The sequence below is a fragment of the Streptacidiphilus sp. MAP12-20 genome (assembly GCF_041262525.1).
Taxonomy (GTDB): domain Bacteria; phylum Actinomycetota; class Actinomycetes; order Streptomycetales; family Streptomycetaceae; genus Streptacidiphilus.
In genome coordinates, this window is the sequence record NZ_JBGCCK010000001.1 from 170,967 (window position 1) to 285,253 (window position 114,287).

The 114,287-nt window shown below is 70.5% G+C and carries 101 protein-coding genes, 1 tRNA gene, 2 pseudogenes and 2 riboswitches (2 of these 106 cut by a window edge); of the genes and pseudogenes, 61 read left to right on the forward strand and 43 right to left on the reverse strand.

Annotated features, from left to right (window positions below):
• Positions 1-1,081, reverse strand: partial view of an MATE family efflux transporter gene (locus tag ABIA32_RS00765; RefSeq protein ID WP_370091663.1) — the 5' portion only. 227 nt of this gene lie to the left of the window's left edge; 1,081 of the gene's 1,308 nt are visible here — the first part of the coding sequence; the start codon lies at positions 1,079-1,081; its stop codon lies beyond the left edge, outside the window.
• 355 nt (positions 1,082-1,436) lie between these two features.
• Here ABIA32_RS00765 and dnaB point away from each other — a divergent pair, with 355 nt between their 5' ends.
• Complete coding sequence (gene dnaB, locus ABIA32_RS00770; RefSeq protein ID WP_370091664.1) at positions 1,437-3,005, forward strand: replicative DNA helicase; 1,569 nt, start codon at positions 1,437-1,439, stop codon at positions 3,003-3,005.
• A gap of 39 nt (positions 3,006-3,044) precedes the next feature.
• Here the strand turns inward: dnaB and ABIA32_RS00775 are convergent.
• Together ABIA32_RS00775 and ABIA32_RS00780 are read right to left on the reverse strand one after the other, a co-directional pair.
• A pseudogene (locus tag ABIA32_RS00775) lies at positions 3,045-3,279 on the reverse strand (sterol carrier protein domain-containing protein); the annotation flags it as partial.
• 53 nt (positions 3,280-3,332) lie between these two features.
• Complete coding sequence (locus ABIA32_RS00780) at positions 3,333-3,785, reverse strand: SsgA family sporulation/cell division regulator (protein ID WP_370091665.1); 453 nt, start codon at positions 3,783-3,785, stop codon at positions 3,333-3,335.
• Positions 3,786-4,120: 335 nt separating this feature from the next.
• Between ABIA32_RS00780 and ABIA32_RS00785 the strand changes: the two genes are divergently transcribed.
• From ABIA32_RS00785 to ABIA32_RS00810, 6 genes are all read left to right on the forward strand, one after another.
• A complete protein-coding gene (locus ABIA32_RS00785; protein ID WP_370091666.1) occupies positions 4,121-4,483 on the forward strand; it encodes a hypothetical protein in 363 nt (120 codons plus the stop codon).
• A gap of 268 nt (positions 4,484-4,751) precedes the next feature.
• Positions 4,752-6,170: a serine hydrolase domain-containing protein gene (locus ABIA32_RS00790; protein ID WP_370091667.1), complete on the forward strand. Its 1,419-nt coding sequence runs from the start codon at positions 4,752-4,754 to the stop codon at positions 6,168-6,170.
• Between the two features lie 87 nt (positions 6,171-6,257).
• Positions 6,258-7,184, forward strand: coding sequence for an MBL fold metallo-hydrolase (locus ABIA32_RS00795; protein WP_370091668.1), 927 nt, complete (start codon positions 6,258-6,260; stop codon positions 7,182-7,184).
• 162 nt (positions 7,185-7,346) lie between these two features.
• On the forward strand, positions 7,347-7,793 hold the full coding sequence (locus ABIA32_RS00800) for a MerR family transcriptional regulator (protein ID WP_370091669.1): 447 nt from the start codon (positions 7,347-7,349) through the stop codon (positions 7,791-7,793).
• On the forward strand, positions 7,793-8,149 hold the full coding sequence (locus ABIA32_RS00805) for a thioredoxin family protein (RefSeq protein WP_370091670.1): 357 nt from the start codon (positions 7,793-7,795) through the stop codon (positions 8,147-8,149). The genes ABIA32_RS00800 and ABIA32_RS00805 overlap by 1 nt, the downstream gene beginning before the upstream one ends.
• 183 nt (positions 8,150-8,332) lie before the next feature.
• The gene (locus tag ABIA32_RS00810; RefSeq protein ID WP_370091671.1) at positions 8,333-10,207 is read left to right on the forward strand and encodes a globin domain-containing protein; all 1,875 of its coding nucleotides are present in this window, start codon (positions 8,333-8,335) and stop codon (positions 10,205-10,207) included.
• Positions 10,208-10,265: 58 nt separating this feature from the next.
• On the opposite strand, the gene ABIA32_RS00815 is transcribed toward ABIA32_RS00810, so the two are convergent.
• Positions 10,266-10,760, reverse strand: coding sequence for an NUDIX domain-containing protein (locus ABIA32_RS00815; RefSeq protein ID WP_370091672.1), 495 nt, complete (start codon positions 10,758-10,760; stop codon positions 10,266-10,268).
• A 244-nt stretch (positions 10,761-11,004) separates the two neighbouring features.
• Between ABIA32_RS00815 and ABIA32_RS00820 the strand changes: the two genes are divergently transcribed.
• Entirely contained in the window at positions 11,005-11,763 is a 759-nt protein-coding gene (locus ABIA32_RS00820; RefSeq protein WP_370091674.1) for an IclR family transcriptional regulator, read from the forward strand.
• Between the two features lie 96 nt (positions 11,764-11,859).
• A complete protein-coding gene (locus tag ABIA32_RS00825) occupies positions 11,860-12,279 on the forward strand; it encodes an SsgA family sporulation/cell division regulator (protein ID WP_370091976.1) in 420 nt (139 codons plus the stop codon).
• Positions 12,280-12,297: 18 nt separating this feature from the next.
• Here ABIA32_RS00825 and ABIA32_RS00830 read toward each other — a convergent pair whose 3' ends face one another.
• Positions 12,298-12,675 (reverse strand): phage holin family protein, encoded by a 378-nt coding sequence (locus ABIA32_RS00830; protein ID WP_370091675.1) that lies wholly within the window; start codon positions 12,673-12,675, stop codon positions 12,298-12,300.
• Between the two features lie 126 nt (positions 12,676-12,801).
• Between ABIA32_RS00830 and ABIA32_RS00835 the strand changes: the two genes are divergently transcribed.
• Both ABIA32_RS00835 and ABIA32_RS00840 read left to right on the forward strand, forming a co-directional pair.
• Entirely contained in the window at positions 12,802-13,119 is a 318-nt protein-coding gene (locus ABIA32_RS00835; protein ID WP_370091676.1) for a cupin domain-containing protein, read from the forward strand.
• Positions 13,120-13,301: 182 nt separating this feature from the next.
• Positions 13,302-13,502: a DUF5326 family protein gene (locus tag ABIA32_RS00840; RefSeq protein ID WP_037601582.1), complete on the forward strand. Its 201-nt coding sequence runs from the start codon at positions 13,302-13,304 to the stop codon at positions 13,500-13,502.
• Positions 13,503-13,571: 69 nt separating this feature from the next.
• Here ABIA32_RS00840 and ABIA32_RS00845 read toward each other — a convergent pair whose 3' ends face one another.
• Together ABIA32_RS00845 and ABIA32_RS00850 are read right to left on the reverse strand one after the other, a co-directional pair.
• Positions 13,572-15,293, reverse strand: coding sequence for a hypothetical protein (locus ABIA32_RS00845; RefSeq protein ID WP_370091678.1), 1,722 nt, complete (start codon positions 15,291-15,293; stop codon positions 13,572-13,574).
• A gap of 139 nt (positions 15,294-15,432) precedes the next feature.
• A complete protein-coding gene (locus ABIA32_RS00850) occupies positions 15,433-16,692 on the reverse strand; it encodes a YibE/F family protein (RefSeq protein WP_370091679.1) in 1,260 nt (419 codons plus the stop codon).
• A gap of 82 nt (positions 16,693-16,774) precedes the next feature.
• Positions 16,775-16,922, forward strand: a riboswitch (TPP riboswitch).
• On the opposite strand from ABIA32_RS00850, the gene thiC reads away from it, so the two are divergent.
• Complete coding sequence (gene thiC / locus ABIA32_RS00855; RefSeq protein ID WP_370091680.1) at positions 16,918-18,732, forward strand: phosphomethylpyrimidine synthase ThiC; 1,815 nt, start codon at positions 16,918-16,920, stop codon at positions 18,730-18,732. It overlaps the preceding riboswitch by 5 nt.
• Positions 18,733-18,823: 91 nt before the next feature.
• Here thiC and ABIA32_RS00860 read toward each other — a convergent pair.
• Positions 18,824-18,967, reverse strand: a pseudogene (locus ABIA32_RS00860) (transcriptional regulator); the annotation flags it as partial.
• Between the two features lie 222 nt (positions 18,968-19,189).
• Between ABIA32_RS00860 and ABIA32_RS00865 the strand changes: the two are divergent.
• From ABIA32_RS00865 to ABIA32_RS00875, 3 genes are all read left to right on the forward strand, one after another.
• Positions 19,190-20,770, forward strand: a complete 1,581-nt coding sequence (locus ABIA32_RS00865; protein ID WP_370091682.1) for a hypothetical protein — start codon at positions 19,190-19,192, stop codon at positions 20,768-20,770.
• Positions 20,771-21,327: 557 nt separating this feature from the next.
• Complete coding sequence (locus ABIA32_RS00870) at positions 21,328-21,459, forward strand: thiamine biosynthesis protein ThiC (RefSeq protein WP_370091683.1); 132 nt, start codon at positions 21,328-21,330, stop codon at positions 21,457-21,459.
• A 152-nt stretch (positions 21,460-21,611) separates the two neighbouring features.
• Positions 21,612-22,760 (forward strand): amidase domain-containing protein, encoded by a 1,149-nt coding sequence (locus ABIA32_RS00875; protein ID WP_370091685.1) that lies wholly within the window; start codon positions 21,612-21,614, stop codon positions 22,758-22,760.
• 116 nt (positions 22,761-22,876) lie between these two features.
• Here ABIA32_RS00875 and ABIA32_RS00880 read toward each other — a convergent pair whose 3' ends face one another.
• Entirely contained in the window at positions 22,877-23,344 is a 468-nt protein-coding gene (locus tag ABIA32_RS00880; protein ID WP_370091686.1) for a CBS domain-containing protein, read from the reverse strand.
• Positions 23,345-23,645: 301 nt separating this feature from the next.
• On the opposite strand from ABIA32_RS00880, the gene ABIA32_RS00885 reads away from it, so the two are divergent.
• Positions 23,646-24,065: a DUF5994 family protein gene (locus tag ABIA32_RS00885; RefSeq protein WP_370091687.1), complete on the forward strand. Its 420-nt coding sequence runs from the start codon at positions 23,646-23,648 to the stop codon at positions 24,063-24,065.
• Here ABIA32_RS00885 and ABIA32_RS00890 read toward each other — a convergent pair.
• A complete protein-coding gene (locus ABIA32_RS00890) occupies positions 24,044-24,472 on the reverse strand; it encodes a MerR family transcriptional regulator (RefSeq protein WP_370091688.1) in 429 nt (142 codons plus the stop codon). The two genes, ABIA32_RS00885 and ABIA32_RS00890, sit on opposite strands and share 22 nt — an antisense overlap.
• Positions 24,473-24,562: 90 nt before the next feature.
• Here ABIA32_RS00890 and ABIA32_RS00895 point away from each other — a divergent pair, with 90 nt between their 5' ends.
• Both ABIA32_RS00895 and ABIA32_RS00900 read left to right on the forward strand, forming a co-directional pair.
• Positions 24,563-25,519 carry an aldo/keto reductase gene (locus tag ABIA32_RS00895; protein WP_370091689.1) on the forward strand — a complete coding sequence of 319 codons (957 nt, stop codon included), beginning with the start codon at positions 24,563-24,565 and terminating at the stop codon, positions 25,517-25,519.
• 170 nt (positions 25,520-25,689) lie between these two features.
• Positions 25,690-26,718, forward strand: coding sequence for an aspartate-semialdehyde dehydrogenase (locus ABIA32_RS00900; RefSeq protein WP_370091690.1), 1,029 nt, complete (start codon positions 25,690-25,692; stop codon positions 26,716-26,718).
• 130 nt (positions 26,719-26,848) lie between these two features.
• Here ABIA32_RS00900 and ABIA32_RS00905 read toward each other — a convergent pair whose 3' ends face one another.
• From ABIA32_RS00905 to ABIA32_RS00915, 3 genes are all read right to left on the reverse strand, one after another.
• Entirely contained in the window at positions 26,849-27,763 is a 915-nt protein-coding gene (locus ABIA32_RS00905) for a hypothetical protein (protein WP_370091691.1), read from the reverse strand.
• Positions 27,764-27,956: 193 nt separating this feature from the next.
• Entirely contained in the window at positions 27,957-29,102 is a 1,146-nt protein-coding gene (locus tag ABIA32_RS00910; protein WP_370091692.1) for a metallophosphoesterase, read from the reverse strand.
• Positions 29,103-29,263: 161 nt separating this feature from the next.
• On the reverse strand, positions 29,264-30,373 hold the full coding sequence (locus ABIA32_RS00915) for a LacI family DNA-binding transcriptional regulator (protein WP_370091694.1): 1,110 nt from the start codon (positions 30,371-30,373) through the stop codon (positions 29,264-29,266).
• 306 nt (positions 30,374-30,679) lie between these two features.
• Here ABIA32_RS00915 and hisC point away from each other — a divergent pair, with 306 nt between their 5' ends.
• The gene (hisC, locus tag ABIA32_RS00920; RefSeq protein WP_370091696.1) at positions 30,680-31,771 is read left to right on the forward strand and encodes a histidinol-phosphate transaminase; all 1,092 of its coding nucleotides are present in this window, start codon (positions 30,680-30,682) and stop codon (positions 31,769-31,771) included.
• 150 nt (positions 31,772-31,921) lie between these two features.
• Here the strand turns inward: hisC and ABIA32_RS00925 are convergent, their stop codons facing one another.
• Positions 31,922-32,473, reverse strand: coding sequence for a hypothetical protein (locus ABIA32_RS00925; RefSeq protein WP_370091697.1), 552 nt, complete (start codon positions 32,471-32,473; stop codon positions 31,922-31,924).
• Positions 32,474-32,678: 205 nt separating this feature from the next.
• Here ABIA32_RS00925 and ABIA32_RS00930 point away from each other — a divergent pair, with 205 nt between their 5' ends.
• The 10 genes from ABIA32_RS00930 to ABIA32_RS00975 all read left to right on the forward strand — a co-directional run bounded on the left by ABIA32_RS00930 (position 32,679) and on the right by ABIA32_RS00975 (position 47,036).
• Positions 32,679-34,058 carry an efflux RND transporter periplasmic adaptor subunit gene (locus tag ABIA32_RS00930; RefSeq protein ID WP_370091699.1) on the forward strand — a complete coding sequence of 460 codons (1,380 nt, stop codon included), beginning with the start codon at positions 32,679-32,681 and terminating at the stop codon, positions 34,056-34,058.
• The gene (locus ABIA32_RS00935) at positions 34,055-34,801 is read left to right on the forward strand and encodes an ABC transporter ATP-binding protein (protein WP_370091700.1); all 747 of its coding nucleotides are present in this window, start codon (positions 34,055-34,057) and stop codon (positions 34,799-34,801) included. The genes ABIA32_RS00930 and ABIA32_RS00935 overlap by 4 nt, the downstream gene beginning before the upstream one ends.
• Positions 34,798-36,009 carry an ABC transporter permease gene (locus tag ABIA32_RS00940; protein ID WP_370091702.1) on the forward strand — a complete coding sequence of 404 codons (1,212 nt, stop codon included), beginning with the start codon at positions 34,798-34,800 and terminating at the stop codon, positions 36,007-36,009. Before ABIA32_RS00935 ends, ABIA32_RS00940 begins: the two co-directional genes overlap by 4 nt.
• Positions 36,002-36,523, forward strand: a complete 522-nt coding sequence (locus tag ABIA32_RS00945; protein WP_370091703.1) for a hypothetical protein — start codon at positions 36,002-36,004, stop codon at positions 36,521-36,523. Before ABIA32_RS00940 ends, ABIA32_RS00945 begins: the two co-directional genes overlap by 8 nt.
• A gap of 206 nt (positions 36,524-36,729) precedes the next feature.
• On the forward strand, positions 36,730-37,437 hold the full coding sequence (locus ABIA32_RS00950) for a response regulator (protein ID WP_370091704.1): 708 nt from the start codon (positions 36,730-36,732) through the stop codon (positions 37,435-37,437).
• A gap of 16 nt (positions 37,438-37,453) precedes the next feature.
• Positions 37,454-38,905: a sensor histidine kinase gene (locus ABIA32_RS00955; protein ID WP_370091706.1), complete on the forward strand. Its 1,452-nt coding sequence runs from the start codon at positions 37,454-37,456 to the stop codon at positions 38,903-38,905.
• Between the two features lie 258 nt (positions 38,906-39,163).
• Positions 39,164-40,705, forward strand: coding sequence for a cytochrome ubiquinol oxidase subunit I (locus ABIA32_RS00960; protein ID WP_370091707.1), 1,542 nt, complete (start codon positions 39,164-39,166; stop codon positions 40,703-40,705).
• A gap of 21 nt (positions 40,706-40,726) precedes the next feature.
• The gene (gene cydB / locus ABIA32_RS00965) at positions 40,727-41,722 is read left to right on the forward strand and encodes a cytochrome d ubiquinol oxidase subunit II (protein WP_370091708.1); all 996 of its coding nucleotides are present in this window, start codon (positions 40,727-40,729) and stop codon (positions 41,720-41,722) included.
• Positions 41,723-41,765: 43 nt separating this feature from the next.
• A complete protein-coding gene (cydD, locus tag ABIA32_RS00970; RefSeq protein ID WP_370091709.1) occupies positions 41,766-45,188 on the forward strand; it encodes a thiol reductant ABC exporter subunit CydD in 3,423 nt (1,140 codons plus the stop codon).
• Between the two features lie 51 nt (positions 45,189-45,239).
• Positions 45,240-47,036, forward strand: coding sequence for a GAF domain-containing protein (locus ABIA32_RS00975; RefSeq protein ID WP_370091710.1), 1,797 nt, complete (start codon positions 45,240-45,242; stop codon positions 47,034-47,036).
• A 415-nt stretch (positions 47,037-47,451) separates the two neighbouring features.
• Here the strand turns inward: ABIA32_RS00975 and ABIA32_RS00980 are convergent, their stop codons facing one another.
• On the reverse strand, positions 47,452-48,393 hold the full coding sequence (locus tag ABIA32_RS00980; protein WP_370091711.1) for a hypothetical protein: 942 nt from the start codon (positions 48,391-48,393) through the stop codon (positions 47,452-47,454).
• Positions 48,394-48,753: 360 nt separating this feature from the next.
• Between ABIA32_RS00980 and ABIA32_RS00985 the strand changes: the two genes are divergently transcribed.
• Complete coding sequence (locus tag ABIA32_RS00985) at positions 48,754-49,044, forward strand: MTH1187 family thiamine-binding protein (RefSeq protein WP_370091712.1); 291 nt, start codon at positions 48,754-48,756, stop codon at positions 49,042-49,044.
• Here the strand turns inward: ABIA32_RS00985 and ABIA32_RS00990 are convergent.
• Positions 49,041-50,378 carry a hypothetical protein gene (locus tag ABIA32_RS00990; RefSeq protein WP_370091713.1) on the reverse strand — a complete coding sequence of 446 codons (1,338 nt, stop codon included), beginning with the start codon at positions 50,376-50,378 and terminating at the stop codon, positions 49,041-49,043. The two genes, ABIA32_RS00985 and ABIA32_RS00990, sit on opposite strands and share 4 nt — an antisense overlap.
• 398 nt (positions 50,379-50,776) lie before the next feature.
• Between ABIA32_RS00990 and ABIA32_RS00995 the strand changes: the two genes are divergently transcribed.
• From ABIA32_RS00995 to ABIA32_RS01005, 3 genes are all read left to right on the forward strand, one after another.
• Complete coding sequence (locus ABIA32_RS00995) at positions 50,777-51,130, forward strand: ATP-binding protein (protein WP_370091714.1); 354 nt, start codon at positions 50,777-50,779, stop codon at positions 51,128-51,130.
• Positions 51,131-51,788: 658 nt separating this feature from the next.
• Complete coding sequence (locus ABIA32_RS01000; RefSeq protein WP_370091715.1) at positions 51,789-52,091, forward strand: hypothetical protein; 303 nt, start codon at positions 51,789-51,791, stop codon at positions 52,089-52,091.
• A 376-nt stretch (positions 52,092-52,467) separates the two neighbouring features.
• Positions 52,468-53,253, forward strand: coding sequence for a DUF4253 domain-containing protein (locus ABIA32_RS01005; RefSeq protein WP_370091716.1), 786 nt, complete (start codon positions 52,468-52,470; stop codon positions 53,251-53,253).
• A 192-nt stretch (positions 53,254-53,445) separates the two neighbouring features.
• Here ABIA32_RS01005 and ABIA32_RS01010 read toward each other — a convergent pair whose 3' ends face one another.
• Entirely contained in the window at positions 53,446-54,222 is a 777-nt protein-coding gene (locus tag ABIA32_RS01010) for a GntR family transcriptional regulator (RefSeq protein WP_370091717.1), read from the reverse strand.
• A 228-nt stretch (positions 54,223-54,450) separates the two neighbouring features.
• Here ABIA32_RS01010 and ABIA32_RS01015 point away from each other — a divergent pair, with 228 nt between their 5' ends.
• The 6 genes from ABIA32_RS01015 (at position 54,451) to ABIA32_RS01040 (ending at position 58,811) form a co-directional block, all read left to right on the forward strand.
• Complete coding sequence (locus tag ABIA32_RS01015) at positions 54,451-54,819, forward strand: hypothetical protein (RefSeq protein WP_370091718.1); 369 nt, start codon at positions 54,451-54,453, stop codon at positions 54,817-54,819.
• Complete coding sequence (locus ABIA32_RS01020) at positions 54,816-55,049, forward strand: hypothetical protein (RefSeq protein WP_370091719.1); 234 nt, start codon at positions 54,816-54,818, stop codon at positions 55,047-55,049. The genes ABIA32_RS01015 and ABIA32_RS01020 overlap by 4 nt, the downstream gene beginning before the upstream one ends.
• A gap of 53 nt (positions 55,050-55,102) precedes the next feature.
• A complete protein-coding gene (locus tag ABIA32_RS01025; protein WP_370091720.1) occupies positions 55,103-56,548 on the forward strand; it encodes an FtsK/SpoIIIE domain-containing protein in 1,446 nt (481 codons plus the stop codon).
• Positions 56,545-56,736, forward strand: a complete 192-nt coding sequence (locus tag ABIA32_RS01030; protein ID WP_370091721.1) for a hypothetical protein — start codon at positions 56,545-56,547, stop codon at positions 56,734-56,736. Before ABIA32_RS01025 ends, ABIA32_RS01030 begins: the two co-directional genes overlap by 4 nt.
• A 133-nt stretch (positions 56,737-56,869) precedes the next feature.
• Entirely contained in the window at positions 56,870-58,369 is a 1,500-nt protein-coding gene (locus ABIA32_RS01035; protein WP_370091722.1) for a replication initiator, read from the forward strand.
• Positions 58,359-58,811 carry a hypothetical protein gene (locus tag ABIA32_RS01040; protein WP_370091723.1) on the forward strand — a complete coding sequence of 151 codons (453 nt, stop codon included), beginning with the start codon at positions 58,359-58,361 and terminating at the stop codon, positions 58,809-58,811. Before ABIA32_RS01035 ends, ABIA32_RS01040 begins: the two co-directional genes overlap by 11 nt.
• A gap of 318 nt (positions 58,812-59,129) precedes the next feature.
• Here the strand turns inward: ABIA32_RS01040 and ABIA32_RS01045 are convergent, their stop codons facing one another.
• Together ABIA32_RS01045 and ABIA32_RS01050 are read right to left on the reverse strand one after the other, a co-directional pair.
• On the reverse strand, positions 59,130-60,641 hold the full coding sequence (locus ABIA32_RS01045) for a recombinase family protein (protein WP_370091724.1): 1,512 nt from the start codon (positions 60,639-60,641) through the stop codon (positions 59,130-59,132).
• A gap of 170 nt (positions 60,642-60,811) precedes the next feature.
• The gene (locus tag ABIA32_RS01050; protein ID WP_370091725.1) at positions 60,812-61,612 is read right to left on the reverse strand and encodes an HAD family hydrolase; all 801 of its coding nucleotides are present in this window, start codon (positions 61,610-61,612) and stop codon (positions 60,812-60,814) included.
• Between the two features lie 70 nt (positions 61,613-61,682).
• On the opposite strand from ABIA32_RS01050, the gene ABIA32_RS01055 reads away from it, so the two are divergent.
• The 13 genes from ABIA32_RS01055 to ABIA32_RS01115 all read left to right on the forward strand — a co-directional run bounded on the left by ABIA32_RS01055 (position 61,683) and on the right by ABIA32_RS01115 (position 78,738).
• A complete protein-coding gene (locus ABIA32_RS01055; RefSeq protein ID WP_370091726.1) occupies positions 61,683-64,991 on the forward strand; it encodes a BTAD domain-containing putative transcriptional regulator in 3,309 nt (1,102 codons plus the stop codon).
• A gap of 211 nt (positions 64,992-65,202) precedes the next feature.
• Positions 65,203-66,789 carry an MFS transporter gene (locus ABIA32_RS01060; protein WP_370091727.1) on the forward strand — a complete coding sequence of 529 codons (1,587 nt, stop codon included), beginning with the start codon at positions 65,203-65,205 and terminating at the stop codon, positions 66,787-66,789.
• A 108-nt stretch (positions 66,790-66,897) separates the two neighbouring features.
• A complete protein-coding gene (locus ABIA32_RS01065; protein ID WP_370091728.1) occupies positions 66,898-67,407 on the forward strand; it encodes a hypothetical protein in 510 nt (169 codons plus the stop codon).
• Between the two features lie 11 nt (positions 67,408-67,418).
• Positions 67,419-69,797, forward strand: a complete 2,379-nt coding sequence (locus tag ABIA32_RS01070; RefSeq protein ID WP_370091729.1) for a bifunctional polysaccharide deacetylase/glycosyltransferase family 2 protein — start codon at positions 67,419-67,421, stop codon at positions 69,795-69,797.
• A gap of 69 nt (positions 69,798-69,866) precedes the next feature.
• Positions 69,867-70,754, forward strand: coding sequence for an LLM class flavin-dependent oxidoreductase (locus tag ABIA32_RS01075; protein ID WP_370091730.1), 888 nt, complete (start codon positions 69,867-69,869; stop codon positions 70,752-70,754).
• A 198-nt stretch (positions 70,755-70,952) separates the two neighbouring features.
• Entirely contained in the window at positions 70,953-71,831 is an 879-nt protein-coding gene (locus tag ABIA32_RS01080) for a hypothetical protein (protein ID WP_370091731.1), read from the forward strand.
• A gap of 27 nt (positions 71,832-71,858) precedes the next feature.
• Positions 71,859-72,722: a hypothetical protein gene (locus ABIA32_RS01085; protein WP_370091732.1), complete on the forward strand. Its 864-nt coding sequence runs from the start codon at positions 71,859-71,861 to the stop codon at positions 72,720-72,722.
• Entirely contained in the window at positions 72,719-73,519 is an 801-nt protein-coding gene (locus ABIA32_RS01090) for a hypothetical protein (RefSeq protein WP_370091733.1), read from the forward strand. Before ABIA32_RS01085 ends, ABIA32_RS01090 begins: the two co-directional genes overlap by 4 nt.
• A gap of 269 nt (positions 73,520-73,788) precedes the next feature.
• Complete coding sequence (locus ABIA32_RS01095; RefSeq protein ID WP_370091734.1) at positions 73,789-75,102, forward strand: hypothetical protein; 1,314 nt, start codon at positions 73,789-73,791, stop codon at positions 75,100-75,102.
• Between the two features lie 117 nt (positions 75,103-75,219).
• Entirely contained in the window at positions 75,220-76,173 is a 954-nt protein-coding gene (locus ABIA32_RS01100; RefSeq protein WP_370091735.1) for an ABC transporter ATP-binding protein, read from the forward strand.
• On the forward strand, positions 76,166-77,068 hold the full coding sequence (locus ABIA32_RS01105; protein WP_370091736.1) for an ABC transporter permease: 903 nt from the start codon (positions 76,166-76,168) through the stop codon (positions 77,066-77,068). Before ABIA32_RS01100 ends, ABIA32_RS01105 begins: the two co-directional genes overlap by 8 nt.
• A gap of 12 nt (positions 77,069-77,080) precedes the next feature.
• Positions 77,081-78,001, forward strand: coding sequence for an ABC transporter ATP-binding protein (locus tag ABIA32_RS01110; protein WP_370091737.1), 921 nt, complete (start codon positions 77,081-77,083; stop codon positions 77,999-78,001).
• A 17-nt stretch (positions 78,002-78,018) separates the two neighbouring features.
• Positions 78,019-78,738 (forward strand): ABC transporter permease, encoded by a 720-nt coding sequence (locus tag ABIA32_RS01115; RefSeq protein WP_370091977.1) that lies wholly within the window; start codon positions 78,019-78,021, stop codon positions 78,736-78,738.
• Positions 78,739-78,820: 82 nt separating this feature from the next.
• Here the strand turns inward: ABIA32_RS01115 and ABIA32_RS01120 are convergent, their stop codons facing one another.
• From ABIA32_RS01120 to serS, 4 genes are all read right to left on the reverse strand, one after another.
• A complete protein-coding gene (locus ABIA32_RS01120) occupies positions 78,821-80,107 on the reverse strand; it encodes a serpin family protein (RefSeq protein WP_370091738.1) in 1,287 nt (428 codons plus the stop codon).
• Positions 80,108-80,144: 37 nt separating this feature from the next.
• Positions 80,145-81,386 (reverse strand): CynX/NimT family MFS transporter, encoded by a 1,242-nt coding sequence (locus ABIA32_RS01125; RefSeq protein WP_370091739.1) that lies wholly within the window; start codon positions 81,384-81,386, stop codon positions 80,145-80,147.
• 240 nt (positions 81,387-81,626) lie between these two features.
• Complete coding sequence (locus ABIA32_RS01130; protein ID WP_370091740.1) at positions 81,627-82,445, reverse strand: HAD family hydrolase; 819 nt, start codon at positions 82,443-82,445, stop codon at positions 81,627-81,629.
• A gap of 17 nt (positions 82,446-82,462) precedes the next feature.
• Positions 82,463-83,740 carry a serine--tRNA ligase gene (gene serS / locus ABIA32_RS01135; RefSeq protein WP_370091741.1) on the reverse strand — a complete coding sequence of 426 codons (1,278 nt, stop codon included), beginning with the start codon at positions 83,738-83,740 and terminating at the stop codon, positions 82,463-82,465.
• 205 nt (positions 83,741-83,945) lie between these two features.
• Here serS and ABIA32_RS01140 point away from each other — a divergent pair, with 205 nt between their 5' ends.
• On the forward strand, positions 83,946-84,749 hold the full coding sequence (locus ABIA32_RS01140) for a polysaccharide deacetylase family protein (protein WP_370091742.1): 804 nt from the start codon (positions 83,946-83,948) through the stop codon (positions 84,747-84,749).
• A gap of 304 nt (positions 84,750-85,053) precedes the next feature.
• On the opposite strand, the gene pheA is transcribed toward ABIA32_RS01140, so the two are convergent.
• From pheA to ABIA32_RS01175, 7 genes are all read right to left on the reverse strand, one after another.
• A complete protein-coding gene (gene pheA / locus ABIA32_RS01145; RefSeq protein WP_370091978.1) occupies positions 85,054-85,986 on the reverse strand; it encodes a prephenate dehydratase in 933 nt (310 codons plus the stop codon).
• 105 nt (positions 85,987-86,091) lie between these two features.
• Positions 86,092-87,393, reverse strand: a complete 1,302-nt coding sequence (gene efeB, locus ABIA32_RS01150; protein WP_370091743.1) for an iron uptake transporter deferrochelatase/peroxidase subunit — start codon at positions 87,391-87,393, stop codon at positions 86,092-86,094.
• Between the two features lie 17 nt (positions 87,394-87,410).
• Entirely contained in the window at positions 87,411-89,771 is a 2,361-nt protein-coding gene (locus ABIA32_RS01155; RefSeq protein ID WP_370091744.1) for a copper resistance protein CopC, read from the reverse strand.
• A 10-nt stretch (positions 89,772-89,781) separates the two neighbouring features.
• Entirely contained in the window at positions 89,782-90,237 is a 456-nt protein-coding gene (locus tag ABIA32_RS01160) for a copper chaperone PCu(A)C (protein WP_370091745.1), read from the reverse strand.
• Positions 90,234-90,944, reverse strand: coding sequence for an SCO family protein (locus ABIA32_RS01165; protein ID WP_370091746.1), 711 nt, complete (start codon positions 90,942-90,944; stop codon positions 90,234-90,236). Before ABIA32_RS01165 ends, ABIA32_RS01160 begins: the two co-directional genes overlap by 4 nt.
• 103 nt (positions 90,945-91,047) lie before the next feature.
• Positions 91,048-91,797 carry a YcnI family protein gene (locus ABIA32_RS01170; RefSeq protein ID WP_370091747.1) on the reverse strand — a complete coding sequence of 250 codons (750 nt, stop codon included), beginning with the start codon at positions 91,795-91,797 and terminating at the stop codon, positions 91,048-91,050.
• 202 nt (positions 91,798-91,999) lie between these two features.
• A complete protein-coding gene (locus ABIA32_RS01175; protein WP_370091748.1) occupies positions 92,000-92,833 on the reverse strand; it encodes a hypothetical protein in 834 nt (277 codons plus the stop codon).
• 277 nt (positions 92,834-93,110) lie between these two features.
• Here ABIA32_RS01175 and ABIA32_RS01180 point away from each other — a divergent pair, with 277 nt between their 5' ends.
• Together ABIA32_RS01180 and ABIA32_RS01185 are read left to right on the forward strand one after the other, a co-directional pair.
• Positions 93,111-93,638: an ATP-binding protein gene (locus ABIA32_RS01180; RefSeq protein ID WP_370091749.1), complete on the forward strand. Its 528-nt coding sequence runs from the start codon at positions 93,111-93,113 to the stop codon at positions 93,636-93,638.
• Between the two features lie 67 nt (positions 93,639-93,705).
• Entirely contained in the window at positions 93,706-94,473 is a 768-nt protein-coding gene (locus ABIA32_RS01185) for a MerR family transcriptional regulator (RefSeq protein ID WP_370091750.1), read from the forward strand.
• A gap of 91 nt (positions 94,474-94,564) precedes the next feature.
• Here ABIA32_RS01185 and ABIA32_RS01190 read toward each other — a convergent pair whose 3' ends face one another.
• Together ABIA32_RS01190 and ABIA32_RS01195 are read right to left on the reverse strand one after the other, a co-directional pair.
• Positions 94,565-96,520 (reverse strand): multicopper oxidase family protein, encoded by a 1,956-nt coding sequence (locus ABIA32_RS01190; RefSeq protein WP_370091752.1) that lies wholly within the window; start codon positions 96,518-96,520, stop codon positions 94,565-94,567.
• A 178-nt stretch (positions 96,521-96,698) separates the two neighbouring features.
• A complete protein-coding gene (locus tag ABIA32_RS01195; protein WP_370091753.1) occupies positions 96,699-97,700 on the reverse strand; it encodes a helix-turn-helix domain-containing protein in 1,002 nt (333 codons plus the stop codon).
• 176 nt (positions 97,701-97,876) lie between these two features.
• Here ABIA32_RS01195 and ABIA32_RS01200 point away from each other — a divergent pair, with 176 nt between their 5' ends.
• Entirely contained in the window at positions 97,877-98,539 is a 663-nt protein-coding gene (locus tag ABIA32_RS01200; protein WP_370091754.1) for a hypothetical protein, read from the forward strand.
• Positions 98,540-98,576: 37 nt separating this feature from the next.
• Here the strand turns inward: ABIA32_RS01200 and ABIA32_RS01205 are convergent, their stop codons facing one another.
• The 3 genes from ABIA32_RS01205 to ABIA32_RS01215 all read right to left on the reverse strand — a co-directional run bounded on the left by ABIA32_RS01205 (position 98,577) and on the right by ABIA32_RS01215 (position 102,485).
• Positions 98,577-100,049 (reverse strand): aminopeptidase P family protein, encoded by a 1,473-nt coding sequence (locus ABIA32_RS01205; protein ID WP_370091755.1) that lies wholly within the window; start codon positions 100,047-100,049, stop codon positions 98,577-98,579.
• Positions 100,050-100,326: 277 nt separating this feature from the next.
• Positions 100,327-101,604 carry a PP2C family protein-serine/threonine phosphatase gene (locus ABIA32_RS01210; RefSeq protein WP_370091756.1) on the reverse strand — a complete coding sequence of 426 codons (1,278 nt, stop codon included), beginning with the start codon at positions 101,602-101,604 and terminating at the stop codon, positions 100,327-100,329.
• A gap of 212 nt (positions 101,605-101,816) precedes the next feature.
• Positions 101,817-102,485, reverse strand: coding sequence for a hypothetical protein (locus ABIA32_RS01215; RefSeq protein ID WP_370091757.1), 669 nt, complete (start codon positions 102,483-102,485; stop codon positions 101,817-101,819).
• A gap of 359 nt (positions 102,486-102,844) precedes the next feature.
• Here ABIA32_RS01215 and ABIA32_RS01220 point away from each other — a divergent pair, with 359 nt between their 5' ends.
• On the forward strand, positions 102,845-103,498 hold the full coding sequence (locus ABIA32_RS01220) for a bifunctional DNA primase/polymerase (RefSeq protein ID WP_370091758.1): 654 nt from the start codon (positions 102,845-102,847) through the stop codon (positions 103,496-103,498).
• 282 nt (positions 103,499-103,780) lie between these two features.
• Here ABIA32_RS01220 and ABIA32_RS01225 read toward each other — a convergent pair whose 3' ends face one another.
• The 4 genes from ABIA32_RS01225 to ABIA32_RS01240 all read right to left on the reverse strand — a co-directional run bounded on the left by ABIA32_RS01225 (position 103,781) and on the right by ABIA32_RS01240 (position 108,147).
• The gene (locus ABIA32_RS01225) at positions 103,781-104,755 is read right to left on the reverse strand and encodes a DUF5926 family protein (protein ID WP_370091759.1); all 975 of its coding nucleotides are present in this window, start codon (positions 104,753-104,755) and stop codon (positions 103,781-103,783) included.
• A gap of 149 nt (positions 104,756-104,904) precedes the next feature.
• On the reverse strand, positions 104,905-105,408 hold the full coding sequence (locus ABIA32_RS01230) for an ATP-binding protein (RefSeq protein WP_370091760.1): 504 nt from the start codon (positions 105,406-105,408) through the stop codon (positions 104,905-104,907).
• Between the two features lie 364 nt (positions 105,409-105,772).
• Positions 105,773-106,600: a glycerophosphodiester phosphodiesterase gene (locus ABIA32_RS01235; protein WP_370091762.1), complete on the reverse strand. Its 828-nt coding sequence runs from the start codon at positions 106,598-106,600 to the stop codon at positions 105,773-105,775.
• Between the two features lie 185 nt (positions 106,601-106,785).
• Complete coding sequence (locus ABIA32_RS01240; RefSeq protein WP_370091764.1) at positions 106,786-108,147, reverse strand: cytosine permease; 1,362 nt, start codon at positions 108,145-108,147, stop codon at positions 106,786-106,788.
• Positions 108,146-108,274: riboswitch (TPP riboswitch) on the reverse strand. (Overlaps the previous gene by 2 nt.)
• Before the next feature lie 184 nt (positions 108,275-108,458).
• Between ABIA32_RS01240 and ABIA32_RS01245 the strand changes: the two genes are divergently transcribed.
• Positions 108,459-109,955: a S1C family serine protease gene (locus ABIA32_RS01245; RefSeq protein WP_370091766.1), complete on the forward strand. Its 1,497-nt coding sequence runs from the start codon at positions 108,459-108,461 to the stop codon at positions 109,953-109,955.
• Positions 109,956-110,047: 92 nt separating this feature from the next.
• Positions 110,048-110,134, forward strand: a tRNA-Ser gene (locus ABIA32_RS01250).
• 134 nt (positions 110,135-110,268) lie between these two features.
• Here the strand turns inward: ABIA32_RS01250 and ABIA32_RS01255 are convergent.
• Both ABIA32_RS01255 and ABIA32_RS01260 read right to left on the reverse strand, forming a co-directional pair.
• Positions 110,269-110,607: a hypothetical protein gene (locus ABIA32_RS01255; protein WP_370091767.1), complete on the reverse strand. Its 339-nt coding sequence runs from the start codon at positions 110,605-110,607 to the stop codon at positions 110,269-110,271.
• Positions 110,608-111,309: 702 nt separating this feature from the next.
• Positions 111,310-111,492: a hypothetical protein gene (locus ABIA32_RS01260; protein ID WP_370091768.1), complete on the reverse strand. Its 183-nt coding sequence runs from the start codon at positions 111,490-111,492 to the stop codon at positions 111,310-111,312.
• Between the two features lie 288 nt (positions 111,493-111,780).
• On the opposite strand from ABIA32_RS01260, the gene ABIA32_RS01265 reads away from it, so the two are divergent.
• Together ABIA32_RS01265 and ABIA32_RS01270 are read left to right on the forward strand one after the other, a co-directional pair.
• Positions 111,781-112,299, forward strand: a complete 519-nt coding sequence (locus tag ABIA32_RS01265; protein ID WP_370091769.1) for an RICIN domain-containing protein — start codon at positions 111,781-111,783, stop codon at positions 112,297-112,299.
• 32 nt (positions 112,300-112,331) lie between these two features.
• On the forward strand, positions 112,332-112,859 hold the full coding sequence (locus ABIA32_RS01270) for an RICIN domain-containing protein (RefSeq protein ID WP_370091770.1): 528 nt from the start codon (positions 112,332-112,334) through the stop codon (positions 112,857-112,859).
• A 280-nt stretch (positions 112,860-113,139) separates the two neighbouring features.
• Here the strand turns inward: ABIA32_RS01270 and ABIA32_RS01275 are convergent, their stop codons facing one another.
• Positions 113,140-113,553, reverse strand: a complete 414-nt coding sequence (locus ABIA32_RS01275) for a hypothetical protein (protein ID WP_370091771.1) — start codon at positions 113,551-113,553, stop codon at positions 113,140-113,142.
• 226 nt (positions 113,554-113,779) lie between these two features.
• On the reverse strand, positions 113,780-114,287 hold the 3' end of the coding sequence (locus tag ABIA32_RS01280) for a hypothetical protein (protein ID WP_370091772.1). 602 nt of this gene lie beyond the right edge of the window; the window shows 508 of its 1,110 coding nt (coding positions 603-1,110); the start codon falls outside the window, past its right edge; its stop codon occupies positions 113,780-113,782.

The window sequence follows — 114,287 nt, forward strand, 5'->3', positions numbered from 1 at the left end:
CCACGCCGCAGACCGGCTGCATCGCCCCGGCCACCACCAGTACCGGCATCAACTGATGCTGCACCGCCGGGTCCGCCGTGAACAGCGGCAGGTAGAGCGGCTGCGCCACGATCAGCAGCGCGCCCAGTGCCACGCCCGTGCAGACGCCCCACTCCACCATCCGCCGCGTCGCCTCCCGCGCGCCCGCCGCGTCTCCCGCGCCGAGGCAGCGGCCGATGATCGCCTGGCCGGCGATGGCGATGGCGTCCAGGGCGAAGGCGAGGAAGCTCCACAGCGACATGGCGATCTGGTGCGCCGCGATCTCCGCGTTCCCGAGCCGGGCCGCGACGGCCGTCGCGATCAGCAGCACCGCACGCAGGCTCAGCGTCCGCACCAGCAGCGGGGCGCCGGCGGTCGCGCAGGCGCGTATGCCGGGCAGGTCGGGCCGCAGGCTCGCGCCGGTGGCCCGCGCTCCGCGCAGTACCACCACGAGGTAGGCGGCGGCCATGCCCCACTGCGCGATCACGGTGCCGAGGGCGGAGCCCGCGATGCCCAGGCCCGCGCCGTAGACGAGCGTGAGGTTGAGCAGCAGGTTGGCGGTGAAGCCCGCGATCGCGACCACGAGCGGGGTGCGGGTGTCCTGCAGCCCGCGCAGCACGCCGGTGGCGGCCAGCACGACCAGCATGGCCGGGATACCGGCGGCGCTGATGCGCAGGTAGTCCACCGCGTAGGGCGCGGCGCTCGAGGAGGCGCCGAAGAGATCGACCAGTCCGGGCGCCAGCGGCAGCGCGGCGGCCACGACCAGCACAGAGATCAGCAGCGCGAGCCAGATCCCGTCGATGCCCTGCTGCACAGCGGCCCGTCGGTCGCCGGACCCGACGCGTCGGGCGACGGCGGCGGTGGTGGCGTACGCGAGGAAGACGAAGACATTGACCAGCGTCGCGAGCAGCGCGGCGGCGACCCCGAGTCCGGCGAGCTGGGCGGTGCCGAGGTGGCCGACGATGGCGGAGTCGGCCATCAGGAAGAGTGGCTCGGCGATGAGAGCGCCGAAGGCCGGGACGGCGAGGGCGAGGATCTCCCGGTCGTGCTGGCGCAATCGCATGGTCCTACCGTAGTCATCCACAGGTAATGGGTGCAATCGGCTTTGGGTTATTACGCGACGCTGCGCCGCGCAGCCGCGCGTGCACCGTTTGTCATGATCCTCGACTCTCTGCCGAAGTTTTTCCCCCGCGCCGGATGCGGTGGCCATCATCGCAGGTCAGCGCGGTGATCGGTAGATGGATGAGTGGTTGTCCACACCTTGTCCCCCGAGTCGTGCACAGGCTGGAGGCAGTTGTCCACAGGCATGGGGCCGTCATCCACACCCCCTGTGGATAACCGCCTTGGCCATTGTCGGACCCGTGCCGTTGAATGGAGCGCTAGGCACGGCACGGCACAGGCACCGGAAGGCGGCACCGATGAGCGGGGCACCGTACGACGACGGCGGCTTCGACGACGTCCCCCCGCCTCCGGACGACGAGTGGCCCGCGCCGGGTTCCGCCTCCGGCTCGGGATCCGGGTCCGGCTCGGGCTCCGGCTCGAGTGGGTCCGGGGGCGGCGCCGGCGACCGCCTGCCCTTCTCGCGCAAGCGCGACGGCGGCCGCGGCGGCGACGACAGCAGCGGCCGGGGCGACTCCGGCGCCAGGTCCGCCGACGAGGTCGCGTACGAGCGCGTCCCGCCGCAGGACCTCGCCGCCGAGCAGTCCGTCCTGGGCGGCATGCTGCTCTCCAAGGACGCGATCGCGGACGTGGTCGAGGTCCTCAAGCCGAACGACTACTACCGCCCGGCGCACGAGCTCATCTACAGCGCCATCCTCGACCTCTACGCCCGCGGCGAGCCGGCCGACCCGATCACCGTCGCCAGCGAGCTCGTGAAGCGCGGCGAGATCACTCGCGTCGGCGGCCCGTCCTACCTGCACACCCTGGTCAACTCGGTCCCCACGGCAGCCAACGCCGAGTACTACGCGGAGATCGTCCACGAGCGCGCTGTCCTGCGCCGACTGGTGGAGGCCGGCACCCGCATCGCCGGCATGGGCTATGCGGCGGAGGGCGACGTCGACGAGATCGTCAACCGCGCCCAGGCGGAGATCTACGCGGTCACCGAGCAGCGCACGAACGAGGACTACGCCCCGCTCTCCGACATCATGGAGGGCGCGCTCGACGAGATCGAGTCCATCGGCTCCCGCAGCGGCCAGATGTCCGGCGTCCCGACGGGCTTCGCCGACCTGGACTCACTGACGAACGGGCTCCACCCGGGGCAGATGATCGTGGTGGCGGCGAGGCCCGCAATGGGAAAGAGCACGCTTGCGCTCGATTTTGCTCGTTCCTGCTCGATCAAGCACAAGATTCCGAGCGTTTTCTTCTCCCTCGAAATGGGACGCAACGAGATTGCGATGCGTCTCCTCTCCGCGGAGGCGCGGGTCGCGCTGCACCACATGCGCACCGGCGCCATGACGGACGAGGACTGGACCCGCCTCGCGCGGCGGATGCAGGACCTGAACGATTCTCCGCTCTACATCGACGACTCCCCGAACCTGTCGATGATGGAGATCCGCGCCAAGTGCCGCCGCCTCAAGCAGCGCAACGACCTGCGCTTGGTCGTCATCGACTACCTCCAGCTGATGCAGAACGGCGGTTCCCGCCGGGCCGAGAGCCGTCAGCAGGAGGTCTCGGAGATGTCGCGAAACCTGAAGCTGTTGGCCAAGGAGTTGGAGCTGCCGGTCATCGCGCTCTCCCAGCTGAACCGTGGCCCGGAGCAGCGCACCGACAAGCGGCCCATGGTCTCTGATCTTCGTGAAAGTGGATCAATCGAACAGGATGCCGACATGGTCATCCTGCTCCACCGCGAGGACGCCTACGAGAAGGAGTCCCCGCGTGCGGGCGAGGCGGATCTGATCGTGGCCAAGCACCGTAACGGCCCGACTGCGACGATCACGGTGGCGTTCCAGGGTCACTACTCGCGGTTCGTGGACATGGCGCAGAGCTGAGACGCCGGCTGCGCCGGGTCGGCCGTCGCGTGGTCGGGACCAGCGCGGGCAGTGCGGGGAGCGATCGGCGCGCAGAAGAGGGCGTCGGCGAGGGTGGCCGCGCCCGGGCGGTGGGCGTGGATGGGTCCGGCACGAACGAGTGTGCTCGGGGAGGCGCCGCCCATCCGCACGCGGTCAGCGCACGCGGGACGTGCAGCAACCGCACCCAGAGCCAGTTGGTGTCGCTGCTCACCTGGTCGGCGCGGAAGTCCGCAAGCTGCTGGCGCAGCGAGTGCAGGGCGGCCGTGGAGGCGGCGTCGTCGATGACGATGCGCGCGGACTCTCGGGTCAGCGGGTGCCGCGGAGTTGGTCGATGAGGGTGTCGACGTCGAGGTGGAGGCTCTCGGCCCCGTGGGGGACGACGCGTTCGGTCAAGCGTAGGAAGCGCCGGATCTCGGCGGCGTCGGCGCGCAGTACGGCGGCTTCCGCGCCGCTGCCCAGGGTGATGTGGACGGAACCGGAGCCGGGGGCGGGACGGATGAGGACGTCGCCGAGGCCGGACGCCTGCCGTAGGCCGGAGCGGAGGGTTTCGCGGGCGAGGACCCAGGTGACAGTCGTGGTGGGGCTGGTCAGGCAGTGCAGCCGGACGGCGTACGGATCGGCCTGGGTGTAGGTGAGTTGGGCGGGCACCGGGATGTCGCCGATGTGTCCCGCCATCAGGTGGAGCTGGATGTCCGCGCCGCAGGCGGCTGCGGCGGCACGTCGGCCGGTGGGTGGCGGCAAGGCCTGGGATGACGTCAACTCTCCTGCCCTCCCAGCCCTCTGCGGTGCTTGCCGAACAGCGGCTGGCCCGCTCGCGGAGCCGGGAGCGGTCGGGAGCCGGGGCCGCGGGTCAGGCGCCGCCATTCGAGGTCGGGCTCGCCGGGTACCGAGCGGCCGGTGCTGTGCCAGACCTGAGCGAGGTCCGCATAGATGGGTTCCTCCTGCCGAAACGTTTCTCCTGGTGCCGCAGAGGGCCTCAACGAGTCTGCCGTCATGCCCGGATCAACGAGGGAGGCGGCTTCTGGCAACTGTTCTCGTCGCGATCCACGAAATGGGACAGCGCTCTCCGCATCGGGAGACGTATCGTCGGCGGCATGTCGATCGAATCCGCCCCCGTCCGTCAGCAGCTTCGCGATGCCCTCAGTGTGGCGATCAAGGCTCGCGACCGCTCCGCCGCCTCCGTGCTGCGCGCGACGCTCGGTGCGATCGAGAACGCCGAGGCGGTCGAGCGTAACGAGCCCGAGGCCGGTACCTCGCTCGCGATCGAGCAGATCGCCGTGGGCGTTGGTGCGGCCGAGGTGGAGCGGCGGCTGCTGACGGAGGACGACGTGCGCGGGATCGTGCGCGCCGAGCTCGCCGAGCGGGAGGCGGCGGTCGGGGAGTACGAGCGCGTCGGCCGGCCCGAGCACGCGGAGCGGCTGCGGGCCGAGATGGCTGTTCTTACCCCGTTCCTCTGACGGAAGCGGCAACCGGCTGGCGTGACCGGCGGCCCGGCTGCTCGGCCACTCGGCTACCCGGCTCGTTTCACGAGGCTGCGTCCGGCGAACAAGATCGCTAACTGTTTCACGTGAAGCATTTGGCGATCTTGGTGGCGGTCGCCGAGTCTTCGAGCGGCCGAGTCGGCCAGTCGCGCGGCCTTCGCCGTGCCGGCCTTGCCGCGGGCTCCCTGCCGCGGCACCGGCAATTCGTTTTCGCAGCTCCACCCGCGCGCATTAGCGTCGGGGCATGCCCACACCGCAACTCCCCTACACCATCGGCGACGACGACTTCACCGAGCTTCTGCCGGAGACCCGTCGCGCCCTCGCCCACCGCATCGCCGTCGCCCAGCGCGAGGGGCGCATCCCCGGACTCGTGGCCGCCGTGCTACGGGACGGGGAGCGCCGCTGGTGGGGCTCGCGCAGTATGGTCGACGGTCATGCCCCCGACCCGGACACCCAGTTCCGGATCGGCTCGATCACCAAGACATTCATCGCCGTCCTGGTGATGCGACTGCGCGATGAGGGCCGGCTCAAGCTCTCGGACCGGCTCGAGCAGCACCTCCCGGGCGTGGGTCCGGCCGCCGGGACGGTGACGATCCGCCAGCTGCTCTCGCACAGCGCCGGACTGAGCAACGAGCCGCCGGGGCCCTGGTGGGAGCGGTCCGACGGGGCGCTGCGCCCGGAGCTGGCCGACGTGCTCCAGCATCCGCCGCTGCGGCACGAGCCGGGGCGCCTCTTCCATTACTCCAACGTCGGTTTCGCGCTGCTCGGGGCACTGGTGGAGCAGCTGCGCGGGGACGACTGGTACACCGTGCTGCACCGCGAGGTGCTGCGGCCGCTCGGGATGCGGCGCACCAGCGCGCTCCCGGACGCGCCGCACGCGGGCGGTTGGGCGGTGCACCCCTGGGCGGAGGTCATCCTCTCTGAGCCGCTCCAGCGGACCGGCCGGATGGCGCCGGCGGGACAACTCTGGTCCACGGTCGGGGACCTGACCCGATGGGCCGCCTTCCTCGCGGTCGGTGACGATCGGGTGCTGGCGGCGTCGAGCGTGGCCGAGATGCGCGAGGCCAACGCGTCCGGTGACGAGCAGTACGGGCTCGGGCTCGCGCTCACCGAGGTCGCCGGGCTTGCGCTGGCCGGGCACACCGGCTCGATGCCGGGCTTCCTGGCCGCGCTCTGGGTCTGCCCGGAGGAGCGGCTCGGTGCGGTCGTGCTCACCAATGGGACCACCGGTCCGGCCGGTGGTATCGGCGCGGTGGCGGCCGACCTGATCCGCATCGTCGCGGAGCGCGAGCCGCTGATCCCCGAGCCCTGGCGTCCACTGACCGGCTACGACCCGCAGGTGCTCGCGCTGACCGGGTCCTGGTACTGGGGGCCGACCGGCTTCGGTCTGCGGCTGGTGGGTGCGGCGGACGAGCTGGAGCTGGTGCCCCTGGGCGTGGCCGGGACGCGGGAGGCACGGCTGCTGCGCGCGGAGGACGGCGAGTCGTGGGTCGCCGAGGGCGGCTACTGGCACGGCGAGACGATGCGCGTGGTCCGGGACGAGGACGGCGGCGTCAGCCATCTCGATCTCGGCACCTTCGTGCTGACCCGCGAGCCCTACCCGCTCGACGGCCCGGTGCCGGGTGGGGTCGACCCGGCGGGCTGGCGCGCCGAGGATTGGTGAAATACCTGTCAATTCGGCGGAATTTGTCATCATGCGGGTAAGGCGGGCATCACTCGCACGGTGCGACGAGCGCGAAGAGGCTGACCGATGGCGAAGGACACCCCGGCCGACACCGGAGGCAGTGGAGACGGCAGAGGCAGCGGAGACAGCGGAGGCAGCGAAGGTAGTGGAGACAGTGGAGCCGGCCGCGCGGCCGGGGCGGCCGGGGCTGCGGGGACGGGGATCACGGTGGACGTGTTCACCGGGCCGGAGGCTGCGTTCTTCGCCACCTCCTCGCTGGCCTACGGTCCCGAGCATGCGGTGCTCATCGACACCCAGCTCACCCGCAGCGCCGGGCGCGAGCTCGCCGAATGGGTGGCCGGCAAGGCCCGCACGCTCACCGCGATCGTGATCACTCATCCGCATCCGGACCACTACTTCGGTACCGAGGAGGTGCTCCGGCTCTTCCCCGGTACCCCCGTCTACGCCGACCCGGCGGTGATCGAGGCGATCACGCGGACCGGTCTGGCCAAGGTGGCGCAGTGGCAGCAGGTTTTCGGGGACGACGTCACCTCGTCGCCGATCGTCCCCGGGCCGCTGCCGGCGGACACCCTGCTTGTCGACGGCTCCGAACTACACGTGCTGGCGCTCGGCCAGGGCGACTGCGCGGCGACGACGGTCGTCCACGTGCCCGGCGCGCGGACCGTGGTCGCGGGTGATGTGGCCTTCAACGGCACCCATGTCTGGACGGCCGACACCACGGCGGAGGAGCGCGCGGACTGGCTCGCCAGCCTGGAGACGGTGCGCGGTCTCGACCCCGACCGGGTCATCGCGGGCCACCGCGCACCGGGCCAGGACGACGACGCGACGCGGGTCCTCGCCTTCACCGGGGACTACCTGCGCGAGTTCGACGCGCACCTCGCCGAGCACCCGGGTGACCCTGACGGCCTGTTCGCGGCGGTCAACGAGACCTACGGCGAGCTGACGCTCCCGGCGATCCTGCAGATCGGCGCGCAGGAGAACACTGCGCGCTGACCGGCGGTCGATCGACGCTCCCAGGAAAGTGCTGGCGTTGACGTCAGGGTCAAGGTCTACGGTCGTTCCCAGAAGGACGGATTCGACGGTCGACCAAGATCGCTGAATGCTTCACGTGAAACATTCAGCGATCTTGATCCGGGATGAAGCGGGGGCGTTCGCATGCGCATCGGTGAGCTTGCCCGACGGGCGGGGACGACGACGCGGACGCTCCGCTACTACGAGACGCGCGGGCTGCTGTCGGTGCGGCGCGGCGAGAACGGGTACCGCAGCTATGGCGAGGAGGACCTCCGACTGCTGCGCCAGATCCGGCTGCTCCAGGACTTCGGCTTCGAGCTGGAGGAGACGCGCCCCTTCGTCGACTGCCTGCGCGCCGGCCACCCCAACGGCGATTCCTGTCCGGCTTCGCTGGACGTCTACCGGCGCAAGCTCGCCGAGCTGGACGAGTGCATCGACCGGTTGCGCGAGGTCCGCGACCAGGTGGGCGCGCAGCTGGCCCGCGCGGAGGTGCAGGAGTCGGCGGACACACCGCACGCCCCGCGCTGCGAACTGACGGAATCGCGGGACGGGACGCAGGATGGAATGCCGGACGGGACGGGAGAGGGCTGATGGCGGGAACGAGTGAGCTGGTCGCGGCGGTCGGTGACGCGGACTTCGCGGCGCAGGTGCTGGCGAGCGAGCTGCCGGTGCTGGTGGAGTTCACGGCGGACTGGTGCCCGCCGTGCCGGATGATGGCCCCGGTCCTGGCCGAGCTGGCCGCCGAGCGGGTGGCGGAGCTGCGCGTGGTGACGGTCGACGTGGACGTCAACCCGGAGACGCAGGCCGGTTACGGCGTGCTCTCCATGCCGACCATGATGCTCTTCCGCGACGGCGAGCCGATCTGGTCGGCGGTCGGCGCGCGGCCCAAGCGGAAGCTGGGACAGGAGTTGACGGACGCCATTGCCCGGGCGCGCGCGGCAGCGTAGCGCCTACGCGGCGGGTGCGCCCCGTACTTCACCCTATTTGTCGGATCAGTAGCGCAGCCGTGCCACGCTCCTGGGAGGTACGGATCCGACGGGAGATGAAGCTCCAAGGTGTCGATCGGAAGCGCTCTCAATCGAAACGGTCGCCCCCGCTCGCGTGGCGCGGGCAGACGAGGCGACAAGACGGTGGTCGCTCCCGAGCCGTCCAAGTCGGCGGCTGGGGAGCCTGCCGCCCCGAAGGCTGATACCGAGGCCGAACCGACGGCTGATTCCGGGGCGTCTGCAGCTTCGGACCCGGCCGTCACCGCGGCTGGGCCGGAGACTGCGGCGACGGCCGCGACCGCGCCGACCGGGCAGGCCATCGGGACGAGCGAGGCCGCCGCAGTGCCCGCTCCGCAGGAGGAGCAGGCGGCGCGGCCCGAGCTCGCGGCTCGGCCGGAGCTCGCGCCGGTGATCGCCAACGCGCCCGCGCGCAACTGGGTCGCCGGACCCGACGACGCGTGGAGCCGGGCCTGGGCGGCGCCCGCCGTCAGCTACGCGCCGGCTCCGCCGCTGCCGATCCTGCCCGCGCCGCCGCCGGTGCCGTCGGGCATTCCGGCCACCCCGCTGCCCCCGCCGCCGATGCCGCTCCCCGGCTCGGTCGTGGCGGTGGTCCCGCTGGCGTCACGTCAGAAGGCCGCTGCCGCCGCCACTGCGAAGACCCGGACGGCCAGATCGGTCCCGCCCAGCGTGCCGGCGGCTGCGCACGCCGAAGCGCTGCACGCCGAAGCGCTGCACGCCGCAGCGCTGGAGACTGCCGTACCGCAGGCCGACGTACGCCAGACCCAGGCCCAAGTCCAGGCGCAGGCGCCGGGCACCGGCAGCGTCGGGCCGACGCCGCAGGACATCGTGCTGATCCGGCGCAGTCTCAGCCTCGTCGAACCGGTCGCGGACCGCGCGACCGCGCACTTCTACGCCGTGCTCTTCCTCCAGCGGCCCGAGCTGCGCGCACTCTTCCCCGCCGCGATGGACGTCCAGCGCGACCGGCTCTTCCGCGCCCTGCTCGCCGCCGGTCGCGCGGCCGACGATCCGCCGGTGCTCGTCGAGTACCTGGAGCGGCTGGCGCGCGGGCACCGCAAGTACGGCGTCCTGGACGAGCACTACGCGCCCGTCGGAGCGGCGCTGCTGGCGGCGCTGGAACGTTACTGCGGACGGCAGTGGAACGAGGACACAGCCCGTGCCTGGACCAAGGTCTACGGGGTGATCTCCCAGGTCATGATGGCCGCCGCGGCGAGTGCCGCGCAGAGCTCGCCGGCCTGGTGGCAGGGCGAGGTGCAGTCCGTCGAACCGGTCGGCAGGGATGTCGCCGTGGTGACCCTGCGCACGGACCACCCCTATCCCTACCGCGCCGGGCAGTACGCGAGCCTCGAGGTGCCCTGGTGGCCACGGGTCTGGCGGCAGTTCTCGCTGGCCTCCGCCCCCGACGGGCGGCCCGGCGCGGACGGGCTGCTGCGGTTCCACGTGAAGGCGGTTCCGGCGGGCTGGGTCAGCAATGCGCTGGTGCACCGCGCACACCGCGGGGACGTGCTGCGGCTCGGCCCCGCGCAGGGCTCGATGGTGGTGGACCCGTGCGAGCAGGACCCGCTGCTGCTGGTTGGCGGCGGGACCGGGATCGCACCGCTGCTGGCCGTCGTGGAGGAGCTGGCGCTCGCGGGCGCGCGGCGCACCGTCGAGGTCTTCTACGGCGCCCGCCGCCCCGACGAGCTCTACGCCGAGGCAGCCCTGCGCGAGCTGGACCAGCGGCTGCCGTGGTTGTCGGTCCGCACCGCGGTCTCGGACGCGTCGACTCCGTCGCCGCGCACGGGCACGCCGCGCACGGGGTCGCCGCGCGCGGGCACGGCGGCCGGTGTGGAGCGCGGGCCGCTGCCGGAGGTCGTCGCCCGCTTCGGGCCGTGGGAGGGCTACCGGGCGTTGCTGAGCGGACCGAACGCGATGATCCGGCGCGCCCGGGGCGTCCTGCTCGACGCGGGCCTGCCGCGCGACCGGATCTGCTCCGACCTGGAGGACGAGCCGGCGTCCTAGACCACCCGCCACTGTTCCTGTCGTCCCGGACGGGCTGTCCCGCACCCGTCGGCGTGCTTCACAGCCCAAGGTCGTCGGCGAGCAGGGCGGTCACGCCCTCGATGTTGGCGGCCAGGTAGGCGCGCAGGGACGGGGGCACCACGTTGACGGCGGTGACCCCCTCGCGGGTGAAGGGCAGCCGGACGATCTCGTATTCGCCGTTCGGCTGCTCCACCTCGGGGCCGTGGCGGCGGGACAGGTCCATCGCGGCGAGGCGGCAGACGAAGAAGTGCTGCACCTTCACGCCATGGGGGTGCAGCTCGGTGCCGTCCTCGTGGTGCGTGTGGGACACCACGTCCACGAAGGCCGGGACGATGTCGGTCGCCTTGCCGCCCAGTTCCTCCGCGAGCTCGCGGTGCAGGGCGTCCACGACCGTGGCGTCGGAGGGTTCCATGCCGCCGCCCGGAGTGATCCAGTAGGGCGGACGGCCGGGCTTGGTCCGCTTGATCATCACCAGTTCCGGCCCGTCCGGACCGGTGTCGAGCAGGATCGCCCTGGCTGTGCGCTTCACCACAGGGCGTACTGCGTGTCGCTGTGCTGCTGCCGCGTGCTGTGCCACCACGACAGGAGTGTGCCGCAGGTGAAACGGGGTGAAACCCGAACGCTCATTCCCTATGGGGAGGTTAAGAGAGGATCAAATCTCACCCCCGCCGTTTGGCGGGGGCAGATCTACGTCTGGAGTGCGAGACATTACTGTGATCTGACGGGCATTATGTGGAGGAGTTGCGTCCATATGGCATATGCCCAGGGGGGTAGAGATGGCAACGGAGAAGGCCGCTCCGACGCTGATCGGATCGGTCCAGCGCGCGCTGCGGCTTCTGGAGGCCGTGGGCGACCACCGGCAGGGGGCGACGGCCAAGCAGCTCGCCCGCAAGGCCGGACTCCCGCTCGCCACCACTTACCACCTGCTGCGCACGCTCGCCCACGAGGGCTACCTCCGCCGCGTCGACGGCGTCTACGTCTTCGGCGAGGCCGTCGGCACGCTGAGCCGGTACCGGGAGTTGCGCGAGGGCCGGGACGCGATCACCACCGCCCTGGACCGGCTGCGCGAGGAGCTCGGGGCCGCGACCTACTTCGCCACCTACCGCGACGGCGAGCTCGAGGTCGTCGACGTGTCCGAGGGGCCCGGCATGCCGGCCGTCGAGCAGTGGGCGGATTTCCGGGTCACCGGCAACGCGCACGCCATCGGACAGTGCCTTCTCGGCCAACTCGACCGGGAAGGCCGCCTTGACTACTTCTCGCGTCACAGTCCGCAGTCGCTCACGCCTCGCTCGGTGACCGACTCGACGACGTTGCTGCGCCGGCTGGAGGCCAGACATCCTGGCCGTCCGGTGCTGGAGCAGCAGGAATACCAGCCCGGAGTGGTCTGTGCGGCGGTGCCGATCACGGTCGGCTCGGCAGTCTGCACGATCGCGCTGTCGCTGCCGGTCGCTGAGGCGCATCGGCTCCCAGCGACGGCGGACCGGCTGGCGATGCGTGTCGGAGCGGTGATGGACCGACTTTCTTTCACCATCTGAAAACTTCGCACTTGGTACCGAGTGTGGACGAAGCGACCATGGTGTTCACACGCAGTACCGAACTGACGACGGGGATCGAGAGGTACCGCAATGAAGATGCAGAGCCTGGTCAAAGGCCAACTGGTGATGAGTCTGCTGGTCTCGGACGAACTGGCCTTCGACACGCACGTCGAGCTCGCCTACGACCCGAGCGACCCCTTTGCGGTCCGGCTCACCTTCCACCTGCCCGGCGATCCGCCGGTGAGCTGGATCTTCGGCCGCGAACTGCTGCTGGACGGGATCACCCGTCCCACCGGTGAGGGTGATGTCCGCGTGGTGCCGGTGCCCGGCACGGACGAGGACTTCATGGACGTCTGCATCGAGCTCCACTCCCCTGACGGGATGGCCGTACTGCGCTCCCCCGCCATCCCGTTGATCGCCTTCCTGGGTCGCACCGACCGTGTGCTCCCGATGGGGCAGGAGCACACGGTGGCCGACCTGGACCGGCAGCTGGAGTTGATTCTCGGGCGCGCCTGAGCCGGACGGCTCAGGGGCTCAGTCGTCGTCGCGCACGACCATGTGCAGGGCCCAGGCGATGATGCTGATGATCAGCGAGCCGAGCAGGGCCGGCACGAAGCCGTCGACGTGGAAGTCGAGGTTGAGCTTGCCCGAGGCCCAGGACGTGAGCCAGAGCATCAGCGCGTTGATCACGAAGGTGATCAGGCCGAGCGTGAGGATGAACAGCGGCAGCGAGAACAGCTTGACCAGCGGCTTGACGAAGAAGTTCACCACACCGAAGACCAGGGCGACCAGGACGACGGTCAGCGCCTGGTGGCCCCAGCTGGCCTTCTGCAGATGGATGCCGTTGATGAGCAGGGCGGCTACCCAGATGGCCGCCGCGTTGATCAGGGTCTTGACGAGAAACTTCACCATGGCGTGATCGTCGCAGCCTGTGACGGGCAGCGGTAGTCCCGAACGGTGACGTCGGTGTCACAGCTTTGTGCGCAGCGCTGGTGGGACCGGTGAGGGCCAGGGCGCCCGACTGGTTGAATGTCGCGCATGAAGGTCTTCCGGATGGACGAACTCGACGCCGAGCGCGCCGCCAACGAGGGCGCCTACCTGCAGTTCCTGCGCGAGCGGAACATGTCCGCCGGGCTCTACGCCCTGGACGCCGGCCAGCAGGACCCGCAGCAGCCGCACCACGAGGACGAGTTGTACGTCGTGCTGAGCGGCCGCGCGGCGCTCACCGTGGGCGAGGAGACGAGCACGGTGGGGCGCGGCAGCGTGGTCCACGTGCCGGCCGGGGTGGCGCACCGCTTCCACCACATCAGCGAGGACCTGCGGGTCCTGGTGGTCTTCTCCCCGCCGGAGTCCTGAGCGGAGCACTGAGCGGAACCCCGAGCGCAACCGTCGGCCCCTCAGGGTCGACCCTGGTTGCGGAGCTGTCCTGATCAGGGTCTTATCCGGGTCTTCTCAGGGGCAAGAACACTTCGGGGGCCGCGTGTCCGCCCGTACGATCGAAGACGTAACCAGGACACCCGAGGGGGAGGACGGACATCATGACTGAACTGTGGAAGGCACTCCCCAGCTGGGTGCGGAACATCGTGGTCCCGATCATGGCCATAGTCGTTGCGTGGTGGGTGCTGTCAGCGCTCGTGGGCATCGTCTTCGGCCTGATGAGCTTCATCATCAAGGCGCTGGTGGTCGTTGGCCTGGGCGCGGTGGTCGTGATCCTGGTGAAGAAGGCATCCAAGAGCTGACTGAGCCTCACACACGTACGAGGGCCGACCCGCGACTGCGGGTCGGCCCTCGTACGCTTGCTGGAGTGGTTACTTCACGGTGACGCAGACCGGCGCGCTGGTCGCCGGGATCAGCGTGGATCCGTACGGGGTGATCAGCGGGTAGGTCTGGGTGTAGACCGCGCGGAAGCAGGCGCTGCCGGTGGCCTTGATCCAGACCGCCGGCGGGCGCGTCACCTGCGGGCCGGCGACGTGGACCACCGAGCCGTTGTGCCAGATGTTGCTGCCCGGTGCGGCCCACTGGTACTGGATGCTCGCCTGGTCCCCCGGGTTGGCCGTCCAGATCCCGGTGGGGCGATCCCAGACGGTGGCGGAGAGCTGGTACCAGGTCCCGAGCTTGACGGAGGTCGCCGAGAGGTGCGCGAACGCCGCAGTGGCCCAGCCCGTCTGGTAGGTGAAGGACTGGTCCGTGGTCAGCCCGTTGGTGGACACCAGGTGCAGGAGGAGCGAGCCGCCGGTTTCCTGGGTCGCCGACGTGGCGAGCGCGAGCGCGGGCGCGGTCGAGCCGTTGCCCGAGGCCAGCGTGACACCGTTCTGGGCGGTGATGCTCCACGACTGCAGCGCGCTTACCCCGTCCGCCGACGTGATCTTGGGCGTCAGGCGGATGGTGCTGCCGGCCACGTAGGTCTTCGCCGTCGTCGGCCAGTCGGAGGTCAGCGGGAGAGCCACGGTCACCGGCTCGGTCGCGGTCTCCTTGATTCCGGCGCTGTCGGTGACCACCCAGGTGAGCGTGTGCTTGCCGAGAGGCAGCGGCTTGTTGGCGGCACCGGTGCTGCCGGTCGCCGGCAGAATGCAGGACCCAGCCGCATTCGAGCTGAGGTTGGCGATGTTGACCGGTGAGTCCTGCCATACGGTGCCATCGACCTGCAGCTCGACGTTGGTCGGGCCGCCGTACGTCTGGCTGGACCAGCCGCAGGCCAACCAGCTCGGGTAGCTGTAGCTGAGGCTGAGCGCGTGCCAGTCGGGTCCGGTGACCGTCGCTGCGGGCGCGTTGAGCGTGAAACCGGTCTCGTTGGCCCCGGCGATGACCTCGGTCAGGGGATAGCTGACCGTGCCGTTGCTGTCCGTGGCGACGGCGGCGACGCGGTAGGTGGCGCCTGCGGGAAGGGCGCCGGCGTCGGCGGTCACCGTCCAGCTGCCGTCTGCGTTCTTGGCGAAGTGCGTGACCGGCAGGGCAGGGTTGCCGGGCGCCTCCAACTCCACGTCGGAGATCGCCGTTCCGGCCGTCGCCGTCGCTGAGACGGATGGAGTGACCGTCCAACTCAGCGACTTGCCGACGCGCACAGGCCAGGCCCCGGCCGGAGCAGTCCCGGCTGAGGGACGATGGTTGTCGACGGCCAGGTTGGCGTAGGCGGTGGCGTTCGAGGCGGCGCTGATCACGCTGACGGGGATGGTCCGGGTCCCGTCGGTCATGGCCGGCACCTCAGCACCGCCCGTGGCGTAAGGGAGCAGCGCTGCGGTGTTGAGAGAGAAGTGGACGGTGCAGGTGCTGTCGCACTGCCCCGGCGCCGGGGTGACGACCCCGTAGAGCGCCGGAGGGCCGAACGGGAAGCCGAACCGGACCATCTGGACCGGGGATCCGGGCACCGGCGTGATGGTCGCGGCGAGGTCGATGACTCCGGAGACCGTCGGCATCGTGCCCGGAGCGGCGCCGTTGACGCTCACCGAGATGGTTGCGGCCGGTGTAGCGGCATGGGCCGCGCCCGCGAGAGGGAGGGAGGCGCACAGAGCTGTGCCGGTCAGCACAGCCATGGATCTGAGGCGCCGGCGGGATATGCGCACGGAGCTCCTCGTGAAAGGTATGAGGGATCACCCGATGGTGATCAGCGAGTGGACTTTAGCGTTCCGTGTGCCATTCGCACATATCGCTTGTACAAAAGACGTCGGATTCTTATCGACGCCGCCGGTGCGAGGCCCTTCCGGGTGCCGGAACTGGCGTTGTGTCCCGAACGTCCCGCGACGCGACCAGCGCGGCCAGCGCCGTCGTCAGCGGCACGGAGGCGATCAGGCCGATGCTGCCGACGAGCGTGCGCACGACCTCCTCGGCCACGATCTCGCTGGTGGCCACCTGCCAGACGCCCCGATGCGACAGCGAGAACAGCAGCATCAGCGGCAGCGCCGCGCCCGCGTAGGCCATGACGAGGGTGTTGACCGTCGACGCGATGTGGTCCCGGCCGATGCGGATGCCCGCGCGGTAGAGCGCGCGGGCGCCCATGGTCGGGTTGGCGGCGCGCAGCTCCCAGACCGAGCTGGCCTGGGTGACCGTCACGTCGTTGAGTACGCCGAGCGAGCCGATGATGACGCCGGCCAGCAGCAGGCCGGGGAGTTGGATGCCGGGGAAGAGCGAGTGCACGAAGGCGGTCTCGTCGGAGGTGTTGCCGGTCAGTCGGGTCAGCTGGATGAACGCCTCGCCGAGGCCGCCGATCAGTGCGAGCGAGACCATCGTGCCGAGCACGGCGACGGAGGTGCGCGCGGAGAGGCCGTGGCAGAGGTAGAGCGCGAGCAGCATGATCAGCCCGCCGCCGACCACCGCGACCGCCAGCGGGTTCTCCCCGCCGAGGATCGCCGGCAGGACGAAGAACGCGAGCACCAGAAAGCTGATCGCCAGCGCCACCAGCGCGGCCAGGCCGCGCAGTCGGCCGATCAGGACGACGGCGATGGCGAAGACGCCCGCGAGGATCGCCATCGGCGTACTGCGGTCCGCGTCCTCGACGGTGTACTGGAGCGCGGCGGGGGCGCTCGGCGAGTAGTCCACCACGACCTGCTCGCCCGCGAGGTAGACGGCGCTCTGGTCCGGCGGCAGGGTCTGCGTGACGCTGTGGCCGCTGTCCTTGCCGCTGGTCAGGTGGATGGTGATCTCGGTGCAGGTCGTCGTGGTGCCCTGTCCGCACGGGACCGAGCGCGTCGCGGTCACGGTGCCGCTCACGGTCAGCTGGTCGAAGCCGGTCCCCGTCGGCGCGTGCGAGGGCAGCGGCGCGGGCCAGAGCAGTGCCAGCCCGCACAGCACGGCCAGCGCGAACGGCACCAGCACGGCCGCGAGCAGCACGCGCAGCCGCGCGGAGGCGGGGCTGGCGGGGCCGTGGTCGTGGGTGTGCCCGCTGTGCCCGGTTTGCCCGCTGTGCTCGTGGGCCGGGTGGTGCTGCTCTGCCACGCTGGCGAACGCTACAGCGGCGACCGCTCCGCGGACAGCCCTGGCCAAGCGATGGCACCCCTCGCTACGGTGTGTGCATCTCATCTGTAGACGCGGGAGCTCGGAGCACCGGGCTGAGAGGGCGCTGACCGTCGTACACGCGAACGTGAATTCGCGTACGACGAACGCTTGCGCCGACCGCAGGAACCTGACCGGGTAATGCCGGCGTAGGGAGTAGTGGGTCTGATGACCATGCACGACGACGCACAGCAGAAGTCTGCCTCCAGCACGGGCTCCAGCACGGGGGGTGGCTACCCCACCCCGGCCTGGCGCAAGGCGTACCGCCAGGGGACCCGCCCCGATCTGCGCGTCCCGTACCGTGAGGTGCTGCTCAGCACGGGCGGCACCGTCCCGCTGTACGACACCTCGGGTCCGTACACCGATCCGGGCTTCGAACCGGACGTGCGCCGCGGCCTGCCGCCGCTGCGTGACGCCTGGATCAGCCAGCGCGGGGACGTCGAGGACTACCACGGGCGCGAGCCGCGCCCGGAGGACGACGGCCTCAAACACACCACCCCGCGCGGCGGGGCGGGTCTGGCCAACCTCGACGCGGTCTTCCCAGGCCGCCCGCGCCGCCCGCGTCGCGGACGCGAGGGCGCGGCGGTGACCCAACTCGCATACGCGCGACAGGGGATCGTCACGGCGGAGATGGAGTTCGCGGCGCTGCGCGAGGGCATGTGGCCGGAGACCGTCCGTGAGGAGATCGCGGCGGGCCGGGCCGTGCTGCCGGCCAACGTGAACCACCCGGAGTCGGAGCCGATGCTGATCGGCTCGAAGTTCCTGGTGAAGATCAACGCCAATATCGGCAACTCGGCGGTGACCTCCTCGATCGAGGAGGAGGTGGAGAAGATGTCCTGGGCGACGCGTTGGGGCGCGGACACCGTGATGGACCTCTCCACCGGCCGCAACATCCACACCACCCGCGAGTGGATCCTGCGCAACTCGCCCGTTCCGATCGGCACGGTGCCGCTGTACCAGGCGCTGGAGAAGGTCGACGGCAAGGCGGAGGAGCTGAGCTGGGAGGTCTACCGGGACACGGTGATCGAACAGTGCGAGCAGGGCGTCGACTACATGACCGTGCACGCGGGCGTGCTGCTGCGCTACGTGCCGATGACGGCCCGCCGCAAGACCGGCATCGTCTCGCGCGGCGGCTCGATCATGGCGGCGTGGTGCCTGGCGCACCATCAGGAGAACTTCCTCTACACGAACTTCGAGGAGCTCTGCGACATCCTGCGCGCGTACGACGTCACGTACTCGCTGGGCGACGGGCTGCGTCCCGGCTCGATCGCGGACGCGAACGACGAGGCGCAGTTCGCTGAGTTGCAGACGCTGGGCGAGCTCGGTCGGATCGCGCGTGCGCGTGACGTCCAGGTGATGATCGAGGGCCCGGGACACGTCCCGATGCACAAGATCAAGGAGAACATGGATCTCCAGAAGGAGATCTGCGACGAGGCCCCCTTCTACACACTGGGCCCGCTGACGACGGACGTGGCCCCCGGCTACGACCACATCACCTCCGGCATCGGCGCGGCGATGATCGCCTGGTGGGGCACGGCGATGCTCTGCTACGTCACGCCGAAGGAGCACCTGGGCCTGCCCAACCGCGACGACGTGAAGACGGGCGTGATCACCTACAAGATCGCCGCCCACGCCGCGGACCTCGCCAAGGGCCACCCCTCCGCCCAGGACTGGGACGACGCCCTCTCCGACGCCCGCTTCGAGTTCCGCTGGGAGGACCAGTTCAACCTGGCCCTCGACCCGGAGACCGCCCGCGACTTCCACGACGAGACGCTGCCGGCGGAGCCCGCGAAGACGGCGCACTTCTGCTCGATGTGCGGGCCGAAGTTCTGCAGCATGAAGATTAGTCGAACCGTCATAGAGATGTTCGCCGGTGACCAGGCGCTGAACAGCGACGATTCGACGGTCGTCGCTGGCATGAAGGCCAAGTCGGAGGAGTTCGCGGCGCTTGGCCACCAGGTCTATCTGCCGGTCGTCGACTAAAGGGTCGGACACAAGCCAGGGCCAGTGCGCGCGGTCTGGGGAGAGCGCGTGCACTGGCCCTTCCACGCCGTCGGACTTACGCGGCTGACAGGAGTTCTTGGACTGCCTCGACGCAGCGGGAGGACGTCACCTGCCGGGACAGGTTGAGTGTTCGGAGGCCCGCTGGGTGTGCCGCTTCAAGGTCACGCCGTTGCAGGTGCGAGGCGGCGAGTGCGGCCTGGGACATGACTCCCCGCCAAATTCCCAGCGGCGGGCACGCTCTGGACGCGCATCACTGGCATATCGCTCACCGGACCCCAGTCGCCAAGCGCCGACGCGGCGCGTTCCCGCCCCGCCCGGTCCCATGCTCGAAGGTGATCGCAGAAGGGTGCAGCTGTAGTACTACAATCCGCTCGAACTCACTGGCTGCCTAGAGGCGGATACCTTGATAAAACGGGCTGGCAAGGCTCGGTGCGGAATGTTTCTCAGCATGGTCATCGGCATGGGACTGGTCGGGGCGTCCAGCCCGGCGACGGCGGCCAGCGTGCCGCAGCAGTGGATCAACTCGACCGGACCCGTGGCCTCATCGAACTACCAGACGTACACGGCGTCGTCGACGGGAACTTCCCCGGCGCATGTGACGCTGACGCTCACCCAGTCCAGCGCGCTGGGATTCAAGATCAAGAGCGTGTTCTCGGACAGCACCGCCGGGGCCACCGTGGCATCGAACAACGCGATGTCGGACCATATCTACGACTCTGCGAACAAGAGCCCCATTGATTGGAGCTTGACTGACGGCAACACTGACACAGGCAGCTTCGACTACATCCTTCCGGGCTCCTACCTGGTCACCGATACCGTGACCGACAGCAATGGTGCGACAGCCACCGCTTCCGTCGAGGTGAACACGCTCGGCTCGGCGTACTCCACGGTGACGCCGACCCGGCTCCTGGATACGCGCTACGGCATCGGTGCTGCCAAGCACACCGTAGGACCGAACTCGATCGTCAAGCTGCGGGTCGAGGGCGCCGGGCCGGTGCCGTCGAGCGGCGTGACCGCGGTGGTGCTGAACCTGACGGCCGTCCCAGTCTCGGGAGCCGGTTTCGTCACGGCATATCCGAGCGACGACGGCACTGCGGTGCCTATTGCCTCAAGCCTCAACTACGTCCCGGGGCAGACCGTTGCGAACCTCGTCACCGTGCCCGTGGGGCGCGACGGCTACGTCTACCTCGCCGACAAGGGCGGCACGATCAACCTGATCGCGGATGCCAGCGGCTACTACTCGCGTACGGCTCCTGACCTCTACGAGCCCGTCATGCCGCAGCGCCTCCTTGACACCCGTATCGGGACGGGCGCCTCGAAGGGCGCTGTCCCCAACGGCGGCACCGTGAAGCTCGCGGTCGCGCTCGGCGACACCTACCTGCCCCCGGCCGGGGAGATGACGGCGGCCGCGGTCAACATCACCGTCGTCAACGCGACCAACGGCGGCTTCGTCACCGCGTACGCCGACGGTGCGAGTCGACCGGGCACGTCCAACGTGAACTTCGCCAAGGGGCAGATCGTCTCGAACAACGCCGTCGTCCCGGTGGCCGCGGACGGCAGGATCGACCTGACCGCCGCGTTGGGCACCACGGCCTCGGTGAACCTGGTGGTGGACATCGTCGGGTACTACTCGGCGTCGCCGAACTTCGCCACGACGGTATTCGTGCCGCTCGCGCCGAGCCGAGTCTTCGACAGCCGGCAGGACCGCCAGGGCCAGATCGCGAGCGGAGTCGAGTACGACCTCAACCTCGGCGAGTGGGCCATGCCGGTCGCGGCGGTCGAGATGAACGTGACGGTCACGAACACCAGGTCTGCCGGCTATCTGAACCTCTATACCTACGGGGCGCCCATCCCGGGCACCTCGAACACCAACTGGACTGCGGGGCAGACTCTCGCCAAGGGCGCGTCCGTCACTCCCAGCCAGTTCAACGGCTGGATCGCGATCTACAACGCGGGCGCCGGGGGCACGGACGTGATCCTCGACGTCTCGGGCTACTTCGAGAACGCGCGCGTGTAACGCGACGCCCAATGAGCCCACAGACTCAGAAGGCCCGCACCGGCTTCCCGGTGCGGGCCTGTCCGTGCACTCGCCTGCGGGCATCCATGGGGGTTCACGGCCGGGTCTGACGCGGAGCACGTGCTGCCTTGAACGACGGCGGTCGGCCGCCCGGTGCTGGTGGCAACGGTGACGCGCTCAGCGATCAGCAGCGGTTTGGGTTGGTCAAGTTGGAGCGCGCCGGCTTGTCGGGCTGGGGCATGCAGGCGGTGACGGACTCGCGCCACTCAACCGGCCCCGTCGGCTTCGTCGAGGCGGATGATCCAGATGTTCGCCGTAGGCCAGGTGCCGTTGTCCGTAGGCAGGTGAGGTCGGCGCACTGGGCCTGACCGCGCCGTGGGCCACATCCGACCTGCTCACCGCGACGATGCACCCTGCAGCCAGACTATGCACTTCATCTGCGGATCCACCGCGAGGAGCGTCTTGACCTCCTCCACGCTGGGAGGATCGGGGAGTAACCCCCGAAGCCTTTTGTCTTTCTCGTCCCCCGTAGCCATGTCTGCCCCTTCTGCGGCAGCATGAAGATCTCGCCGAACATCCGCGACGAGTTCGGTGCGGACCTCGCGCTCGACCCGGACGCGGGCATGCGAGCCAAGTCCGAGGAGTTCGCGGCCCAGGGTAACCGGGGCTACCTGCCCGTCGTGGACTGAGCCTGGCCGAGGGACCGGTCCGTGCTGCGGCGCGCGACCGGTCCCTGCTGTGAAGCGTCGTCAGGGGCGGGCTGTTGTTCGACGGTTCGCTCGGGGATGCGAGGATTCCCCCTGCCGGATCGGAGTTGATCGGGCGACGGAGGGGGAGTGACGTGAAGCGAAAGACCCTATTGATCTCCACGGCGGGGGCGGTGCTCGCTGCGGCCGCGGTGGCTGGGGTGATCTCATCGGCCTCGGCGGCCAGCGCGCCCGGGATCGTCGGAGCGCCCGGGAAGGTGGATCGAGCCACCATCGCGTCCTTCGACCGCATGGCGCAGGCCGCTCTGGACCGACGGACGGCGGCACTGCTGAACACGACTGCCGCCCGGCAGGCGGCCCCGCAAGCGGACGCGCACGTCAGCCTGGCGGCCGGGCTGGCCCGGACCGAGGACCAGGTCGTCTCCTCGCTGCGGGCCCGCAAAGCGCGGCTTGCGGCTGTGGGAGAGGTGTACAGCGCGGGTCGTACCAAGGTCACAGTGGACAACGTCGTGGTCAACGGCGGGCGGGCCGACGTCTACGTCACCGAGACCACGACCCTGACCTACAAGAAGCTGCGCGGCGACGAGCCCGCGACGACGGGCTTCCAGGCGAAGCATGACGTGACCTTCGCCGCCACGTCCCAAGGGCGTTGGCAGCTGACGGGTATCGAGGACCAGCTCACCGGCGGCGTTCCGCAGGTCAACGCGCCCGCCCCGAACGTGGCGTCGGCCGCGTCCGTCGACCCCCTGCAGGGGACCCCCGCGGACACCTCGTGGCCGGCCTCGCCGCTTCCGAAGGGCGTGAGTTCCAAGGGGTACAACTACGCGGCGATGGCGGCCTACGCGGAGAAGTACTGGAGCCGCTACAACCCCGCCTACCGGCAGTTCAACGGCGCGGGCGGGGACTGCACCAACTTCATCAGCCAGTCGCTGAAGGCGGGCGGCTGGAAGAACGCCCCTGGCATCGACTCGGACTATCACAACTGGTGGTACAGCGCCGACAGCGAGAGCTGGACCTGGGTCGGGGCCAACGACTGGTCCTGGTTCGCGCTCTCCAGCAAGCGGGTGACGAACCTGAAGAACGTCTACCAGCTCGGCGTCGGGGACATCCTGCAGATGGACTTCAACCGGGACGGCTCCAAGGACCACTCCATGATCGTCACTTACCGCAGCCGGTCCGGTATGCCGTACGTGACCTACCACTCCACGAACACCTATCGCAGGTCGGTGGCGAGCCTGGTCATGTCCTTCCCGGACGCGGTCTACTACGCCTATCGCACCTGACAGACAGCACCTGACAGCACCTGACAGCGGCGGACGGTTCGACGGGGCCGGGACCGCCGACCATGATCGCCAGGTGTTTCACGTGAAACACCTGGCGATCATGGTGTGGCGCCCGCTCAGACGAGGGCGCCGGCGCGCAGCATGCCCTGGACCCGGTCGCGCTTGATGACGCCGAGGAGGTAGCCGTCGTCGTCGACGACCGGCCAGATCGCGAGGTCCTTGATGATCATGGTGAGGGATGCCATGCGCAGGCCCAGGCCGGGCCAGGCGAAGGGGCCGCGCTGGTGGGCGGTGTCGCGGATCGGGGTGCGTTCGGTGTACCAGGAGCGGGCGAGGAACGGGTGGAGACTGGCCCTGGACACCAGGCCGGCGCAGCGGCCGTTGTGGTCGCGGACGAGAAGGTAGTCGACGTGCGCGCCACACAGGATGTCGTTGGCCTGATCGACGGTGCTGTCGTCGGCTATCTGGTACTCGCACGGCTCCATCGCGTCGGCGACGGTGAGACCGGTGTGGCGGCCGGTGCTGAGGCCGGGGCTGAGGCTCTCCGGCAGACGTTCCGGCAAAAGGGGAAGGGTGGTGGTCACAGTGACACCGGAACCCGTCTCCGGGCCTGTGTGAAGTCTGCCCGGCATTGTGCGCAACCAGAACGAAGCCGGAACGGAGTCCGGAATGCGGAATGCCCTGGTTGCGTCCAGGTTACTCCCGGGCGGCACGGTGCGGGGTGGACTGGCAGGAGTAGCGTGGAAGGCAACCGAGGACATGTCGTACACCGGCAATCACGTCGCTGTCGCCCTGGGTCATGAGCGGTTCTCCCGGAGAACCGGACGGGCGGCTTCCGACATGGCGACTCCCCTCCCCTTGCCCCATTCCCTCTGGCCTTGGTCGATGCCCGACGCCCCACTGCTGCCGCGCCTCGCGCTCGACCCGACCATGTCCCGCACCGGCATGTTCGACGGAGCGTGGTGGCCGCGCTCGAACGACGTCCACGCCGAACTGCCGGACCTCATCACCGCGCTCGACGCCCACCTGGGCCGGATCCTCCGGGTCGGGCTCGCGTCCGCCGCTTGGCACGACATACCCCGAGACGTCACCGTGAACGGCCTCGTGGTCCGGATCGGCCGGATCTCCGGGAGCGAGGAGACCATCAGCCTCACGCGCGGCTTCCAGGATCACTTCCTGCTCCTGGTGGTGCCGCCGGACACCGATCCGCTGACCGCCGCACTCGCGATGGCGGGCGCCGCGGCCGCCGGCAACCGGAGCTCGGCGGCGGAGCTGCTCGCCGTCTATCTCCCGTCGGAGGGCTGACCGAGTTCGGCGCGGTAGTGGGCGATCTTGTCGTGCAGGTGATGCTGCTGCGCCAGCAGGTGGGTGATCTGCTCGGCGACGGCTGCGTCGTGGCGCTCCAGCAGCTCGACGCGTTCGGCGAGGTTCGCTGAATCGCTGCCCTCGCGGGCGAGTTCGGCGTAGCGGCGCATGTCTGCGATGGGCATGCCGGTGTCGCGCAGGCAGCGCAGGACGGAGAGCCAGGCGAGGTCGCCCGGGGTGAAGCGGCGGTGGCCGCTGGTGGCGCGGTCGATGTCGGTGAGCAGCCCGATGCGCTCGTAGTAGCGGAGGGTGTCGAGGCTGAAGCCGGACTGTTCGGCGGTCTCGGCCGGGGTGAGATGTGGGGTGAGGTGCGGGGTGAGGTGAGAGCGCGGCGGGGTCGTGGTCACGCGCTGATTCTGCATCGTGCTTGACCTGGAGCGCGCTCCAGTTGTGAGGCTCGTCGCGAAACGAAGGCGGGAAGAGAAGGGGATTTCGCGATGCGCTACCGCATGTTGGGGGACCGTCAGGTCTCCGCGCTCTGCCTGGGGACGCTGCCGTTCGGCGCGATCGTCGACGAGGCGACGTCGTTCGCGCTGCTGGACCGCTTCGTCGAGCGCGGCGGCACCTTCGTCGACACGGCGAACTGTTACTGCTTCTGGGTCGACGGCTGCTGCGGGGACGAGAGTGAACTGCTGCTCGGCCGCTGGCTGGCCGCGCGCGGCAATCGGGACGAGGTCGTCGTCGCGACCAAGCTCGGCGCCCGGCCGGACCCGGCGCGGGGCGCGGAGTGGCCGGCGAACCGGGAGGGGCTGTCGGCGAAGACGGTGGAGCAGGCCGCGCGGGAGAGCCTGCGCCGGCTCGGGACGGATCGGATCGACCTGCTCTACGGCCATGTGGACGATCCGGCGACCCCCGTCGAGGAGACCGTCGCCGCGTTCGGCGCGCTGGTGCGCGAGGGGGTGGCGGGGCGGGTCGGCATCAGCAACCAGACCACCGCGCGGCTGGCCCGCTCGCGGAAGGCCGCGGCGGAACAGGGCGTCGCGCCCTACGTCGCCGTCCAGCAGCGGCACACCTATCTACGGCCCGCGCCGGACGCGGACTTCGAGTACCAGGTCCACGCCGACGCCGAGCTGCTCGGCTACGCGGCGACCCAGCCGGACCTGACCGTCCTCGCCTACGGTCCGCTGCTGAACGGCGCGTACACCAACCCCGCGAAGGAGATCCAGCAGCAGTACCTTCACGCCGGGACGGACGCCCGGCTCACCGCGCTTCGGGAGATCGCCCGGGCGGTGGACGCGACGCCGAACCAGGTCGTACTGGCGTGGCTGCTGGGCGGGGAGCCGAGCGTGCTGCCGGTGATCGGGGCGAGCAGCCCGGCCCAGCTCGTCGAGGCCCTGGACGCGGTGGAGCTGGAGCTGACCGCGGAGCAGCGCGCGCGGCTGGATCGGGCCTGAGGGGGGAGAGAGGCCGGAAGAAATTTTGGGAGCGGGAGGGCCGGTCCGTCCGGAGGGCTTGTGGGCGGTACTCCCCCGCCACCGGAAGGTTTCCCGTTTCCGCAGTTCAGAGCAGTTTCATCCAGTGGATATCCGCTCGCGCCCGGGACGCGGACGCTTACTGTAGGGGCATGAGGATTGGAATCGTGGGTGCCACTGGTCAGGTCGGCGGCGTGATGCGCCGGATTCTGGAGGAGCGTGAGTTCCCGGTGACGGAGCTGCGGCTCTTCGCCTCGGCGCGCTCGGCCGGGTCCACGCTGCCGTGGCAGGGCGGAGAGGTCGTCGTCGAGGACGCGGCGGCGGCCGACTGGAGCGGGCTGGACATCGTGCTCTTCTCGGCGGGCGGCTCGACGTCGAAGGCCCTGGCCGAGAAGGTCGCGGCGGCCGGCGCGGTCGTGATCGACAACTCCTCCGCGTGGCGCGGCGACCCGGACGTCCCGCTGGTCGTCTCCGAGGTCAACCCGCACGCGATCGCGAACCGCCCCAAGGGCATCATCGCGAACCCGAACTGCACCACGATGGCCGCGATGCCGGTCCTCAAGCCGCTGCACGAGGAGGCCGGGCTCGAGGCGCTGGTCGTCGCGACCTACCAGGCCGTCTCCGGCGGTGGCCTGGCGGGCGTGGCCGAGCTGTACCAGCAGGCCTGCAAGGTTGCCGAGGTCTCGGACCAGCTGGCCTTCGACGGCGAGTCGGTCGAGTTCCCCGCGCCGCAGAAGTTCTCGAAGCCGATCGCGTTCAACGTGCTGCCGCTGGCGGGCTCGGTCGTGGACGACGGTCTGAACGAGACGGACGAGGAGCAGAAGCTCCGCAAGGAGAGCAGGAAGATCCTGGAGATCCCGGAGCTGAAGGTCTCCGGGACCTGCGTACGGGTGCCGGTGTTCACCGGCCACAGCCTGCAGATCAACGCGCGCTTCGACCGCCCGATCAGCGCGGCGCGCGCGTACGAGCTGTTGGCGGCCGCGCCGGGCGTGGTCGTCTCCGAGGTCCCGACGCCGCTGGAGGCGGCGGGCAAGGACCCGTCCTTCGTCGGCCGCATCCGTCGCGACGAGACGGTGGAGAACGGCCTGGCGCTGTTCGTCTCGAACGACAACCTTCGCAAGGGCGCTGCGCTGAACGCGGTGCAGATCGCGGAGCTGGTTGCCGCGGCGCTGAGCGCGTAAGCGCGGCTTTAGGGGCGCGAGGAACTGCGCGACAAGCCACCCACCCAGGTAGAGCCCCGAACGTTCAGGGCCATCCGCGGTCGGTGGTTGCTCGCGCAGTTCCTCGCGCCCCTGGGCGTTTGCAACACTGTCAGTCGTCCGCATTGGGGAGGAAGCGGCTCAGGTGCGCCGGGCCTTCGTAGTCGGGGGAGGTGAAGTCCGGGGAGCTGTAGCCCGGGGAGGAGAAGTAGACCTCGTCCTCGCGTTCCTTCTCCGGCTTCTCCTCGCCGCTGCCGTCCGTGATCCCCTCGCAGCCGGGACTGGTGAAGCCGGGGCTGGTGAAGCCCAGCTTCGGGCGGTGGCGGACCAGGTCGACCTTGCTGCGGTGTTCGCTCGCCTCCGCCGCCGCGCGGGTGGCGAGCTCGCGTTCGAGGAAGGGCAGGACCGCCCGCGTGCGGAGCGCCGCCCGCCAGGTCTCGCGAGCCTTGGCGACCTCCGCCGCCAGCTCCGGTTGTGGGCGTTCGGGCTCCGCCGCCGAGTCCCGGCGCGCGGTGAGGAGCAGGCCGACCGTCGCCGCGACCAGCGCCCCGCCGCCGACCACGGCCAGCACGCCGGCTGCGGTGATCAGCTGGCGGCCCAGTGCCAGCGTCGGCGAGCCGGCGCGGACGGCGAGGCCGGTGAGCCAGAGGACCAGCGCGCTCGTCCAGGACAGGACGGGGACCAGCACCGCCGCCATCGCGGGCAGGCCGGCGCGGCCCGCCGCCTCCAGCGGGGTGTCAGGCTCGACCCACTGGGCCGGGTCCGTGCTGCCCAGGCGGTCCGTGTCCGGGCCCGCGCCGACCTGCGCGAGCTGCTCGCGGAGCCCGCGGTAGTAGGCGTACTCCGGCGCGGCGCCCGCGCTGATGTCGGGCAGCTCGCGCAGGGCGCGGTCGTGCAGCTGGGTCGCCGTGGTGGCGCCGCGGCTGGCCCGGAGGGCGTCGCGGATGTGCGGACTCTGCAGGGCCTCGTCCAGGATCCGCACGTAGTCGGGCTTGTCCTCGGCCAGCATGTGCGGAGCGATGTCCATCGTTCTGCTCCCCCGTGGAAGGATCGGCCGGTTCGGCGCGCGGGTGGGGGTTGGTTCGGCGTTATGGGCTGTTAACACCCATGCTAGGCGCGGAGGCTGACACAGTGACAGCCGGTTTCCGGAATTTTCGCGACGGGAGGGATAGGAGTTGCTTCTGGCAATTGCCGAAGGCAAGCCAGAACCTGCCGCTCCGTCAACTCAGCGGCAGCCTGGCGATCAGCAGGCGGCCCTCGCCTTCCATGGTGACGCCGCCGTCCATCGCCACCGCCAACTCCTCCGCGTAGACGTGCGGGCCGGTGACCTGGACGCCGGAGCGGCCTTCCTCGCTGGCCGCGTCGCCGAGCAGGTAGGGGATCGGGCTGTGGCCGTGGACGATCCGGTGGCCGCCGAAGGTCGCCAGTAGCTCCCGGGCCGCCTGCGGGCCGCTCTCGCCGCGGAAGGCGAAGCGCTTGGTCATTCGGCGGAAGCAGTCCCACCACTCGTCGGCGTCGCCGTGCTGCAGCACCTCGTGGACCGCGTCGTTCACCGCGTCGACCGAGTCGCCGTACTCGAGGTAGGCGGTGGTGTCGGAGTGGACCAGCAGGTGGTCGTCCTCGACCGACATGGCCGGAAGGCGGGAGAGCCAGGCGACGTGGTGGTCCTCCAGGCGCTCCATGTCCGTGGGCTGCCCGCCGTTGAGCCGCCAGGCGGCCAGGAAGGAGGCGGTGCCCGCGCTGGACTGGACGGGGTCGTCGCCGTAGCGGTCCGCGCCGAGCAGCAGCAGTTCGTGGTTGCCCATCAGCGCCCGGCAGTAGCCGCCGGTCGCGGCGGCCTCGGCGGCGAGGCGCATCACCAGGTCGATCACGCCGATGCCGTCGGGGCCGCGGTCGGTGAAGTCGCCGAGGAACCAGACCCGCGCGCGCCCGGCGCACCAGTGCCCTTCGGCGTCGATGAGCCCCTGGGCGTGCAGACCGTCGACCAGTTCCCGCAGATAGCCGTGGACGTCGCCGATCACGAAGAGCGGACCCTCGGGCGGCGGTTGCACACCGTCGACCAGGGTGGCGGGACCGTGCTCGACGGCCGAGGCGTCGGGCTCGGCGGGAATCGGCGGACCCAGTTCGAGCGTGGGCGGATCCAGCCGCGCGGCGGCCGCCATCGCCTGCGTGGAGAGCGGCGCCACCGCGGCGACCGGCATGGCAGAGATGGCGGGCATGACGGGTGGGGCAGGCACCACCGGCGCGGCGGTCGCGACCGGGGGCGGGGTGAAGAAGTCGAACGACGTGGACCCGTCCGCTGCCTGCGTGGCGTGCGGGCCTGGGTCCGGCTGGTCAGGCCAGGCGGGACGGTCCACGGGTGTCATGAAGCCCATCGTATAAAGCTGTCCTTCCCGGCGTACGCACCTGGGAGGGATCAGCCCGTCGAAAACGTTCGTCGGTCGGGATCTGAGATGGATCATCCGGTGACAAAGGGGGGCAGGTCAGGCGGCCCACCCCGTCGTTGGCCCGGCGCTCGAGTGGCGGGTCACTCCTCGCCGGGCGGGCGTGGCGCGGCCACCGTCGTGCGTGCCGGGCGGCGCTGCGAGGAGCGGCGCACGATCAGCTCGGTGGGCATCAGCTGTCCGGAGGTGTCCTGGGTGGGCGGGGCCGCGCCCTCGATCGCGTCGATCAGCAGGTTGACCACGGTGGTGCCGATCCGGCGCGGTTTGAGTGAGAGCGTGGTGATCGGTGGCTCGGTGGTCGCGTAGACGTCGCTCTCGCTGCAGCAGACCAGCAGCAGGTCCTCGGGGACGCGCAGGCCGTAGCGGCGGGCGGCGGCGAGCAGGTCGGTGCCGTTCGGGTCGAAGAGGCCGTAGACGGCGTCGGGCCGGTCCGGGCGGGCGAGCAGGCGGTCCGCGGCGACGGCGCCGGCGCAGGGGTCGTGCGCCGGGTAGGCCTCGTAGAGCGGCTGCTGGCCGACGCCGCGGCACCAGCCGAGGTAGGCCTCGGTGCTGAGGCGCGTGTAGGTGTCGGTGCTGGTTCCGGTGAGCAGGCCGATCCGGCGGGCGCCGGCCTGGGCGAGGTGGTCCAGGATGCCCAGGACCGCGGCGTGGTGGTCGTTGTCGACCCAGGCGGTGACGGGACAGTTGCCCGGCTTGCCGTCGCTGACGACGGGCAGGCCCTGGCGGTAGAGGTCGGCGACCATCGGGTCGTGGTCGGCCGGGTCGATCACCACCGTGCCGTCGAGCGCGACGTTGCTCCAGACGTCGTGCCGGGACGAGGCCGGCAGGACGACCAGGGCGTAGCCGCGGTTGAGCGCGGCCGAGGTGGCGGCCCGTGCCATCTCGGCGAAGTAGGCGAACTCGGTGAAGGTGAAGGGCTCCTGCCCGTACGTCGTCACCGTCAGGCCGATCAGGCCCGAGCGGCCGGTACGCAGGGTGCGCGCGGCGGCGGAGGGGCGATAGCCCAGCCGTTCGGCGACCTCGCGCACCTTGGTGCGGGTCTCGTCCGGCAGGCGTCCCTTGCCGTTGAGCGCGTCGGAGACCGTGGTGATGGAGACCCCGGCGGCGGCCGCCACGTCCCTGATCCCCGCGCGTTCCAGCCGACGCGCGCGGGTGGTGGCCCGGCGGCCGTGATGATTCGCTGCTGCTGTCATGTCTGGCCGATCGTATGGCGAGGAACTGTCGTGAGGGGATGGTCTGTCCGGCTTGGCTGGAGATACGTTTCTCCATGAGCATTGATGCGTTTTCTCCTTGCACCAACGACCGATTCGGGCGCATTCACCTGTGTTTTGGTCATGTACTCACGGTGTCGCCCAGCGACTCTTCGCGCGGCCGGACCGGCACATGTCACTCGCACGGGTGAGGTTCCGGCGATCGGCTCGTATGGTGATCTCGACCGGTTACGGCGAGGCCGTCACGATGGCGTGGCGCGCGTCGCGATTCTCTGGAGGACGACCACGGTGAGCAGCGAAACCACTCCCGGCCCCCGACTGCGCGAGGCCCTGGCGGGCATCCCCGCCTACAAGCCGGGCAAGCCCGCGCAGGGCGCCGACGGCGCCCCGGCCTTCAAGCTCTCCTCCAACGAGAACCCCTACCCGCCGCTGCCCGGCGTGCTGGAGGCCGCGGTCGAGGCCGCGCAGAGCTTCAACCGCTACCCGGACATGGCCTGCGCCGGACTGATCGCGGAGCTCGCGCAGCGCTTCGGCGTCCCGGAGTCGCACGTCGCGACGGGGACGGGTTCGGTCGGCGTCGCGCAGTCGCTGCTGCAGTCGACCTCTGGTCCGGGCGACGAGGTGATCTTCGCGTGGCGGTCCTTCGAGGCGTACCCGATCATCACGCAGATCAGCGGCGCGACGTCGGTGCGGGTCCCGCTGAAGGCCGACGAGACGCACGACCTCGACGCCATGCTGGCGGCGGTGACGGAGCGGACCCGACTGATCTTCGTCTGCAACCCGAACAACCCGACCGGGACGGTCGTGCACCGCGAGGAGCTCGAACGCTTCCTGGACGCGGTCCCCGCCGACGTGCTGGTGGTGCTCGACGAGGCGTACAACGAGTTCGTGCGGGACGAGGAGGTCCCGAACGGGATCGAGGTCTACCGCGACCGCCCGAACGTCTGCGTGCTGCGCACGTTTTCGAAGGCGTACGGGCTGGCCGGCCTGCGGGTCGGCTTTGCGATCGCGCACGAGCCGGTCGCCCAGGCGCTGCGGCAGACGGCGGTGCCGTTCGGCGTGAGCCAGCTGGCGCAGGACGCGGCGGTCACGTCGCTGCGGTCGGAGGCCGCGCTGCTGGAGCGGGTCGCGTCGCTGGTGGCCGAGCGGGAGCGGGTCGTCTCGGCGCTGGTCGCCCAGGGCTGGACGGTGGCGACGACGCAGGCGAACTTCGTCTGGCTGCGGCTGGGTGACCGGACGCTGGACTTCGCTGCGGCGTGCGAGGCGGCGGGCGTGGTGGTCCGGCCGTTCGCGGGCGAAGGCGCGCGCATCACGATCGGCGAGACCGAGGCGAACGACCTGTTCCTGGAGACGGCGGCGGTCTTCCGCAAGTCGCTGTAGGCGGACCGGCGGCGGTGGCAGAACCAAGATCGCCAAATGTTTCACGTGAAGCATTTGGCGATCTTGGTCGAGCCGGTGGTGACCGGCCGGGAAGCTGGTCGGTCAGGCGGTGGGCTGGTCAGGCGGTCGGGCGGTCGGGCGGTCGGGCGGTCAGGCGGTCGGGCTCGCGCTTGGTGAGGCGCCCGGGGAGCGAGCCGGGATCAGTGGCTTGCAGATGGTGTACGCCGCGGCCGTCTTCGCGTCCGCCGTGTTCAGCGCACGGAGGCCGCCCGAGCTGGGGATCGTGACGCCGTGGTCCTTCATGCAGCTGGTGAACGCGGCCATCGCCGAGGAGTTGAGATTGCCCCGGCCGCCGCCGAAGCCGCCCTGGGGACGGAGGGAGGCGCAGGCCTGCATCGCCGCCGCCATCGTGGGGTCGGCAGACGCTCCGCCGCCGAACCCGCCACCTCCGCCGTAGCCGCCTCCAGCTCCGCCGCCCCCGCCGTAGCCGCCGCCGGGGCGCCCGCTGGGCAGGTTCACGCCGTGCTGGCTGAGGCACTGCCGGTAGGCCTGCATCGCCGCACCTTGGGCGCCTGCGGAGGCGGATGCCTGGCCGCCGGCGGTGGCGGTGGTCGACCCGGCGGAGGAGCAGCCGGACAGCAGCAACGCGCCGAGGCTGAGCAAACCTGCTGCGCAGGCCGTGCGAGGGCTGAGTGTCTTCATGGGCCATGACGGAACCGCACCGGCTTAGCCTTCGCCTGGATGCTTCCTAGGAAACTCCTGAGTCCGGAAAGGCGGGAAGGCTCTCCGGTGCCGTCGAGATCGGTGGCAAAAGGCGGAAGTGCACCAGTTTGTCTAGTATCTCCTGCCAGTGAACTCCAAGGTTTCTCGCAGAGTCCGCTGGGCGCGCCCCGCCATGGTGTCCGGCATGAAGGTGCTTCCACGACGGCGCAAGTCCGTCCTGCTGAACTCCGTGCTCGTCACGGCGCTGCTGGCCACGGCCGGCGGGGCGTGGGCAACGGTGGCCCAAGGCTCCAGCACCGCCAGCCCGTCCTCCACGCGCACCGCAACGGTCACGCGCGGCACGGTCCTCGCGACGGTCTCCGGGTCGGGCACGCTGACCTCACCGTCCGACGCCGGGGTGAACTTCACCACCGGCGGCACGTTGACCGAGGTCGATGTGACGGCCGGTCAGAAGGTGACCGCTGGACAGGTGCTGGCCAAGGTCGACGCGACCACGGCGAACGAGACGTTGGCCAACGCCCAGGCCCAGCTGACCTCCGCCCAGACCAATCTGACCCAGGTCGAGGCCGGTCAGCTCCCCGCGACCACCAACACCAACAACAGCGGCTCCGGCGGCTCCGGTGGCTCCGGCGGATCGGGCGGCAGCAGCAGCGGCGGCGGTCGCGGCCAGTCCGCGACGCCCACGCCCACCCCCACGCCCACCCCGAGCCCCACTCCCACCGTCAACCAGGCGCAGCTCGCCAGCGCCGAGCAGCAGGTCACCTCGGCCCAGAACGCCGTGGCCGCCGCGCAGCGCTCGGTCGACGGCACCGTGCTCAAGGCCCCGGTCTCCGGCACGATCGCCTCCGTCAGCGGCAAGGTCGGCCAGTCCGTCTCCGGCAGCAGCAGCTCCGGCGGGTCGGGCAGCGGCAGCAGTTCAAGCAGCAGTAGCTCGTCCAGCTCCAGCAGCCTCTCCGGCTTCGTCGTGATCACCAATCCCTCGGGGATGGAGGTCACCGCCGACTTCTCCGAAAGCGATGCCCTCAAGCTCAAGTCCGGGCAGGGCGCGACCGTCACGCTGAACGCCGACACCAGCCAGGTGCTCAACGCGAAGCTGCTGTCCATCAGTTCGCTGCCCGTCAGCAGCTCCGGCAGCAGCAGCTCGGCCAGCGCCGTCCAGTACGCCGCGCTGCTGTCGATCACCGGAAGCACGTCCAACCTGCGCACCGGACTGAGCGCCAGCGTCCAGGTCGTCACCGGCGAAGCCTCCGGCGCGCTCTACCTCCCCACCTCCGCGATCAACGGGACCGGCGCCAACGCCAGCGTCCAACTGGTCCAGGCCGACGGGACCACCCAACGGACCCCGGTCACCCTCGGCGTCCAGGGCGACACGAGCGACCAGATCCTCTCCGGCCTCACCGAGGGCCAGAAGGTCCAGATCACCGTCGTGTCCACCAGCGGCAGCAACGGCTTCCCGAGCACCGGCTTCCCCGGAGGCCTCGGTGGTGGCGGGGGCGGCGCTCGTGGCTTCGGTGGTGGCGGCGGTGGCGGTGGCCGTGGCACCGGCGGGGGTGGCAAGGGATGAGCCCCGCTCCCGTCATCGCCGCCCGGCGGCTGGTGAAGACCTACGGCATGGGGGGCGCCGTCGTCCACGCCCTGGCGGGTGTCGATCTGACGGTTCAGCAGGGCGACTTCGTGGCCATCATGGGCAGTTCGGGCTCCGGCAAGTCGACGCTGATGAACATCCTCGGCTGCCTCGACGTGCCGACGACCGGCCGCTACCTGCTCGACGGCATCGACGTGGGCGGGCTGGACGAACGGCAGTTGTCACTCGTGCGTAACCGCAAGATCGGCTTCATCTTCCAGTCCTTCAACCTGGTCCCGCGGACCACCGCGATCGCCCAGGTCGAGCTGCCGCTCGCCTACGCGGGCGTCAAGGCCGCCGAGCGGCGCCGCCGCGCGATGGCGGCGCTGACCATGGTCGGCCTGGCCGACCGCGCCGATCACAAGCCCAACGAGCTCTCCGGCGGACAGCAGCAACGTGTGGCGGTGGCCCGTGCGCTGGTCACCGCGCCCGCGATGCTGCTCGCTGACGAGCCGACCGGCAACCTCGACAGTCACAGCACCAAGGAGGTCCTCGGCATCGTGGACCGGCTCAACGACTCCGGTCGCACGGTGGTGCTGATCACGCACGAGGACGAGGTCGCGCGTCACGCGAAGCGGGTGATCCGCCTGGTCGACGGCCTGATCGTCAGCGACGAGCGGCAGGCGCTGGTCGACGGGCCGCCGCCCGCACTGGTCGCGGCGGCGATGGAGGCAGCCCGGTGAACCCCTTCGAGACGCTGCGCTTCGCCGCGTTGGGCCTGGCCGCCAACAAGGTCCGCTCCGGGCTGACCATGCTCGGCATCCTGATCGGCGTCGCCGCCGTCATCCTGCTGCTCGCGGTCGGCAACGGCTCCTCGCAGGCGGTCAAGAACTCCATCGACGCGCTCGGCACCAACGCGCTCACCGTCAGCTCCGGCGCCGGCTTCGGCGCGCAGTCGACGGCGACCAGCACCAAGCCGCTCACCATCGACGACGCCCGCGCGCTGGCCGATCCGAGCCAGGCGCCCGACGTGAAGGGCGTGGCCCCCGAGGTGGAGACCTCGCAGACCGCGCTCTACCAGGGCACCTCGCACACGGTCAGCTCGGTGATCGGCACGTACCCCGCCTACTTCGAGGCCTCGAACAGCAAGGTCGTCAAGGGCGACTACTTCAGCAACGACGACGTGCTGGCCTCGCGCAAGGTCGTGGTCATCGGCTCGACGACGGCGACCGACCTGTTCGGCACCGCCGACCCGATCGGCAAGCAGATCATCCTGGGCGGCACCCCGTTCACCGTCGTCGGCGAGTTGGCGACCAAGGGCGGCACCGGCTTCCAGGACCCGGACGACGTGATCATCGCGCCGCTGCCGACGGTGCAGAACGCCTTCACCGGCTTCGGTTCGCTCAGCCAGATCCTGGCCGAGGCGACCTCCGCCGACACCACCACGCAGGCGCAGAACGAGATCACCACCGTACTGATGGGCCGGCACGGGATCACCAACGCCTCGGCGGTGGACTTCCGGATCAACAGCCAGACCACGCTGCTGAGCACCCGCAGCTCCACGACGCAGACGTTCACCGTGCTGCTGGGTGCGGTGGCGGCGATCTCGCTGCTGGTGGGCGGCATCGGCATCACCAACATCATGCTGGTGACCGTCACCGAGCGGACCCGTGAGATCGGCATCCGCAAGGCGATCGGTGCGCCGAAGGGCGTCATCCTGAGCCAGTTCCTCGCCGAGTCGACGCTGTTGTCGCTGGTCGGTGCGGGGCTCGGGGTGGTGACCGCGCTGGTGGGAGCGCACTTCACGATCGTCGGGATCAAGCCTGTGGTGATCCCGCAGTCGGTGTGGGGGGCGTTCGCGATCGCGGTGGCCATCGGCCTGTTCTTCGGCAGCTACCCGGCGAGCCGGGCGGCGAGCCTGCGCCCGATCGAGGCGCTGCGCCATGAGTGAGAGGCAGAGGGAGACCATGAGCGTGGATGTCGTGGAGTCGCCGGAGTCCATCCTGGCCGAACCGCCGGACGCGCTGGACATCAGCGCGGAGCTGGCGGCTCCGCCGAGGCGGAAGCTGCCGTGGCTGACGCTGGTGCTGGCCGGTGCGGTGGTGGCCGGGCTGGGCTTCATCGGCGGGGTGCTGGTGGAGAAGGGCCAGACCCCGGCGACGTCGAGCGGTTCGACGGGCCGTGCGTTCACAGCGGGCGCACGGGGTGGCTTCGGCGGTACGGCAGGTGCGGGTGGTGCGGGGGCGACGGTCGGGACCGTCAAGCTCGTAGACGGCAGCACGATCTATGTGACGGACACCTCGGGCAATGTCGTGAAGGTCACCACGGGTGGTTCGACCAAGGTGGGCATCTCGAAGTCGGGCAAGGTCAGCGACCTGAAGCCGGGCTCGACGGTGACCATTCGCGGCACGACGACTTCCTCCGGAGATGTAGCGGCCACCACGGTCACGCAGCTCGGAGGGTGAGTTGCACCCTCAGGGGCGCGGGGCTCCGCTTGATCAACTGCGTGCGCGACAAGCCACCCTGTGCGGATGGTCCTCAAGGCGCAGGGCCATCCGCACAGGGTGGTTTCTCGCGCAGTTCCTCGCACCCCTGAGGTTCCTCATACAGTCCTCATCTGCAGCGGCTAGCCTGCCCGCAGCAAGAATCGAAACTCCCCGGGGGCGCGCCCATGGACACCGCCGAAGCCAGCCTGCTCGTCGTCGACGACGAGCCGAACATTCGGGAGCTGCTCTCCGCCTCGCTCCGTTTCGCGGGCTTTCGCGTCGCGTCCGCCGCGACCGGCGCGGAGGCGGTCGCGGCGGTCGCGCGGTCGCGGCCGGATCTCGTCGTGCTCGACGTGATGCTGCCCGACGCGGACGGCTTCTCGCTCGTGCGACGGCTGCGGGACGACAGCGAGCGGGACAAGATCCCGGTCATCTTCCTCACCGCCAAGGACGGGGTCGACGACAAGATCAACGGCCTGACCGCGGGCGGCGACGACTACGTCACCAAGCCGTTCAGCCTGGAGGAGCTGATCGCCCGAATCCGGGCGATCCTGCGGCGGACCGGTGGGCCCGCCGAGGACGGGCGGCTGGTCGTCGCGGATCTGGAGCTGGACCCGATCGGCCACCAGGTCACCCGGACCGGGCGCCAGGTCTCCCTCTCGCCGACCGAGTTCAAGCTGCTCGAATACCTGATGACCAACACCGGCCGGGTCGTCTCCAAGATGCAGATCCTCGACCACGTCTGGGCCTACGACTTCGGCGGCGACCTCAGCATCGTCGAGTCCTACATCTCCTATCTGCGCCGCAAGATGGACTCGGGCGCGGAGGGCGCGCCCAAGCTCATCCACACCGTGCGCGGCATCGGCTATGTCCTTCGCCGCCCGACTGCCTAGCCGCCTCCGTCGGTCCGTGCACGTGCGCGTGACGGGACGGTTCTCCCTGCGCGTGCGGCTGCTCGCGCTGTCCGTCGCGCTGGTCGCGCTCGGGCTGACGGTCAGCGACACGCTCGTGCTCGGTGACGTGCGCAGTCAGCTCGTGCAGCGGGTCGACAGCCAGTTGCAGCGCTTCGGCGGGCAGGCGGCGCGGCAGCTGGATGATCCGAAGCACCACCCCGTTCCCAGCGCCGGGCGTCATGCGTACCTGCCCAGCCAGTACGTGGTCACCCAGGTCGGCGCGGACGGCGGGTACGGCAGCATGCTGGTTCAGCCGGTCGAGGCGGGCGATCCGCGGCCGGCTCTGCCGTCCCTCGACGCGGCGGGTCTCGCCGCGCGGATGGGGAAGCCGTTCACCGTGGCCGCCGATCACGGCGGCGGCAGCTGGCGGGTGCTCATCCTGCCGCTGGACACGCGCCCCGGTGCCGGCGTCGTGGTGGCGGTCTCGCTCGACGACACCGACGCGATGCTGGCGAAGCTGAACAACGGATTCCTGGTGATCGGCGCGGTCGTGCTGGTGCTGCTCACCGCCGCAGGCTTCTTCGCGGTCCGGGCGGGGCTGAAGCCGCTGCGGCGGATCGAGGAGACCGCGCAGCAGATCGCTTCCGGGCATCCGCTCTCGCACCGCGTCCCTGACGCCGACGCGGACCAGCGGACCGAGGTGGGCCGGCTGGCCCGCTCGCTCAACTCGATGCTGGCGCAGATCGAGTCCGCCTTCGCCGCGCGTACCCGCTCCGAGGACCGGATGCGCCGTTTCGTGGCCGACGCGAGTCATGAGCTGCGCACCCCGCTGGCCGGTATCCGCGGCTTCGCCGAGCTCTACCGGATGGGCGCACTCGGCACCGAGGCCGACGTCAAGCGCACCATGAGCCGGATCGAGAGCGAGGCGGTCCGGATGAGCGGCCTGGTCGAGGACCTGCTCACGCTCGCCCGTCTCGACGAGCAGCGTCCACTCCAGCTCGCGCCCATGGACCTGCGCACGCTGGCCGCCGACGCGCTGCACGACACCACCGCGCTGGACCCCTCGCGTCCGGTGCAGCTGACCGGCCCGGCCGGTGCGCCGACACCGGGGGCCGCGCTGGTACTGGGTGACGAGGCCCGGCTGCGGCAGGTCGTCACCAATCTGGTCGGCAACGCCGTCAAGCACACCCCGGCGGGGACACCGGTCCGCATCGGCGTCGGCACGCTGGACGGCGAGGGCGTGCTGGAGGTGGCGGACCAGGGACCCGGCCTGACGGAGGAGCAGGCGGCGCGGGTGTTCGAACGCTTCTACCGGGTGGACGCCTCGCGCAGCCGTCAGGACGGTGGGGGAGCGGGTCTCGGTCTGGCCATCGCCGCGGCGCTGACGGCGGCTCACGGCGGGCGGGTGGAGCTGGAGACCGTCCCGGGCGCGGGTGCCACCTTCCGGGTGCGGCTCCCCTCCGCCTAGGCCCCGCACAGGCTGAGGTGCTCGCGCGCGGCAATCGCCACCCTGGCTGGTTCGGCCACGACCCACTGTCCTGACCGGCGCTGACGGTTTACCCCACCCCCCTGTCAGGCTCGCGGAAGGACATGGTGATAATAGCTTGTGATCGTGTTCACTTTCACAAGCGCACCAGCATTTCGTGTTGATGCAGCTCATCCCACACCTATGGGATGAAAAGTGCATACATGGACATGATGGCCAGCCGACCAGAAGGGACTCCGCATGGATCTCGCGCTCGCGCACGAGACGATGGCGCGATGGCAGTTCGGTATCACCACCGTCTACCACTTCCTCTTCGTGCCGCTGACCATCGCCCTCTCCGCGCTCACCGCCGGCCTGCAGACGGCTTGGGTCCGGACCGGCAGGGAGAAGTACTTCAAGGCCACCAAGTTCTGGGGCAAGCTCTTCCTGATCAACATGGCGATGGGCGTCGTCACCGGCATCGTGCAGGAGTTCCAGTTCGGCATGAGCTGGTCGAACTACTCCCGCTTCGTCGGTGACATCTTCGGGGCCCCGCTGGCCTTCGAGGCGCTGATCGCGTTCTTCTTCGAGTCCACCTTCATCGGACTGTGGATCTTCGGCTGGGACCGGTTGCCCAAGAAGCTGCACCTCGCGGCGATCTGGATGGTCGCCATCGGCACCAGCCTCTCCGCCTACTTCATCCTGGCCGCCAACTCCTGGATGCAGCACCCGGTCGGCTACGAGATCGCGAACGGGCGCGCCCAGCTGACCGACTTCCCCAAGGTGCTCTTCCAGAACACCACCCTGGTCGTCGTCTTCCACACGCTGACCGCCGCGTTCCTCACCGGCGGCGCGTTCATGATCGGCATCGCCGCCTACCAGCTGCGCAAGGCGTCCAGGATGGCCAAGGCGGACCAGGACCCGGTCAAGGTCGCGGCCATGAGCACCTCGCTGCGGCTCGGCCTGATCACCTGTCTGATCGCCGGCCTCGGCACCGCCGTGAGTGGCGACGCGCTGGGCAAGGTCATGTTCGAGCAGCAGCCGATGAAGATGGCGGCGGCCGAGGCGCTCTGGGACACCCAGGCGCCCGCCCCGTTCTCGATCTTCGCCTACGGCGACGTCTCCAAGGGCCACAACACCGTCGAGATCACCATCCCCGGCCTGCTCTCCTTCCTGGCCAAGGGTGACTTCACGTCGGCGGTGCCCGGCATCAACAACACCAACGACGCCGAGAAGGGCAAGTACGGCAGCAAGGCGGCCGACTACAAGCCCAACATCCCCACCACCTTCTGGGCCTTCCGGTGGATGATCGGCTTCGGGATGACCTCCTTCGTGATCGGCATGGTCGGCCTCTGGCTGACCCGGCGCAGGTTCTGGCTGGCCCCGGAGTACCGGCGGGCCGGTGACGAGGTGCCGCTGTTCATGCTGACGAAGGACAAGGAGCTCGGCCCCTTCCTGAACAAGTGGATGTGGCGGGCCGCCATCTGGACCATGCTCTTCCCGGTGATCGCCTGCTCCTGGGGCTGGATCTTCACCGAGATGGGCCGTCAGCCCTGGGCCGTCTACGGCCTGATGACCACCGCCGACGCGGTCTCCCCCGGCGTCTCGCTCGGTGAGCAGTGGACCTCGCTCATCGTCTTCACGCTGCTCTACGGGCTCCTCGCGGTCATCGAGGTCAAGCTGATGGTCAAGTACGCCAAGGCCGGTCCGACCGACGAGCAGCCACCGCGCGAGGACCCGACCATCGGCGGTCCCCCGGCCGGGTCCGAGGACGCCGACAAGCCCTTCGCCTTCGCGTACTGATTGCTGACTGGAGACCCACAGATGCAACTCCACGACGTCTGGTTCGTGCTCATCGCGGTCCTCTGGATCGGCTACTTCTTCCTCGAGGGCTTCGACTTCGGGGTCGGTATCCTCACCAAGGCGCTGGCCAGGGACGAGCGGGAACGCCGGGTCCTGATCAACACCATCGGCCCGGTCTGGGACGGCAACGAGGTCTGGCTGCTGACCGCCGGCGGCGCGACCTTCGCCGCGTTCCCCAACTGGTACGCGACGCTGTTCAGCGGCTTCTACCTGGCGCTGCTGCTGATCCTGGTCTGCCTGATCGTGCGCGGCGTCGCCTTCGAGTACCGGGGCAAGCGCGACGACGCGGTCTGGAAGCGGAACTGGGACCACACGATCTTCTGGTCCTCGCTGCTGCCGGCGTTCCTGTGGGGCGTGGCCTTCGGCAACATCGTCCACGGCACGAAGATCGACTCCCACATGGAGTACGTGGGCAACTTCCTCGATCTGCTGAACGTCTACTCGATCCTCGGCGGCCTGGTCACGCTCTTCCTGTTCACCTTCCACGGAGCGGTCTTCACCGCGCTCAAGACGGTGGGCGACATCCGCGAGCGGGCGCGCACCCTCGCGCTCCGGATCGGCGCGGTCACCGCACTGCTGGCGCTGGCCTTCCTGATCTGGACGCAGGTGAACAACGGCGACAACTGGAGCTTTGCCGCGATGGTGGTGGCCGCGCTCGCACTCGTCGGGGCGATCGCGATGAACCAGCTGGGCCGGGAGGGCTGGGCGTTCATCCTGTCCGGGGTGACCATCGTCGCAGCCGTGGCGATGCTCTTCCTGTCGCTCTTCCCGAACGTCATGCCGTCCTCGCTGAACCCGGCCTGGTCGCTGACGGTCAGCAACGCTTCGGCCTCGCCGTACACGCTGAAGATCATGACCTGGGTCGCCGGCATCATGACACCGGTCGTGCTGGTCTACCAGGGCTGGACGTACTGGGTGTTCCGCCGCCGTATCGGCGTGCAGAACATGCCTGCCTGAGCCAGTCGCCCGCGCCAGACGCTCGCGAAGGAGCAGCCCCGCCATGAAGCCCGTCGACCCGCGTCTGCTGCGGTACGCCAGAGCGACCCGGATATTCCTGCTGGCCTCGGTCGCGCTGGGCGCGCTCGGCGCGGGGCTGGTCATCGCGCAGGCGATGCTCGTCGCGCAGATCGTCGTGGGCTGCTTCCAGCACGGCCAGGGGCTCGGCCGGTTGGCCGCCCCGCTGGCCGCGCTCGCGGCGGTCTCGCTCGCGCGCGGCGGCGTCGCCTGGGCGACGGAGGCGGTGGCGCACCGGGCCTCCGCGAAGGTCAAGTCCCAGCTGCGCGAACGACTGCTGGCGAGGGCGGCGGAGCTCGGCCCCGGCTGGCTCTCGGAGCAGCGCAGCGGCGAGCTGGTCACCCTGGCGACGCGTGGCGTCGACGCGCTGGACGAGTACTTCGCCCGTTACGTGCCGCAGCTGGCGCTGTCGGTGGTCGTGCCGGTCGCGGTGCTGGCGCGGATCGTCTTCGCCGACTGGGTCTCGGCGGCGATCATCGTCGCGACGCTGCCGCTGATCCCGATCTTCATGATCCTGATCGGCCTCGCCACCCAGAGCCGGATGGACCGTCAGTGGCGCACGCTGGGACGGCTGTCGCACCACTTCCTCGACGTCGTCGCAGGGCTGCCGACGCTGAAGGTCTTCGGCCGCGCGAAGGCGCAGGCGGAGTCGATCCGGAAGATCACCGACCAGTACCGCCGCGCGACGCTGCGGACGCTGCGGGTGGCCTTCGTCTCCTCCTTCGCGCTGGAGCTGCTCTCGACGCTCTCGGTCGCGCTGGTCGCGGTGACGATCGGCATGCGGCTGGTGAACGGCGGGATCGACCTCTATACGGGACTCGTCGTCCTGGTCCTCGCGCCGGAGGCGTACCTGCCGATCCGTCAGGTCGGCACCCACTACCACGCGAGCGTGGAGGGCCTGGCGGCGGCGGAGCAGATCTTCGAGGTGCTGGAGGCCCCCGCTCCGACGTCGGCCGTCACGCCCTCGCAGGCGGTGGAGCTCCGCGATCTCAGCGTGCACTACCCGGGCCGCGAACGCCCCGCGCTGGACGGCGTCTCGCTGCGCGTCGAGGCGGGGGAGATCGTCGCGATCACCGGCCCCTCGGGCGCGGGCAAGTCGACGCTGCTGGCCGCGCTGCTGGGCTTCGTGCCCTTCGACGGGCAGGTCGCGGCGCCCTCCCACGAGCGCATCGCCTGGGTCCCGCAGCAGCCCTACCTCTTCGCCGGCACGGTGGCCGACAACGTCCGCCTCTCCCGGCGTGACGCGTCGGACGCGGAGGTCCGCGCCGCGCTGACGGCCGCCCAGGCCTGGGACTTCGTCTCCGCCCTCCCCCTCGGCACGCTCACCCCCCTCGGCGAATCCGGCGCGGGCCTCTCCGCCGGCCAACGCCAACGCCTCGCCCTCGCCCGCGCCTTCCTCGCCGACCGCGAACTCGTCCTGCTGGACGAACCGACAGCCGGCCTCGACAACGAGAACGAAGCGGCGGTGGTCGCGGCGATCCGGGAACTCGCTGTAGGCCGCACGGTGATCCTCACGGCTCACCGCCCAGCGCTGCTCGCTCTGGCAGATCGGCGAGTCGAGCTTGCGTTCATTCCTGCAACGACGGAAGTTGCACTCTCCTCAGGGGCGCGGGGAACTGCGCGCCCAGCTCCCCAGGTGCCCGCACAATTCCCCCAACCTGACGTTGCACTGTCGCCTGAACGTCACTGGAGCTCCTGGCCCAAGCCCCGCCTCGCGCCCGCCGTTGCCCTCGGAGCCCTCGCACTCGTCAGCGCGACGGCTCTCATGGGAACCTCCGGCTGGCTCATCTCCCGCGCCTCCCAGCAGCCGCCCGTCCTCTACCTGATGATGGCCGTCACCGCCGTCCGCGCCTTCGGCATCGGCCGATCCGTGCTGCGCTACGCCGAGCGGCTGGTCAGCCACGACGCCGTCTTCCGCAGCCTCGGCGCCCTGCGGACCACCGTCTACGCCCGGCTCGAGCGCCTCGCGCCTGCCGGTCTCGGGGCAACCTTCCGCCGTGGTGACCTGCTCTCGCGCATGGTCGCCGACGTGGACGCGATGCAGGACTACTATCTCCGCTACCGCCTCCCGCTCGCCGCGACCGCCCTCGCCGCTGTCCTCACCGCAGGCGTCGTCGGCCTGCTGCTGCCCCTCGCCGGGGTCGCCCTCGCGGTCGGCCTGCTGCTCGCCGGTGTCGTCGTGCCGCTGCTCGCGCTCCAGCTCTCGTTGCGCGCCGAGCGCGCGCAGGCCGCTGCGCGTGGGCGGCTCAGCGGCGAGGTCGTCGCCCTGCTCGACGGCGCGGCCGAACTGACCGTCAGCGGCGCTCTCCCCGCGCGCCTCCGCGCGCTGCAGGCGACCGACGCCGAACTGACCGCCCTGCAGCGCCGTTCCGCCGCCGGACTGGGCCTCGGCACCGGGCTCACCACCGCGCTGACCGGCCTCACCGCCGTGGCCTGCGGCGCTGTCGGGATCGCCGCAGTCACCGCCGGCCATCTGCACGGCGTCTACCTCGCCGTCCTGCTGCTGACGCCGCTGGCCGCCTTCGAGGGCGTGACCGGCCTGACCGCGGCGGTCCAGACCCGCCACCGCAGCGAGCGTTCGGCCGCGCGCCTCGCCGAACTGGTCGAGGCACCGGAGCCCGTGCGCGAGCCCGAGCACCCCGCCGGCGCGCCCGTCGACCCGCTGCCGCTGCGCGTCCGCGGTCTGACGGCGCAGTGGCCCGGCCGCACCGCGCCCGCACTCGCGGGCGTGGACCTGGAGCTCAGCGCCGGTCGCCGCGTCGCGGTCGTCGGCCCGAGCGGTTCCGGCAAGACGACGCTGGCCAACGTGCTGCTCCGGTTCCTCGACCCGGTTTCGGGCAGCGTCACCCTCGGCGGGACGGACACCACGACGCTCGCCGGCGAGGACGTCCGCCGCGCGGTCGGGCTGTGCGCGCAGGACGCGCACGTCTTCGACAGCTCGCTCCGCGAGAACCTGCGCCTGGCCCGCCCGGAGGCGACCGACGCCGAACTCCGCGACGCGCTCGCCGCCGCCCGCCTGGCCGACTTCGTCGACGACCTGCCCGACGGCCTCGACACCATGGTCGGCGAGCACGGCGCCCGCCTCTCCGGGGGCCAGCGTCAGCGCCTCGCGCTGGCCCGCGCGCTGCTGGCGGACTTCCCGGTCCTGGTCCTCGACGAGCCCGCCGAGCACCTGGACCTGCCGACGGCGGACGCGCTGACCGCCGATCTGCTGGCCGCCACCGAGGGCCGGGCGACGCTGCTGATCACCCATCGGCTGACCGGGCTGGAGAGCGTGGACGAGATCGTCGTCCTCGACGCCGGTCGCGTCGTCCAGCGTGGCACCTGGGCCGAGCTCATCGCGACGGACGGCCCGCTGCGCGCCCTGTGGCGGCACGAACGGGACGGCGAGTTGCTCGTCGAGGTCTGACCCGAGCGCGTCCGCTGTCGCGGCAAATCCTGACAAACTACGCTCTCGGTCATGGAACAGAGCGACGCGCACTTCATCCCCGACCTCGGCTCGCTCGAAGTCGACGCGCTGGTCTCCGAGGTCTCGGAGCGTCTGCATGCCGTCGCGGCCGTCAACGACCGGATGCGGGAGCTGCTGGAGGCCGTCGTCGCGGTCAGCTCCGGACTCGACCTGCACGCGACGCTGCAGCGCATCGCCAACGCCGCGGCCGACCTGGTCGACGCCGAGTACGCGGCCGTCGGCGTGCTGGCCCCGCACACACACGGGCTCTCCGACTTCATCCAGGTCGGTATCACCGCCGCGCAGGAGCTGGAGATCGGCGGGCCACCCGCCGGGCTGGGCCTGCTCGGCTTCGTCACCGACCACCCCGAGCCGCTGCGCCTGGAGGATCTGACCCAGCACCCCAGCGCCGTCGGCTTCCCGCACGGTCACCCGCCGATGCACACCTTCCTGAGCGTCCCGATCCGGGTGCGCAAGGACTTCTTCGGCACGCTCTACCTCGCCGAGAAACACCACGGCCGACACTTCTCAGCCGCCGACCAGCAGGTCGTGGAGGCGCTCGCGGCGGCGGCCGGGGTCGCCATCGAGAACGCCCGCCTCTACGAGGAGGGCCTGCGCCGGGAGCGGTGGATCGCGGCGTCCAAGGAGGTCACGACGGTGATGCTCACCGCCGACGACGCCCAGGCCGCGCTCACCACGACCGCGGAGCTCCTGCGCGACCTCGCGGGCGCGGCCCTTGGCATGATCCTGCTGCCGACCGGGGACGGCGGGCTGCGCGTCTCGCACGCCTCGGGCGAGGGCGCGGACTTCGTCACCGGCGAGCTGGTCCCGCCCAGCGAGCGGACGGCGCAGCTGTTGGCGGGCAACAGCGTCATCGTCGACGACATGCGCAACGACTCCGACATGCGCTCCAGCATTCGGCAGGCCTTCGGCCCGAGCATGGCGTTGCCGCTGCAGAGCGCGGGCCGGGTGCTCGGCGCGGTCAGCGTCTGGCGCCGCCGGGACCTGCCGCCGTTCACGGACGACGAGCGGATCCTCGCCGAGGGCTTCGCGGTCCAGGCCGCGCTCGCGCTGCGGCTGGCCGAGGGCCAGCAGGACCAGCAGCGGCTCGCCGTCTACCAGGACCGCGACCGGATCGCGCGGGACCTGCACGACCTGGTCATCCAGCGGCTCTTCGCCACCGGGATGATGCTGGAGAGCGCGGCTCGGCTGGCCAAGGTCCCTGAGGTGCAGAGCCGGCTCGGCAAGGCGGTGGACGAACTCGACGCCACGATCCAGGAGGTGCGCACGACCATCTACGCCCTCCAGCACGACGACACCCCCGAGGGCGGCGAGGACCTGCGCAGCAGGGTGCTGCGCGAGGGTGCGCAGGCGGCGGGGCCGCTGGGCTTCAAGCCCTCGATCTCCTTCGTCGGACCGGTCGACACCATGATCGGCGAGGCGACGGGCCGTCAGTTGGTGGCAGCGCTCCGCGAGATGCTGTCGAACGCGGCGCGTCACGCGCGTGCGTCGAAGGTGGACGTCTGCGTCGACAGCACCGTCCACATCGACTCCGAGGGCCATCTCACGGACGGTCCCCGGGCCCAGGAGGGTGACACCCCCGAACAGCTCGCCGACGCGCTCAGGGCGGCGGGCCGCCCAGCGGTACTCCTTGCGGTCACGGACGACGGCGTGGGCATCCCGCAGGGTGGACGCCGCAGCGGGCTTCGCAACCTCGCGGAGCGGGCAGCGGCCCTGGGCGGCGACGCGTGGTTCGAGGGCGGGCCGAACGGCAAGGGCACGAAGGTGTTCTGGACGGCCTTGCTGTAGTTGCACTGTCCAGGGCAGGCACTTCCTCTATGCACAATTATAGCGGGCAGGACTGGTCCTGAGCAGGGGCTTCGTCAATAAATGGCGTGATCATGCTCAGTGCCGGTACTGCCCGCACCACGGGGCAAGCGGGCAAGGTTTTGGGCGGTGTCCTTGACGGGTCTGGGGCCGGGCATGTCCGGGAGGCCGTAAGCTCGCGCGCAACTCGGGCGGGCTTCTGGCCTGACCGCAATGTGTCCGAGTGGCCTCCCGGATGTGCCCGGCGCGGGACCCGACGCGGCAAGGTGCGTAAAACCTTGCCCGCCACCGAGCATCGTCCCTCGGTACTGAACTTGAAAGCGTGATGTCGGTCGGCTCTCCAGGGTGGGGCCGGTGCTGGCGATGTAGGTGTCCACCGTGTTCTGTACGTACTGGATCAGCTGGCGGCGGGCCCTGGCGCAGGCTTGCGGATGTCCCTGCGGTGGTACCGCTTCGCCCTGGCGGTGCTGAGCAATCCGTTCAGCACCATTATCGGGATCATGGTCAGGCCCCAGGCGAGCATCAGGCCCTGGTACCAGATCCCCCGGCCTGCCAGGTGGATGTAGAAGGTTCCGGCGACTGCGCAGACGCAGGGAGCCAGCACGAGAAGCGGCAGCGCCGCCATTATGCGGAAGGCGTCGTCGAAGGCGGCCTGCTGCGGCAGCAGACCGCCCCTGCCCGCTAGTCGTTCGGTGTTCAGCATCCACAGCTGTAGGCGCTCCGCCGACCACGCGACCAAGCAGCTCAGCAGCGCCAGGGCAACGAAGCCAAGCGCCAGGCTTGTCCGGCCCTGCGCGGCGCAGGCCGCAGCGGCCACCAGGGCGGGGAACACGGTCAGTACCCGGGCGGCCCAGATCAACGAGATTGGCACGGCGTGCCGCAGCCGTACCGCCACCGCCGGTTGGGTCCAAAGCCCCTCCGCCGTGGCTGCTTTCCGGCGGGCACGGGCCAGATCCCAGATGGTCTCCAGGGTGGTGACCAAGATCCCGACGACCAGGCCCATGGCGATGCTTGCAGAGCCCGGGAAGGGAACCGCCCGGGTATCGAAGCGGCCAAGCGGTTCGTCCAAGGTGGCCACGAAGGTGCCGACCAGATAGCCCAGGAACGGCCCTGCGACGAGAGCCGACAGGGTCAGTCCGAGCACCACGCGCCGCCGCAGCCGGGAGGCGACTTGGGCCACCAGCTCTTGCGGCAGGTATAGATCCACCTGCCTGGCGAAATGGTCGGCGCGCTTCAAATCGGCCTCAGCGCTTCGGCGTCGGTGGGCTGCCCACGCGCTGATTCCCAAACCGACCGAGCCAAGCGTGCCCGCGCCCACCCCCGCCACTACCGCCGACATATGCTGACCTGCCCGTTTCTGCCGCTGCGCACTCCGCGCGATCTGAGGCGAGTGTTCTAGCACACCCTTGCTGCACCGCCAACAACCGGGCCTCTACGACAAGGCGGGCGCTGTCTGTCGCCTCTTGCGAGGGGATGTTCCGGTATGTCTGACGACAGGCGCTCACAGACCGGGGTCGGCTCACCGCTCTACCTTGAGCCGAGCTCGGTGATGACTACCCGCTCTACTGCACTCAACGCGAACGTGAAGATCTCTAGCGTCGGACTCTTCGCCAACTCGACCGGGCTACTGTGAGATCAAGCGAGTGGCCTGGTCTTGCACGAGTGGCGTGCGTGGCTGGGACGTCGGGAGGGAGCTGGCATGATCATCGCCTTTTCTGTCACGCCTATCGGCATCGGTGAGGATGTTGCAGACGCCGTAACGGACGCGATCCGTGTTGTTCGCGAGAGCGGATTGCCCAACGAGACCGATGCCATGTTCACGCGCCTTGAGGGCGAGTGGGATGAGGTCATGGCGGTGGTGAAGGGCGCGGTAGATGCCGTGAGGGCTCACACGGGCCGGGTCAGCATGGTCCTCAAGGCGGATATTCGTGAGGGTGTAACTGATGCGATGACGGCCAAGGTAAAAGAGGTTGAGCGTCGATTGGCCTAGTTCTGACCTCGGAGGTCTTCGCGGATTGTGGCGATGAGGTCTGAGAGTTCGCAAACTTGGACTTGAGTCGATGCGGGTTCAGGGATTGCGGTGAGAACCCGCGCCCCTCTGTTGAGGAAGATTTCTGTTCGGTGGCGTGCTGGCATTTCGGAGAGCGTCCGGTTTGCCAGCATGCATCCGTCGGCTGTTTCCCCGTCTCGAACCAGTTGCCTCGCGCGATCCAGGTAAATGATTGCCCGGTCTCCGACAACGTCATTCGGATACTGAGCTAGGGCCTGCTCCTGGACTTGCCAAGCCTTGGCTGTCTCTCCCAGCTCCGCGTAAGTGCGGCCCTGATAGAAGAGCGCGCGCCGTTGAGTGAATCCGAAGACTGAATCAACCTGGTGGGAGTCGTCGAGTGCTTCCAGGGCACTCATCGCAAGAGCCAAGCGCTCACGACTTCCGGTGGCATCGTCCAGTTGCGCCAGAGCCAACGCCTCAACATTGAGGGCCAGCGTGCTTGCCGCAGTCGGTGTGACTTGCCCGTCTCGGCCGAGCTCGCTCGCGGCGCGGGCAAGTATTGCCGCTTCGCCGGCGTCTCCGTAGTAGAGCGGAATCAGCGTTCCAAGGGCAACGACTTGTGCTTGTGTCGCCCGATCATCGGTAGCGTCTGCCGCAGTCTTCGCGGTGGCGTGCCAAGCCCACGCCTGGCGAATGTCACCGATCACCATCATTTCGTCGGCAGTGAGAGCAGCGATTTGCGCCGCTGCCCGATATAGGCGGGCCAGTAATCTCGGCTGCTTCGAGATCGCGGCAAGTTCCCGAATATCGTCAAAGTCGCGCAGTAGATTTCGCAGCATGTCCATGGGCAGCATGAACAGGCTCATGCGGGCATTGCGCGCGACGCGGTCTTCGAGTGCATCGATTTGCGATGTGCTGACAGCCTCAGAGAACAGGGCCCGGTCCATCGATCGGCGAAGATCCTCGGCGGTCTCCAACAGGTCATCCTCGTGAACCCGGGACGCCGTGCGCGCTTGGAGGCTCGGAGATTCCCACGGCCGTGGCGGAAGGTCCAATAAGCCGCCCGGAATTCCGAAGGCGTCTGCGATTCGGCTCATGAGTTCGATGCTACGGATATGGCGACTGCCGCTGATGACATCACCGACGCGCCCGGTGGTGAACTTGCCGATGGCCGCAGCGATCTCCGCATAGCTGATTCCGGCTCTTCGGTTGACCAGGCGAAAGATCTCGCCGAAATCACGCCCGGTGCATGCCTGCTGCATCGCCGCGCTGGCCAAAAGATCATCAGAGATCGTGAGCGGGAAGGAACGGCGTAACTCGCGCCGGTCGATCATGCGAGCCCCCTGCGCTGCTGTGACGTGCTCTCAGATTAGATCCAGCCACTGACACGGGGTACCCCGTTTCCGCGTATGGGGTACCCCGAACTGACTTCCGAGGAACGCCGATCGGGGCGCACGCTCGTTGTGAGCCGCCATCGACCATGGCGGGCAATGATCGCCGACGGGCGGATAGATCGGAGGGCGATATGGCCACTGGGCTTCTCCCAGAAGAGCACACGGCGGAATTCCGCCCGGCGCACAGGCGCGAACCGCTCGCGGAGGACGACTGGACGGCCGTGCTTCAGCAGCGGCACCGGTACCGGTGCTGGGTGTGGCGTCGTCCTGGCCTGGACGTGGCCGGGATTGCTCGTGGGGTGTCAGTAGAGGCAATGGCTGACTGGCGGCTCGGGCCGATGGCTGACGACGTGGCCCTGTGCGTGGGTGAGCTGATGGGCAACGCGTTGACGCACGGCCAGTCGGCAGGCGGGCCGGTGCCGGTGTCGCTGGGCCTGCGGTACTTCCCCACCTGCTGCCTGTTCGTGGAGGTGGGCGATACCAGCACGGCCGCGCCTCTGCTGACGTTCCCGGATCCGGACAGTGATCCGGCGGAGGCGCTGCTGATCGACGGCCGGGGTCTGATGATCGTGCACCGCATGGCCGATTACCTGTGGTGGCGTCAGCTGCCGGGAATGGGCAAGACGGTGTACGCCCGACTGGACACGCCGCGCTACTTCGAGCCACTGGCGGGCGGTGACGAGGATGTCTGAGCGGGAGTCGGGCCAGGCGGTGCGAGTGCCGGGCTACGTCGCGAGTTACTGGTTCGTTCCGGTGTACCGGCCTGGCCTTGATGGGCGGGCAGTGGCGGGGCGTCTTCCGGGGCCGGAGGACGAGTGGGCTGAGGTGGAAGAGATCGAATCGGACGGGTGCGGGGAGGGCTGAGGGATGTTCTGGCGGCGTGGCCTGGGAGGTCAGGTGTTCCGGTGCGGGTACTGCCACGGGAAGGTGCGCGCGGATCGGGCGCGGGTCGAACGGGTTCGGGGTGTGGAGCAGTACGTGCACACCTGGCACCCCCGTCGTGATGGGCGGGGGACGTGATGGGCGTGGTGTACGTGTGACGCCCCGTGAGTTCCCTGGCGGGTTGTTCTGGGAGTGAACGTGTCCCCGCCCGGGTGGGGCTCCCGGCCGTTGACCAACGGGTCGGGAGCCCTGATATCGCACAACCGAAGATCAAGACGGACCACCCCGCGACCTTGGACGGGGTGGGGTGGTCCGTTGGGCTTGCACCCGGTACCGATGGTACTCGGGTGATTACGCATGTTCGAGGTCGTTCGACTCAACGGGGGCCTGTAGGGGTCGAGTTGCCCACCTTGGTCCCGGGTGCTGGTGCCGCAGGGTCAGTCACTGGCACGGGGAACTGAGGACAGGATGACCATGGATCACGGCGGGGGCCGGACCGACATAGAGAGGGAGTGGGACGTACTGGAGCTGGACGGCGGGCCGGTGGTGCCCGGTGTGGACTACGAGGGCGAGTGGCTGCGTGCGCGCGCCTCGGCGGTCAAGTTGAATACGGCGCTGAGCCGCTGGGGCGTGGTCCGTGAGCGGGCGCGGGCTCAGGCGGGCTGGGCGTCGGACGGTGCGGGCCGGGTGACGGTGAGCCTGGACTGCGCGACGGCGTCCGAGCTGGCGCGGCTGCTGGATCTCGTGGCCGATGGCGGCAATGCGGCCTGAGGGTTGGGCTGTCTGAGGGCGCGTGGGTCAGGTGTTGCCTCGGCGTGGTGTTCGCGTCGGGGCGGCCTGCCGCTCGGGTCGGGACCGGCCGCAGGCCGCATGCCCGGCCCGAGGGCGGCGGGGGCCGCCCGGCGGCGCGCAAGCGCCGCCGCTTGAGGTGGTAAAAGCTGAATTCGACAGCTCGCCCCTCGAGGTGGTAAAAGCTGAATTCGACAGCTCGCCCCTCGCCGGATCTGAGAGGGTGTTCTGCGAGATTTTGACGGCCGCTCGTTAGGGTCTGGTCGTAGCTCAACCTTGACGCGTCGCACGATCAGAGCGGTCCGATTGGATGACCGGGTTTGTGCGAGGTGTCAGTGCTCTGCTCTACCGTCCAGCCATGGCCTTTCTCTTGCCTGATGGTCTGCCGCCTGGACGCTTCGAGTCCTGGGGGACGGTCGACGTATGGCTGTCCAACGAGCTACCACAAGAAATTGAACATCTGTGGTGTCTGCTGCTGGACCAGTCGCATATCACCGGGTTGTTTCCGCTTCTGTGCTGGCCCGACGGTCAGGGCCAGCCGCATGATCTGGCCGGAGTGGACGCGATCCGGCTGGAGCCGGAGCTAGCGGCAGACTTCGTCGAGTACCGTCGGCAGCGGCTGCCGTTCTGGTCAGAGCCGATACCGATGGAGATGCCAGAGGATGTCGAGCCGTGGCCGCACGATCCAGGGCCGCCCTTCGACAGCTGGCCTGGTTTGGCACCGTCGTCGCCTGTCACCGCTGACAGCTCCACCCCAACCCAGACGGCGGCACGCACGATCGCTCACCTGGTCGATACGCACTGGAACGGGCTGAAGGAGTGCCGCCTGGCGCTCGTCCCGGCCCGGCGCGGCGCGGACATCCCGGCCGTCCTCGGTTGGAAGGCGGATGCGCCAATTCAGTTGCTGTGTGCACTGCTACGCAGCTGGGAAGAGCGTTTCGGGACTCAGGTGGTGGCGATGTTCGGAAGCGAGCTTCATGTCGCGGTGGCCCGGCCTCCTCGGGGCACCGACCAGGCGGAACTGCTGGCGCTGGAGCATGTGCTGTCGACCGCCGACAATGTCGTCGACGACCCACCGACCCCTTTCCCCGAGTACGCCGGCAGCCTCGTGAACCGGACCCACTGGTGGTTCTGGTGGGACTGACCGATGGTCCTTGGCGGGAAGGGGTGGTGATGATGCGCAAGGATTTCCGCTGCCGAGGACTCCATCACGGGTCCGGCATTCTGAGCAGGCCGGGCTCGGGTTCGGTGAAGATGCCGCGGCTGACCAGGCGTTTCAGCTTGGCGCGGGTGCCTTCGGTGTGCCGCGGCTCAGCGCCGAGGCCGAGGGCGGCGGCTACTCCACGGGGCGCAAATTGCCGCCTCGGCGGGCCATAGTCGGGGCAACTCTGGGGGTGAGGGTGTAGGTGTAGCGGGCGGCGTCGGCGGGGGTGGCCGTGGTCTCGATGATCAGCGGCTGCCCTGTGCCGGTGGCGACGGTGACGCGCTGAGTGATCAGCAGGTGTGTGGGCTGGCCGAGTTGGAGCGCTGCGGTTTCGTCGGGCTGGGGCATGCGGGCGCTGACGGACTCGCGCCATTCAATGGGGCCGTGGGCTTTGGTGAGTGTGGCCTGGGCCTTGGCGCACGGCATGGCCGGGTTCTTCGCAAGCGGTGTGCCGGTGATCCGTTCCATGGGCAGGATTGTGCGGTGCAGTACGCGGGCCCCGGTGTCGGCGTGGACGTGGAGGCGTTCGACGCAGAACGCGGCTTCGCCCTCGTCCAGTTCGAGGGCGGCGGCTTGCTCGGCGGTGAGCCGCAGGTGCGTGGCGGCTGCCTGGTCGTCGGGGGTGGTCCAGCCGTGGGCGGTGGGGTCGGTGTCGCGCGGGTACGGGGTCTGACCGGCAGCGGGTTGGACCGTCACGAAGGTGCCGCGTCCCTGTTGCGCGTCCAGTAGACCTTCGGTGCGGAGTGCGGCGACGGCCTGGCGGACGGTGGGGCGGGAGACCTCGTACAGGGCTGACAGGGCGTCTTCGGTGGGGATTTGCTGGCCTGGTGTCCATTCGCCGGCTGCGATGGTGCGTCGCATCTCGGCTGCTACCTGCTTGTACAGCGCCTGCGTCTTGATGATCGCCATGGGTGCTGCCCCCTTCGCCTGCGTGGCCGGGCGTTGGCCGACGCTCCTCGTTATCGAACGGTTATTCGAATACGTTCGCGCTGATCAGACCTCGTGCGACGGACCTTAATCGTCAGTTGTAAGCATGAATCTCCTTGCGCTCCGGGTCAAGTCGGCGCATCCTCGACCTCGCCAACATTCATCATGACAACTGACGCATGTTGTCTGGCGAAGTCGAGAGGACGAGAAGTGTCGATCAAGAATCTGCCGCTGCACGCGGGGCGGCTCGGGCCCGCACTGTGCGTGTCCGTGGAGTGCAAGACGGACCCGACCACGGGTGCGGTGAAGGCCGACCGGGACGGGGTGCCGGTGTGGATGGTCGGGGTTGCGGTGCGTCCCGACGCTCGGCGTCCCGCGCTGATCGAGGTGTCCGTGTCCGGGGAGCCGGAGGGGATCGCGCCGGGGATGTACGTGGAACTGGTGGAGCCGGAGGCGTTCATGTGGGAGATGAACGGCCGCACCGGACTGGCGTTCCGTGCGGCCAAGGTGTTGCCTGACTCCCCGGTCCTGGCCCCGCCGACTGAGGGCCCGGCTGCCGGGAAGGGGGCGGCGAAGTGAGCGGGCGGACCTGGCACCACCTGCAAGAGCGGCTGTCCGACTTGGCGGACCTGGGCGCGGAGCTGCACGAGGGGATGGAGCAGGGGCAGTACCGGTTCCTGCTCGCGCTTATCGCCCCGATGGCCACCGACGCGGGCACGCTCGCCTCGGGCCTGGAAACCGAGCTGCGCAACGAGATGGCGGAGAACGGCGTGCAGCTGCCCCCGCTCGACCCCGGGGACGGTGCCTGATGGGGCCGCATGGCGGGCCCGTGTGCGGCGGGCTGATCGGGGTGGCGTGCGAGTTGGCTCGGCATCCGGCCGCGTCCGCTGCGGCGGCGGTCGTCCCGGTCACGACTGGTGGCGGTTCGGTGGGGATGCCGGTGTTCCTCACGATGGTGATCGTGGTGGCGGCTGGGCTGCTGTTGCTGCGGGTGCTCTCCCCGTGGTTGTTCGCGCGGTGGCCGCAGGTGTGGTGGCGGCTGATCGGTGCCCCGGTCACGGCGGTCCGGATGTGGTGGACCTGGCGCAAGCTGACGGACCTCCAGAACCTTGCCGTGGCCAAGCGTCCGCCCCTGGCGCTGCTGGGCAATGACGTGGTGGTCCGGGGGCGCGCGTTGAAGCCTGCGGCTCCCCGGCTCGGGGTGCCGAAGGTGGAGCACGGGGGCCTGGTGGTGCGGGTGAAGATGCACCCGGGGCAGGTTCCGGAGCAGTACGCGGCGGCGGCCGAAGCGATGGCGCACGCGTTCCGGGTGTTCCGGGTGCGGGTCCACTCCCAGCAGTACGGGTACGTGCACCTGCGCTTGATCGCTTGGGACCCGCTGAGCAATCCGACGGTTCCGGCGCACCATCGCGGGCAGTTGATGCGGGCGGCGGTGGGTCAGTGGGAGGACGGGTTCACCTGGCTGATCGACTTGAGGGAGGTTCCGCACTGGCTGATCGTGGGCGCCACCCGTTCGGGCAAGTCCACGTTGATCGCCGCGTTGGTGTCGGAGTGGGGCAAGCAGCCGCTCGCCTTGGTCGGGATCGACCTCAAGGGCGGCATGGAGCTGAGCCTGTTCGCGCCTCGGCTTTCGGCGCTGGCCACGACCCGGGCGGAGGCGGCGGACCTGCTGGATTACCTGGTCGATCTGGCCTTGGACCGGATGCGGATCTGCCGTGAGGCGGGGGTGCGCTCGATCTGGGAGCTGAGCGACAAGGCGCGGCCTGTGCCGGTGATCGTGCTGGTGGATGAGGTGGCGGAGCTGTACCTGATGGCCACCAGCGCCGAAAAGGCAGAGGTAGGGCGGGTCTCCACGGCGATGCTGCGGCTCGCGCAGCTTGGCGCGGCGTTGGGGGTTCACCTGATCGTCGCCGGCCAGCGCGTCGGCTCCGACCTGGGCCCCGGGGTGACGGCGCTGCGTGCGCAGCTCGGCGGCCGGGTCTGCCACCGCGTCAACGACCCCGCCACGGCAGAGATGGTGCTCGGGGATATCAGCAAGGAAGCCGTGATCGCCGCTCAGCAGATCAGCCATACCCAACAGGGCGTCATGGTCAGCTACGCGGACGGGGCGGTGATGCGAGGGCGCTCCTGCCTGGTCACCCCCGGCCAAGCCCGCAAGACCTCCGCCAAGTACGCCCACATGACGCCGGTCCTGCCGCCCCTCGGCGACCACCCGGCCCCGGTCATGCCGGAATCCCTCGGGGCGCACCCGGCGGACGGCGTGTACCTGGACGGCGACGCGGACCCCGATGGGGTGATCGAGGAATGACGCTCGCCATGCCGCTGGTCGGCTTCCTCGCGGTCGTGGTGTTCCTGCTGATCCGCTCCGGCGAACTGCGCGTCTGGCAGGTCATCACCTTGACGGTGTTCGGGTTCTACCTCGCCCGCAGCCCGCTCGGGAACCCGCTCGCCTTCACCGTCCAGTGGCTCGTCACCGGCTTCACCCATCAGCACTAGATCGAACTGGAGTTCCCATGCCACCCGGCCCATCCCACCCAAGCCCGATCCTCGCCGTGGCCTCCGGTCGCCTGCTGCCTCTCGCGGGGCGGCGGCCGGGGCTACGGCCCCACCCGCCTTGGAGGCATCCACCATGACCATCAACCCCCATGACAGCCCGCAGGCCCGGCGGACGTTCCTCGATCAGCTCGACCGGATCGCCGCGCTGGACGAGACCGAACAGGATCTCGTCCGGCTCGGGCAGATGCCGAACCTCGGGCGCTGGCTCGAACAGATCGAATCGGTCGGCGGCTGCGCTCAACCGATCTTCGTGGCCGGGCACAAGCGCACCTACGACGCGGCCACGGGCGCGCTGATACGCGAGTACAGCACCCGGAGCGAGCCGGGCGGGCGGCTCGCGGTCCGCTGCCGCAACCGGCGGGCGAGCCGCTGCCCCTCGTGCTCACGGCTGTACCAAGGGGACAGTTACCACTTGGTGCGGGCGGGCCTGGTCGGCGGGAAGGGCGTCCCCGAACACGTCCGGGAGAACCCTCGCGTGTTCGCGACCCTCACCGCCCCCTCGTTCGGTTCGGTTCACCGCGTAGGCGAGTGCCACCGCACGCGGCGGGGCTTGTGCCCGCACGGGCTGCCGCGCGGCTGCCGCACGGCGCACGCTGAGGGAGACGACGCGGTGGGGCAGGCGCTCTGCCCCGGCTGCTACGACTACGTGGGGCACGTGCTGTGGAACGCGCACGCGCCGCGCCTGTGGACCGCGTTCAGGGACAACCTGTACCACCACTTCGCCGCAGCAGCGGGCGTACAGCGGTCCAAGATCCGCAAGCAGGTGAGGATCTGCGCCGCGAAGGTCGCCGAGTACCAGGCACGCGGAGCGATCCACTTCCACACCGTGATCCGCCTCGACGGCTCGGAGGGCCTGGGCAGTGCGCCCCCGGCGTGGGCGAGCGCGGAACTGTTGATCGGTGCCATCAGCAGCGCGGCGGCGGCCGTGAACCTCAGCGCTCCCGCCTCACCTGCCTACGGGCAACGCCGTCTGTGCTACGGCGGACAGATCGAGGCGCACGCACTGACCGCAGGCGGCGACGGTGGGGTGAGTGATGATCAGGTGGCCTCGTACGTGGCCAAGTACACGGCCAAGGGCGCGCATGCGTCCGGGGTGATCGATCACCGCATCGACGACCCCGACCGCATCGGGAAACTCCGCGTCAGCGCGCACTACCGGGCGTTGGTGGGCACGTGCTGGCGGCTGGGCGAGGTCCCGGAGCTGGCTCACCTGAACTTGCAGGCGTGGGCGCACACGCTCGGCTACCGGGGGCACTGCATCACCAAGAGCCGTAGCTACTCGACCACGTATCGGGAGCTGCGGGCTGAGCGGGCGGCGTACACCCTCCGGACGCTGGGACTCGGGGACGATGCAGGCACAGTGAGTGAGGCGGCGTGGAGTTTCGCGGGGATCGGCTACACGCCCGGTGAAGCGGAGATCGCGGCCGGGATCGCGGACGACCTGTATCGGGGCAGGCGCATCGCGCGGCAGCTCGAACCCGGGTGGGCGGGTGGGGCACGGCGAGACGCTGCACGGACTGGCCATGATCACCCTGACCGGCAGGCAGACCCCGGGGGCCGTGATGCGGACTGACCTGTCAGGGCGCGTCAGCGTGCTGCCCGGGGCCGGTGACGGCGCGGACTCCTGGCAGATCGCCCGCTGCTCGCGTGAGGTGGCCGAACGGGCGGCGGCGGTACTGGGCGGGGCTGCTTCGCCGGCGGGCGGCTGGCGGGCAGTGATCACCGGTCCGGCGCTGCCGGTCATCGTCCGCCGGACGGGGGCCGGTGTCCGCCTGGAGATCGACGGAATGCCTGGGCACAGCTTCGCGCTGGACCTCGCACCGTTCGCGCTGTGGCAGATCGCTTCGGTGCGGGTCCTGGTCGCGCTGGCGGCTGACGACGAGGATCACGGCGTGGCATGCGCTCTGTCGGCCGACCCGTTGATGTTCAAGACGCGTGGGGGTCGTTTCGTCCGCTACGTCGTTCCCCGCCTGGCTGCGTCGGACGTAAATGGGCTCTTTCGGGCAGGCCGTTGATCTCGATCGGGGTCCGTCGCTGGTCCGCATCTTGCGTCGGCGTCTATGCTCCGGCGCATGCCGATAGCTGTGGCCTGCCTCGCTGGCCTGGGAGTCTTGTTCAATCTCGTGCAGGTGATGACGGGCCGTCAGGTGATACGTCCTAACAGGAGCAGGCGTTCCGCGTCGCAGTTGAGGCGGGAGTCAGCGGCTGCGGTTCTACTTTTCTCGGGCGCGGCGCTTATGGTCCTGCGCGTGCCCACGGTGGCCTTTCCCGTGGAAGCTCTGGGGTTCGTGGCACTCTGCTTCGCCCGTTGGCGCGCGAGCCGGAGCTAGTGCCTACCCGGCGGCGTCCATGAGGCTCACACCGGTGATCACGTACCGCTTGGGGGCCTGTCCCGAGTGCAGCACGACCCGCACGTCGTACTCGTTCAGCATCTCTCGGCGAACGGCGTCGTCCTCGGCGGCTGCCCATGCCTGGGCGATGCTCTGCCCAGTCGGCACCATGCGCATGCCGGGCTCGCGCTCCGGCAGGGCCCGCAGCTCGGTGATCTCCTGGCCCAACTGGGCGTAGCGGGTGCGGAACCACTGGGCGTCGTCCGCCGCGTCGTACAGTCCTGCCGCGCGGTCCTCCCGCAGCCTGGCGCGGGATGCCTCCAACTCCTTGATCTCGGAGGCGTAGCCGGTGCCAGGGTCGTACACCTTGGCCATGACCTGCCCGGTGCCGTACTCGGCGAGGAACCACGCCTCTACGGCCTGGTCCAGCAGCGGCACGGCCATCATGGGGGCGGGCTGGCAGTGCTGGGAGGCGGGGATGCCGCGTACCCGGCCGGTGCAGCCGTAGGCCGGTGGCGCTCCGGCGGAGCGTCCCGCGATGTACAGGCGGGCCCCGCAGTTGCCGCACCACGACAGCCCCGACAGCCGATGCGCGCCCTTCGGGGTCCGGGCCCCGTCCCGCTTCGGGGACAGCTTCTCCCCAAGCGCGCGGTGCGTGGCAGCGTCCCACAACGGGTCGGCGATCCGGCGCGGCTTCCCGTCCGGGCCGGTCACCGGACGGCCCTGGTGCATCAGGTAGCCGAGTGCGGCGTCACTGGTCAAGATCGCGCGCAGGCTCTTCGCGTTCCACGGGGTGCCCTTGAGCGGGCGGCCGTAGAGCTGGGCGCGGCGGTCCGACGGGGCGGGCACCCCTGCCCGCGTGAGCCGGGCGGCCTCGGAGTGCACCGTGATCTTGCCCGTCTCATCGGCCAAGATCCGTTGCGCTACCTCTGAGATCACCGCGTGCGCGGGGAGATCGACGGCGACGTGATCCACCTTGCCGGTGGGAACGAGGCGCACGTACATGTACCCGTACGGGGGGATCTGCCGTGGCTGCCCTGCCGCGCGGGCCCGCAGCGTCTCGTCCCGGTTCCGCTTCTGGATCATGCGTAGCTCCATCTGCGACCCCCACGCCTTGATCAGCCACTCGTTCTCCTGGTTCGGGTCGGTGAAGTCCCACACCCCGGGATGTTCGGCCGTGATGATCAAGCGGCCCTGCCCGGTCAAGAGCTCCTGCGTGTTCAACGTGTCCCGTACGTTGCGCCCTACCCGGTCCACGCTGGCGGCGGCGATCCCGTCATACGGGCCCATCTCGCCGCGCAGCCACGGACCGAACCCCTTCCGCGTGAGCGGGTCGGTCGCCCCGGACACCTCCCAGTCGTCCGCCCACGCGATCACATGCCCGCCGACCTCTGCGACAGCCGCTACGATCTGCTGTGCCTGCCGCTCCGGACTGCTGGTGTCGTCCGACCTGCGCGACAGTCGCCGCACGCCCACACAGCACCGGCCGCACCCGTCATACTCGGTGGTGAGCATGTCTTCCATGATTCCACTCCCGCTCCGCACGTTCGTGCGATTTGCGGAAGTGCCAGGGGCGCGAGGAACTGCGCGACAAGCCACCCACGCAGGTGATGGACCGAACGCACAGGGCCATCCGCTCATCAGTGGTTTCTCGCGCAGTTCCTCGCGCCCCTGGAAAGTGCAACTCAAAGTAGTGATTCGATGATCCGCGCGACGCCGTCATCGTTGTGGTCGGCCGCGTGGCGGGACGTGGCCGCCAGAACCTCCGGGTGCGCGTTCGCCACCGCGTACGCCGTGCCCGCCCAGGCGAGCATCGGGAGATCATTCGGCATGTCCCCGAAGGCCAGCACCCGCTCCGCGGGAATGCCGCGTTCGCCGCACCAGCGGGCCAGCGCCGCCGCCTTGGTGACACCTGGCGCGCCGATCTCCAGCATCGGCACCGCCGCCGAGCGCGTCACCTCGCCGCACTCGCCGACGAGCTCGCGACCGCGTCGCAGGAACTCGTCCGGGTCGATGTCCGGGTGCTTGGCGAGCAGCTTGAAGATCTGGTGGCCCGCGGCGCCGGCCAGGATCTCCTCCGCCGGGGCGACCAGCTCGGCCGCGTCCATGTCCCACAGGGTCCGCGGGTACGCGGGCTCGTGCGAGAAGCCGGCCGGGTACTCGAAGGCGAAGCTCACCTCCGGCAGCTCGGAGCGCAGCGCCTCGACCGTGGCGAGGGCGTCGTCGACGCGCATCGGGTGGGTCTCCAGCAGTTCCTTGCGACGGACGTCGTAGAGCGCGCCGCCGTTCGAGCAGATGGCGATCCCGTGCGGCCCGATCGCCGCGGTGACCGCGTCCATCCAGCGGGGCGGGCGGCCGGTGACGAAGACGATGCAGATGCCCGCCTCCTCGGCGCGGCGCAGCGCGTCCTCGGTACGGGCCGAGACCGTGCCGTCGCTGCGGAGCAGGGTGCCGTCGAGATCGGTGGCGATGAGGGAGGGGAGCACAGGTACATCCTCACATCCCCGGTTGTGGATCTTCCGGCGGAACCGCGTACCGATGGGTCAGAATCGCGAGGTGAGATTCGGCATCCTCGGCACGACCCAGGCATGGACCGACAACGGCGGCGAGATCGCCCTCGGCGGGCCGGGCCGCCGTGCGCTGCTCGCGCTGCTGCTGCTGGACGTCGGCCGGACCGTGTTGACGGAGCGGCTGGTCGACGGCCTCTACGGCGAGGAGCCGCCGGGGAACGTCGGCAACGCGCTGCAGTCGCAGATCTCGCGACTGCGCGGCGCGCTGCGCCCGCTCGGCGTGACGGTCGAGGGCGGGCCGGGCGGCTACCGCCTGGCCACCGCGCCGGACGAGGTCGACGCGCACGCGTTCCAGCGCCTCGCCGCCGAGGGCCGGACCGCGCTGGCGGGCGGCGACGCGGAGGCGGCGTTCACCGCGCTGACGGCGGCGCTCGCGTTGTGGCGGGGCGAGCCGCTCTCCGACGTCGGCGGCGCGCCCTTCGCGGCGGGTCAGGTGGTCCGGCTGGCCGAGTTCCGGCTGGCCGCGGTCGAGTCGCGCGCGGAAGCGGGGCTCGCGCTGGGCCGCGAACGCGAGCTGATCGCCGAGCTGCGGACGGCGGTCGCCGAGGAGCCGCTGCGCGAACGACTCTCCGCGCTGCTGATGCGCGCCCTCTACGCGGCCGGCCGCCAGGCCGACGCGCTCGCGGCGTTCGCCTCCCTCCGGGAGGCCCTGGCGGACACCCTCGGCGCGGACCCCGGCCCTGAACTCGCCGACCTGCACCTGGCCGTTCTCCGCGCCGACCCGGCGTTGCGGGCGGTGGGGCGGACAAGATCGCCAAATGCTTCACGTGAAATACTTGGCGATCTTGGTGGGTCGTCGGCGGCCGCCCCGGCCGTGGGCTCTGGTGACTACGGCGGGGTGGAAGCAAGATCGCAAAGTGCTTCACGTGAAACATTTGGCGATCTTGCATCCGTGTCGCCCGTCCCGCCCGTGCCGCGGCCGCTGACCAGTTTTGTCGGGCGGGAGCCCGAGCTCGCCGCGTTGGCCGGCGCCTTGCGTGACGCCCGGTTGGTGACATTGACCGGGCCAGGGGGGACCGGCAAGACGCGGCTCGCGCTGGAGACTGCCGCCCGCGACGCCGCCGGTCCGGGAGGGGCCTGTTTCGTCGACCTGTCCCGCGTCGCTGACGGGGCCGCGCTCGCGCCCGCGCTGCTCGGCGCGCTGGGCGTGCGGGAGGCCGGCGTACTCGGGGCGACGGCGCCCGGCGGGGACGCGGCCGCGCGGCTCGCACCAGCGCTGTCGCGGCGCGGGGACCTGCTCCTCGTGCTCGACAACTGCGAGCAGATCGTCGGCGAGGTCGCCGCCCTCGCCGAGGGCCTGCTCGCCGCCTGCCCGGAGCTGCGCGTGCTCGCGACCAGCAGAGAGGCTCTCGCCGTCCCCGGTGAGCGGGTCCGCCCGCTGGAGCCGCTGCCCGCGCCCGAAGCGCTGCGGCTCTTCGCGGAACGCGCCGCCGCCGTCCGGCCCGGCTTCGACCCCGACACGCTGGACGCAGCCGACGCCACTGCCGTCGCGGAGATCTGCCGACGGCTGGACGGCCTGCCGCTCGCCATCGAGCTCGCCGCGGCGCGGCTCCGGCTGCTGACGCCGCGCCAGATCGCCGACCGGCTCGACGACCGGTTCCGCCTGCTCACCGGCGGCAGCCGCACCGCGCAGCCGCGACAGCAGACCCTGCGCGCCGTCGTCGACTGGAGCTGGGACCTGCTGCCGGAGAGCGAGCGCACCATGCTGCGGCGGATCTCCGTCTTCTCCGGCGGCTGGACCCTGACCGCCGCCGAGTCGGTCTGCGACGTGGCCGAGGACACCCTCGACCTGCTCGGTGCGCTCGTCGAAAAGTCCCTCGTCGTGGCCTACCAGCCGCACGCCGCGGGCGAGATGCGCTACCGCATGCTGGAGACCGTCCGCGCCTACGCCGCCGACAAGCTGGCCGCAGCCGACGAGCAGCGCGCGTACGCGGACGCGCATCTGTCCTTCTTCCTCGCGCTCGCGGCCGAGGCCGAGCCGCGACTGCGCACGGCGGACCAGCTCGACTGGCTGGCCAGGCTCGCCGCCGACCACGACAACCTCAACGCCGCGCTGCGCCACGCGATCGCGACCGACACCGACCGCGCGCTGGACCTGCTGGCCTGCCTCTCCTCCTACTGGATGCTGCGCGGTCTGCGCACGGAGGGCCGCGTCCCCGCGCAGCGGCTCCTCGCCGCGCTGGGCGGGGTGATCCCGCCCGAACGCGAGGAACAGTTCGTGCTCGCCGTGATGACGGCGATCTCCGGCGGCATGGACACCCCGGAGCTCGTCGGCTGGATCGACAGCTGCCGTCCCGTCATGGACCGGCTGATGTACCAGCATCCACTCCGTTTCCCGCACCTGATCGTGCAGTGGGCGCCGTTCGTCGGAGTGCCGGACGACGTGTCGATGGCGGAGCAGAACGCCGCGGCCGACGCCGTCCTCACCGACCCCTGGTATCGCGGGCTGCTGCACACCGGCATGGGCTTCCAGTACTGGTTCGTCCACGCCGACGCGGAGGCGACCGAGCGCGAGTTCGCGGCGGCGCTGCACGATTTCGAGCAGCAGGGCGACCGCTGGGGCATGGTGATGGCCCTGATGGAGCTGGCGCGCGCGATCGGTCGCCGCGGCGACCGCGCGGCGTCCTCGGCCTGCACGGACCGGGCGCTCACCCTGGCGGGCGAGTTGCAGTCACCGGAGGACATGGCGGAACTGCTGTGGAGCCGGTCCGAGCTGAGCCTGATCGCCGACGACCTCGGGGCGGCGGAGACGGACCTGCTGCGCGCGGTGGAGCTGGTCGAACCGCTGGGCATCAGCGACAACCTCGCGCAGGCCCGCCTCGGCCTCGCGGAGGTCGCGCTGCGGCGCGGCGAGACGAAGGCGGCGCGCGAGCTGTGTGCGCTGGCGCTGGCCAGCCGGCTGGTGGGCTGGGCGAGCGGGGAGTGGACGCAGGCCGCGGTGTTGTTGATGCTGGCGCGGATCGACCTTACCGAGGGCGCGCGGGACGCGGCGCGGTCCCGACTCCGAGCGGCGGCGGCGGTGATTCCCGGCCGCCACAACCTGCCGTACTACGGCGCCCTGGCCGCGCCGGTCGCGGAGCTTGCCGTCGGCGACGGACGGCCCGAAACGGCGGCGGAACTGTGCGGCGTGGCCGTCCTGCTGGACCCCTTGGGCGGGGAACGCGCGATCGCTGCGCTGACCCCGCGCCTGCGGGAGACCTTGCGCCCGGAGGGCTACGACGCGGCGTTCACCAAAGGCGCGACCCGCGACCCCCGCGACGCGGTCGAGTACCTGCACCTTTTGCTCGCTGAGTGAGTTGCAACCACCCCAGGGGCGCGGGGAACTGCGCGACAAGCCACCCACGCAGGTATCGCACCGAACGCGCAGGGCCATCCGCACAGGGTGGTTGCTCGCGCAGTTCCCCGCGCCCCTGGACAGTGCAAGTTCCCCGTCTGCCAAAAGAGCGGTGCGCAGGTGGTCAGCCAACGGTCAGTGGGTGGTCAGGACTGCGGTCGAAGCTCGGTGCATGACCTCCGCCGAGCACCTCTCCGCAGCCCGCAAGTGGGGCACCCTCGCCATCTGCTGTGTCGCGTCCCTCGTTCTCGGGATCGACAACACCGTCGTGAACCTCGCGTTCCCGCACCTCGTGCACGACATGCACCCCTCCGCCACGCAGCTGCTCTGGATCGCCGACGCCTACGGCTTCGCCCTCGGCGGGCTCGTCATCGTCATGGGCAACCTCGGTGACCGGTTCGGTCGCAAGCGGCTGCTGTTGCTCGGCGGGGTCGCCTTCGCCGTCGCGTCCGCGCTCACCGCGGAGGCGCCGAGTGCCGGCACGTTGATCGCGGCTCGCGCCCTGCAGGGCATCGCCGCGGCGACGATCATGCCGTCGACCCTCTCCCTCGTGCGGAACGCCTTCAGCGACCCGAAGGAGCGCACCATGGCCATGGGCATCTCCGGGGGCGTCGCCGCAGGCGGCTTCGCGCTGGGGCCGGTGGTCGGTGGGCCGTTGCTGGACCACTTCTGGTGGGGGTCGGTGTTCCTGATCAACATTCCCGTCATGGCGCTGGTGATCGGCTTCGGCTCGGCCCTGCTCGTGGAGTCGCGCAACCCCCACCCCGGTCGGATCGACTGGCTCAGCGTCCCGCTCTCCGCGCTCGGCGTCGTCGGCGTCATCTACGGCCTGAAGACCGCCGCCCGTGACGGTCTCGGCCAGCCCGCCGTCTGGATCGCGGCGGGTCTCGGCGCCGCCCTGCTCGCCGCCTTCGTCGTCCGGCAGCGCCGGACCGCGAATCCCCTCGTCGACATCGCCCTGCTCCGCGACCGTGGCTTCTCCGGCGCCATCAGCGCCAACACCCTCAGCATCTTCGCTCTCGCCGCGCAGTCGCTCGCCGCCTCGCTCTACTTCCAGGACGTCCGCGGCTACTCGCCGATGGGCACGGGCTTCGCGCTGCTGCTCGGTCCGCTGGGGGCGATGGTCACCGGGCCGCTCTGCCCGGTCGCGGTGAAGGGGCTCGGGCGGGCGAAGGCGGTCGGGATCGGGCTGGTGCTGATGGCCGCGTCCTGCTTCGGCTACCTGCTGGTCGGCGTCGACAGCGACTACTGGGTGATGGGCGGGGTCATGTTCATCTCCGGCCTCGGGATCGGGCTGGTCTTCGGGATCTCGAGCGACACCATGCTCGCCAGCACACCCAAGGAGCGGGCCGGCGCGGCCAGCGCGGTCGAGTCGACCGGCACGGAGCTGGGTGGCGCGCTCGGGATCGCGGTGCTGGGCAGCCTGCTGACCGCCGTCTACCGGCACCGGCTTCAGCTCCCCGCCGGGCTGCCCGCGCAGGCCGCGGCCACGGCGCACGAGTCGGTCGGCGGCGCTGTCTCCGTCGTACCCGGACTGCCGGGGCAGCTGGGTCACGTGCTGACGGTCGGCGCGCAGCAGGCCTTCGTGGACGGGTTCCACGCGATCGTCCTGGCCGGCGGCACGGTGCTGCTGCTCGGCGCCGGTCTGGTGGTCCGCAGGCTGCGCGGCGTCCCCGCCGTCATCGAGGACGCTGCCGCGATCGGGGACGCGGGCGAGGTCGAGCAGCGTGCGACGCCGGCCCCGGTCCCGCTTGGCTGAACGCGGTGCGACGGGCCCGTTACCCCCCAGTTGGGGGGTAACGGGCGGATCTCGTATCGCTGTCCCGGCGTGGTCAAACCTTCCAAGCGGCGCTAAGGTCCGGTGCTTGTGCAGAGAACTACGACCGAGCTCGAGGACGCGGGCCAGGGGGCGATCACACCCCCCGATCGGCGGGTACCTGCCCGGCCGGTCTTCGTCGACGCGAGCGGACGCCGCCAGCGGCGGGTGCGCCGCCTCGGCCGGGTCCTGGTGGTGCCCGCGGTGGCCTACGTTGCCCTGCTGATCAGCACCCTCCTCGGCGGACCCACCATCAACAGCCCCTATCTGCCGCTGCCGGCCGCGCCGCAGCCGTCCCACGCGCCGGTCGCCGCGCCCACCGGTAAGGCCGGCCCGGGGAAGGGCACCCACGCAGGACCCGGCCACACCGGCATAGGCACCGCAGGCACGACCGCCGGAACCGGCACGGGGACCGGAACGCAGCCCACGCCCGGCACCTCGGCCGTCAGCACCGCCCCCGGACCATCGGGCGCGCCCTCCGCGGTCATCACGCACGGGCACAGCACCCACACCGCGCCCCCGCCCGGCTCGACCCACGTGCACCCCACCAAGAAGGCCTGAGCGTACGCACCATGAGTTCCGCGCCCCGCCCCCGCCTGTCCTCCAGTTCCACCAACCGCCGACCCGGGCGCGGCCGCCGCGGAGCCGTCCGAGAGGTGCCGCTGCGCACGCACTGGCTGCTGCTCGGCACGCTCGTCGTCACGCTGACCCTCGCGCTGCTGATCGAGGGCTACACCCAGCACATGTTCGGCAGCACGCCCGACGGCGCGGGGCTCGTCCAGGGCCCGTCCGGCCAGGTCCCGAGCGCGATCACCGACGGCGGCCCGGTGATCTCGGCCGCCCCGGCCACGGGCACGAACGCCACCGCCGCGCCGCGCACGACCCGGCCGCACCCCGGCACCATCGCATTGACCTTCGACGACGGCCCCGACCCCAAGTGGACCCCGCAGATCCTCGCGGTGCTGCGCAAGCACAACGTGCACGCCACCTTCTTCGTCATCGGCGAGAACGTCACCGCCAACCCGGACGTCACCCGCCAGATCGTCGCCGACGGCAACGAGCTCGGCGTGCACACCTTCACCCACCCCAACCTCGGCCTGATCCCCGCCTGGCAGCGCACGCTGCAACTGCGCGAGGCGCAACTCGCCATCGCCGGGGCCACCGGGCAGACCACCACGCTGGTGCGCCCGCCCTACTCGGCCGGCAGCGACTCGGTCGACGACGCCGACTGGGCCGCCATCCAGCAGGCCGCGCACGAGGGCTACCTGACCGTCCTCACGACCCAGGACACCGAGGACTGGCAGCGCCCCGGCGTCGCGAAGATCGTCGCCAACGGCTCGATCCACGGCCGCACCGGCCAGGTGGTGCTGATGCACGACGCGGGCGGTGACCGTTCGCAGTCCGTGGTCGCGCTCGACCAGCTGCTGACGCAGTACCAGCAGCAGGGCCTCGTCGTCGGCACGGTCAGCGCGACCACCGGACTGGCCGCCCCGATGCAGCCGGCCGCCGCGAGCGACCACTGGCTCGGCGTCGCGCTCATCTGGGCGCTGCTGCTCAGTCACTGGCTGCTGACCGTCATCGGCTGGCTCATGTACGCGGCGGGCGGACTCAGCGTGCTGCGCGCCGTGGTCAGCGTCTTCGCCGCGCGGCGGCACAAGAAGTGGACGCAGTACGCCTGGGGCGACCCGGTCACCGAGCCGGCCACGGTCATCGTGCCCGCCTACAACGAGAGCGCGGGCATCGAGGCGGCGGTCCGCTCGCTGGTCGCCTCCGACCACCCGGTCGAGATCATCGTGGTGGACGACGGCTCCAGCGACGGCACCGCCGACCTGGTCGAATCGCTCGGCCTGCCGGGCGTCCGGGTCATCCGGCAGCAGAACGCGGGCAAACCGGCCGCGCTCAACACCGGCATCGCGGCGGCCTCCTTCGACCTGCTGGTGATGGTCGACGGCGACACCGTCTTCGAGCCCGACGCGGTGCGCAAGCTGATCCAGCCCTTCGCGGACCCGGCCATCGGCGCGGTCTCCGGAAACGCCAAGGTCGTCAACCGCGGCGGTCTGCTGGGACGTTGGCAGCACATCGAGTACGTGGTCGGCTTCAACCTGGACCGGCGCCTCTTCGACCTGGCCGAATGCATGCCGACTGTCCCCGGCGCGGTCGGCGGCTTCCGCCGCGAGGCGCTGCAGCGCGTCGGCGGCGTCTCCGACGCGACGCTGGCGGAGGACACCGACCTCACCATGGCGCTGTGCCGGGACGGTTGGCGCGTGGTCTACGAGGAGCAGGCCGTCGCCTGGACCGAGGCCCCGGCCTCGCTCGGCGCCTTGTGGCGGCAGCGCTACCGCTGGTGCTACGGCACGATGCAGGCGATGTGGAAGCACCGCGGCGCCCTGCTCCAAGGCGGCGCGGCGGGCAAGCTGGGCCGTCGCGGTCTCGGCTACCTGCTGCTCTTCCAGGTGCTGCTGCCGCTGCTCGCGCCGGTGGTGGACATCTTCGCGCTCTACGGCCTGGTCTTCCTCAACCCCTGGCACGTGCTCGGCCTGTGGTGCGGTTTCCTGCTGCTCCAGCTGCTGATGGGCCTGTACGCGTTCCGTCTGGACGGGGAGAGCCCCAAACCGTTGTGGAGCCTGCCGCTCCAGCAGTTCGTCTACCGGCAGCTGATGTACCTGGTGGTGATCCAGTCCGCCATCACGGCGGTGGCCGGCGTCCGACTGCGCTGGCAGCGGATGGAACGCTACGGCTCCCTCCAGGCCCCGGGGGCCCCGGTGGCCACCTTCACCCACCCGGGGGCGACCGGGTCCCTGACGAACATCCCGATCCCCGGCCGGCACCTGCCGGAGCCGTCGGCGCTGGCCGACGCCTGGGTCTCCGAGGCCTACTCCGCCGACCACACCGGCTACGGCTACGAGCAGCCCAACTACCCGTACACCGAGTTCGACTACCGGGAGCGGTGAGGCGCGGCGGCCAGCCCGTTCGGCGGTCGAGGTGGGCCAGGGCAGTGCCGGCTCACGTAGGGTCGAGGCATGCGTCTGAGCACGGTGATCCTCCCCATCCACCGGTGGAGTGAGGGACAGAAGATCTGGCGAAGGGCCGAGGACCTCGGCTTCCACGCCGCGTACACCTACGACCACCTCTCCTGGCGGTCGTTCCGGGACGAGCCCTGGTTCGGTGCTGTCCCGACGCTGACAGCCGCGGCGACCGCCACCGAGCGGCTGCGGCTCGGAACCCTCGTCACCTCGCCCAACTTCCGGCACCCGGTCACCCTGGCCAAGGAGCTGATGACGCTCGACGACATCTCGGGCGGCCGGGTCACCGTCGGCATCGGGGTGGGCGGGGTCGGCTTCGACGCGACTGCGATGGGGCAGGTGCCGTGGACGCCGCGGGAGCGGGCGGACCGGTTCGACGAGTTCCTGCCGTTGCTGGACCGGCTGCTGACGCAGGACACCACCACCGAGACGGGACGCTTCTACTCGGCCGTCGAGGCCCGCAACATCCCCGGCTGTGTGCAGCAGCCGCGCGTGCCGTTCTACGTCGCCGCCACCGGACCGCGCGGGCTCAAGCTCGCGGCGAAGTACGGCCAGGGCTGGGTCACCTACGGCGACCCGCGTGGTCCGGCGGACGTTCCCGTGGAGCAGGCCCCGGCCGTGATCGCGGGCCAGCTGGCCAAGCTCCGCGCCGCGTGCGAGGCACAGGGCAGGGACGTCGCGACGATCGACACGATGCTGCTCCAGGGCTCCACCGCCGAGCGGCCACTCGCGTCCGTCGACGCCTTCGTCGACTGGGCCGGCACGTATCGGGAGCTGGGCATCGACGAGCTCGTCGTCCACTGGCCGGTCCCCGACTCGATCTTCGAGAACGACCTCGCCGTCTTCGAGCGGATCGCCACGGAGGGCCTGGCCCAGCTCGGCTAGTGGGGTGGTTTTTGGGGACTTTTCCTGCAATCCCGACGGCAGCCGAGGAAGGTTGCCGGAATGTAACCAGGAATCAGGTCTCGATCACATAAAGAACTTGGGCGTTCCCTGTGCGTCGCGGCATACTCGCAGCTCGCAAGGCTTATGGCGGTCCGTCGGACGTCGAATGGCCACACATCGTTCTGTGGGGGAATTGTCGTGGATCCCGAAAGCACGGGGGCGCCCACGGGCGAGCCGGGGCAGTCGTTGCCGCCGGCCGGCTATCCGGCGCTTCCCCCGCCGCCGGTGCCGTACGGACAGCAACCGCCGACCCCGGCGATGGGCGGCGGGCGGCGGCGCGGCGGGTACGTCGCGCTCGCGGTGGCCGGGTGGCTGGTGCTCGCGGCGGGCACGGCGGGTGCCGTCGTCGCCGTCGGCGGCAGTGGGCCGACGCACACCACCGCGCTGGGCCCCGGCCCCAGTTCGAGCGCGGCGCCGAGCGGCAAGGCGAGTGCGACCCCCACCGCGACGCCGTCCCCCGCGCCCACCACGCAGGCCCCCGCGCCGAGCCCCACCTCCACGGTCAAGGGCAGCGTCAGCGGGAACAGCCACAGTGGTGACCTGCGCTTCTTCCTGCTGCCCGTCCCCGACGGCGCCCAGGTGTTCGGCGACGTCAACGGGAACTCGGAGTCCCTCGGCGACATCGCCAAGTCCATGAACAACCCGTCGACCAGTCGCCGGATCCTCAACGACTTCGGCTGCAAGGGCGGCGCGTACCGCTCCTACCGGACCAATGACGGCGCGTGGACCGTCAACGTCCAACTGATCCAGTTCGACGGCACCACGCACGCTTCCGACTGGGTGTCCGGGCTGAGCTTCGCGCACGGCAACACCTTCGACATCGCCGGGGTCTCGCAGGCCAAGGGCCAGTCCATCGACCCGAGCAGCTCCAACGGCAACCAGGGCGTCGTGATCGGTATCTCGCACGACGGCGACGTGGAGTACGAGATCGACATTTCCGGCCCCGGCACCCCGAGCCGCGCCCTGCTGACCCAGCTGATGCAGCGCCAGGAACAGCGCCTCAGCAACGGCAGCTGAGCTCCGACGCATCGTCCAGGAGAAGATGTGACACCTCCCGTGCCCGAGCAGTCGGCGCCGTCCAACGAGCCGGTACCGCCCGTCCAGTGGCCCACCGCCCCGGCAGGCGTGCCTGTACCCGGAGCCGACGTGCTCGCCGGTGGTCCGCCGGTGGCGGCTGAAGCGCCGCCGAAGGTGCGTCGCCGCTGGTCCCGCAAGCGCACCGCGCTGCTGATCACCGTCGCGGTGGTGCTCGGCGCCGCCGGCGGCGGAGGCGTCGGCTACGCGATCCAGGCGCAGCGCCCGCCCACGCCGCTGCCGCCCCTCGCGGGCGACGCGCTGCACTACCCGAGCGGCCGGGCCGCCGTGCCCGCGCTGTCGGCGGAGCAGGACGACGCCGCGCGCACCGACGGCGACCTGACGCGGTTGCTGCTCTCCGCCCCGGCCGGGAGCAAGCCGTCCAACGCCACCCTCGTCCCGGACGGGTACATCTCGCTGGGCGACTACTCGCGCGACTTCAAGAGCCCCGCGGCCGAGTTCCGCTGGATGCTCGCCCACGGCTTCCGCCGCGCCGTCCAGGTGAGTTGGAACCAGGGCAACCGGGACGTCGTGATCGAGCTGGTGCAGTTCCAGAAGGCCAACGAGGCCGACGTCAAGTCCGACCTCCAGGACCTGCAGAGTTACGCGGGGAAGGAGTGCGGTTCGGACCCGGTCCCCGTCCCCGACACCGGCGACAGCAAGGTCTACCCCGGCAACGTCTCGCACAGCTACAGCGACGGCAGCACCTACCACTACGGCTGCGGCTACGCGCGGCACGGCGACATCCTGGTCGACGTCCATGTCTACGACCAGGGTCAGGTCGCCGCCCAGGACGTCATGTCCATCATCCAGAACCAGATGGAGCGCCTGTGAGCACCGAGGCACACACCCCGGAGGCGACGCCGGCGCCCGTACCAGGCTCCGCGCCCGCGTCCGCGCCCCGGACGCGCGGACGGTTCGTGGCGCTCGCCGCGGCCTTCGTGCTCTCCGCGCTCGCCGTGGGGGGTGGAACCGGGGCGCTGATTCTCGCCAACCGGACCACCAGCACCCCCGCCAAGCCGGTGGCGCAGAAGCCGTACCTCGCGCCCGCCTTCGGCGTGCGCCCGGACGGCAGCCACTTCGGCCCCCTGGACGAGCTGCTGCTGCCGGTTCCGGCCACCGACGCGCCCGGTGCGGACGAGACGTCTCTCGGCAACTTCACGGTGCTGACGCCGAGTCAGTACTCGACGGCGTTTCTGGAGGAGTACCGCTTCCTCGACGCCGGCAAGCGGGGCGACCTGCAGAACCGGCTGGGCCTGAGCGCTCTCCAGGGCTACGCCGTCGCCGGCTACGCCGACGGTGACAACGGCCTGGCGATCCGGGTCACGCTGATGCAGGAGACCCCGGCCCACCGCGACTCGGCTGCGGCGGCGCTGCGGACCCTGACCGGCCTGACCAGCGGCTACCGCACGGGCCCGAACGTCTCGGGCTACCCGCACGCCCACTGCTACTTCCCGCCGAACCCCTTCGGCTCGTCCTCCTCGCTCGACCGGCTCCGCTGCGAGGACGTGGAGGGCGACCTGCTGATCACCATGCAGGTCGACGGCGTCAGCCCGATCGCCGAGTCGGCGGCGACGGACTTCTTCCGGCAGCAACTGACCCGACTCGCGACTCCGGCGGCCCAGGTATGACGACTTCTGCTTCTGACACGCCCCAGCCCGAGCCTGTCACCGACGCGCTGCCTGCTGACGTGGTGCCTGCTGACGCGGTGCCGGTCGACGCTGCACCTGTCGAGGCGGTTCCCGCCGACGCGGTACCGACGGATGCCCTGCCGGCTGACGCCGAGCCGACTGCCGCTGAGCCGATTGCCGCCGTACCCGCTGACGCGGTCCCGGCCGCCGCCCCGGCAGACGTTGCCGGTGAGGCTCCGGCTGAGCCCGAATTTGAGCCGACGGATGCCGTGCCCGCTGACGCTGTACCGGCAGCTGTCGCCGCGGAGGCTCCGGCCGCGGCGGACGCCGTCGAGGCGGCCCGGGCCGAGCCCGAATCCGAGCCGACTGCCGTGGTGCCGACGGACGCCGTACCCGCTGACGCGGTACCTGCCGCTGCCCCGGCAGACGTTGCCGCTGAGGCTCCGGCCGAGCCCGAATCCGAGCCTGCCAGGGTGGCCGCCGGGTCCGAGGGCGAGTCGGCCGGGGCGGGTGACTCCGCGACGGTGTTCCTCGCGAAGGTCCCCGCGCAGGAGTCCGCAGTCGCGGCCGCTGTTCCGGCCACAGGCCAGGACCCGCGCGTCCAGTTGATGACCGAGCAGCCTGACGCGCCGGAGCAGCCCGCCGCTCCCGCCGCGCCGACCGTGCCCGCGCAGGCGTGGCCGCCGCCCGCGCCCGTGCCGCCGCACCCCTACGTCCCGACTGCCGCGGGCGTGCCCGGGCCGCCGCCGCCCGGGTATGGGCAGCCCTACCCCGCGCAGCCGGGCGCGCAGCCGATGGCCGGTGGCGGGGTGTGGGCCCTGCCCGCCGCGTACGCGCCGAAGCAGCGCAAGCCGCGGCCGTGGCTCAGGACCGTCGGGCGCTGGACGACGGCGGCCGCCGTGGCGGTGGCCGTCGGTGTCGGTGGTGCTGTGCTGGTCACCCAGCCCGCGCGTACCGACATCCCGGGGTTGAAGACGCCGGCGGACGGCCGCTACACCTTCCCCGCGCTGAGCCTGCCGACGCTGCCGCCCGCTCCGGGAGGACTCCCCGCTCCGGACACCGGCGTCCACCAGGTCGACCTGCGGGGGCTGCTCCTGCCCGACCCCGTCGGCGCCAAGGCCGATGCCGCGCTGCCGGGCCGGGGCGGCTGGTTCCCCGCCAAGTCCTTCCTCGACCTGCTCGCCAACCCCGGCGTGCTGAAGTCCACCTTCAGCGACGTCGGCCTGCGCCACATCGCCGCGACGGGATGGACCATGCCCGACGGCACGCACACCCAGATCTACCTCCAGCAGTTCCGCTCGCCGACCGGCACGGGCACGGTTGACAGCGTCGAGGGCAGCCTGGGTGATCTGGTCGCCGCCCCCCATGCGCAGTCCGACCCCAGCGTGAACCTGCTCAGCACCCTCGTCGGGCCGAGTGTCCACCTGGCCCCCGCGCAGGGCGGGAACCCCTCCGTCAGGTACGGCTACTTCGAGTCCGGCGACACCGAGGTGCTCGTGGTCATGAGCAACCCCAAGGAGGTGCCGACCATCGACTTCGAGCAGGTCGTCGACCTCCAGGTGCGCCTGCTCACCGCGTCCTGAGTCGCGGCGCGGGGGCGTCCCCTAGGGGATGGACCCCCGCGCGTACACCCCAGGGCTAGGGGAAAGTCAGCCGTGGACCTGATGTGAGCGTCCACACAGCGTGGATAGTCTCATCCTGTGTCTGTCATCACTACGGACAACCTCACCAAGAGGTTCCCTCGGGTCACCGCTCTGGACCACCTCACCGTCGAGGTGCAGCCCGGAGTGGTCGGTCTGGTCGGAGCGAACGGCGCAGGTAAGTCCACACTCATCAAGATTCTGCTGGGCCTCGCCCCGGCCACCGAAGGCACCGCGCGGGTGCTCGGCCTCGACGTCGCCACCGAGGGCGGTGCGATCCGCGAGCGCGTCGGCTACATGCCGGAGCACGACTGCCTGCCGCCGGACGTCTCCGCCACGGAGTTCGTCGTCCACATGGCCAGGATGTCCGGTCTCCCGGCCACGGCCGCGCGCGAGCGCACCGCCGACATCCTGCGCCACGTCGGGTTGTACGAGGAGCGCTACCGCCCCATCGGGACGTACTCGACGGGCATGAAGCAGCGCGTCAAGCTCGCCCAGGCGCTGGTCCACGACCCGCAGCTGGTGCTGCTCGACGAGCCCACCAACGGCCTCGATCCGGTCGGCCGCGACGACATGCTCGACCTGATCCGTCGGGTCCACAGCGAGTTCGGCATCTCCGTCCTGGTCACCTCGCATCTGCTCGGCGAGCTGGAGCGCACCTGCGACCACGTCGTCGTCATCGACGGCGGCGCGCTGCTGCGCAGCTCCTCCACGGCCGACATGACGGCGGCCACCGCGCTGCTCGCCGTCGAGGTGACGGAGCGCCAGGGGGAGCCCGGCTTCGACGCCGACGCGGCCCTGCTCGGCAAGCTCACCGCGGCCGGGCTGACGGCCACCCTGGACGGCAGCCATCTCGTCCTGGTCGAGCTGACCGGGGAGGACGTCTACGACGTGATCCGTGACGCCGTCGCGGAGCTGGGCGTCGGCCTGGTCCGGCTGGAGCAGCGCCGCCACCACATCTCCGAGGTGTTCACCGACGCCGCCGCCACCGCCGAGGAGGCTGTCCATGTCTGACACGCTCAGCGGCAACGCGGGCAACGGCCGCGCCGACGTCATCCACGACATCGGCTACCGCCACTACGAGGGCCCACGCCTGGGCGCCGGCTATGCGACGCGTTCGCTCTACACGGCCAGCCTGCGCGGGGCCTTCGGGCTCGGCCGCTCCGGCAAGTCGAAGATCCTGCCCATGGCGATGGCCGTGATCATGATCGTGCCCGCAGTGATCATGGTGGCGGTCTCGGTCTACCTCAAGTCCGGCAAGCTGCCGATCGAGTACGTGCACTACCTGACGATCATGCAGTTCGTGATCGCCGTCTTCACCGCCGCCCAGGCGCCCGTGCTGCTCTCGCGCGACCTGCGCTTCATGACGGTGCCGCTCTACTTCTCCCGCCCGCTGCGCTCCTCCGACTACGTGCGGGCCAAGTTCGCGGCGATGGTCACGGCCGTCTTCATCCTGACCCTGCTGCCGATGCTGATCATGTGGATCGGCTCGATGCTCGGCTCGATGCCCTTCGGTTACAACATCCAGCACTTCAGCTACAGCGTGGTCGCCGCCGCGTTCTACGCCTTGGTCTACGCCGGGATCGGTCTCGCGGTCGCCTCGCTGACGCCGCGCCGCGGCTTCGGCGTCGCCGCGATCATCGCGATCTTCATGGTGTCCGAGGGCGTCGCCGGGGTGATCTTCCAGGTGATCCGCCACCAGGGGCACGACGCCGCCGCCCACTGGGTGGCCATGCTCAACCCCGGCCTCCTGATCGACTCCACGGTCGGCTGGCTCTTCGGGGTGACGCCGGATCACGGCCCGGTGGGTGTGCCCAGCACGCTCGGCGGTTTCGTCTTCCTCGCCGAGATCGCCCTGATCGTCGTCGGCACCTTCGCCCTGCTCGTCCGTCGCTACCGGAAGATCTGAGGAGGCAGCACCATGACCACCATCAGCATCGACCGGGCGTCCCGCTGGTTCGGCAACGTCGTCGCGGTCAACGACGTCTCGATGACGATCGCGCCGGGTGTCACCGGCCTGCTCGGCCCCAACGGCGCGGGCAAGTCCACTCTGATCCACATGATGAGCGGCTTCCTGCCGCCCTCCTCCGGCAGCGTAGTCCTGGACGGCGTGCCGATCTGGAAGAACCAGCAGGCCTACCGTCAGATCGGGCTCGTCCCCGAGCGCGAGGCCATGTACGACTTCCTCACCGGCTGGGAGTTCGTCCTCGCCAACGCCGAGCTGCACGGCCTGTCCGATCCTGGCGAGGCGGCGAAGCGCGCGCTGGCCACGGTCGAGATGGAGTACGCGCAGGACCGCCAGGTCTCCACCTACAGCAAGGGCATGAAGCAGCGCGTCAAGATGGCCTCGGCCCTGGTCCACGACCCGGCCGTGCTGCTGCTCGACGAGCCCTTCAACGGCATGGACCCGCGCCAGCGGATGCACCTGATGGAGCTGCTGCGCCGGTTCGGCGCGGAGGGCCGGACGGTGCTCTTCTCCTCGCACATTCTGGAGGAGGTCGAGCAGCTCGCCCGCCACATCGAGGTGGTCGTCGCGGGTCGCCACGCCGCCTCGGGAGACTTCCGCAAGATCCGCCGCCTGATGACGGACCGCCCGCACCGCTACACGGTCCGCTCCAGCGACGACCGCGCGCTCGCGGCCGCGCTGATCGCGGACGGCTCCACGGCCGGGATCGAGCTGGACTACAAGGAGCGGGCGCTGCAGATCCAGGCGATCGACTTCTACCGCTTCACCGAGCTGGTGCCGCGCGTCGCCAAGGAGGCAGGCATCCGCCTGCTGACCGTCTCCCCGGCGGACGAGTCGTTGGAGAGCGTCTTCTCCTACCTCGTCGCCGCCAAGTAACGGAAGGCCGAGACCTCATCATGAACGTCACAGTCGCCCGGCTGACCATGCGCGGCCTGCTCGGCCGCCGCCGGGGCCTGCTGCTGCTCGCGCTGCCCCTGCTGCTGATCGTGCTCTCCGTGGTGATCCGCGTCGTGGCCGGCCAGGACGAGAACACCGCCGCCGGGATCCTCGGCGGACTGGGGCTGGGCACGATGGTCCCGCTGGTCGGCCTGATCGCCGGCACGGGGGCCATCGGCCCGGAGATCGACGACGGCTCGATCATCTACCTGCTGGCCAAGCCGCAGCCGCGCTGGAAGATCATCGTCTCCAAGCTCGTCGTGGCGATCGGCTGCTCGGTGGTCTTCGCCGCGCTGCCGACGTACATCGCCGGCCTGATCCTCTTCGGCACCTTCGAGAACCTGACCCTCGGTTACACGATCGCGGCGCTGATCGCGGGCATCGCCTACAGTGCGCTGTTCCTGCTCTTCGGCGTGATCTCCCGGCACGCGGTGGTCTGGGGCCTGATGTACGCGCTGCTGTGGGAGACCATCGTCGGCACGTACGTGCCGGGCGCGCAGACCCTCAGCGTGCACCAGTGGGCGCTGTCGGTCGGCCAGAAGATCGCCGACCCCGGCGTCATCAGCTCCTCCGTGCACCTGCCGACGGCGATCCCGCTGCTGCTGGTCGCCACCGTCGGCGGCGCGTGGCTGGCCGCGGCCCGCCTGAGCAGGCTGACGCTGGCCGGCGAGGAGTAATTCCCTCGAATTCGGACCTGCCGCTCGAATTCGGAGCACATACCCGACGCCCAGGGGCACTTGTTGCCCCTGGGCGTTCGGTTCAACGCGGGTCGGTGACCCGGCCGAGGAAGAGCACGTGGCCGGTCGTCGTGTCCCGGATCAGGAACACGAACGGCCGGTCGAACGAGAGCGGGATGTACGCGGCCGACAACGTGACCATCACTCCGCTCGCGGCGGCCGCCGTGGTGCCCTGCTCGTCGACGTCCACCTTGATGCGCTGGACCACCGTGCTGACCTGCAGACCCCCGCTGCCGTCCGCCTGGATGCCGCTCAGGTCTGCAGCGGGACCGAACATCGTGCGCAGCCCCAGGCCCTCGAGCGGCTTCGTCAGCTCCTGCCCGTACGAGAAGTGGAACTTCGGCAGGCGAAGAGCGGCATGCCCCTGCCCGACCGAGGCCAGCGCCGCCGAGAGCTGCGCGGCCGTCGGCAGCTGGTTCGCGGGGTCTTTCGGCAGTAGCAGATCCATCGCCAGCCGCCCGCCCCGGTAGGGGAGTTCCGCCGTCTGCCAGTCCGGCGTGGCCCCGGTCGAGGCGGGCCATGATCCGCCCATGGTCGGCACCGACACGGTCTGTCCGTCGCCGAGGTGGAACGGTGCCTGCTGCGTCTCCTTCGAATCGAAGGCCCGGGCCCAATCCGCGTGCAGATAGAGAGCGTCGGTCAGCGCGAGCATGGTGTTGGATTGCACGGCGCTGGGATCGAACAGTTTCGGGATCATGCCGCGCGTCTCCTGCGAGACCCGCGCGTTGATCGCCGCGACCGCGGCGTCGGGGTTCTTGAAGTCCACCGTGTGCACGCCGGTGCCGAATGCTCCGGCGAGCGTCCGCAGGTAGGGGTTGCGCAGGCGGAAGCCGTTCTGAGCCCACAGGTCGTCGGCGAAGCTGAGCTGGTTCTGGTCCCCGGCGGCCTGCGCGACCTCCGCGCGGCGCAGCGCGCCGAGGGCGGCGGCGTAGCGGTCGCCGGTGAGCCGGGTGCCGAGCAGCGCGCGGATCTCGTCGGCGGTCGCGCCCCGGGCGCCGGGCAACAGCAGTGCCAGCACGCCCTCCAGGCTCGCGGGCGAGACCGCGACATTGCCCTTCTCGCCGAGCTGCCGCAGCAGGGCCAGTCCCAGCTCGGCGCTACCGTCGGCGGCGGACCGGGTGTCGGCCGCAGGCGCGGCCAGCACAGGCGCGTCCACCCGTACCAGTCCCGCCGCAGCCCCTGCCGGAGGTGCGTAGCCCTTCGGCGCACTGCTGCCGCACCCCGTCATCGCCAGCAGCGCGGCGGCTGTCACCAGCCCGAGCGCGCTCCCCCGCTTCTTCATCGTCATGGCGCTCTGACGCGCCGTCACCCGAACGGGTTCCCCGCCGTCAGCCGACTCAGCAGACTCAGCCGGCGAGCACGAGCCTGCGTCCCGCGCCGAGTCCGGCGGTCAGGCCGATCGCGCAGCAGCCCAGCAGGATCGCCAGCGGGAAGCCCCAACCGCCGGTGGCCTGGTGCAGCGCGCCGAAGCCGACCGGTCCGCAGGCCGCGATGAAGTAGCCCACCAGCTGCGACATCCCGGACAGCTGCGAGGCCACCTGCGCGGAGCCCGAGCGCAGCACGATCATCGCCATGGCGAGGCCGAAGCCGCCGCCCTGGGCGATCCCGACCAGCACGGCCCAGGCCCAGGCGCCGCCCGTCGGGGCGATCATCAGTCCGGCGACGCCGGTCGCCATCGCGGTGACCATCAGGCCCACCAGCGCGCGCTGGTGGGTGACCCGGCCGGCCAGCAGCGGGATCAGGAACGCCGCCGGGATCTGGACCAGCGAGCTGACCGCGAAGACGACGCCCGCCGTGCCGCGGTCCATGCCCTGGCTGGTGAGGATCGTCGGCAGCCAGGCGATCAGCGTGTAGGAGAGCAGCGACTGCATGCCCATGAAGACGGCGAGCTGCCAGGCCAGCGGGCGCTTCCACAGGCCGGGGAGCTTCGCCGCCGTCGCCTGAGCGGAGCCTGCGTGCGGGGTCTTCGACGCGGCGAGCTGTGGCAGCCAGGCCACGAAGGCGACGAGCGCGAGCACCGACCAGGAGGCCAGCGAGCCGGCCCAGCCGCGGAAGGCGTGCTCCAGCGGGACGCTCAGCGCGGCGGCGAGGGTCGCCCCGATGATCATCGAGGTGGTGTAGACGCCGGTCATCGCCGCCGCCCGCTCCGGGAAGTCCCGCTTGACCAGGCCCGGCATGGTGACGTTGAGCAACGCGATCGCCGCGCCCAGCACCATGCTGCCCGCGAACAGCTCACCGACGCCGGGCAGGACGCGGAGCAGCACGCCGGCGATCAGCAGGATCAGCGCCAGCGCGACGACGCGCTCCGCGCCGAAGCGGCGGTTCAGCCGGGCGCCGACGGGCGCGATCGCGCCCATCATCAGCACCGGGATCGTCGTGAGCAGCCCGCCCGCCGTGGCGGAGAGGCCGTAACCGGAGCTGACGTCGCCGAGCAGCGGCGAGACGGCGGAGACCGCCGCGCGCATGTTGAGCGAGACCAGCAGGATGCCGACCAGCGCGGTCGCCGGATGGGCGAGGACGCGGGTGAACCGGGAGACAGAAGGAGCAGAAGCATACGAAACGGGCGCGTCAAGGACGGGCCGGGTCATGGACCCGGGCATGGAGCTGGGCATGCGTGACTCTCAAGCGAAAGTGGTGAGCGAAAGGGAGAGGAGCCGACGGGCGCACGAGGGCGCGCGGTCTCAGCTCTCCGGTCGCTTGATGTTCGCGTCGATCAGCTCGGCCAGCAGGGCACGGCACGCTGCGTACAGCTGTGCTCCGCCCATGTCCGTTCCGTCCTTCTGATCAAGAATGTCCTGGTCTGCTCAGACCAGACTCCATGCTAGCAATCAGTGGAGCCCGAAAATTCTTTCGAGCACGACGGCCACGCCGTCCTCCTCGTTGCTGAGGGCGATCTCGTCGGCCACCGCCTTGAGCTCCGGGTGCGCGTTGGCCATCGCCACCGCGTGGCCGACCCAGCCCAACATCGGGATGTCGTTCGGCATGTCCCCGAAGGCGATGGTCCGGTCCTTCGTCGTGCCGAGCCGGGACGAGGCGAGCGCCAGGCCGGTCGCCTTGGAGAGCCCGAGCGGCAGCAGCTCGACGAAGCCCTGCCCGGCCAGCACCACGGTGACCAGACTCCCGGCCGCGTCGCTGACCGCCTCGGCAAGCTCGTCGTCGGTGAGCGTCGGGTGCTGGACGAGGACCCGGCTCAGCGGCTTGGCCCACAGCTCGGACATGTGCGCAACCGGCTCGGCCAGCTCCTCGCCCGCCGAGGGCATGTCGTAGTCCGCAGAGAAGAGGACGTCGCCCTCGAGACCGTCCTGGACCACGGCCACCGCCATCGGGCCGACCTGGGCCTCCGCCTTCGCCAGCGCGAGGCCGGCCACCTGCCGGTCGAGCGTGACCGAGGTGACCAGCCGGTGCGCGCCGGCGTCGTAGAGCTGCCCGCCCTGGCCGCAGACGGCGAGGCCGGTGTAGCCGATCGCGTCCAGTGTGGGCCGGGTCCAGGCCGCGGTCCGGCCGGTGACCACGATGTGCCGCGCCCCAGTGGCTTTCGCGGCCTCCAAGGTGCGCTGCGTGCGCGGCGAGACGGTGTGGTCGTCGCGCAGCAGCGTCCCGTCCAGGTCGGTCGCGATCAGGTCGAACGGCCGCGGGGCGGAGCTCACGTGGTGGAACCTGCTTCCTACTTGCTGACCGGTTCGAGCACCTCGCGACCGCCCAGGTAGGGGCGGAGCGCCTCCGGCACGACGACGGAGCCGTCGGCCAGCTGGTGCGTCTCCAGGATGGCGACGATGATCCGCGGAACCGCGCACAGCGTGCCGTTCAGCGTGGCGAGCGGCTTGTTCCCGTCCTCGCCCCGCATTCGGATGCCGAGTCGACGCGCCTGGAACTCACCGCAGTTGGAGGTCGAGGTGACCTCGCGGTACTTGCCCTGGGTGGGGATCCACGCCTCGATGTCGAACTTGCGCATCGCGGACGCGCCCAGGTCGCCCGAGGCCACGTCGATGACGCGGTAGGCGAGGCCCAGCTTGTCGAGGAACTCCTTCTCCCACTGGAGCAGGCGGCGGTGCTCCGCCTCCGCGTCCTCCGGAGCGGTGAAGGAGAACATCTCCACCTTGTCGAACTGGTGCACCCGGATGATGCCGCGGGTGTCCTTGCCGTAGGTGCCCGCCTCGCGGCGGAAGCAGGGCGAGAAGCCCGCGTACCGCAGCGGCAGCCGGTCCGCGTCGATGATCTCGTCCATGTGGTAGGCCGCGAGCGGGACCTCCGCCGTGCCGACCAGGTAGAAGTCGTCCGCCTCCAGGCGGAAGACGTTCTCGGCGGCCTGGCCCAGGAAGCCGGTGCCCTCCATCGCTTGGGGCTTGACCAGGGCGGGGGTGATCATCGGGATGAAGCCGGCCTCGGTGGCCTGCGCGATCGCCATGTTGACCAGGGCGAGCTCCAGCAGCGCGCCGACGCCGGTCAGGTAGTAGAAGCGCGAGCCGGAGACCTTGGCCGCCCGCTCCGTGTCGATGGCGCCGAGCAGCTTGCCCAACTCGACGTGGTCGCGCGGCTCGAAGCCCTCCGCGGCGAAGTCGCGCGGGGTGCCGATCTCCTCGATCGTGACGAAGTCCTCTTCGCCGCCGACCGGAGCCTCGGGGTCGAGCAGGTTGGCCAGCCGGCCCAGCAGGCTCTGCACCTCGGCCTCGAACTCGCCCTGCGCGGCGTTCGCGGCCTTCACCTCGGCGGCGAGCGCCTGGGTGCGGGTCAGCAGCTCGGCCTTCTCCTCGCCCTTGGCCTTGGCCACCAGCTTGCCCAGCTGGCGCTGTTCGTTGCGCAGTTCGTCGAAGCGGGAACTGGACGACCGGTGCCGCTCGTCGGCGGCGAGCAGGGCGTCGACGAGGGCGACGTCCTCTCCTCGGGCGCGCTGGGAGGCGCGCACACGGTCCGGGTCTACGCGAAGCAGGCGAAGGTCAATCACGAGTACGAGAGTACCGGGCCGGGGGCGCTGAACTCGCTCCCCTTTTGCGTGGTGACCTCGGACCCGGGCCGAAGGTCCTTTTCGTCACATGTTCGTCCCGAGCACACCCCAAGGCTGTGAGAACGGTAAGCGCAAGCCGTGTGGGCTGACAGGGTGAACCGGCAGGCACGGCGCGGAGGGCGGCAGCGGGATGAAGGGCAGCGGGATGAAGAAGAGCAGGGTGGCGGTTGCGGGTACGGCACTGGCGGCGGTGCTCGCGCTGGCGGCGTGCGGCGGCGGGGCGAGCGCGCACACCGGCGGCAGCGGCGACCGGTCCACGGGTTCCTCCTCCGGAAGCGCCTCGCCTGACCCGAAGAGCACCTCGGGCGACACCGTCCCCACGCGTGGGACGGCGACGGTGAGCAAGGCGCTGGAGTACTACATCGCCCACCCGGGCGGCGAGAAGACGGTCGCGCTCACCTTCGACGACGGCCCGAGCGCGCAGTGGACCCCGAAGATCCTCGCGCTGCTGGCCCAGTACAACGCGCATGCCACCTTCTGCGAGATCGGCCCCAACGCCCAGGCCTCGCCGGCCACGGTCAAGCAGGTCGTCGCGGCGGGAAACCGGCTCTGCGACCATTCGGTCAGTCACAACGAGGCGATGTCGACGCGCGGCCTCGCCTACGAGACGAACGAGATCGTCGCCGCGAAGAAGATGATCGAGGACGCGGGCGGCCCCGGTACGCAGGTGAGCTGGTTCCGCGCACCGGGCGGGGATTTCACTCCGGAGATTCGCCAGATATCCGCCGACAACGGCCTTCGTCCGCTCGCGTGGAGTGCGGACACCAATGACTGGAAGAAGCCGGGCGTCGCGCAGATCGTGGCCACGGTGAAGAAGCAGGTGCGCTCGGGTTCGATCATTCTCATGCACGACGGGGGCGGGGACCGCAGCCAGACGGTGGCGGCGCTGGCCCAGATCCTGCCGTGGCTGCAGCAGCAGGGTTACGCGATCAACTTCCCCGACGCCTGATGATCGGCCGAGTTGTTCACACGGTCTGTGGATATCCCCGCTTTATCCACAGGGCCGGCTGACGGCCTGTGGATTGTGCGGAATCACGCCTCTGAGCTCGCTAAACCCAGTGTTTGCGGCCGGAGGCGTGATTTTTTGGGTCTTGGAAGGGGCCCGGAAGGGGACTTTGGGGAAACAGACCATCGGAATCCCTATATGTCCGTCTTGTCCGTTCCGCAAATTTTGTTGGGCAAGGTGTGATTGGTCGGGTTCTCCGGCGAATCCCCAGGGTGTGGATAACCCACCCCCCTGTGGATAACTCCCGCTACTGCTCTCCGCGCCCGTCCAGACAGCGGGACAGCCAGTCCGAGGCACGGACGAACTCGGCGTCGGAGGTGCCCGGACGCACCGTCGCGGCCTGGGCGTCCGCACGCGGGTAGGAGCCGAGGAAGCGCACCTTCGGACAGATCCGGTGCAGGCCCATCAGCGCCTCGCTGACCCGGCGGTCGGTGATGTGGCCCTCCGCGTCGGCGGAGAAGCAGTAGTTGCCGAGGCCCTCACCGGTCGGGCGGGACTCGATGCGCATCAGGTTGACGCCGCGCACGGCGAACTCCTGGAGCAGTTCCAGCAGCGCGCCCGGGTGGTCCTCGGCGAGCCAGAAGACGGCGGAGGTCTTGTCCGCTCCGGTCGGCGCGGAGGTGCGGCCGGGACGGCCGACCAGCACGAAGCGGGTGGTCGCGTTGGCCGCGTCGTGGATCTCGGTCGCGAGCGGCACCAGCCCGTACTGCGCGGCGGCGAACTCGCCCGCGAAGGCGCCGTCGAAGCGGCCCTCCTGCACCATCCTGGCGCCGTCGGCGTTGGACGCGGCCGACTCCCAGTGGGCGTCCGGCAGGTGGTCGGCCAGCCAGTGCCGGACCTGCACCTGCGCCGCCGGGTGGCCGGTGACCGTCTTCACGTCCTGGAGCGTTGTGCCCGGCCGGACCAGCAGGGCGAAGGCGATCGGCAGCAGCACCTCGCGGTAGATCATCAGTGGCTCGCCCTGGGCCAGTTCGTCCAGGGTCTGGTTGATGCCGCCCTCGACGGAGTTCTCGATCGGCACGAGCGCCGCGGCCGCCTCGCCGCTGCGGACGGCGTCCAGCGCCGCCGGCACGGAGACGGAGGGGACCAGCTCGCGCGTCGCCGCCTCCGGGAGGGTGCGCAGCGCGGCTTCGGTAAAGGTGCCCTCGGGACCCAGGTAGGTGTATCGGTTCGCGGACACGGCGATCTCCCAAGCTGCGTTTGCCACGGACGTAACGTTAACGACTCGGCGTCCCCCGGGGCGCGGAGTCTTGCGAGCTGGACGCGCGGCTCAGCTCGTGCTGGCTCAGCTCTCCAGGAGCGCTTGACCGACGTACCCGCCGGGGCTCGCGCCGCCGGGGAGGGCGTAGAGGCCGCTCGACTCGTGCACGACGAAGCGCGACAGCGCGTCCCCGCGCGCGAGCTTGCGCTGTACCGGGACGAAGCCGGCCATCGGGTCGGCCTGGAAGCAGACGAAGAGCAGGCCCGCGTCCGGGGCGCCGTCGGGGCGGAAGCCGTCCTGGTAGGAGTAGCCACGCCGGAGCATGGCCGCGCCCTGGTTCGACGCGGGCGCGGCGACGCGGATGTGCGCGTCGCCGGGGATCGCGAGGGAGCCGTCGGCGTTCTGTTTCGTCAGATCGACGGGCGTGGTCTCGGTGCCGCCGGACAGCGGTGCGCCGGTGTCCTTGCGGCGGCCGATCACGCGCTCCTGGAGCTCGCGGGACTGCTGGTCCCAGGGGTCGAGCAGCATCCGGATCCGGCGGAAGACGGCGTAACTGCCGTTCGCCATCCAGGCGGGGTCGCCTGCCGTTGGTACGAACACGCGCTTGGTGAAGTCGGCGTCGGCGGGCTTGGGGTTGTTGGTGCCGTCGATCTGGCCCATCAGGTTGCGGCCGGTTCTCGGCGCGGCCGTCGCACCCGGCGCGCGGCTGAAACCGTTCATTTGCCAGCGCGGCACGGCCTGTCCGGCGGCGAGGCGCTGCAGCGTGCGCGTCGCATGGAAGGCGACGAGCGGGTCGTCCGCGCAGACCTGCACCCACAGGTCGCCGTCGCTGCGGGCCCGGTCGATCCGGTCCTCGGGGAAGGCGGGGAGCGGCGCGAGGGCGGTCGGCTGATAAGCCGTCAGCCCGGCCTTGGCGAAGAGCGAGGCGCCGAAGCCGAAGGTGACGGTGAGCGAACTGGAGCCGGCGTCGAGTGCGGTCAGATCGTCGGTCGGGCCGTCGGTCGGGCCGTCGGTCGGGCCGGGCGGCGTGTGGCCCTCGGCCATCGCTGCGGCGGCGCCGGACCAACGCTTCATCAGCGCGGTGAGGCCGGGGCGTCCGGTGCCGGGGGTGAGGTCGTACGCGGTGGCGTGCAGGGTGGCCTGCATCGGCTCGACGATCCCGGCCTGGTGCGCGCCGTGGAAGGGGACGGCGGCGGCGCCGAGGGTGGTCAGCGGCGCCCCGTTCTTCGCCCCGCTCCGAGTCGAGGTCCGAGCTGAGGTCCTGTCGTCCGCAAGCGCGTAGCCGCCGACGCCCAGGGCGAGCCCCGCCGCGCCGCCGACCCCGGCCGCGCCGAGCAGGTGGCGGCGCGAGAGGCCGCCGCTGCGCTTGTCGCTGTCGTCGGTCATGGTGCTGACTTTCTGTTTCACCCCACCGCGACCGGGGTGGTCACGGTGGTCTCGTCGATGTCGTCCGAACGGACGGTGACGGCGAGGGTCCAGTCGCCGGACAAGGGCAGTTGCAGGTCGGCCGCGCCGTAGTGGCCGATGTCGAGGTGGTCGAGCTTCACCGGCAGCGGGCCGAGGTTCTTGGCCTTGAGGGTGAGTGCGACGTCGATCTCGGGGACGTCGACGGGCTTGCCGGTGGCGTCGTAAAGGTAGGCGTGCAGGCTGTTCTGGCCGGTCCGGGCGGGGTCGATCTCGATGGTGACCTTGCCCTTGGCGGCGGGGGTGCGGCCGCCGGTGTCGTAGGGCAGCGTCACGTCGACGGGCCCGCGCGACGCGGCTGCGGCAGCCGCCTGCTGCTCGGCGACGGCGCGGCCGGGCGCGGAGTTGGTCAGTATGGTCGTCACGACGATCACGACCACGGCGAAGACGGCTTCCAGGCCGACGGACCGCAGCAGCATCCCCCGCGCGGGCGCCGCCACCCGCGCGCTCCGCGCACTCGCCTGCTCCCGCACCCGCGCCTGCCGCGCGAGCTGCGCGGCGCGCACGGGATCGACCTCCCGCGCCTCCCGCGCCTCCCGCGCCCCCCGCGCTCCGCGCGCTCCGCGCGCTTCGGCGGAGCCGCTCTGACGCGAGCCCTCGGGCGAAACCCCTTCAGCCGCTGCTTCGCGAGGCCCGGCGGGAGGGCCCGCCGCTGAGGACGTGTCATCGAGGGCCTGCGCCGACACGTCGGCCGTGACGTCGGCCACAGCCAGCCGAGCCTGCGGCTCTCGCCCGGCGTCCGCCTCGGCCGCCTGCGCTTCGCGCGGCGTGGCCGTGAAGCTCGCGACGGCGGCGGTCTGCGGCGCTACCTCGATGCCGGCGACGGCCAGGTGGATCGGTTCATCCGCCCTGCCCGCAGCGCGCGCTTCGCGCGGCTCGGCGGATCCGGGCTGGGGCGAGCCCAGGCCCGCCGCCACGTCAGCCGGCGCTTCGCGCGGCTCGGCCGCGGTGCTCGCGTCGGTGCTCGCTGTCGCACCCGCACCCGCACCCGCACCCGCGTTCGCCTCTGCCTGTGGCGAGGGCTGCGCTTCCGCGTGGAGGAGGGCGAGCCAGCGGCGGGAGATCCAGGCGGCGGCGAGGATCACGGCGACGGCGCCGATCTTGAGCAGCAGGAGGCGGCCGTAGGTGGTGGAGGTGAGGGCGGACCAGGAGCCGAGGCCGCGCCAGGCCTGGTACGTGCCGGAGGCGGCGAGGGTGGTGATCGCGCAGAGCGCCAGCGTGGAGAAGCGCTGGACGGAGGCGACTCCGATCCCGCCTTCGGCAGCGTCGCGGCGGAGGCCGAGCAGGACCGTGGTGAGGCCGCCGAGCCAGAGGCTCATCGCCAGGACATGCAGGGTGTCCATGGAGACCGCCAGCGGGACCTGGATGCCCACCGACGCGTGGTCGCCGAGCGGCCAGGTGACGGCGATCGCGATTGCGAGCACTGCTCCGGTGACGCCCAGCCAGATTCGTCGACGCCGCTCCATGCCGAGAGCGGTGCTCTCGTCAGCGGAGGAGCCCGCCAGCAGCGCCAGGAAGACGCCCGCTCCTGCGAGCAGCAGCACCCGCAGCGCCAGCAGAACGCCCAGCTTCTCGCCCAGCACCTGCCGCAGCAGCGTCAGGTCGAAGACGCGACCGAGGCCCGTCCCCGCCTCGTACGTCCCGCGCAGCGCCAGCTCCGCCAGCGTCGCCAGCAGCAGGCCCGCCCAGCCGGCCAGCATCAGCCGCTGCACCGACCGCAGCCGCACGCCGCCGGGCCAGCAGAGCAGCACCGCTCCCACCGAGCCCGCCAGCAGCGCGAACGCGCCGTACTGCACGGCACGCGCGGCGCCATAGAGGAAGCCCGTCGGCGTCGTCCCCGTCGCGCTGCCGCCGTCCGCGCCGGGGACACCGGTCAGCGTCGCGGGCGCGGAGGTGCGGCCGATCGAGAAGGTATAGGCGCCCGCGACCGGGTGGGTGTCCGCCGAGACCACCCGCCACGCCACGGTGTAAGTGCCCTGCGCGGAGGCCGCGTCGGCACCCAGCCGCACCCGGGCCGTGGCGGAGTCGCTGCCCGCGTGTGTCGCGCCGCCCGTGTCCACGCGCTTGCCGCTCGGGTCGAAGACCCGCAGCGCGTCAGGCTCCAGCGTCACCGACTCGCTGAACCGCAGCGTCACCGCGCCCGGCGCGACGGCCAGCACCGTCCCCTGGGACGGGTCGGTCGACAGCAGCGCGGCATGCGCAGACGCCGTCCCCGCGCCGCCCAGCAGCAGGGCGACCAGCAGTCCGAGCAGGACGGCGGCCCGGCGTGCGGGTCGGGCCGGGCGAACGGTGCGCGTCATCGGATCGTCCTCACTGGCCTGGCTGATACGTCATCGGCTGCACGGTCGCCTCGACGGTAACCGGAGGCGCGCCGTCGAAGCTGAGCTTCAGCTCCACCCGTTGACCGAGCGTCGGCTTCGGCGCGAGACCCATCAGCATCAGATGCCGTCCCCCGCGCGCGAAAGTGACCGAGCCGTGCGCGGGCACCGCGACGTTCGGCAGCTCGACCATGGTGCTCGCCGTGCTCTCGTGCATCGTGACGCTCTGCGCCTGCGGGCTGGTCACGCCGGTCAGCGTCACGGCCGTGTCGCCGCCGTTGCGCAGCACGAAGTAGCCGGCGGCCATGTCCGGCAAGGACGGCAGCGGTATGTACGCGCCGGAGACGGTCACCTCGGGTGCGAACGTCGCCGCCGGGGTGGACGAGGCACAGCCGGCCAGGCCCATCGCGACGGCCAGCACCGCCCCGCCGAGAGCCCGCCGCCTCACGCGCGCACTCCCTTGATCAGCAGCGGCACGTCGTGTTCGAAGACGGCCGTCGTCGTCCCGCTCGTGTAGAGGAGGTGCGCCTTGTTGTCGGACGGCAGGTAGCCGAGCGTCTGCGCGCCGTGGACCGGCTCCTGGCCCTTGACCGGGGCGGCGACGTAGACGCCCACCGACTTCGCCGCCGCGATGATCGTCTGGATGTCGCCGGTCAGCCCGATGAACGCCGGGTTGAACGCGTCGAGCCAGCTGCGGATCGCGGCGGGGGTGTCCCGCGCCGGGTCGGTGGTCACGAAGACCACGTCGATCTCGCTCTGCTGCGCCTTGGGCAGCTTGCTGACGGCCACGGCGATGTCGCCCATCGTCGTGGGGCAGACGTCGGGGCAGTGGGTGTAGCCGAAGTAGAGCAGCATCGCCTTGCCGGCCGTGCGGGCGACCAGGTCGAAGGGCTTGCCGCTGGTGTCCGTCAGTGTGACGGCGGGCTTGTCGAAGGTCCGGCCGAGGTAGACGCCCTGGTAGGGGCCGGACTGGCCCTGCATCGACGGGCTGATCTCGCCCCCGGACGGCGATCCGTCCGACGAGGAGGAGCCGGAGGAGCCGGAGGAGCCGCAGGCGGTGAGCAGCAGCGCGGCGGCGCCACCCAGCGAACCCAGCAGCAGCGAGCGACGGCTGGGGGTTCCCTGAAGGCCCGGGAGGCTCGGGAGACGGGACATGCGGAGAACTCACTCTCTGGTGCGCGAAGAAGACAAAGTAGGAGCAGTGCGGGACGGTGGGCCGGCCGTCGGTGCGCCCGGCCCACCGACGGCGGTCACACCGTCACGCGGTGCCCTGACCGCCGCGCCCGCCGCGGCGCCAGCCCAGGAAGCCGAGGACGATGCCGCCCACGCCCACGACCACGCCGACGCCCGCCAGCACCCGTGCCGCCGTGTCGCTCGTGTAGCCGCCGGAGGAGGCCGCCGTCTGGGCGGTGCCGGTGGAGCCCGCCGTGCCCTTCGCGTCCGCGCTCCCGGTGCCGGCAGCACCCGTGGTCAGGGTCAGCGTCGGGGCCGGGTGCTGCGGCTCGGTGCCGCCGGACGCCGCGGGGGCGTCGATCCAGCGCACCACGTTGCCGTCGGAGTAGGTCTGCAGCGTCTTGAAGGACAGCTGCTTGGCGTCCTTGGGGAGCTGGCCGAAGTCGATCGTGAAGTCCTGGTACTGACCGGGGGCGATCTTGCCGCCGGTCCAGACGATCTCCGAGACCACGTCCGTCACCTGGCCGTCGTCGGTCTGGATCGGCTTGGCCAGCTTGGTGGTCTTCAGTTCGCTGGTCCAGCCGGGGACCGCCTCGACCAGCGCGGAGGCGATCGGGTGGTCGGCCGGGAAGTAGACGTCGACCTTGACCGTCGACGCGGTGTCCGACTCGTTGGGGACGCGGAAGGCGAAGACCTGGTCGGCCGCGCCGGCGGCGGCGGTGCCGGGCTGCACGGTCACGTGCGCGGAGGCCGGACCGGCCAGCAGCAGCACGCCGCCGGCGGCGAGCGCGGCGGGGACGGCGAGACGACGAGCGGAGCTGATGCTCTTGCGCATGGGGTGGTTCTCTCCTCAGAAGACCTGTTGCCGCCTCCAGGTCTGAGCCTGGGGCAGGCGTGGCGGAGGCATCGACACCAAGATCGCTGAATGCTTCACGTGAAACACTTTGCGATCTTGGTCCGGAGCTTCCTCGGGCAGGACACTGGGCCCGCCGTCGCCTCGCCGGGTCCGAAACACGGACGGGCGTGCAGGCGAGCGGTCAGGCCAGGAGAGCGCGCGGCGGACCGCGCCGGACCAGCTGGTGCCTGAGCAGCGCGCGGCCCGGCAGCCGCCACGCCTCCGCCGTCCAGCCCGGTGCCGGGCGGACCCCGCCGCCGGGCAGTGCGACGAGCGCCAGCAGCAGTCGGAACAGCAGGCCGAGCTTGCCCAGCGGCGCGAAGGCCAGCGCGAGCAGCCGGAACAGGGCGGCCTCGCCGCGCCGCAGCCACCAGCCGGCGACCAGCGCGGCCAGCAGGTGGCCGAGCAGCATCATCGGGCTGAGACCGAGGAGCGCCCAGACTCCGCCGTGGGCGGAGAGGGTGGTGAGGGAGGAAGGGAGCGAGGCCAGGTAGAGGTGCGGGTCGAGGCCCGCGCGGCTGACGATCTCCCCGGCGGTCGTGCCGGGCGGCAGGTAGAGGCCGCCGGCCTGGCTGGGCCCGCAGAGCAGCTTCGCCGCCAGCTGTGCCAGCGGATCCACCGAGGCGGACGCGCCTCCCGCGCCGCTCATGCCCGCCATCCCCGGCATGGACCCGGACATGGACGCCGCCATCGCGCCCATGCTGCTCCGGCAGAGGTGGAACAGCGCGTGCAGCCCGAGCTCGCCGACGGCCAGTCCCGCGGCGATCGCCGGCAGGCCGCGTTCGCGCCCGGCCAGGGCCGTCGCCGCGAGCAGTACGACGACCAGGCCGATCAGCAGCGTGGGCAGCGGTACCGTGCCACCGCCCGCGAGCGCGTGCCCGAGCGCGGACACCAGAACGCAGACCGTCGCGAAGGGCAGGGCCCTGAGCAGGCGAAGGTCCAGGCTGGCGGCGCCGGTGGCGCTGGGGGCGGTCATGACGCCCGTCAGTCTCTCAGAGGGGTGCTCGCGGCACCCTCGCGGGGGAGTAAATGACCGGAGATTTCCGATTCGGCGCGGGTCGACAGGCGCTCGTGACCCCGTGCACGCCCCGGCGTGCGCTCACCCGAACCTGCTCGCCCCCGCGCGACCCGCACAGCTCCCCCACCCCCGTGTATCCGCCAAGAGAGCGACAAGATCCGACCGAAGCGGTTCATTCTCGTGCGGGTCGGCAATACCTACTGGTATGTGGTGCCGCAGCCAGGAGGAGCCTTCTGTGGACATCTGGTGGTCTCTGCACCTCCGGCGTGAGCCGGCGAGTGTTCCGCTCGCCCGCCGCATCCTGCTCGGCACCATGGCCACCGCCGGGGTCGACCCCGAGGTCTCCTACGAGGTCGGCGTCGCGCTGACCGAGGCCTGTGCCAACGCCGTCGAGCACGCCGCGCCGGGCTCGGCGGGCACGGAGGACGACGGCTTCCAGGTGACGGCCACCATCGTGGGCGACCGGCTGCGCATCGAGGTCACCGACTCCGGACCGGGCTTCGCCCTCCGTCTTCGGCGCGACAGGGCCGCCGAGGGCAGGGCTGCTGAGGGCAGGGCTGCTGAGAGCAAGGCCGGCCGGACCGCCCCGCGCCGGTCGGCGGTCGTCACCGCCGACACCTCCGCGGAGAGCGGCCGCGGGCTCTTTCTGATCCGCGCGCTGGCCGACCACGTCCAGTTCAGGAACCATCCGCGGCGCGGCGCGGTCGTCTCCTTCGACAAGGTGCTCACCTACCAGGACCGCCCTCTCGCACGCGCCTCGTGATCCGGCTTGACCCTCACGTGACGTGAGGCCGCAGGCTGGGTGACACGAGGGAGAGGAAAGGGCCCCCATGAGTTACTCGGTCGGTCAGGTCTCACGGTTCGCCAAGGTGACCGTGCGCACGTTGCACCACTACGACGAGATCAAGCTGCTCAGCCCCAGCGGCCGGACGCCGTCCGGCTACCGCCGTTACGACGACGCGGACCTGGACCGGCTGCAGCAGATCCTCTTCTACCGGGAACTCGGCTTCTCCCTCGACGACATCGCGTCCATCCTGGACGACTCGGACGTCAGCCCCAGCGAGCACCTGCGCCGCCAGCACGGGTTGCTCACGGAGCGGATCGAACGACTCCAGGAGATGGCCGCGTCCGTGGAACACGCACTGGAGGCGAGAAAGATGGGGATCCAACTGACCCCGGAGGAGAAGTTCGAGGTCTTCGGCGAGGACTACGTCGAGTACGAGGACGAGGCGCAGGAGCGTTGGGGCGAGACCGACGCCTGGAAGCAGTCGCGGGGCAGGGTCTCGAAGTACACCAAGGCGGACTGGGTCGAGATCAAGGCCGCGGCGGACGACCTCGACCGCCGCATCGGCGAGGCGATCCGCGCCGGCGTCGCCGCCGACAGCGAGCAGGCCATGCAGATCGCCGAGGACCACCGACTGCACATCGGCCGGTACTTCTACGACTGCTCCTACGCGATGCACCGCTGCCTGGGCGAGATGTACATGGCGGACCCGCGGTTCACCGAGTACTACGAGAAGATCGTCCCGGGCGGCGCCGCGTGGTTCCGGGAGGCCGTCGTGACCAACGCCGACCGCGGCGAGGCAGCCGCGGGCTGATCGCCGGCTGATCGCACCGAGTCCGCAGGCCGCCGGCCCTCACGGAGGGAACCGGCGGCCTGCGGCGTACCGCTTCACATGCCGCACCGCGTCACATGCCGGGCATGGGGGGCATGCCGCCGCCGGGCATCGCGGCCATCTTCGCCTCGTGGTAGGCGAGAACAGCCGGGGGCATGAGCATCATCGGCCGCATCATGCCGTCGTCCTCGTGGTCGAGGATGTGGCAGTGGTACATGAACCGCCCGGTCTGCTGCCCGAACTGGCCGACCACGGTGACCGCGGTGTTGTTGGGCACGGACACGACGTCCTTCCACCCGGACTCGTACGGCGCGATCGGGAGCGGTGCGACGGCCCGGATCGGCTGCGTCGTCCCGCCGAGAACGAAGTCCATCGGATTGAACGTGGGAGTGACGTTGAGCGCCTGACGGCTGACGATCTGAAAGTTGATCAGGTGGATGTGCATCGGGTGCAGGATCGGCGCGCCGTACGCGGCGTCGGAGATGAACGTCCACTTCTCCCAGGCGCCGGGGGAGGTGTAGATCGTGGCCTCCTGCTCGAAGCGGTTCGCGCTCCTCTGGAAGGTCCGCGTTGTGCCGCTCGCGTCGGTGAACTGCACCACCCCGGCGCTGGGGATCTTGACCGACGCGGTGGCGGCGACCTCCGTCAGCTCCCACAGCTCGGGCATCCCGTCGGCGTTGACCGTCGTCAGCACGAAGCGCTCTCGCGTCGCGTCCTCCGCCTTGACCCGCACGAAGCGGCTGGACAGCGTCTGCGGCAGCGTGAAGCCGTCCCGGACCTGCTTGCTGCCGACCACGAACCGCATGACGTCCGGATAGGGCATGAGGCCGGGTACCGGGACTCCGGCCGGGACGCCGGGCAGCACGTTGACCAGCTTGACCCTCTTGCCGCGGAGCTTCGAGAAGTCGATCAGCACGTCGTAGCGCTCGGCCGAAGTGATCGGCAGTTCGGAGACCGCGACCGGCTTGTCCAGCAGTCCCCCGTCGTTGCCGATCACCTGGAGCGCGTTCGGGATCACCGCGCCGGTGGCCTCGTCGACCAGGGCCAGCACATAGCCGCGGCCGTTGGAGGCGTTGAGGGTCCGGAAGCGGTACCAGCGCGCCTCGACGTCCAGGTACGGCCAGACGACCCCGTTGACCATCGTGTACGGGCCGAGGAACAAGAGCTTGGACGTCGCGCCGGACGGGGCGGTGGCCTGGAGCCGCTTGGCCAGCAGGACGCCGGTCAGTCGGCCCGAGTCGTCGGTGTCGAAATTGACGTCCGTGATGGTGAGCGGGATCTCGTACCGTCCCGACGGCAGGTCGAGCGCGGCCTCCTCCGTGTCGCGGACGAGGTAGTTGCCCAGGAGCCCGGCCATCACGTTCACCGCGGTGATGTCCATCGCGTGGTCGTGGTAGAAGAGTTGGGTCGCGGCCTGGTCGTTGGTGTACTCCGACAGCTGCGAACCGCCCGGGGTGACCGCGTTCTCGGCGTAGCCGTCGCTGCCCGCGTGCTGGAAGCCGCCGTGCAGGTGGGTCACCGTCCACGGGGTGATCGACGCGATGTCCGTCCTGGCCGGAACGCCGCCGCGCCCGGGGAGGCCGGCGGGTATCAGCGGGTTGTTCCCGGCGCTCATCGGAACCAGGGCGGCGCTGACCGGCATCGTGCCGGTCAGCGTGTTGGTCCAGACGATCCGGCTGGCCCGGCCGCGCTTCACCTCGATCGTCGGCCCGGGGTAACTGCCCTCGTACGTCCACAGCGGCGTCTTCGGCAGCTGCGAGTGCAGTCGGATCGAGGCGTTCATCAACCGGACCTCCACCGGCCGGTCGCCGCTGGGCCGCAGGACCGGCGGAATGCGCAGCTTGTCGAGGAACGGCGTCAGACCCCTGAAGCTCGGAACGCCCGGCCCGCCGATCGGCTCGGCTTCGGCTTCGGCGACACCGGCCAACAGGTCGGTCGCCGGTATCAGTGCCGCCGTGGCCGTGAGCGCGCCTGCCGCCCCGAGTAACCCGCGCCGTGAAATCTGCCCCGCCATGGTGGAACCCTTCATGGAGTCTGTCTGTCGGTCGGCGGCTCGGATCCCGGGCCCCCGGCCACCCTGCACCATGCCGCTCAAGATCCGATCGAACCTCGCGCCCCAGGCGCGGACCCCTGACCCCGTGCTTGCGTGCCCCCGTGCTTGCGTGCCCCCATGCTCGCGTGATCCCGTGCCTGCGTGAGTCCCGTCCTCACGCCGCGCGGGTGAAGGCCCTCCGGTACGCCGTCGGCGTGGTGTGCATCGCGCGGGTGAAGTGGTGGCGGTAGGTCGCCGCGCTGTCGAAGCCGACGGCCGCGGCGACCTCGTCGATCGGTGTGTCGCCGGATTCCAGCAGCGGCAGGCTCGCCGCGACGCGCTGCGCGATGACCCAGCGGATCGGGCTGGTGCCGTTGCGCCGGGTGAAGTGGCGCAGATAGGAGCGTTCGGACATGTGCGCCTCGCGCGCGAGTGCCGGGACGGTCAGCGACTCGCCCAGCCGCTCCATGGCCCAGGCCATGCTGCGGGCCACCCCGTCGTCGCCCTCCCGCACCGGCCGTACCGCTGCCTCGATGAACTGCGCCTGCCCGCCCTCACGGTGAGGCGGCACGACGAAGCGCCGCGCGACGGTGTTGGCGACCAGCGCGCCGTAGTCGGAGCGGACCAGGTAGAGGCAGAGGTCGATCCCGGCGGCACTGCCTGCGCTGGTGAGCACGTCCCCGCTGTCGACGTAGAGCACGTCGGCGTCGACCTCGATGTCCGGGTGACGCTCGGCGAGCAGCTCGCTGTAGCGCCAGTGCGTCGTGGCCCGACGACCCGTCAGCACACCTGCGGCGGCGAGCGCGAAGGCCCCGGAGCAGATCGACACCAGCCGCGCGCCGCGCGCGTGCGCGGTCCGCAACGCCGTCACCAGCGCCGCCGACACCTCGCCCCCGGCGTGCGGCACGCCCGTCACGATGACCGTGTCGGCCTCAGCCAGCGCGTCCAGCCCGTGCTCGGTCTTCATGCTGAAGCCGCCGACCACGCGAAGCTCCTGCCCAGGCCTCTCGGAGCAGACCTTCAGCTCGTACCAGGGCAGCTCCCCGAGCTCCGGCCGATGCAGCCCGAACACCTCGACGACGACCCCGAGTTCGAACGGCGCCATCCCGTCGAAGGCCAACACGGCGACGGTGTGCGCGGGCTCGGGGCGGTGCCCGAGGGAGATGTCGATGGCCATGGCGAAATCTTAATGACACACGCGGTTCCCGCCGCTTCCGCTTCCGGATTCGGCTGCGCCGTTACACGACCCGGACGATTCGAACAGCGGTTGGGTACACGCCCCGGGCTGTAATGGATCACGCCGGCCGACATCAACGGCTCGCGGTCACCACACACCACCCCGGGGGTCCTGCCATGCGTTCGCTTCGTTACTCTCGCCTCGCGAAGCTCGCCGTCGTCGCCGCCACCGCGCTCGGCCTCGCCGCGGGCGCCACCGGCACCGCGAACGCCGCCGTCTCGCCGTGGCTGACGGGCAGCCAGATGCCTCAGGCGGGCGCGTTCCACTGGCAGGCGCAGCCGCAGTACCGCTACACCACCACCGGTCAGTTCCAGTGGCTCTACACCTGCGGCACGATCGACCCGACCCGCGGTCTGCACACCAGCTCTGTCTCGGTCGAGCCGTTCGCGACCAAGGCGCGAGGCGTGCAGGGCACGCAGATTCTCTTCCACTTCAGCAGCGCCGTGAAGGCGAAGGCCGCGCTCAAGCGGATCGAGACCGACTACGCGAACTGCGCGCAGCGGCTGGACCACGCCTACGACATGACGACCGGCAAGCGCGTCCACGCCCGCGTCGACCGCACCGCGGTGGTGCCCGGCGGCGTCTCCTACCGCCTTGAGATCCGCAACAACCTGGGCCGCCCGGCCGACATGGCGGACATTCCCTCGGACGCGCAGGAGTTCTTCGTCCAGCGCGGCAACACGATCTCCTTCGTCTCCGTCGACGGCTCGAACCCGCGCATCGACGTGACCACCGGCTCGCTGCAGGTCCTCAAGACGATGGCCGCGCGACTCGGGTGAGTCACGCGGCCATCGGCCGGCACAAGGGTGGTGGGTCTCAGCTCTTGAGGCTCGCCATCCAGCTTTCGACGTCCGCGACCGTGCGCGGCAGACCGTCGGAGAGGTTGCGGTTGCCGTCGGTCGTCACCAGGATGTCGTCCTCGATCCGGACGCCGATGCCGCGGTACTCCTCCGGCACGGTCAGGTCGTCGGCCTGGAAGTAGAGACCGGGCTCGACCGTCAGCACCATGCCCGGCTCCAGCACGCAGTCGACGTACGCCTCGACCCGCGCCTGCGCGCAGTCGTGGACGTCGAGGCCGAGCATGTGGCCGGTGCCGTGCAGGGTCCAGCGGCGCTGCAGCCCGAGCTCGAGCACCCGCTCGACCGGGCCCTCGACCAGGCCCCACTCGACCAGCCGCTCCGCCAGCACCTGCTGCGAGGCCTCGTGGAAGTCGCGGTAGCGGGCACCCGGCTTCACGGCCGCGATGCCGGCCTCCTGGGAGTCGTAGACGGCCTGGTAGATCTTGCGCTGCAGGTCGTTGAAGGTGCCGTTGATCGGCAGCGTGCGGGTGACATCCGCGGTGTAGAGGGTGGATGTCTCCACGCCGGCGTCGAGCAGCAGCAGCTCGCCGGGGCGGACCTCGCCGTCGTTGCGGACCCAGTGCAGCGTGGTCGCGTGCGGACCGGCGGCGCAGATCGAGCCGTAGCCGACATCGTTGCCCTCGACCCGGGCGCGACGCCAGAAGGTCCCCTCGATCCAGCGCTCCGAGGTGGCCACGGCCTGCGCCAGCTCGCGCACGACGTCGGTGAAGCCGAGCACGGTCGCGTCGCAGGCGGCCTGCAGCTGGCCGAGCTCCCACTCGTCCTTGACCAGGCGCAGCTCGCTCAGGAACGTCTTGAGCTCGGCGTCGCCGTGCTTGGTGGTGTGCGCGTCGAGCGCGGCGTCGATCCCGGCGTCGTGGCCGCGGACCACGCGGGTGGCGGCCGGGTACTCGTCCGCCCGCTCGGCGAGCTCGGTCGCGGCGTTGCGCACGTCCTTGGCCGGCAGGCCGAGCAGCACCTCCGCCTCGGCGAGGCTGTGCCGACGACCGACCCAGAGCTCGCCCTGTCCGCTCAACCAGAACTCGCCGTTCTCCCGGTCGGACCGCGGCAGCAGGTACAGGTAGGCGTCGTGGCCCCGGTCGCCGCCACGCGGCTCCAGCACGAGGACGGCGTCCTCGGTCTGGTCACCGGTGAGGTGCACGTACTCCGTGCTGGCGCGGAAGCTGTACTCGGTGTCGTTGGACCGGGTCTTCAGCTTCCCCGCGGGAACGACCAGCCGCTCACCCGGGAACCGCGCGGAGAGCGCGGCCCGCCGCTTGGCCGCGTACGCGGACTGCTCGGCCGGAACGAGATCACGCAGCTCGGTGTCGGCCCAGCCGGCCTTCATGACGGCGGTCAGCTCGTCGGAGATGGCCGGGTAGAGCCCGTTCTTCCGCTGCTTGATCGGCTTCGGCTCGGTCTCCTCGGGAGCGAGGTCGTCCTCGGTCACGCTGTGTCGCCTCCTCGTGATAACGGGGATCGCGGGTCCTGTCAGGGGTAGAGCAGGCCCGCGGTCCGTACAAGAGTACGGCGGAAGACTGTCTGCACGACAGGGGAAGTCGCCTGTCAGGTGCGCGAGGCCCTGCGTGTGCCGCCGCCTGTTGTTGCACTACCAGGGGCGCGGGGAACTGCGCCACAAGCCACCCAGGAGGAGGGTCCCCGAACGATCAGGGCCATCCGCACAGGGTGGTTTCTCGCGCAGTTCCTCGCGTCCCCGGATAGTGCAACTACTCGAAGCGGGCAGCCAACAGCACGACGTCGTCCGTGCCAGGGGCGGGGGCGCGGTCGCCGACGCAGGTCTCCAGGAGGTAGTCGCAGAAACGTTCCGGGTCCTGACGGACGTCTCTCGGCGCTTCCGCCGCCGCCGCCCGCAGCCGTGCCTGCCCGGCGTGGAGGGACGAGCCGCAGCGACGGGCCAGCCCGTCGGTGTACAGCAGCAGCACGTCGCCGCGGTCCGCGCGCAGCTCGACGCCGGGTGCTTCCCAGCAGCTCAGCATGCCCAGCGGTGCGCTCAGCGAGGTCTCCACGAACGAGGCGCCGAAGGAGGTCACCAGAAGCGGCGGGCACTGTCCGGCCCCCGCCAGGGAGAGCCGTCGCGCGCCCGGCTCGACGTAGGCGTAGAGCGCCGTCGCCGTACGGGCCGGCTCCGTGCTCTTGAGCAGTAGCTCCAGATCGCCCAGTACCGCGACCGGGTCTTCGCCCTCCAGCACCGCGTACGCCCGCAGCGCCGCCCGTAGGCGGCCCATCGCTGCGGCGGAGTCCGCGCCGCCGCCCGTCACGCTCCCGACGCTGAGGGCCAGCGCGCCCTCCGGCAGCGAGATCGCGTCGTACCAGTCGCAGCCGCCCGCGCCGTCCAGCCCGGCGGCCACGCAGCGCGCGGCGAGCGCCATGCCCGACGGCCGCGGCAGCCCGCTCGGCAGCAGGCCGCGCCGCAGCGCGTCCGCCGTGCGGCGCAGGCGGTCGCGTTCGACCTCCTTGGCCAGCAGGCGCGCGGCCGAGGCGCAGTAGAGCCCGGCCAGGCGCTGCTCGCGCTCGCTCGGCTGGGCGAGGGTGTCGTAGAACCAGACCACCGAGCCGAGGTCGGCCAGCGGCTGGGCGTAGGAGGCGCCGATGCCGAGCTGGCCGGCCACCTCCTGGAAGCGGTCGCCGGTCGGCTCGCCGCCGGCGGGGCGCAGGACCTGGGCGGTCGGCACGGTCTCCAGCGCGCCGAGCGCGGCGTGGTCGAGGCCGAGGCCGAGCGTGGTGCAGGGCTGGGAGAGCAGCAGCATGCCGCGGCGGGCGCCGATCAGCGCCGCGCCGTCGGCCAGCACGCCGGCGAGCGCGGCCGCCAGGTCGGGGGCGGAGCTGAGCCGGTCGGTGAGGTCGTAGAGGGTGGTCAAATCAGCCAGGGGGTCGGCGGAGCGCTCACGGAACGCGCTGATGTTGTCTCCGCTGATCGTTTCCGCAGGGCTCGTAGGCGCGGGGAGGCCAACGGCGGCTGTGGGCACCGTCTGAGGCTCAGCCATGGTCCGCACCTGCGATAACTACAAAGAGTGATGCTGGATTCTTACTATATTGTCTGAATTGAATCACTATGCACCCCCATGTCATGCCATACGGCAATTAATGAGTCTCTTCTACACACACCGATCGGGTGATGTCCAGAACTGTCCGCTGCCATGTGGTTGGTGTCTTTGCCCGAATATTTGGCCGAAAAACATCGGTGCGATTGATCGTTTCAGCGATCGATTACCGATACCGTCCGTCGCCCGCGCAGCGCCCTGGCCACCTCGCGGCGGCCCCGGAGCCCACGTCCCCGCGGTTCCCTGGGCGCTTCGAGCACGACCGTCGTGACCTGCTGGTCCGCCCGCAGCAGATCGATGATCATCCCGGTCAACGCCCCGGCTCCGGCAGCAGCGGGACGCGTCGCCGCGAAGGATGCGCTGCTCACGCAGAACTCGCCCGTCAGCACCCCCGCCGTCTCGAAGCCGGCCCGCGCCAGCCCGCGCCGCTCCAGTCGCGCCGCGGCGTCCCCGCGCCGCGCCCACACCGCGACGGCGGCGTCTGCCTCGCCCGCGGCGACCGGCGTCAGCAGGGCGCGCGCCTCGGCCAGGCGCGCGCCCTGTCGGCCGGCGTCCACGAAGAGCAGCGGCAGGGGTGCGTATCCGGCCAGTTCCGCCTCGTCGCGTAGCAGGGTCGCGCCGCTGTCCGTGGCGACACGCCTGGTCGAATCGGTAGAGCCCGCGTCCAGGACCAGGACCGCCCGGATGCCGGGCAGCGCGCGGGCCGCGAGCACGGTGGGCGCGATCCGGGCCGCGTCGTTGTGCGCGCGGATCACGACCGCCGCGTCGGGGGCGGGAATTGATGTGGGGTCAGCCTCGTGGGCCGACATGAAATCCGGGTCCATCCCCGGATCGTACGATTGCCGACCCCTCTAGCAGACCCCCTCGTAGCAGGCTGGGGGAATACCCCGAACGGAGGAACCATCCGGACTCGCCGTGCGTCATTCCGGACGATGCGTCAGTCTCAACAGAGAACGTGCTCGTGAGTGCCCTTGGTGGGTAGAGAACCGTTAGGGCCTGGTCCGGGTTTCCGGCCGGGTTCCGAGGGGCGGCGCCGCCCAGGCCGGTCGGCCGACAGAGCGGACGCAATCGCCACCCCGCGCCACCCTCCGCCGGGTTCCATGAGTGCGGTGGGCGTGGTGCGCTGCTCGTTGCGCGAGGTCACGTACCGATCCTTGACCGTCACGGAAAGGAACGAGTGCTCATGCGCGGGGTATCAACACTCGTCAGAAACGCCAAGCAGCGGCGGTCCAGGGCGCAGCTGCTGAACGCGGCCAGGGTCGCCGCGCGCGGTTGGGGCTGGCCGGTGGCGCCGGCTGTCGGGCTCACTCCCGAAGGGGGCTGCCGCTGCCCCCGGCACGACTGCCCGGTCCCCGGTGCCCACCCCTACGATCCGAAGCTGCTCGCCGCCACCACGGACGACCGGATGATCCGGTGGTGGTGGTCCCGCCGTCCCACGGCGCCCGTGTTGGTGGCGACGGGAGCCCAGGTCTGCGCGCTGAGCCTGCCGGCCGCGGCGGGCGTGCGCGTGCTCGACTACTTCGACGCGCTCCGGGTGCCGACGGGCCCGGTGATCGCCACGCCCACGCGTTACGTCCTGCTCGTCGCGCCCTACTCGCTCCCGGAGTTGGCCGAGCTGCTGGTCGCTCAGGAGTGGGTGCCGAGCAGTCTGCGCTACCACGGTCCCGGCGGCTTCGTCGTGCTGCCGCCCTCGCAGACGGGCGCCGGTGCGATGCGCTGGATCCGCCGCCCGCTCTCCGCGCGGCAGACGCCGTGGCTACCGTCGGTGAGTGATCTGGTCGAGGCGCTGGTCGCGGCGAGTATCGCCACCCCGGACGGGGCCACGTTGGCGCCGTGACGGCGGAGGGGGCTACCCGAAGCGGGTGGTCTTGCCAACCCGGTCCGCAGACATGAAATGCCCGGCCGCTGGCGACGGGGGATGCACCAGCGACCGAGCTGTTTAAACCGTAACAAATTCAGGCCCGCAAGCAAATTCCCCGGACACGACTCTTTCCGCGGAATTCCGCCCTCCACCCGGCGAATGTGACGCAGATCACTGAATTCCAAGGTGATCTGACGGGCAGTCCGCCGGGTGGGGTGAGGGCCGACGGCCTTAACGGTGGCCGAAGGTGAGGGGAATTCAGCTCAGCGTGACCTGACGGCTGGAGAGCAACGCGCGCGCCTTGCGCTGCTCCGGCGTGAGCGGCTCGGTGACCGTGAGCGCGGCGGCGAGCCGCTCGGCGAAGTCGGCGGCCGGCTTCTCGCAGTCGGCGGCGGTCATCGTCTGCGGCAGGTCCCAGACCGGCACGACCAGTCCGTGCGCCCGGAACGAGCCGACCAGCTTGGTGTCCTCGCCCAGCGAGGCCTCCCCGGCGGCGGAGAGCCGGGCCAGCGCGTCCAGCAGCGGCTCTTCGGAGTACGACATCACCCAGCGCAGGTGGTTCCGGTCCGGCGCGGCGCACCAGTAGGAGTGCGACACCGACTCCAGCTTCTCGGTGGGGATGACGGCGGCGTTCGCCTGCTCCAGCGAGGCCGCGACCTCACCGGTCGCGGAGTCCGCGTCCTCCAGCCAGAACTCGAAGCCGGTGTGCACGGCCGGCTCGAACGCGGCGTCCAGGTCCAGCAGTTCCTGCAGGCGCGGCCCGCCGGGCGCCGGGCGGCGCGGCGGCACGGGGTTGCCGGGCTCGGCGGCGAGCGCGAGGACCAGCGCGTCGGCCAGATCCCGGCTGAGGTCGCCGGAGGAGGTCTGCGTCTGCAGGCCGAGCATGATGCTGCCGTCCTGGCGGCGCATGGCCGGCCAGGCCATCGGGAGCACGGTGGCCAGCGTGACGGAGGGGACCTCGCCCGTGGCAGTGGCCAGCGTCGCGGCGTTGACCGTCAGCGGAACGGTCGCGGCGGGCACCAGCTCGCGCAGCGCGACCCAGTCGCCTTCGCCCGGCAGCCCCTCGAACGGCCGCAGCACCAGCTCCGCGACGGCGTGCGCGGCTTCGCGCCCGTGACACGCCTTGTAGCGACGCCCGGAGCCGCAGGGGCAGGCTTCGCGGGCGCCGACGACGGGCACGGGCCCGTCGGTGACGGCCGGGGCGGTGCGGAGGGGGGCCTTCTTCTTGGCCATGGTGCGTACTCCCGAGGGAACGGAGGGGGTTTCCTTCCGCAGAGGTTACGGGCTGGGAGGGTGCTGCAGCCCCGCGCTCCTCGGCGCCCTCGCGCCGCGCCCGGTGTGTGCGGTTGTTGTGTGCGGTCGCGGCTCGCCGCCGCGACCGCTCAGCTCGCCGCGGCGGCCGGCGTCTCCGGATCGCGTCGGGCGTGCCGGGCCCTGACCCGGAGTACCGCCCACACCGTGACTTCCCCCGGGGCGTCGCGGACGCCCCACTCCGTCGCCAACTGGCCGACGATCCCCAGCCCCCGGCCGCCCTTCGAGGTCAGCGAGGGCGAGGATCTGCGCGGGCGTGTCGGTCCGCCGCCGTCCGTCACCTCCACGGTGAGCAGGCCGTCGCTGTGCAACTCCCAGCCGACGACCACCTGCTCGAACTGCTCGGCCTGGTCTCGCTGGTCCCGCTCGCGCTCCAGCGGCCGCGCGTGGCGACAGGCGTTGCTGAGCAGTTCCGACAGGATCAGTACCGCGTCGTCTATGACGCCCTCGGGCACCAGGTGCTCACCGAGATCCTCGCGCAGCTGACGTCGCGCGGCACGCACACTCTCCGGACCATAGGGCACCGCCATGGTCGACGAAGAGGTCGGCACATCATGCGCCATCACCACGGCCACCCCCGGACCTCCTCCTTCGTCTTGCGCCAGGGTGTGAATGCCCGGTGCGAGCAAGTCGAAAACTGAAAACTCCGCACCTTGGCGGGCTTTCCGGGGGCTCGGGCCGGGCGCAAGGAGCGCATTTCACAGCGCGTCACCGGAGTGTGACGCTGCGCATTCGAAGAGTGGTTCAGAATAGCGATCCGGCCAGGATCCAGATGAATTTCCAGCCATTTTTGACTCCTTGAGGAGTGGAACCACGCAGGTCGGCCCAAGCCGCTCGCGGGTTGCTCGCCGGCCACTTCCGGGCGACTTCCGAGCCCCTTCCGAGTCACTCCCCGTCCGCTTTCGCCGCCGTCCCGAGGCGCGGGCCGGTCCTCGGGCGCTACCGTCCGAGCTGGTCCAGCACCCGCCGCGGCTGGTTGGTGATGATCGCTTCCACGCCCAGCCGCAGGCACAGTTCGACGTCCTCGGGCTCGTCCACCGTCCAGACGTGGACCCGGTGGCCGGCCCGGTGCAGCGCCGCGACGTAGCCGGGGTTGGCGCGCACCAGCTCGATGCCTGGGCCGGCGATCCGCGCGCCGTGCGGGAGCGAGCCGTCGCGGAGCCACGGCAGCACCCGCTCCATCAGGAAGACGGTCGGCAGCTGCGGCGCCATCTGCCGGATCCGGCGCAGCGACAGCTGCGAGAAGCTCATGATCCGGACCGGCGAGGGCCCCTCGTTCCTGCCGTCCGGGATCAGGTCGAACCGGCGCAGCAGCTCCAGCAGCCGCTTCTCCACGAGCCCGGCGTAGCGGGTGGGGTGCTTCGTCTCGATGGCGAGCTCCAGCCTGCGGCCGGAGTCGGCGTGGAGTTCGAGCAGCCGTTCCAGCGTCAGCACGCTGGTGTGCTCGGGGGAGGTCCAGTCGGCCTCCTCCGCGCCGCCCAGCTTCCAGGCGCCGAAGTCGAGTTCGGAGAGCTGTGCGAGCTCCAGGGTGGAGACGACGCCGCGTCCGTTCGAGGTCCGGTCGATCTTGCGGTCGTGGACGCAGACAAGATGACCGTCGGCGGTCAGCCGTACGTCGCACTCCAGTCCGTCCGCGCCCTGTTCGATGGCCAGCTGATAGGCGGCCAGGGTGTGTTCGGCGTAGGTGCCGGACGCGCCGCGGTGCGCGATGACGCGGGTGGCGGCGCGGTTGGGAACGGCGGCGATCGGGCTGGGCTGGGTGTGCACGCCACCACGATAGGCGGCGCGCGTGTACCGGAGGTGAACGTCCGACGCGGCCGGGGCCGGCCGGAGTGACCGGCCGGAGTGACCTGTCGGACCAAGATCGCAAAGTGTTTCACGTGAAGCATTCCGCGATCTTGGTTCGTAGGCGTGCGGTCCTTGGGTCGGGCCGGATCCCGGCCGGATAAGGGCTAGGCGCGCTTGCCCGTGCGCAGCAGCGGAGTCAGCGCCAGCGTCACGCCGCCCGCGGCCAGGAAGGAGAACAGCGAGGCCGAGGTCCACAGTGTCGGGTGGATGTGGGTGACGTTCTGGGCGTGCGTCCAGAAGTCGGTCCACCAGGTGTAGGGGAGCGCCGCCGGAGAGATGAGCTCGTAGAGCACGAAGCCGATCACCCACGGCAGCAGCATCAGCCAGCGGGTGGGCGCCTGCTCGCTCAGGTCCCAGCCGTCCCGGCCGCGGCCGAGGAAGAAGTCCACCGCCAGCACCGCCAGCAGCGGCACGAAGACCGCGCCGATCAGGCCGAGGAAGGCGTAATAGGTGTTGGTGAAGCCGTCGATGGAGAGCGCTCCGGCCGTCACCAGCGCGCCGATGCCCAGCGTCAGCACGCGCCGGTCCACCTTCGGGAAGAGGTTGTGGATCGACATGGCCGTCGAGTAGACGTTGGCGAAGGACTGGTCGGCCTCGCGCAGCACCAGCACGAGGAAGAAGAGCCAGCCCGCGGTCAGCCCGGTGAAGGTGGAGAAGATTTTGTTCGGGTCGCCGCCCACCTGGGTCAGCGCGATGACGCCGAGCAGGTAGCACCAGACCTGGGCGACGGTGTAGCCGGAGAAGGTGCCCCAGAACGCGCCCTTCGCCGTGCGCGAGTGCCGGGTGTAGTCGGCGGCCAGCGGCACGAAGGAGATGGACACGGCGATCACGTAGTCGGTGGCCCCGAGGAAGCCGTCCCAGTTGCTGCCGCCCGGGTTGTGCACGCCGTGGCGGATCAGCTGGACCGTGAAGAAGAGCATCGAGACGCCCACGGCGATCGCGACGTAGCGGCGAAGCACCGCGATCGAGCCCAGCGGCCGGATCGTCATCGCCGTGGTCAGCAGACCGGCCGCGACGACGTAGGCCCAGCGCGGGATGCCGCCGTAGAGCGCCTGCGCGCCCTGGGTGATCACGATCAGCTCGTAGACCCCCCAGCCGACGCACTGGGCGATGTTCAGCATCGTCGGCACGTAGGAGAGGCGCGTGCCGAACAGGCCGCGCAGGATCGCCATCGCGGGCGCTCCGGTCTTCGCGCCGATCAGCGCGGCCAGCGCCAGCATCAGCGTGCCGACCACGGTGCCCACGACGATGGCCGTGATCGAGGCGGCGAGCGCGAGGTTCTTGCCGCTCGCGTTGACCATCACCGTGGCGGCGCTGGAGAAGCCGATCAGGCTGACGCCGAGGTTGGCCCAGAAGGCGCCCTGGTCCCGGAAGCTCAGGGTGCGCGGCGGCGCGGTGTCCAGGACGAGTGGGGCCTCGGCATGCGCGAGGCCGGTGGTGTTGTCGCGTTCGAGCGTGGCGGACATGACCGTCTGCAGAGCTCCCTACGCCGGCATTACCCGGTCAGGTTCAGGCGGTCGGCTGCCCTGCCGCGTGGTGCGGCCTGCTGCCCTCTCAGCCTGGAATGAGGTCCAAGCTCCCGCGAATATGATGCGTGTGTTCGAGGGCATGGTAAGGCTGACTGCCCGGCCGGGCCAAGCCCTGTCCACGGCGGCGGCTCCACGGCGTCGGCCTGTCCACGGCCTCGCCATGCCGCACGCACGGCTGGGACTTACGATGCCCCGACAAGCTGTGCGGAATGCTAGGGACGTAGGTCCCTTATAAAGGAGGTCATTTCGTGAGCACCGAGCACGAGGGTGGGCTCGACGGGTCGGAGCGCCCCGCCCCCGCTGCGGTTCCGGCGGATCGAGCGGATCGACCGGCGGAGCAGGCGCCCGCGAGCAACCCGGTCGCGCCACCGGCCGACCCCGACCTCGCCGACTACCCGGCCCCCGCGCCGCCGTCCGTCGCGCCTGCGGCGCCTGCCGCACAGCCGGTCACGCCACCAGCGCCGCCCGCACCGCCGGCGCCCCCGTACGGTGCGCCCGTCGGTCCTCCTCCGCCGCACCAGCCGCCTCCGCATCAGCCCTACTGGAGCACCGCGCCGGTTCCGCCCGTTCCCGACACCCCCGCCGGTCTCTTCGGCGAGGGCCAGATCGTCACCAAGCCCAAGGGCAGCCGCCGCGGCGGCTTCGTCGCCCTGCTCGCCGCGACGGCGATCGTCGCGGGCGGTGTGGGCGGCGGCATCGGCGCCTGGATGGAGAGCCGTAACTCCGGCGGCGGCGGCACCAGCACGACGGTCTCCAGTGCGACCGACCCGAACCAGCTCAGCCGTCCGCCGGGCTCCATCGCCGCCATCGCCGCCAAGGCGCTGCCGAGTGTGGTCACCATCGAGGCGACCGGCTCCTCCGAGTCCGGCACCGGCACCGGGTTCATCTTCGACACCCAGGGCCACATCCTCACCAACAACCACGTCGTCGCGCCCTCGGTCGGTGGCGGCAAGCTGACGGTGAAGTTCGCCGACGGCGCGAGCTACGGCGCGTCCGTGGTCGGCCGGGCCCAGGGCTACGACGTCGCGGTGATCAAGCTCGACTCGACGCCGAAGGAGAAGCTGGTCCCGCTGCCGCTGGGCGACTCCGACGCGGTCCAGGTCGGCGACGCCACGATCGCGATCGGCGCGCCCTTCGGGCTCTCCGGCACGGTCACCTCGGGCATCGTCAGCGCGAAGAACCGTCCGGTCGCCTCCGGCGACCAGACCGGCGCGCAGACCTCGTACATGAACGCCCTCCAGACCGACGCGTCGATCAACCCCGGCAACTCCGGCGGCCCGCTGATGAACGCCGAGGGCCAGGTCATCGGCATCGACTCGGCGATCCAGTCCACCGGCCAGCAGAGCGGCAGCGGCCAGTCCGGCAGCATCGGCCTGGGCTTCGCGATCCCGATCAACCAGGCCAAGTGGGTCGCCCAGCAGCTGATCAGGACCGGCACGCCGACCTACCCGATCCTCGGCATCCTCCGCGACGACACCTTCACCGGCGACGGCGCCCGCATCAACACCAGCCCCGTCCAGGGCACCCAGCCGGTCACCCCGGGCGGCCCGGCCGACCAGGCCGGCCTGAAGCCGGGCGACGTCATCACCTCCCTCGACGGCGTCCTGATCGACTCCGGCCCCACCCTGGTCAGCGAGATCTGGGCGCACCACCCGGGCGACAAGGTCACCGTGATCTACACGCGCAACGGTCAGTCCCACACCACGACGGTGACTCTTGGCTCCCGTGTGGGTGACAACCAGTAATCACCGCCACGTACAGGCCAAGTCGTGAGAAGATCCCTGGCGTGGACCGTGATCGCGTCAGAACGTGACGCGCGATCGCGCCGTCCGCGCCAGGAGTCTTGCCCGAGCGGCCTAAGGGAACGGTCTTGAAAACCGTCGTGGCAGCGATGTCACCGTGGGTTCAAATCCCACAGACTCCGCCGAGGTCAGCCTAGGTGCTGGTCAGAAGGGGTGTCCCGGCTGCCGGGGCACCCCTTCGGCGTTCGGGGCTGTCTCCCTTTCTCGCCTGAATCCCAGCGCTGACCAGTGCGTATGGGCCAGCCGTGGGCCAAGGTCAAGGCTGGACTTCCTCGTCAAGCTCGCGGGCAATCAGGCTGTTCGAGTGCTGCTGGCTACCCTTGAGGATCTTGGCGTAGAAGCGATACAGCACAGCGATGCTGTGTCCTGCCCGCGCTGCAACCTCCGCAGGGTCCACGCCCGACTTGATCCACAGGGAAACGCCCGCATGCCGAAGTGAATAGGGCACTTCCGCGAGCTTGGCTTCGACCTCACCGGGAGACAGCACCGCCTTTCGTGCCCTTTCCCAGGCAGCGCAGTACTCGGTTGGCCGCACCCGCCCTCCCCTTGCTGCCCGGAATAGCCTTCCGTCATCGGCGGTGCCGTACTCAGCCATGTGCTCTCGGAGTAGATGTACGAGAATTGGTGGAATTGGTACGGTTCGCGTTGCACCGGGCTTTCTGCGCTTGAGGCCTCGCTTCTCGTATGGCGTACCCTCGTCCGTCCAACCGCCTCCCGCCTCCGGGCGGCTCTCCCCGAGCAGTAGTTCGCCCCACTCCTTCACGGTCTCTGCTGCGTTGGGCGGCAGGGTGCAGTCTGACTCCTTGAGCGCGACGATCTCTCCGGGGCGCATGGCCGCGTACTAGAGACATCCGAAGAACGCGTGCAGATGCTTGCCGCGGGGTCCGGAGTCACGGAAAGCCCCCAGCAGGGCGCGGGCCACAGCAGGACCAGGGATGTAGCGGAAGTCAATCTCATCGTCGCTCTCGGCAGGCGACCAGTCCACGCGGTGCAGTGGGTTTGCTGTGAGGAGTCCTTTCTCTTCGACTGTGTAGCGCAGCACGTTGCTCAGCACCATGCGCTTGCGGCGGACCGTGTTTTCGGCAGCTTTGCTCCCGTCGGGTCGAAGTGTCAGCGCATCAAGGGCCGGTCGCAGAAGCGCAGGGTCCTCCAGCGCCTTGACCTTGATGGAATGGGGCTCCGTCGCGCAGCGTGACGTCGGCCCCAGGCCTGAACGGCGAGCCTCAACCCCGCAGCAGCCCCCGCCGGAACGGGCCCGGCCGCTTCCACCCCTGGCCCCTAACGCGGGATATCTCTTCTAGCGGTCGCGTGGTAGCAGATCCAGGTCGCGCAGTTCGGCCTCGTCCCGGACACAGCGCACGATCAGTTCGCGATCGCTGGCCTCAGCTTGACGCGACAGCGCAGCCTGGGCAAGCATGATCACTCCAGTGAGGGCGAGACGGTCCGTCTCTTCCGCCTCGCTGGCCGGGGACAGCTTCAACGGGGGAAGCTTGTGAAGACACGAATCGGGCGCGCTACAGACGGCTGGAAGCCTCCGCACGCCACTATCGGCTGAGCGGACTGCGTCAGCGCGCGCTGGGAGGGATCCGGCGTCCGCAGACGACACAGGCCGTCCTCGCCTTCGGCTGCACTGACCATCTGCTCACTCTCACCGGCGGATTCCGCTTGGAATCCCCCGTTGGCTCCGCGTGCCCTGACGCCATCTCCGGCTGCACGGGCCCGCAAATCGGATTCTCGCCACCCATCACCTCACTCGGAGGACTTCACCATGCGCAAGCACCTGACCGCCCTGGCCGCCGTCGCGGCCCCGCTCGTCGCCCTCACTCTCGGCGCCGTCCCGGCCCACGCGTCGTCCAGCTACTCCCAGGTGGTCTTCCAGGGCAGCAGCGGCCCCGACTACTGCCTGGACATACCCGGCAACAACGCCGTCGTCGGCCAGCAGCTCATGGCATGGGCGTGCGACGCCAACGACGACGCGCAGCTGTGGACCTACATCCAGACGGACAGCACCCACTTCGAGCTCCAGTCGAAGACGAACCCCGGCCTGTGCGCCAACAACTGGCAGGGCGGCGATGTGTCCGGCAACGACATCAAGCTCTACTACTGCAACGGCAACGCCGACGGCACCTGGAACTACGTCTACAGCACCAACAACAAGCAGATCCAGCCGAAGAGCGCCTGGCACAACTGCCTGAACATCTGGGGCGGCCTGGCCAGCGGCAACCCGGCCAAGCTCTACCAGTGCGGGGACTACTCGAACGAGAACGTCGTCATCGCCTACGCCTGAGCCATCTCGACTACTACGACCAGGAGTTACCCATGCGCAAGCGCCTTGCCGCCCTGGCCATCGCCGCGGCTCCGATCGCCACTCTCACCCTCGGTGCTGTCCCCGCGCACGCCGCCAGCAACCAGTACAACGTCGCCGTTATCTTCTGGAACACCGCCCTCCCCGGTAACTACTGCCTCGACATCCCCGGGAACAACGCCGTCTCCGGTGAACAGCTCCAGGCATGGGCCTGCAACGACAGCGCCGCCCAGAGCTGGAATGTCATCTACACCGACAGTTACCACTTCGAGCTTCAGTCCCGCACCAACACGAACCTGTGCGCCAACAACTGGCAGGGCGGCGACAACACCGGCAACGACATCAAGCTCTACACCTGCAACGGCAACGCCGACGGCACCTGGAACAGCGTGCACGCGGGCAGCAACATGCAGATCCAGCCCCGGTCAGCCCTCAACACCTGCCTGAACATCTGGGGCGGCCTGGGCAGTGGGAACCCGGCCAAGCTGTACCAGTGTGGGGACTGGTCCAACGAGGACGTGATGATCAACGGCGTCTCCTGACACAGTCCCGCCACCACTGCCACCCGGGCTCTCTCTGGGCTCCCTGGGCCATGCGTGGGCCAGCGTCTCACATGGGAGTGTGCGTGAAGACTCGTGTATCTGCTCCACCCCTGGTGGGGGATGTGGAGCCGGGCTGTTCGCGTGTGCTATGTGAACGCTCTTGAAAACCGTCGTGGCAGCGATGTCACCGTGGGTTCAAATCCCACAGACTCCGCCGAGGTAGCAAAGCTGCACGTGAGAGGGCGGGCCCCCAAGGGGGCCCGCCCTCTCACGTCTGCGCTCAGCGCACGATGTTCACCGTGACCGGGCCGGACTCAGCGTCCAGCCAGGTCCTGCCGCCCCAGGAGTGCTCAACTCCCTCCAGCACTCCGCGCAGCTCCAGCACGCCCTGGTGGCCCGCACGGACCCAGCCGTACCCGGTCGCCTGCCGCTGCATCGCATCGACGGTCCGCCCGCACCACACGGTCTGCCAGGCGCCACGGGTGCTGTAGCGCTCCTGGACGCAGAACCGCTGCCAGCCGACGCTGTCGGAGATGCCGCTCCCGTGCACGCTGAACCACTGCCCGACGTGCTGGGTGTGCGGGCGGACGTGGAAGTCGATGTTGCTCTTCGCTGACGCGGTGCCGATCCCGGCGACCCCGACGGCGCCGGCCATGACGCCGACGGTGAGCGCTCGGGCAAGGGTCTGGAACACTGTGAACCCCCTCAGTTGATGTCCTTGCTGACATCTGCCCCCACGGCGCAGCACGGCCAGTCGGTTGCCACGACCCGACCAAACCGGCCGTTCGATGGGGGCGCCGCCCCGCCGGTTGGCGGGGCGCCCCCGCCAACCAGTCGCTCCCGCCCCCCGAGGCGCGCGGGGCCTGTGGCCTGTCGTTTGTCGGCGGCACCCGCCCTCCGGTGTTCGCAGCTGACCTTGGTCAGCGGAGCACGTTCGTGGTCCAGTTCTTCGGGTCGGGGCCGAGCAGGGTAACGCTGTCGAGGAGTCCCCTCAGGCCGCCCAGTGCCGCCAGGTTGGACGGTGTGTTGCTCGGGGTGAGGTGGTCCGTGACAAAGAGGCAGGCGTCGAGCCCCTGCGCGGTCTTGCAGGTTCGACTGAAGGCGTTCGGGCCCGTGAACCACCCGCTGATGTCAGGTGGGGGGACGGCCTGGTGAGCGGAGACCGTCAGGTGGTAGTTGAGGCTGTGGCCGTTTGCTTCGATCAGCGCGAATTCGATGGACTCGTCCGCGGGCACCGGACGGCCGCCCTGTTGCGTGAGGGTCGCCGACGCGTCGTCGACGCGCATTCCCGGTGGGGGCTTGAGGCTGAAGGGCATCGGCACGGAGTATCTCTCGAACCTGACCGCAGCCGCCGTCCGCAACAGCGCCTCCGGCAGTCCGGCGGCGGGCATGCTCTTGACCTGCATCTCCAGCCAGCGGCCGTCGGAA

Coding starts and splice junctions, on each gene's coding strand:
- dnaB (WP_370091664.1), top strand. CDS start 1,437: ATGAGCGGGGCACCGTACGACGACGGCGGCTTCGACGACGTCCCCCCG.
- ABIA32_RS00785 (WP_370091666.1), top strand. CDS start 4,121: ATGTCGATCGAATCCGCCCCCGTCCGTCAGCAGCTTCGCGATGCCCTC.
- ABIA32_RS00790 (WP_370091667.1), top strand. CDS start 4,752: ATGCCCACACCGCAACTCCCCTACACCATCGGCGACGACGACTTCACC.
- ABIA32_RS00795 (WP_370091668.1), top strand. CDS start 6,258: ATGGCGAAGGACACCCCGGCCGACACCGGAGGCAGTGGAGACGGCAGA.
- ABIA32_RS00800 (WP_370091669.1), top strand. CDS start 7,347: ATGCGCATCGGTGAGCTTGCCCGACGGGCGGGGACGACGACGCGGACG.
- ABIA32_RS00805 (WP_370091670.1), top strand. CDS start 7,793: ATGGCGGGAACGAGTGAGCTGGTCGCGGCGGTCGGTGACGCGGACTTC.
- ABIA32_RS00820 (WP_370091674.1), top strand. CDS start 11,005: ATGGCAACGGAGAAGGCCGCTCCGACGCTGATCGGATCGGTCCAGCGC.
- ABIA32_RS00825 (WP_370091976.1), top strand. CDS start 11,860: ATGCAGAGCCTGGTCAAAGGCCAACTGGTGATGAGTCTGCTGGTCTCG.
- ABIA32_RS00830 (WP_370091675.1), bottom strand. CDS start 12,675: ATGGTGAAGTTTCTCGTCAAGACCCTGATCAACGCGGCGGCCATCTGG.
- ABIA32_RS00835 (WP_370091676.1), top strand. CDS start 12,802: ATGAAGGTCTTCCGGATGGACGAACTCGACGCCGAGCGCGCCGCCAAC.
- ABIA32_RS00840 (WP_037601582.1), top strand. CDS start 13,302: ATGACTGAACTGTGGAAGGCACTCCCCAGCTGGGTGCGGAACATCGTG.
- ABIA32_RS00845 (WP_370091678.1), bottom strand. CDS start 15,293: ATGGCTGTGCTGACCGGCACAGCTCTGTGCGCCTCCCTCCCTCTCGCG.
- thiC (WP_370091680.1), top strand. CDS start 16,918: ATGACCATGCACGACGACGCACAGCAGAAGTCTGCCTCCAGCACGGGC.
- ABIA32_RS00865 (WP_370091682.1), top strand. CDS start 19,190: ATGTTTCTCAGCATGGTCATCGGCATGGGACTGGTCGGGGCGTCCAGC.
- ABIA32_RS00870 (WP_370091683.1), top strand. CDS start 21,328: ATGAAGATCTCGCCGAACATCCGCGACGAGTTCGGTGCGGACCTCGCG.
- ABIA32_RS00885 (WP_370091687.1), top strand. CDS start 23,646: ATGCCCGACGCCCCACTGCTGCCGCGCCTCGCGCTCGACCCGACCATG.
- ABIA32_RS00895 (WP_370091689.1), top strand. CDS start 24,563: ATGCGCTACCGCATGTTGGGGGACCGTCAGGTCTCCGCGCTCTGCCTG.
- ABIA32_RS00900 (WP_370091690.1), top strand. CDS start 25,690: ATGAGGATTGGAATCGTGGGTGCCACTGGTCAGGTCGGCGGCGTGATG.
- ABIA32_RS00905 (WP_370091691.1), bottom strand. CDS start 27,763: ATGGACATCGCTCCGCACATGCTGGCCGAGGACAAGCCCGACTACGTG.
- ABIA32_RS00910 (WP_370091692.1), bottom strand. CDS start 29,102: ATGACACCCGTGGACCGTCCCGCCTGGCCTGACCAGCCGGACCCAGGC.
- ABIA32_RS00915 (WP_370091694.1), bottom strand. CDS start 30,373: ATGACAGCAGCAGCGAATCATCACGGCCGCCGGGCCACCACCCGCGCG.
- ABIA32_RS00925 (WP_370091697.1), bottom strand. CDS start 32,473: ATGAAGACACTCAGCCCTCGCACGGCCTGCGCAGCAGGTTTGCTCAGC.
- ABIA32_RS00930 (WP_370091699.1), top strand. CDS start 32,679: ATGAAGGTGCTTCCACGACGGCGCAAGTCCGTCCTGCTGAACTCCGTG.
- ABIA32_RS00935 (WP_370091700.1), top strand. CDS start 34,055: ATGAGCCCCGCTCCCGTCATCGCCGCCCGGCGGCTGGTGAAGACCTAC.
- ABIA32_RS00945 (WP_370091703.1), top strand. CDS start 36,002: ATGAGTGAGAGGCAGAGGGAGACCATGAGCGTGGATGTCGTGGAGTCG.
- ABIA32_RS00950 (WP_370091704.1), top strand. CDS start 36,730: ATGGACACCGCCGAAGCCAGCCTGCTCGTCGTCGACGACGAGCCGAAC.
- ABIA32_RS00960 (WP_370091707.1), top strand. CDS start 39,164: ATGGATCTCGCGCTCGCGCACGAGACGATGGCGCGATGGCAGTTCGGT.
- cydB (WP_370091708.1), top strand. CDS start 40,727: ATGCAACTCCACGACGTCTGGTTCGTGCTCATCGCGGTCCTCTGGATC.
- cydD (WP_370091709.1), top strand. CDS start 41,766: ATGAAGCCCGTCGACCCGCGTCTGCTGCGGTACGCCAGAGCGACCCGG.
- ABIA32_RS00975 (WP_370091710.1), top strand. CDS start 45,240: ATGGAACAGAGCGACGCGCACTTCATCCCCGACCTCGGCTCGCTCGAA.
- ABIA32_RS00980 (WP_370091711.1), bottom strand. CDS start 48,393: ATGTCGGCGGTAGTGGCGGGGGTGGGCGCGGGCACGCTTGGCTCGGTC.
- ABIA32_RS00985 (WP_370091712.1), top strand. CDS start 48,754: ATGATCATCGCCTTTTCTGTCACGCCTATCGGCATCGGTGAGGATGTT.
- ABIA32_RS00990 (WP_370091713.1), bottom strand. CDS start 50,378: ATGATCGACCGGCGCGAGTTACGCCGTTCCTTCCCGCTCACGATCTCT.
- ABIA32_RS00995 (WP_370091714.1), top strand. CDS start 50,777: ATGGCTGACGACGTGGCCCTGTGCGTGGGTGAGCTGATGGGCAACGCG.
- ABIA32_RS01000 (WP_370091715.1), top strand. CDS start 51,789: ATGACCATGGATCACGGCGGGGGCCGGACCGACATAGAGAGGGAGTGG.
- ABIA32_RS01005 (WP_370091716.1), top strand. CDS start 52,468: ATGGCCTTTCTCTTGCCTGATGGTCTGCCGCCTGGACGCTTCGAGTCC.
- ABIA32_RS01010 (WP_370091717.1), bottom strand. CDS start 54,222: ATGGCGATCATCAAGACGCAGGCGCTGTACAAGCAGGTAGCAGCCGAG.
- ABIA32_RS01030 (WP_370091721.1), top strand. CDS start 56,545: ATGACGCTCGCCATGCCGCTGGTCGGCTTCCTCGCGGTCGTGGTGTTC.
- ABIA32_RS01035 (WP_370091722.1), top strand. CDS start 56,870: ATGACCATCAACCCCCATGACAGCCCGCAGGCCCGGCGGACGTTCCTC.
- ABIA32_RS01040 (WP_370091723.1), top strand. CDS start 58,359: ATGCGGACTGACCTGTCAGGGCGCGTCAGCGTGCTGCCCGGGGCCGGT.
- ABIA32_RS01045 (WP_370091724.1), bottom strand. CDS start 60,641: ATGCTCACCACCGAGTATGACGGGTGCGGCCGGTGCTGTGTGGGCGTG.
- ABIA32_RS01060 (WP_370091727.1), top strand. CDS start 65,203: ATGACCTCCGCCGAGCACCTCTCCGCAGCCCGCAAGTGGGGCACCCTC.
- ABIA32_RS01070 (WP_370091729.1), top strand. CDS start 67,419: ATGAGTTCCGCGCCCCGCCCCCGCCTGTCCTCCAGTTCCACCAACCGC.
- ABIA32_RS01075 (WP_370091730.1), top strand. CDS start 69,867: ATGCGTCTGAGCACGGTGATCCTCCCCATCCACCGGTGGAGTGAGGGA.
- ABIA32_RS01105 (WP_370091736.1), top strand. CDS start 76,166: ATGTCTGACACGCTCAGCGGCAACGCGGGCAACGGCCGCGCCGACGTC.
- ABIA32_RS01110 (WP_370091737.1), top strand. CDS start 77,081: ATGACCACCATCAGCATCGACCGGGCGTCCCGCTGGTTCGGCAACGTC.
- ABIA32_RS01125 (WP_370091739.1), bottom strand. CDS start 81,386: ATGACCCGGCCCGTCCTTGACGCGCCCGTTTCGTATGCTTCTGCTCCT.
- ABIA32_RS01140 (WP_370091742.1), top strand. CDS start 83,946: ATGAAGAAGAGCAGGGTGGCGGTTGCGGGTACGGCACTGGCGGCGGTG.
- efeB (WP_370091743.1), bottom strand. CDS start 87,393: ATGACCGACGACAGCGACAAGCGCAGCGGCGGCCTCTCGCGCCGCCAC.
- ABIA32_RS01155 (WP_370091744.1), bottom strand. CDS start 89,771: ATGACGCGCACCGTTCGCCCGGCCCGACCCGCACGCCGGGCCGCCGTC.
- ABIA32_RS01165 (WP_370091746.1), bottom strand. CDS start 90,944: ATGTCCCGTCTCCCGAGCCTCCCGGGCCTTCAGGGAACCCCCAGCCGT.
- ABIA32_RS01170 (WP_370091747.1), bottom strand. CDS start 91,797: ATGCGCAAGAGCATCAGCTCCGCTCGTCGTCTCGCCGTCCCCGCCGCG.
- ABIA32_RS01175 (WP_370091748.1), bottom strand. CDS start 92,833: ATGACCGCCCCCAGCGCCACCGGCGCCGCCAGCCTGGACCTTCGCCTG.
- ABIA32_RS01185 (WP_370091750.1), top strand. CDS start 93,706: ATGAGTTACTCGGTCGGTCAGGTCTCACGGTTCGCCAAGGTGACCGTG.
- ABIA32_RS01190 (WP_370091752.1), bottom strand. CDS start 96,520: ATGAAGGGTTCCACCATGGCGGGGCAGATTTCACGGCGCGGGTTACTC.
- ABIA32_RS01195 (WP_370091753.1), bottom strand. CDS start 97,700: ATGGCCATCGACATCTCCCTCGGGCACCGCCCCGAGCCCGCGCACACC.
- ABIA32_RS01200 (WP_370091754.1), top strand. CDS start 97,877: ATGCGTTCGCTTCGTTACTCTCGCCTCGCGAAGCTCGCCGTCGTCGCC.
- ABIA32_RS01210 (WP_370091756.1), bottom strand. CDS start 101,604: ATGGCTGAGCCTCAGACGGTGCCCACAGCCGCCGTTGGCCTCCCCGCG.
- ABIA32_RS01215 (WP_370091757.1), bottom strand. CDS start 102,485: ATGGACCCGGATTTCATGTCGGCCCACGAGGCTGACCCCACATCAATT.
- ABIA32_RS01220 (WP_370091758.1), top strand. CDS start 102,845: ATGCGCGGGGTATCAACACTCGTCAGAAACGCCAAGCAGCGGCGGTCC.
- ABIA32_RS01225 (WP_370091759.1), bottom strand. CDS start 104,755: ATGGCCAAGAAGAAGGCCCCCCTCCGCACCGCCCCGGCCGTCACCGAC.
- ABIA32_RS01240 (WP_370091764.1), bottom strand. CDS start 108,147: ATGTCCGCCACGCTCGAACGCGACAACACCACCGGCCTCGCGCATGCC.
- ABIA32_RS01255 (WP_370091767.1), bottom strand. CDS start 110,607: ATGGCTGAGTACGGCACCGCCGATGACGGAAGGCTATTCCGGGCAGCA.
- ABIA32_RS01265 (WP_370091769.1), top strand. CDS start 111,781: ATGCGCAAGCACCTGACCGCCCTGGCCGCCGTCGCGGCCCCGCTCGTC.
- ABIA32_RS01270 (WP_370091770.1), top strand. CDS start 112,332: ATGCGCAAGCGCCTTGCCGCCCTGGCCATCGCCGCGGCTCCGATCGCC.